This is a genomic window from Roseivivax sp. THAF197b (assembly GCF_009363255.1).
GTDB lineage: Bacteria > Pseudomonadota > Alphaproteobacteria > Rhodobacterales > Rhodobacteraceae > Roseivivax.
In genome coordinates this window covers 3452126-3566070 of sequence record NZ_CP045318.1, presented here as the reverse complement: position 1 = coordinate 3566070, position 113945 = coordinate 3452126, and the positions used below count along the sequence as shown (strand labels likewise).

104 protein-coding genes (2 of these 104 running past the window's edge) are annotated in these 113945 nt (G+C 65.1%); 52 read left to right on the top strand and 52 right to left on the bottom strand.

Annotated elements, in window-relative coordinates:
• The 3 genes from FIV09_RS17125 to FIV09_RS17115 form a co-directional block, all read left to right on the top strand.
• Positions 1-3524 carry the 3' portion of a MupA/Atu3671 family FMN-dependent luciferase-like monooxygenase gene (locus FIV09_RS17125; protein WP_152451882.1) on the top strand. 1111 nt of this gene lie to the left of the window's left edge, so 3524 of the gene's 4635 nt are visible here — the last part of the coding sequence; its start codon lies off the left edge, out of view; its stop codon occupies positions 3522-3524.
• Positions 3525-3528: 4 nt separating this feature from the next.
• Positions 3529-4203 (top strand): 4'-phosphopantetheinyl transferase, encoded by a 675-nt coding sequence (locus tag FIV09_RS17120; protein WP_172975759.1) that lies wholly within the window; start codon positions 3529-3531, stop codon positions 4201-4203.
• Between the two features lie 173 nt (positions 4204-4376).
• Positions 4377-5702 carry a chain-length determining protein gene (locus FIV09_RS17115; protein WP_152451878.1) on the top strand — a complete coding sequence of 442 codons (1326 nt, stop codon included), beginning with the start codon at positions 4377-4379 and terminating at the stop codon, positions 5700-5702.
• 70 nt (positions 5703-5772) lie between these two features.
• On the opposite strand, the gene FIV09_RS20645 is transcribed toward FIV09_RS17115, so the two are convergent.
• From FIV09_RS20645 to FIV09_RS17100, 3 genes are all read right to left on the bottom strand, one after another.
• On the bottom strand, positions 5773-7629 hold the full coding sequence (locus FIV09_RS20645) for a hypothetical protein (RefSeq protein WP_254702264.1): 1857 nt from the start codon (positions 7627-7629) through the stop codon (positions 5773-5775).
• Between the two features lie 254 nt (positions 7630-7883).
• Positions 7884-8876: a glycosyltransferase family 2 protein gene (locus FIV09_RS17105; protein ID WP_152451876.1), complete on the bottom strand. Its 993-nt coding sequence runs from the start codon at positions 8874-8876 to the stop codon at positions 7884-7886.
• Positions 8876-10075, bottom strand: coding sequence for a glycosyltransferase (locus FIV09_RS17100; RefSeq protein WP_152451874.1), 1200 nt, complete (start codon positions 10073-10075; stop codon positions 8876-8878). Before FIV09_RS17100 ends, FIV09_RS17105 begins: the two co-directional genes overlap by 1 nt.
• Before the next feature lie 188 nt (positions 10076-10263).
• Here FIV09_RS17100 and FIV09_RS17095 point away from each other — a divergent pair, with 188 nt between their 5' ends.
• Positions 10264-11037, top strand: coding sequence for a WecB/TagA/CpsF family glycosyltransferase (locus tag FIV09_RS17095; protein WP_254702263.1), 774 nt, complete (start codon positions 10264-10266; stop codon positions 11035-11037).
• Here FIV09_RS17095 and FIV09_RS17090 read toward each other — a convergent pair.
• From FIV09_RS17090 to FIV09_RS17055, 8 genes are all read right to left on the bottom strand, one after another.
• Positions 11015-11791 carry an SDR family oxidoreductase gene (locus FIV09_RS17090; protein WP_152451872.1) on the bottom strand — a complete coding sequence of 259 codons (777 nt, stop codon included), beginning with the start codon at positions 11789-11791 and terminating at the stop codon, positions 11015-11017. The two genes, FIV09_RS17095 and FIV09_RS17090, sit on opposite strands and share 23 nt — an antisense overlap.
• A complete protein-coding gene (locus FIV09_RS17085; RefSeq protein WP_152451870.1) occupies positions 11788-13347 on the bottom strand; it encodes a GMC oxidoreductase in 1560 nt (519 codons plus the stop codon). The genes FIV09_RS17090 and FIV09_RS17085 overlap by 4 nt, the downstream gene beginning before the upstream one ends.
• Positions 13344-14675, bottom strand: a complete 1332-nt coding sequence (locus FIV09_RS17080; RefSeq protein ID WP_152451868.1) for a glycosyltransferase family 4 protein — start codon at positions 14673-14675, stop codon at positions 13344-13346. Before FIV09_RS17080 ends, FIV09_RS17085 begins: the two co-directional genes overlap by 4 nt.
• Positions 14672-16063 carry a hypothetical protein gene (locus FIV09_RS17075; RefSeq protein WP_152451866.1) on the bottom strand — a complete coding sequence of 464 codons (1392 nt, stop codon included), beginning with the start codon at positions 16061-16063 and terminating at the stop codon, positions 14672-14674. The genes FIV09_RS17080 and FIV09_RS17075 overlap by 4 nt, the downstream gene beginning before the upstream one ends.
• 123 nt (positions 16064-16186) lie before the next feature.
• A complete protein-coding gene (locus FIV09_RS17070; protein WP_152451864.1) occupies positions 16187-16660 on the bottom strand; it encodes a hypothetical protein in 474 nt (157 codons plus the stop codon).
• Positions 16661-16781: 121 nt separating this feature from the next.
• Positions 16782-17414 carry a DUF1523 family protein gene (locus FIV09_RS17065; protein ID WP_152451862.1) on the bottom strand — a complete coding sequence of 211 codons (633 nt, stop codon included), beginning with the start codon at positions 17412-17414 and terminating at the stop codon, positions 16782-16784.
• A gap of 226 nt (positions 17415-17640) precedes the next feature.
• Entirely contained in the window at positions 17641-18846 is a 1206-nt protein-coding gene (locus FIV09_RS17060) for an aminopeptidase P family protein (RefSeq protein WP_152451860.1), read from the bottom strand.
• A gap of 316 nt (positions 18847-19162) precedes the next feature.
• On the bottom strand, positions 19163-19957 hold the full coding sequence (locus tag FIV09_RS17055) for an alpha/beta hydrolase (RefSeq protein WP_152451858.1): 795 nt from the start codon (positions 19955-19957) through the stop codon (positions 19163-19165).
• An 82-nt stretch (positions 19958-20039) separates the two neighbouring features.
• On the opposite strand from FIV09_RS17055, the gene FIV09_RS17050 reads away from it, so the two are divergent.
• The gene (locus tag FIV09_RS17050) at positions 20040-21518 is read left to right on the top strand and encodes an NAD-dependent succinate-semialdehyde dehydrogenase (protein WP_152451856.1); all 1479 of its coding nucleotides are present in this window, start codon (positions 20040-20042) and stop codon (positions 21516-21518) included.
• A gap of 85 nt (positions 21519-21603) precedes the next feature.
• Here FIV09_RS17050 and FIV09_RS17045 read toward each other — a convergent pair whose 3' ends face one another.
• The 6 genes from FIV09_RS17045 to FIV09_RS17020 form a co-directional block, all read right to left on the bottom strand.
• Positions 21604-22077: an Hsp20 family protein gene (locus FIV09_RS17045; protein ID WP_152451854.1), complete on the bottom strand. Its 474-nt coding sequence runs from the start codon at positions 22075-22077 to the stop codon at positions 21604-21606.
• A 209-nt stretch (positions 22078-22286) separates the two neighbouring features.
• Entirely contained in the window at positions 22287-23132 is an 846-nt protein-coding gene (locus tag FIV09_RS17040; protein ID WP_371417733.1) for a serine protease, read from the bottom strand.
• 88 nt (positions 23133-23220) lie between these two features.
• Positions 23221-24600 (bottom strand): glycolate oxidase subunit GlcF, encoded by a 1380-nt coding sequence (gene glcF, locus FIV09_RS17035; RefSeq protein WP_152451852.1) that lies wholly within the window; start codon positions 24598-24600, stop codon positions 23221-23223.
• A gap of 9 nt (positions 24601-24609) precedes the next feature.
• Positions 24610-24951, bottom strand: a complete 342-nt coding sequence (locus FIV09_RS17030) for a hypothetical protein (protein ID WP_152451851.1) — start codon at positions 24949-24951, stop codon at positions 24610-24612.
• Positions 24948-26072, bottom strand: a complete 1125-nt coding sequence (locus FIV09_RS17025) for an FAD-binding protein (protein WP_152451849.1) — start codon at positions 26070-26072, stop codon at positions 24948-24950. Before FIV09_RS17025 ends, FIV09_RS17030 begins: the two co-directional genes overlap by 4 nt.
• Before the next feature lie 60 nt (positions 26073-26132).
• Positions 26133-27581 carry an FAD-linked oxidase C-terminal domain-containing protein gene (locus tag FIV09_RS17020; protein WP_152451847.1) on the bottom strand — a complete coding sequence of 483 codons (1449 nt, stop codon included), beginning with the start codon at positions 27579-27581 and terminating at the stop codon, positions 26133-26135.
• Positions 27582-27729: 148 nt separating this feature from the next.
• Between FIV09_RS17020 and FIV09_RS17015 the strand changes: the two genes are divergently transcribed.
• The 3 genes from FIV09_RS17015 to FIV09_RS17005 are packed head-to-tail and all read left to right on the top strand — an operon-like array spanning position 27730 to position 29271.
• Positions 27730-28140 carry a CopD family protein gene (locus tag FIV09_RS17015; protein WP_152452701.1) on the top strand — a complete coding sequence of 137 codons (411 nt, stop codon included), beginning with the start codon at positions 27730-27732 and terminating at the stop codon, positions 28138-28140.
• A complete protein-coding gene (locus FIV09_RS17010) occupies positions 28140-28850 on the top strand; it encodes a DUF599 domain-containing protein (protein WP_152451845.1) in 711 nt (236 codons plus the stop codon). Before FIV09_RS17015 ends, FIV09_RS17010 begins: the two co-directional genes overlap by 1 nt.
• A gap of 34 nt (positions 28851-28884) precedes the next feature.
• Entirely contained in the window at positions 28885-29271 is a 387-nt protein-coding gene (locus FIV09_RS17005) for a hypothetical protein (protein WP_254702261.1), read from the top strand.
• 143 nt (positions 29272-29414) lie between these two features.
• Here the strand turns inward: FIV09_RS17005 and FIV09_RS17000 are convergent, their stop codons facing one another.
• Genes FIV09_RS17000 through FIV09_RS16985 form a run of 4 tightly spaced genes read right to left on the bottom strand, consistent with a single transcriptional unit; the run spans position 29415 to position 36155 of the window.
• Positions 29415-31457, bottom strand: coding sequence for a hypothetical protein (locus FIV09_RS17000; protein ID WP_152451842.1), 2043 nt, complete (start codon positions 31455-31457; stop codon positions 29415-29417).
• Positions 31454-34273 carry a DUF4159 domain-containing protein gene (locus FIV09_RS16995; RefSeq protein WP_152451840.1) on the bottom strand — a complete coding sequence of 940 codons (2820 nt, stop codon included), beginning with the start codon at positions 34271-34273 and terminating at the stop codon, positions 31454-31456. Before FIV09_RS16995 ends, FIV09_RS17000 begins: the two co-directional genes overlap by 4 nt.
• On the bottom strand, positions 34270-35151 hold the full coding sequence (locus FIV09_RS16990; protein ID WP_152451838.1) for a DUF58 domain-containing protein: 882 nt from the start codon (positions 35149-35151) through the stop codon (positions 34270-34272). The genes FIV09_RS16995 and FIV09_RS16990 overlap by 4 nt, the downstream gene beginning before the upstream one ends.
• Complete coding sequence (locus tag FIV09_RS16985) at positions 35148-36155, bottom strand: MoxR family ATPase (protein WP_152451836.1); 1008 nt, start codon at positions 36153-36155, stop codon at positions 35148-35150. Before FIV09_RS16985 ends, FIV09_RS16990 begins: the two co-directional genes overlap by 4 nt.
• Positions 36156-36223: 68 nt before the next feature.
• Here FIV09_RS16985 and FIV09_RS16980 point away from each other — a divergent pair, with 68 nt between their 5' ends.
• Positions 36224-36814 (top strand): DUF1285 domain-containing protein, encoded by a 591-nt coding sequence (locus FIV09_RS16980; protein WP_152451834.1) that lies wholly within the window; start codon positions 36224-36226, stop codon positions 36812-36814.
• 41 nt (positions 36815-36855) lie between these two features.
• Positions 36856-37611, top strand: a complete 756-nt coding sequence (locus tag FIV09_RS16975; RefSeq protein ID WP_152451832.1) for a hydroxypyruvate isomerase family protein — start codon at positions 36856-36858, stop codon at positions 37609-37611.
• On the opposite strand, the gene FIV09_RS16970 is transcribed toward FIV09_RS16975, so the two are convergent.
• Positions 37608-38384 (bottom strand): methyltransferase domain-containing protein, encoded by a 777-nt coding sequence (locus tag FIV09_RS16970; RefSeq protein ID WP_152451830.1) that lies wholly within the window; start codon positions 38382-38384, stop codon positions 37608-37610. The genes FIV09_RS16975 and FIV09_RS16970 overlap by 4 nt on opposite strands.
• A 40-nt stretch (positions 38385-38424) precedes the next feature.
• On the bottom strand, positions 38425-39243 hold the full coding sequence (locus FIV09_RS16965; protein ID WP_152451828.1) for a sulfotransferase family protein: 819 nt from the start codon (positions 39241-39243) through the stop codon (positions 38425-38427).
• 141 nt (positions 39244-39384) lie between these two features.
• Here FIV09_RS16965 and FIV09_RS16960 point away from each other — a divergent pair, with 141 nt between their 5' ends.
• Together FIV09_RS16960 and FIV09_RS16955 are read left to right on the top strand one after the other, a co-directional pair.
• A complete protein-coding gene (locus FIV09_RS16960; RefSeq protein WP_152451826.1) occupies positions 39385-40962 on the top strand; it encodes a DUF5928 domain-containing protein in 1578 nt (525 codons plus the stop codon).
• Between the two features lie 9 nt (positions 40963-40971).
• Entirely contained in the window at positions 40972-41340 is a 369-nt protein-coding gene (locus FIV09_RS16955; protein WP_152451824.1) for a histidine triad nucleotide-binding protein, read from the top strand.
• A 296-nt stretch (positions 41341-41636) separates the two neighbouring features.
• Here the strand turns inward: FIV09_RS16955 and FIV09_RS16950 are convergent, their stop codons facing one another.
• Entirely contained in the window at positions 41637-42575 is a 939-nt protein-coding gene (locus FIV09_RS16950) for an ABC transporter ATP-binding protein (RefSeq protein WP_152452697.1), read from the bottom strand.
• A 74-nt stretch (positions 42576-42649) separates the two neighbouring features.
• On the opposite strand from FIV09_RS16950, the gene FIV09_RS16945 reads away from it, so the two are divergent.
• Positions 42650-42835, top strand: coding sequence for a zinc-finger domain-containing protein (locus tag FIV09_RS16945; RefSeq protein ID WP_152451822.1), 186 nt, complete (start codon positions 42650-42652; stop codon positions 42833-42835).
• A 67-nt stretch (positions 42836-42902) separates the two neighbouring features.
• Positions 42903-45713 (top strand): DNA polymerase I, encoded by a 2811-nt coding sequence (gene polA / locus FIV09_RS16940; protein WP_152451820.1) that lies wholly within the window; start codon positions 42903-42905, stop codon positions 45711-45713.
• A gap of 109 nt (positions 45714-45822) precedes the next feature.
• Here polA and FIV09_RS16935 read toward each other — a convergent pair whose 3' ends face one another.
• Both FIV09_RS16935 and nth read right to left on the bottom strand, forming a co-directional pair.
• Complete coding sequence (locus tag FIV09_RS16935) at positions 45823-46812, bottom strand: adenosine kinase (protein WP_152451818.1); 990 nt, start codon at positions 46810-46812, stop codon at positions 45823-45825.
• On the bottom strand, positions 46809-47453 hold the full coding sequence (nth, locus tag FIV09_RS16930; protein ID WP_152451816.1) for an endonuclease III: 645 nt from the start codon (positions 47451-47453) through the stop codon (positions 46809-46811). Before nth ends, FIV09_RS16935 begins: the two co-directional genes overlap by 4 nt.
• Positions 47454-47552: 99 nt before the next feature.
• Here nth and FIV09_RS16925 point away from each other — a divergent pair, with 99 nt between their 5' ends.
• From FIV09_RS16925 to FIV09_RS16915, 3 genes are all read left to right on the top strand, one after another.
• On the top strand, positions 47553-48413 hold the full coding sequence (locus FIV09_RS16925) for a bifunctional helix-turn-helix domain-containing protein/methylated-DNA--[protein]-cysteine S-methyltransferase (protein WP_152451814.1): 861 nt from the start codon (positions 47553-47555) through the stop codon (positions 48411-48413).
• Between the two features lie 106 nt (positions 48414-48519).
• Complete coding sequence (locus FIV09_RS16920) at positions 48520-49185, top strand: OmpA family protein (protein WP_152451812.1); 666 nt, start codon at positions 48520-48522, stop codon at positions 49183-49185.
• A gap of 98 nt (positions 49186-49283) precedes the next feature.
• Positions 49284-49835 carry an NADPH-dependent FMN reductase gene (locus tag FIV09_RS16915; protein ID WP_152451810.1) on the top strand — a complete coding sequence of 184 codons (552 nt, stop codon included), beginning with the start codon at positions 49284-49286 and terminating at the stop codon, positions 49833-49835.
• A 34-nt stretch (positions 49836-49869) separates the two neighbouring features.
• Here the strand turns inward: FIV09_RS16915 and FIV09_RS16910 are convergent, their stop codons facing one another.
• Positions 49870-50511 (bottom strand): sugar transferase, encoded by a 642-nt coding sequence (locus FIV09_RS16910; RefSeq protein WP_371417783.1) that lies wholly within the window; start codon positions 50509-50511, stop codon positions 49870-49872.
• A gap of 842 nt (positions 50512-51353) precedes the next feature.
• Between FIV09_RS16910 and FIV09_RS16905 the strand changes: the two genes are divergently transcribed.
• The 6 genes from FIV09_RS16905 (at position 51354) to FIV09_RS16880 (ending at position 55213) form a co-directional block, all read left to right on the top strand.
• The gene (locus FIV09_RS16905) at positions 51354-51968 is read left to right on the top strand and encodes a ribonuclease D (RefSeq protein WP_152451806.1); all 615 of its coding nucleotides are present in this window, start codon (positions 51354-51356) and stop codon (positions 51966-51968) included.
• A 6-nt stretch (positions 51969-51974) separates the two neighbouring features.
• Positions 51975-52595 (top strand): LPS export ABC transporter periplasmic protein LptC, encoded by a 621-nt coding sequence (gene lptC / locus FIV09_RS16900; RefSeq protein WP_152451804.1) that lies wholly within the window; start codon positions 51975-51977, stop codon positions 52593-52595.
• An 11-nt stretch (positions 52596-52606) separates the two neighbouring features.
• Complete coding sequence (gene lptA, locus FIV09_RS16895) at positions 52607-53122, top strand: lipopolysaccharide transport periplasmic protein LptA (RefSeq protein ID WP_254702260.1); 516 nt, start codon at positions 52607-52609, stop codon at positions 53120-53122.
• A gap of 1 nt (position 53123) precedes the next feature.
• The gene (gene lptB / locus FIV09_RS16890) at positions 53124-53882 is read left to right on the top strand and encodes an LPS export ABC transporter ATP-binding protein (RefSeq protein ID WP_152451800.1); all 759 of its coding nucleotides are present in this window, start codon (positions 53124-53126) and stop codon (positions 53880-53882) included.
• A 238-nt stretch (positions 53883-54120) separates the two neighbouring features.
• Positions 54121-54687: a ribosome hibernation-promoting factor, HPF/YfiA family gene (hpf, locus tag FIV09_RS16885; protein ID WP_152451798.1), complete on the top strand. Its 567-nt coding sequence runs from the start codon at positions 54121-54123 to the stop codon at positions 54685-54687.
• Between the two features lie 61 nt (positions 54688-54748).
• Positions 54749-55213 carry a PTS sugar transporter subunit IIA gene (locus tag FIV09_RS16880; protein WP_152451796.1) on the top strand — a complete coding sequence of 155 codons (465 nt, stop codon included), beginning with the start codon at positions 54749-54751 and terminating at the stop codon, positions 55211-55213.
• A gap of 81 nt (positions 55214-55294) precedes the next feature.
• Here FIV09_RS16880 and FIV09_RS16875 read toward each other — a convergent pair whose 3' ends face one another.
• The 7 genes from FIV09_RS16875 to cysQ form a co-directional block, all read right to left on the bottom strand.
• On the bottom strand, positions 55295-56716 hold the full coding sequence (locus tag FIV09_RS16875; RefSeq protein WP_152451795.1) for a sulfotransferase domain-containing protein: 1422 nt from the start codon (positions 56714-56716) through the stop codon (positions 55295-55297).
• Between the two features lie 8 nt (positions 56717-56724).
• Complete coding sequence (locus tag FIV09_RS16870) at positions 56725-58425, bottom strand: beta-1,6-N-acetylglucosaminyltransferase (protein ID WP_152451793.1); 1701 nt, start codon at positions 58423-58425, stop codon at positions 56725-56727.
• Complete coding sequence (locus FIV09_RS16865; protein ID WP_172975785.1) at positions 58422-59408, bottom strand: glycosyltransferase family 2 protein; 987 nt, start codon at positions 59406-59408, stop codon at positions 58422-58424. The genes FIV09_RS16870 and FIV09_RS16865 overlap by 4 nt, the downstream gene beginning before the upstream one ends.
• Before the next feature lie 85 nt (positions 59409-59493).
• On the bottom strand, positions 59494-60705 hold the full coding sequence (locus FIV09_RS16860) for a glycosyltransferase family 1 protein (RefSeq protein ID WP_152451789.1): 1212 nt from the start codon (positions 60703-60705) through the stop codon (positions 59494-59496).
• Between the two features lie 196 nt (positions 60706-60901).
• Positions 60902-61792: a UTP--glucose-1-phosphate uridylyltransferase GalU gene (gene galU / locus FIV09_RS16850; RefSeq protein WP_152451787.1), complete on the bottom strand. Its 891-nt coding sequence runs from the start codon at positions 61790-61792 to the stop codon at positions 60902-60904.
• A 96-nt stretch (positions 61793-61888) separates the two neighbouring features.
• Positions 61889-63118, bottom strand: coding sequence for a glycosyltransferase family 2 protein (locus FIV09_RS16845; protein ID WP_152451785.1), 1230 nt, complete (start codon positions 63116-63118; stop codon positions 61889-61891).
• Positions 63119-63125: 7 nt separating this feature from the next.
• Positions 63126-63860 (bottom strand): 3'(2'),5'-bisphosphate nucleotidase CysQ, encoded by a 735-nt coding sequence (gene cysQ, locus FIV09_RS16840; protein WP_371417782.1) that lies wholly within the window; start codon positions 63858-63860, stop codon positions 63126-63128.
• 189 nt (positions 63861-64049) lie between these two features.
• Between cysQ and FIV09_RS16835 the strand changes: the two genes are divergently transcribed.
• Positions 64050-64880 (top strand): ABC transporter permease, encoded by an 831-nt coding sequence (locus tag FIV09_RS16835; protein WP_152451781.1) that lies wholly within the window; start codon positions 64050-64052, stop codon positions 64878-64880.
• Entirely contained in the window at positions 64877-65470 is a 594-nt protein-coding gene (locus tag FIV09_RS16830) for a COG3650 family protein (RefSeq protein ID WP_152451779.1), read from the top strand. Before FIV09_RS16835 ends, FIV09_RS16830 begins: the two co-directional genes overlap by 4 nt.
• On the opposite strand, the gene FIV09_RS16825 is transcribed toward FIV09_RS16830, so the two are convergent.
• On the bottom strand, positions 65467-66072 hold the full coding sequence (locus tag FIV09_RS16825) for an alpha-ketoglutarate-dependent dioxygenase AlkB (RefSeq protein ID WP_254702259.1): 606 nt from the start codon (positions 66070-66072) through the stop codon (positions 65467-65469). The two genes, FIV09_RS16830 and FIV09_RS16825, sit on opposite strands and share 4 nt — an antisense overlap.
• A 235-nt stretch (positions 66073-66307) precedes the next feature.
• Here FIV09_RS16825 and dnaK point away from each other — a divergent pair, with 235 nt between their 5' ends.
• From dnaK to FIV09_RS16810, 3 genes are all read left to right on the top strand, one after another.
• Positions 66308-68221, top strand: a complete 1914-nt coding sequence (gene dnaK, locus FIV09_RS16820) for a molecular chaperone DnaK (protein ID WP_152451775.1) — start codon at positions 66308-66310, stop codon at positions 68219-68221.
• A gap of 82 nt (positions 68222-68303) precedes the next feature.
• Entirely contained in the window at positions 68304-69464 is a 1161-nt protein-coding gene (gene dnaJ / locus FIV09_RS16815; protein WP_152451773.1) for a molecular chaperone DnaJ, read from the top strand.
• Between the two features lie 132 nt (positions 69465-69596).
• Positions 69597-71621: an NADPH-dependent 2,4-dienoyl-CoA reductase gene (locus FIV09_RS16810; protein WP_152451771.1), complete on the top strand. Its 2025-nt coding sequence runs from the start codon at positions 69597-69599 to the stop codon at positions 71619-71621.
• 93 nt (positions 71622-71714) lie between these two features.
• On the opposite strand, the gene FIV09_RS16805 is transcribed toward FIV09_RS16810, so the two are convergent.
• From FIV09_RS16805 to def (FIV09_RS16790), 4 genes are read right to left on the bottom strand one after another with little or no spacing between them, the layout of a single operon-like run.
• Complete coding sequence (locus FIV09_RS16805; RefSeq protein WP_254702258.1) at positions 71715-72572, bottom strand: MBL fold metallo-hydrolase; 858 nt, start codon at positions 72570-72572, stop codon at positions 71715-71717.
• Positions 72565-73059, bottom strand: a complete 495-nt coding sequence (gene def / locus FIV09_RS16800; protein WP_152451769.1) for a peptide deformylase — start codon at positions 73057-73059, stop codon at positions 72565-72567. The genes FIV09_RS16805 and def (FIV09_RS16800) overlap by 8 nt, the downstream gene beginning before the upstream one ends.
• Complete coding sequence (gene def / locus FIV09_RS16795; protein WP_152451767.1) at positions 73056-73550, bottom strand: peptide deformylase; 495 nt, start codon at positions 73548-73550, stop codon at positions 73056-73058. Before def (FIV09_RS16795) ends, def (FIV09_RS16800) begins: the two co-directional genes overlap by 4 nt.
• Positions 73547-74065, bottom strand: coding sequence for a peptide deformylase (gene def, locus FIV09_RS16790; protein WP_152451765.1), 519 nt, complete (start codon positions 74063-74065; stop codon positions 73547-73549). Before def (FIV09_RS16790) ends, def (FIV09_RS16795) begins: the two co-directional genes overlap by 4 nt.
• A 109-nt stretch (positions 74066-74174) precedes the next feature.
• On the opposite strand from def (FIV09_RS16790), the gene FIV09_RS16785 reads away from it, so the two are divergent.
• Positions 74175-75347: a MalY/PatB family protein gene (locus FIV09_RS16785; protein ID WP_152451763.1), complete on the top strand. Its 1173-nt coding sequence runs from the start codon at positions 74175-74177 to the stop codon at positions 75345-75347.
• 64 nt (positions 75348-75411) lie between these two features.
• Here the strand turns inward: FIV09_RS16785 and FIV09_RS16780 are convergent, their stop codons facing one another.
• On the bottom strand, positions 75412-76323 hold the full coding sequence (locus FIV09_RS16780) for an ABC transporter substrate-binding protein (RefSeq protein WP_152451761.1): 912 nt from the start codon (positions 76321-76323) through the stop codon (positions 75412-75414).
• A gap of 2 nt (positions 76324-76325) precedes the next feature.
• A complete protein-coding gene (gene pedF / locus FIV09_RS16775) occupies positions 76326-77006 on the bottom strand; it encodes a cytochrome c-550 PedF (RefSeq protein ID WP_152451759.1) in 681 nt (226 codons plus the stop codon).
• A gap of 176 nt (positions 77007-77182) precedes the next feature.
• On the opposite strand from pedF, the gene FIV09_RS16770 reads away from it, so the two are divergent.
• The 10 genes from FIV09_RS16770 to FIV09_RS16725 all read left to right on the top strand — a co-directional run bounded on the left by FIV09_RS16770 (position 77183) and on the right by FIV09_RS16725 (position 89515).
• The gene (locus FIV09_RS16770) at positions 77183-78361 is read left to right on the top strand and encodes an ABC transporter substrate-binding protein (protein ID WP_371417732.1); all 1179 of its coding nucleotides are present in this window, start codon (positions 77183-77185) and stop codon (positions 78359-78361) included.
• A 95-nt stretch (positions 78362-78456) separates the two neighbouring features.
• Positions 78457-79419 (top strand): YVTN family beta-propeller repeat protein, encoded by a 963-nt coding sequence (locus FIV09_RS16765; protein WP_152451757.1) that lies wholly within the window; start codon positions 78457-78459, stop codon positions 79417-79419.
• 106 nt (positions 79420-79525) lie between these two features.
• Positions 79526-80065 (top strand): tetratricopeptide repeat protein, encoded by a 540-nt coding sequence (locus tag FIV09_RS16760; protein ID WP_152451755.1) that lies wholly within the window; start codon positions 79526-79528, stop codon positions 80063-80065.
• Between the two features lie 205 nt (positions 80066-80270).
• Positions 80271-82040: a PQQ-dependent methanol/ethanol family dehydrogenase gene (locus FIV09_RS16755; protein WP_152451753.1), complete on the top strand. Its 1770-nt coding sequence runs from the start codon at positions 80271-80273 to the stop codon at positions 82038-82040.
• A gap of 184 nt (positions 82041-82224) precedes the next feature.
• The gene (locus FIV09_RS16750; RefSeq protein ID WP_152451751.1) at positions 82225-83997 is read left to right on the top strand and encodes a heparinase II/III family protein; all 1773 of its coding nucleotides are present in this window, start codon (positions 82225-82227) and stop codon (positions 83995-83997) included.
• Complete coding sequence (purH, locus tag FIV09_RS16745; protein ID WP_152451749.1) at positions 83994-85583, top strand: bifunctional phosphoribosylaminoimidazolecarboxamide formyltransferase/IMP cyclohydrolase; 1590 nt, start codon at positions 83994-83996, stop codon at positions 85581-85583. The genes FIV09_RS16750 and purH overlap by 4 nt, the downstream gene beginning before the upstream one ends.
• Positions 85584-85652: 69 nt before the next feature.
• The gene (gene lspA / locus FIV09_RS16740) at positions 85653-86138 is read left to right on the top strand and encodes a signal peptidase II (protein ID WP_152451747.1); all 486 of its coding nucleotides are present in this window, start codon (positions 85653-85655) and stop codon (positions 86136-86138) included.
• Between the two features lie 50 nt (positions 86139-86188).
• Entirely contained in the window at positions 86189-86704 is a 516-nt protein-coding gene (locus FIV09_RS16735) for a DUF3035 domain-containing protein (RefSeq protein WP_152451745.1), read from the top strand.
• 106 nt (positions 86705-86810) lie between these two features.
• Positions 86811-88184: a pitrilysin family protein gene (locus tag FIV09_RS16730; RefSeq protein ID WP_152451743.1), complete on the top strand. Its 1374-nt coding sequence runs from the start codon at positions 86811-86813 to the stop codon at positions 88182-88184.
• On the top strand, positions 88181-89515 hold the full coding sequence (locus FIV09_RS16725) for a pitrilysin family protein (RefSeq protein ID WP_152451740.1): 1335 nt from the start codon (positions 88181-88183) through the stop codon (positions 89513-89515). The genes FIV09_RS16730 and FIV09_RS16725 overlap by 4 nt, the downstream gene beginning before the upstream one ends.
• Positions 89516-89624: 109 nt before the next feature.
• Here FIV09_RS16725 and dapA read toward each other — a convergent pair whose 3' ends face one another.
• Positions 89625-90500 (bottom strand): 4-hydroxy-tetrahydrodipicolinate synthase, encoded by an 876-nt coding sequence (gene dapA, locus FIV09_RS16720; RefSeq protein ID WP_152451738.1) that lies wholly within the window; start codon positions 90498-90500, stop codon positions 89625-89627.
• Positions 90501-90649: 149 nt separating this feature from the next.
• Between dapA and FIV09_RS16715 the strand changes: the two genes are divergently transcribed.
• Entirely contained in the window at positions 90650-92620 is a 1971-nt protein-coding gene (locus FIV09_RS16715; RefSeq protein ID WP_152451736.1) for a lytic transglycosylase domain-containing protein, read from the top strand.
• Here FIV09_RS16715 and FIV09_RS16710 read toward each other — a convergent pair.
• Together FIV09_RS16710 and mnmD are read right to left on the bottom strand one after the other, a co-directional pair.
• On the bottom strand, positions 92594-93424 hold the full coding sequence (locus FIV09_RS16710) for a DMT family transporter (RefSeq protein ID WP_371417781.1): 831 nt from the start codon (positions 93422-93424) through the stop codon (positions 92594-92596). The genes FIV09_RS16715 and FIV09_RS16710 overlap by 27 nt on opposite strands.
• 32 nt (positions 93425-93456) lie before the next feature.
• Entirely contained in the window at positions 93457-94131 is a 675-nt protein-coding gene (mnmD, locus tag FIV09_RS16705; protein ID WP_152451732.1) for a tRNA (5-methylaminomethyl-2-thiouridine)(34)-methyltransferase MnmD, read from the bottom strand.
• A gap of 53 nt (positions 94132-94184) precedes the next feature.
• Here mnmD and FIV09_RS16700 point away from each other — a divergent pair, with 53 nt between their 5' ends.
• Positions 94185-95222 (top strand): FAD-binding oxidoreductase, encoded by a 1038-nt coding sequence (locus FIV09_RS16700; protein WP_152451730.1) that lies wholly within the window; start codon positions 94185-94187, stop codon positions 95220-95222.
• Positions 95223-95264: 42 nt separating this feature from the next.
• On the opposite strand, the gene FIV09_RS16695 is transcribed toward FIV09_RS16700, so the two are convergent.
• Both FIV09_RS16695 and FIV09_RS16690 read right to left on the bottom strand, forming a co-directional pair.
• On the bottom strand, positions 95265-97106 hold the full coding sequence (locus FIV09_RS16695; protein ID WP_152451728.1) for a capsule biosynthesis protein: 1842 nt from the start codon (positions 97104-97106) through the stop codon (positions 95265-95267).
• The gene (locus FIV09_RS16690; protein ID WP_152451726.1) at positions 97084-97743 is read right to left on the bottom strand and encodes an ABC transporter ATP-binding protein; all 660 of its coding nucleotides are present in this window, start codon (positions 97741-97743) and stop codon (positions 97084-97086) included. The genes FIV09_RS16695 and FIV09_RS16690 overlap by 23 nt, the downstream gene beginning before the upstream one ends.
• Before the next feature lie 200 nt (positions 97744-97943).
• On the opposite strand from FIV09_RS16690, the gene FIV09_RS16685 reads away from it, so the two are divergent.
• Positions 97944-98726, top strand: a complete 783-nt coding sequence (locus FIV09_RS16685) for an MBL fold metallo-hydrolase (RefSeq protein ID WP_152451724.1) — start codon at positions 97944-97946, stop codon at positions 98724-98726.
• 75 nt (positions 98727-98801) lie between these two features.
• Here FIV09_RS16685 and FIV09_RS16680 read toward each other — a convergent pair whose 3' ends face one another.
• The 4 genes from FIV09_RS16680 to FIV09_RS16665 form a co-directional block, all read right to left on the bottom strand.
• Positions 98802-99107 (bottom strand): hypothetical protein, encoded by a 306-nt coding sequence (locus FIV09_RS16680; RefSeq protein WP_152451722.1) that lies wholly within the window; start codon positions 99105-99107, stop codon positions 98802-98804.
• Between the two features lie 174 nt (positions 99108-99281).
• On the bottom strand, positions 99282-99923 hold the full coding sequence (locus tag FIV09_RS16675; protein ID WP_152451720.1) for a GntR family transcriptional regulator: 642 nt from the start codon (positions 99921-99923) through the stop codon (positions 99282-99284).
• The gene (gene argE / locus FIV09_RS16670) at positions 99920-101080 is read right to left on the bottom strand and encodes an acetylornithine deacetylase (RefSeq protein ID WP_152451718.1); all 1161 of its coding nucleotides are present in this window, start codon (positions 101078-101080) and stop codon (positions 99920-99922) included. The genes FIV09_RS16675 and argE overlap by 4 nt, the downstream gene beginning before the upstream one ends.
• A complete protein-coding gene (locus FIV09_RS16665) occupies positions 101077-102273 on the bottom strand; it encodes a M24 family metallopeptidase (protein WP_152451716.1) in 1197 nt (398 codons plus the stop codon). The genes argE and FIV09_RS16665 overlap by 4 nt, the downstream gene beginning before the upstream one ends.
• 435 nt (positions 102274-102708) lie before the next feature.
• On the opposite strand from FIV09_RS16665, the gene FIV09_RS16660 reads away from it, so the two are divergent.
• From FIV09_RS16660 to FIV09_RS16635, 6 genes are all read left to right on the top strand, one after another.
• Positions 102709-103809: an ABC transporter ATP-binding protein gene (locus FIV09_RS16660; protein WP_152451714.1), complete on the top strand. Its 1101-nt coding sequence runs from the start codon at positions 102709-102711 to the stop codon at positions 103807-103809.
• 124 nt (positions 103810-103933) lie between these two features.
• Positions 103934-105037: an extracellular solute-binding protein gene (locus tag FIV09_RS16655; RefSeq protein WP_152451712.1), complete on the top strand. Its 1104-nt coding sequence runs from the start codon at positions 103934-103936 to the stop codon at positions 105035-105037.
• A 134-nt stretch (positions 105038-105171) separates the two neighbouring features.
• The gene (locus tag FIV09_RS16650) at positions 105172-105459 is read left to right on the top strand and encodes a DUF1330 domain-containing protein (protein WP_152451710.1); all 288 of its coding nucleotides are present in this window, start codon (positions 105172-105174) and stop codon (positions 105457-105459) included.
• A gap of 3 nt (positions 105460-105462) precedes the next feature.
• Positions 105463-107169, top strand: a complete 1707-nt coding sequence (locus FIV09_RS16645) for an ABC transporter permease (protein ID WP_152451708.1) — start codon at positions 105463-105465, stop codon at positions 107167-107169.
• Between the two features lie 3 nt (positions 107170-107172).
• On the top strand, positions 107173-108363 hold the full coding sequence (locus FIV09_RS16640) for an ABC transporter permease (RefSeq protein WP_152451706.1): 1191 nt from the start codon (positions 107173-107175) through the stop codon (positions 108361-108363).
• Between the two features lies 1 nt (position 108364).
• Entirely contained in the window at positions 108365-109333 is a 969-nt protein-coding gene (locus tag FIV09_RS16635) for an App1 family protein (RefSeq protein WP_152451704.1), read from the top strand.
• A 33-nt stretch (positions 109334-109366) separates the two neighbouring features.
• On the opposite strand, the gene FIV09_RS16630 is transcribed toward FIV09_RS16635, so the two are convergent.
• Together FIV09_RS16630 and FIV09_RS16625 are read right to left on the bottom strand one after the other, a co-directional pair.
• Positions 109367-110203, bottom strand: a complete 837-nt coding sequence (locus FIV09_RS16630) for a sulfite exporter TauE/SafE family protein (RefSeq protein ID WP_152451702.1) — start codon at positions 110201-110203, stop codon at positions 109367-109369.
• A 120-nt stretch (positions 110204-110323) separates the two neighbouring features.
• Positions 110324-111193 (bottom strand): branched-chain amino acid aminotransferase, encoded by an 870-nt coding sequence (locus FIV09_RS16625; RefSeq protein WP_152451700.1) that lies wholly within the window; start codon positions 111191-111193, stop codon positions 110324-110326.
• Between the two features lie 163 nt (positions 111194-111356).
• Between FIV09_RS16625 and FIV09_RS16620 the strand changes: the two genes are divergently transcribed.
• The 4 genes from FIV09_RS16620 to FIV09_RS16605 form a co-directional block, all read left to right on the top strand.
• Positions 111357-111869, top strand: coding sequence for a MarR family winged helix-turn-helix transcriptional regulator (locus tag FIV09_RS16620; protein WP_152451698.1), 513 nt, complete (start codon positions 111357-111359; stop codon positions 111867-111869).
• On the top strand, positions 111866-112567 hold the full coding sequence (locus tag FIV09_RS16615; protein WP_152451696.1) for a response regulator: 702 nt from the start codon (positions 111866-111868) through the stop codon (positions 112565-112567). The genes FIV09_RS16620 and FIV09_RS16615 overlap by 4 nt, the downstream gene beginning before the upstream one ends.
• A 227-nt stretch (positions 112568-112794) precedes the next feature.
• Positions 112795-113721 carry a histone deacetylase family protein gene (locus FIV09_RS16610; protein WP_152451694.1) on the top strand — a complete coding sequence of 309 codons (927 nt, stop codon included), beginning with the start codon at positions 112795-112797 and terminating at the stop codon, positions 113719-113721.
• Positions 113718-113945 carry the 5' portion of an exodeoxyribonuclease VII small subunit gene (locus FIV09_RS16605; RefSeq protein ID WP_152451692.1) on the top strand. The gene runs 21 nt beyond the window's last position, so only the first 228 of its 249 coding nucleotides appear in the window; it begins with the start codon at positions 113718-113720; its stop codon lies beyond the right edge, outside the window. Before FIV09_RS16610 ends, FIV09_RS16605 begins: the two co-directional genes overlap by 4 nt.

The following is a 113945-nucleotide window of genomic DNA, read 5'->3' as shown; positions in this document are numbered from 1 at the left end:
GAGCGGCCTCGGCCCTGTCTCTGCCGTGGCTGCCCGTCAAAGCGCAGGCGGATGGCACTGTGGCGGAGATGCGCACGGCCTTCGCGGCGCGCCTGGCGGAGGCCCGCGAAGCGGGACCCTTTGCCCGCGACCTGCCTGCCCGCATGCCAAAGTTGGGCCCGATCACCACACCCGCCCTTGCCATCAGCGATGCGGCGGGTCCGGTGGAGGGCGCGCTATTGACGCTTGAGATCGATGCCGAGACGCGGCTGCATTTCGATACCGGCGCGATCACCCCGGACATGGCGGCGCTTCTCGCCGACCGTCTTCGCAGCCTCGATGCAGCGGACGGTCCCGCCGCGCAGGCGCAGATCATGGGCGCGGATGAACGGCGCCTCACGGTGGAGACCTGGAACGCGACCGAGACGCCGCTGTCCGACACCTCCATGATCGACCGGTTCGAGACGCAGGTGGAGGCGACACCGGAGGCCACAGCACTTGTCTTCGAGGATCACGAACTCAGCTTCCGGGAGCTTGACGACTATGCCAACCGCATCGCGCATCTCTTGCGGGATATGGGGGCGGGGCCGGACAGCATCGTCGCCCTGCATCTTGCGCGCGGTCCGCGCCTGATGGCGGCGGCGTTCGGGGTGCTGAAGGCCGGTGCGGCCTATCTGCCGCTCGATCCCGCCTATCCCGCCGACCGACAGGCGCATTACCTCGCCGATAGCGGGGCCGCGATCATCGTGACCGAAAGTGCCATCGCCCGGTCCCTGCCGCGTCACAAGGCGGCTGAGCTGTGGCTCGATACCGAGACGCGGCTTTTTTCCGCCTCCCCCGCGCGGCCCGGCATTGCGCCCGAGGCGGGGCATCTTGCCTACCTGATCTACACCTCCGGTTCGACCGGCAAGCCCAAGGGCGTGATGATCGAGCACGGGCAGGTGGCCAATTTCTTCACGGCTATGGATGCGGTCGTCCCGGATCCCGGCGGCACATGGCTCGCTGTCACCTCGCTCAATTTCGACATCTCGGTGCTTGAGCTGTTCTACGCCGTCTCGCGCGGCTTCAAGGTGGTGATGGCCTCAGAGAACGTGGCCTCCACGGTATCTTCGGGGCCGCGCCGCACCTCGGGGATGAACCTTTCGCTCTATTACTGGGGCAATGATGACGGGGCGGGGCGCGACAAGTACCGTACGCTTCTGGAAGGCGCGAAATTCGCCGACCAGAACGGGTTCTGCGCGGTCTGGACACCGGAGCGGCACTTCCATGCCTTTGGTGGGCCTTATCCGAATCCGTCCGTGACAGGCGCGGCGGTGGCGGGCGTCACGAGCCGGATCGGCGTACGCGCAGGCTCCTGCGTGGCGCCCCTGCACCATCCCGCCCGCGTGGCCGAGGAATGGGCCGTGATCGACAACCTGACCGAGGGCCGCGCGGGCCTCGCCATCGCAAGCGGTTGGCAGCCCGACGATTTCGTGCTGCGCCCCGAAAATGCGCCGCCCGACAACAAGGCGGCGATGCTGACCGCGATCGACCAGATCCGCCGCCTTTGGCGCGGCGAGGCGGTGGCTTTTCCGCGCGCCGATGGCTCCCTGCACGAGGTGGTGACCCAGCCGCGCCCGGTGTCGGAAGAGCTGCCGCTCTGGCTCACGACAGCGGGCAACCCCGAGACGTGGCGCGAAGCGGGCCGCCTTGGTGCGAACGTGCTGACGCATCTGCTGGGCCAAAGCATTGCGGAGGTCAGCGAGAAGATCGCGCTTTACCGCGAGGCGCGGGCAGACGCGGGTCTCGACCCCGAGACGGGCGAGGTTTGCCTCATGCTGCACACATACCTCGCGGATACCCGCGATCAGGCCCGCGAGATCGCGCGCGCGCCGATGAAGGATTACCTGCGCTCTGCCGCGGGCCTCATCAAGCAATATGCCTGGGCCTTCCCGGCCTTCAAGAAACCGCAGGGCGTGGAGAACCCGCACCAGATCGACCTCGGCAGCCTTGATGACGACGAGTTGGAGGGCATCCTCGATTTCGCGTTCGAGCGGTATTTCAACGACAGCGGCCTTTTCGGTACCGTCGATGATGCGGAGGCGCGGATCGCCGATCTGAAGGCCATCGGTGTCAAGGAAGTGGCCTGTCTCATCGATTATGGTATTGCCCCTGACGTGGTGCTCGAAGGGCTCAAACCCCTGGCCGAGGTGATCGCCCGCGTCTCCGGAGAGGACGTGCCCGATGATCGCGACTTCTCCGTCGCCGCGCAGATCCGGCGGCACGGCGCCACGCATCTGCAATGCACGCCATCGCTGATGCGGCTGATGATGGCCGATGACGGCGCGCGCGCGGCGCTGCGCCAGCTCGATCACATTTTCCTCGGAGGCGAGGCCTTGCCGGGACCGCTGGTCGAGGCGCTGGGCCAGGTCACCCGTGCGCAGGTGCTGAACATGTACGGGCCGACGGAGACGACGATTTGGTCCGCCGTTGGTCCTGCGCAGGCGGTGCCCGGCGTGGTCCCCATCGGCGCGCCCATCGCCAATACCGCGCTCTACGTGCTGGACGAGGGCGGCGCGCCCTGCGCCATCGGCCAGCCGGGCGAGCTCTGGATTGGCGGGCAGGGCGTCGCACGGGGCTATTGGCAGCGCGATACCCTGACCCAAGAGCGGTTCCGCCCCGATCCCTTCGCGGAAACGGGCGGCCGGATGTACCGCACCGGCGATATGGTGATGCGCCGCGCCGACGGGATGATCGACTTCCTCGGACGGGCGGACGGGCAGGTGAAGCTGCGCGGCATGCGCATCGAACTGGGCGAGGTCGAGGCCCGGATCGAGGCGTTGGACGGTGTGACGCAAGCCGCCGCCATCGTGCGGGACGACCGGCTTCTGGCCTTTGTCACGGGCACACCCGGCGATGAGACGGCGATGAAGGCGACGCTGGCCGCAGGGCTTCCCGCGCATATGGTGCCGGGGCGGATCGTGACGCTCGATGCACTGCCGCTGACACCGAACAAGAAGGTCGATCGCAACGCGCTGCCGGAGCCCAAGGCGCCCGCGCCCGCATCGCACTCTGCCGCCGCTTCCCGAGAGGTCGCACCGCAAGCGGTGACCGCAGCCCCCGCCCCGTACGTGGCGCGCGAAGAGACAGGTGCATCGCGCGCAACGCTGGCCGAGCTCGGCGACCTCTGGGCCACAACGCTCGGCGTGGGACAGGTCGGAGCGGCGGACAATTTCTTCGCGCTGGGCGGGCATTCTTTGCTGGCGGTGGAATTGCACCGGGCGATCCGCGACGGGATGCGCGCGAAGGAGTTTTCGATCACGGATGTGTTCCGATTCCCGACGCTGAAGGCAATGGCGGACCGGGTGGCGGAGCTGCGCGGCGATGCGCCCGCACGTGCGGTCTCTGTGCGCCCCAAGACACGCGCGCCGGAAACGGAGGCGCAGGCTCCGACGGCGACACGCATGCCCGCCACCGATCCGGCCCCGATCCGCAATCCGCGTGCCGATGCACGGCGCGCAGCCATGGCCAAGCGGCGCGAAATGCGTGCCAGAGCGCAGGGATAAGCCCATGTCCTCCATGCCCCTTTTGCAGATGATCAAGGGACTGGGCGATGCCTGGCCCGATGGCGTGGCCGTGGCCGTCGTCGATCCGGAGCAGGTGACCGAGCCGCTGTTTCCGATCGAGGAAGCCGCCGTCAGTCGGGCTGTGGCCGGTCGCCGTGCGGAATTCGCGGCAGGCCGTCAGGCCGCGCGGCAGGCGTTGAAGGCCCTCGGATACGCGCCTGTCGCCATCCCCATGGCCGAGGACCGCGCGCCCGTCTGGCCCCAGGGCATTGTCGGATCGTTGTCGCATTGCCCCGCGGCCTGCATCGCCGTTGTCGCCGAGGCCGCGCGCATCGCCTCGCTTGGTGTCGATATCGAACCTTACGATCCCCTGCCCGAGGACATCGTCCACGAGATCGGCCGCGAGGATGAAATCGCGGGCATCGGCCCCGACCGACGTCTCGCCGCGCGGCAGCTCTTTTCCGCCAAGGAAGCCGCTTACAAGGCGCAATACCCGCTGACCCGCACATTGTTCGGCTTCGAGGGGCTGCGCTATGACAGTGTGCGGCGGACCTTGCGCTTTTCCGGCCCGGTGCCGCCTTTCGCGAAGGGCGATGCCATTCCGGTCACCCAGTGGACGGGCGACGGATTGTGCCTGTCGCTGTCAGTGCTACATGCCGGATCGCGGGGGGCGTCGTGACCCGAACCGCCGCATCATATGCCATCCGGAAACACTGTGTTTCGACGCATGTGCCCTCTGCCATTCGCGAAATTAACCATATTTCGGTAAGGTCCTCGCTCACAGCATCCGATCAGGCGACAGCAGGGCTGAATCAGACGCCCGCTTCTTCACCGCAGGCCGGGAGATAAGACATGGTCCAATTCCATAGCCGCGAAGAACTCTTTTCAGCGCTTCGGCGCCGCTTGCCGATCATGCTTCTGATCGTCGTGATCGGGTGCCTGGCCTCCGTCTACATCGCGATGAACAAGACCAAGCTCTACCGCGCCACGGCGGCGATCCAGATCGAAAGTCCGCGCATTCCCGACCCCGATAGTGGCCGCCGAATGAGCGACGAGGCCGTGCGCCGGATCGAGTTGATCCGCCAGCGCATGACCTCGACCGTGTCGCTGTTGCAGGTCTCGGAGGATGTGGGCCTGTTCCAACCGCGCGAGCCGGGTGGCCGCATGCCCAGCCGGGACGAGAAGCTGATCGTCCTGCGCAACGCGGTCACCGTCCGCGCGGAAACCGGGAACTTCGCATTCTCGCCGACCGTCGCGCCCTTCGCGATCATCATCGAGGTCGTCTGGGAAGAGCCGGAAGCCGCAGCGGCCCTGGCCAACGGCATCATGACCGCGGCCATCGCGGAATCGCGTGCACGCAATCTTCAGCGGGCGCAGGACGCGCTCACCTTCTTCGACGAGGAAGCTTCGGAGATCGATGCCCGCATCAGTGCCGTCGAAGCCGAGATCGCGGAGTTCCGCCGCGCCAATGACGAGGCGCTGCCAGGCTCCATCGCAGCGCTGCGGTCGCAACTGGCCTCGCTCGAAGTGTCGGAATTCGAGATCGACCGCCAGCTTGCGGAACTGCGCGCCAACTCGGACCGGCTGCGCGATGCCGATTTGGCGCGTCGGACGGAGCTTCTAGAAAACCAAAAGCGTCTCATTGTTGCGCGCGAGAGCGAGATCGAAGCGGCCATCGCCCGCGCGCCGGACGTGGCGCGGGATCTCGGCATTCTGGAGCGACGCCTCGACGGTCTGCAGGAGCAATACAGCGCTGTTGTGCAGCAACGCGCCGATGCGGAGTTCGAGCAGGTCATGGAAGTGCAGGACCAATCCGAACGGCTGGAGGTGCTGGAAGAGGCGGTGCCCGCGGAATATTCCTTCTCGCGCAGCCGCAAATCCATCGTGATGCTCGGCGCGCTCTTCAGCGTGGTCGTGGCCTTCGGCATCGGATACTTGCTGGAGCTCTTCAACCCCGCGATCCGCAGTGCGGCCCAGCTCGAGCGTCAGCTCGGGATCAAGCCCGTCATCTCGGTGCCGGTCGTTCAGAAACGCTCCTCGGATATCGGGCGCTGGAAGCGGCGCGGGGGGCTTTTCGCGCTGATCTTCGGGGGGCTCGCCCTTCTGGCCGCCGGAGTGGCGCGCCTCGTCGATCCCGCGCTCTGGGGGCGCTTCCTGCCACGTCGCGCGAATAGCTGAGCGGTTGTGGGTGCGCGCCCGTTGAGGCGCGGCGCCATCGCGCCATCACAGCGCTGCGAACGGGGCTGGATCAGTACCCGTATTGGCGGGTTTTGGAGCCTTCCGCGCGATTGAGGACCACGCCCAGAAGCGGGGTCTCCGTGCCGAGGCGATTTTCCACTTCGCGGATTTCGTTCGCTGTGGTCATGCCCCCGCCGACGACGAGGATCACGGCGTCGATCATAGGACGCATCGCCAGCACGTCGTCGCCGTAGAGTGCGGGCGGCATGTCGAACAGCATCAGTTTCGGCGCGAACCGCGCTTCGATGCCGCGCAGGGTCTCGGACGTCCGGGGATCTTGCAGCAGCTCCGAGGCATAGGTTTCGGGCGCCTCGTTGAAGGCGAAGGCCAGGTTCGGTCCGGCGTGAAATTCGTTGGGTCCGAGCCTGCGCAGGTGATCCTCGGGCGCAATTCGGCCCCGCATCATGTCGCCGATGGAACCAACATTCGACACGCCGAAGGTGCGTGCCAGCATCGGGTCGCGCAGATCGGTGTCAAACAGGATCGTCCGGCAGTTTTCCTGCCGCGCGAGGCTGATGGCCAGGTTCGCCGCGGTGAAGGTCTTGCCGCAGCCCTTGGTGGGCGAGGTGATCGCGATCCGGGACCATCCCCGTTCCGACACGGCCTGCAAAAGGCGCGTGCGCAGCACATCGAAGGCTGCATGGGCGGGATCGTACCGCGTCGCGGTGATGACGCGGTGCCGGTCGAGAACGCGCTCGTCGACGATCACGGGGCCAAGGCGCGACCAGCCGTTGAGGTCGGGACGCGGGGGTGCGTCACCTGTGGGTTCCTCGGCAGGTGGGTCCGTCGCGTCCGTGTCGGCATCTGTGTCAGGTAGCGGGTCTGTCTCGGGGGCAGGGGGTGTATCTGCCTCTGCGACATCCTCCTCGGATTCCGCGTCGTCTTGCGGAGGCTCATCCAAGGGCGCGGCGTCTTGAGCTTCGGGTGGATCGGTCACCAATTTGCTGTCCGCAGACAGGACGAGCGGCTCTGGCGCGTCGTGCTCCGGCATGTCGTCCGTGTCCTGCGACGGCACGTCTTCTTTGTGCTCAGGCGGCTGTGCGGCTTGCGCAGGCATTCGGATATAGGACCGCTGGGGCGGCGTCGGGCTTTGCTCAGGGGTGTCCGCGCGCAGGTCTTCCACCTTCGTTGGCGGCGCCGCAACCGTGTCGGGCGAAGCGGTCGACACAGACGGCGCCGCCTCGATGTCTTCGATATCGTCGAGCTCATCATCCGCCGTGACAGGCCGCGAGACCGGTTCCGCACTTTTGCGCAGAGGCCGTTCGGGATGGTGTGCGGGCGCGATTGCCTGCGGGGGAAGCGACTCCGCATCGCGGGCATTCGGTTCGTCTGCGAGAGGCTCAGACATGTCCGACGCTTCAACCGTGGCAGGCTGCGCAGATTTCGGCGGATGGCCGCCCGGCGCGAAATCCTGATCCATTTCTGCAACGTCGCTATCCGCGACATCCGTCGAGGCGTCCGCCGTGTCTAAAGCCTCGTCGTTGGCTTCATCCCTGTCCACGTCCGAGCCCCAGAAGTTCTGCACCTCCGCGGCATCGTCGTCCGTGTCGGGGTCGGTCTCCTGTTCGGCTTCGCGCTCCGGATCATCCTCGGGCGCAGTCAGATCTTCGGCAAGTGCCATCAAGGCCTCGCGCGACGTCTGCGCAGGCGCGGGCGTCTCCGACGGCTCCAGCGGCGGAAGCTGTGCGGCGGCGGTGCCGGGTTCCGTCGTCTCCCCGGCGATATCCTGTGGCGGTCTGTCGGCAATGCGCGGCGCCTGCGCGGGGCTTTTATCCGGCGCCTCGGCATTGCGCTTCGTTTCCGCCCGTTTGTGGCGGCGAAACACTTTCGGCTTCTCGGCGCCCGAAGTCTCACCCGACCCGGACATTTGCACATCACGCGACGAATCGGACCGCGCACCGGGGCGGTTTTTGCGTCGAAAGATACGCTCTGCCGTCATTGGAGCCGCTCCGTTGCCAGATTTGTCGGCCAAATGCTCGAATCCGTGGTCCGACCGTCCATGTCACTACGTCCTGCGCGTTCCGAGTACCTGTGTACCCGGCCTCGCTTAGAACAGGGAAATCTGTTCAAAATTAGGTCAAAAAACGGGTATTGTTTACGAAACGAGGCGCAATGCCAGGCTTACCGCGTGGGCGTGCGATACTCGATCAGGTGCAGATCCTGCCCCGACCATCGACGCGCATGGTAGCGCAGCATGCCTTGCAGAGTCGGGAATTTCGCCAGCGTGAACAGCCCCGCGAACGACGCCGCATCCCGCGCACCGATGCCGTCACGCCGCATCGCGCGATAACCTCGCACCCAGATCAGCGGATAGGCCAGGAGAACCAGCGCCGACAGGGACGGGGCGACGGCCAGCGCCAGTAACGCGGCAAGCGGGATGCCCAGTCCGAACACCCATGCGCGGCGGCGTTCGCGGACCCGGCGGACGCCATGCTTCGCGGCAATTTGCGCGAGCCCGTGGCCCGCGCGCTCCGTCCGGCGCCACCATTGCCCGAGCCGGGTCATGGCCGCGTCGTGCCGCACCATCAGCCGGGGCAGCCGTTCGAGGTGCCATCCCGCAGCAATGAGCCGCAGGCACAGATCCTCTTCCTCGGAGGCGATGAAGGCGGGATCGAACCCGCCCACGGCATCGAAGGCCGCGCGCCGCACCAGCATGTTCCCGGTCGAGGCGTCGATCCGGCCCGCAGGGGCCTTCCACTCCCAATCGATCAGACGATTGTAGACGGAGCGTTCGGGGTGTTCCTCGGCGGCCCAGCCCGTGACCATCGCGTGATCGGGATGCGTCTCAAGGAAGGTGACTGCCTCCTCCATCCAACCGGGATCGAGGACGCAATCGGCGTCGATGAAGTGCAGATACGGGGCCGGAGCCTCGAATGCCGCGGCACCTGCATTGCGCGCGCGCGCCGCCGTGAAGGGAACCGACAGGTCCAGCGGCAGGACAGGCAGACCCGCCGCCTCCGCGATCTCTGCGCTGCCATCGGTCGAGCCTGAATCGACATAGATCGTCCGTGCGTCCGTCGCGGCCACCGCCGACAGGACCGCAGGCAGGCGGGCCGCTTCGTTGCGTCCGATCAGCACGATGTCGACGGCTGTCTTCGGGGCCCCGGTCGGCATCACGCGTCCTCGATCAGGCGCGACAGCTTGGCGGCTTCCTGCGCCACGTTGAACTCTGCCGCGACCTTGCGCCGGGCGGCCTGTCCCATGGCGCGGGATCTGTCGGGATCGCTGAGGCAATCGGACAGCGCATCGGTCAAGGCATCGAGGTCGCCCGGCGGGACGAGGCGGCCGGTCACGCCATCCTCGATCAATTCGGGGATGCCCGCGATGCGGCTCGTGACGACCGCGCGTTCGGCGGCCATGGCCTCCATCAGGACGACGGGGACGCCCTCGGCGAAGCTCGGCAGGCAGAAGACATCCGCGTCCGCCAGCGCATCCGCAACCGCGGCAGGTGGCTGAAATCCGAGGAAACGCACCCGGTCTTCCAGCCCCTCGGACCGGGCTTTGGCCTCGAGTGCCGCGCGATCCGGGCCGTCGCCGATATAGGTCAGCGTCACCTCCGGATGCTGCGCGGATAGCCTGACCAGCGCATCGAGCAGAAGGCGCGGCCCCTTCACCCCCACGAGCCGCCCGACGAACAGCAGTCGCGTGCCCCGGAACGTCTCCGCGCGGTACGCCTCCGGCGTGACGCCGCAATGCACGATCCGCAGCTTGTCCCAATCGGCAGGTGCTGCGAAACACATCAGTTGCGAGCGGGCAAAATGCGAGATGCAGGCGACGAAGGCTGCATGCCGCGCCTTGGTTCCGAGATGCCAGCGGGGCGCTTCGAAGAAGGTATCCGGCCCGTGGATCGTGAAGGAAAACGGAATACCCGACAGCGCCGAGGCCAGAAGCGCCACGTTGCAGGATTGCGAGGCGAGGTGGTTGTGCAGATGCTCGACGCCTTGCTCTTCGAGGTGACGCGCCAGAACGGCGGCTTCGAGGAAGTAGAAGATCTGCCACAAAAGCGCGCGCGGACCATCCGCCGACGTCGAAAGCGCGAGCTTCAGCGCGCCTGCCCAGAGGTGGGGGGCGCGGCGCAGGTAATGCAGCTGCGCGCCGATCAGGCGCGCGGGCGATTTGGCGTGTTCGATCACGTGCCAGGTGCGGGATTGCTCGGCCACCTGATCAGGGCCGGAGAGGTCCGAGGCGGGCGTGCGCCGGATCGAACAGGTCTCGACCGCATGTCCCTGGGCGCGCAGGGCCGCGACCTCCCGCTCGATGAAGGTATGCGAGGCGCGGGGATAATGCCCGGTCAGGTAGGCCACGCGTTTCATCTCTGCCCTCTTGCTCTGCCCGGCTCCGCGCCGGGGCCTTGATGCCCGCCGAAGATGGCGCTTGTCGGGCGGGGATTGGCAAGATGCGCGGCGCGGTGCCCCCCTTGCTGACGCAAGAGAGTCGCACTTTTCGCGTTGCGCACGCGCGGGTCTCCCTGCCGCCCCGTCCCCCTGCTAGGACCGGATGCATGACGAGAACGCGCGCCATGACTTTCGATGTGGGCGGAAGCCAGATCGCGGTGACGGTCCGGGACCGGGCCGCGCTCGATGCGCAATTGCGCGAACGGATGCGCCGGGACGAAGGCTACGCGCTGGCGACGATCAACCTCGATCACCTGGTGAAGCTGCGGCGCGATGCGGCCTTCCGGGAGGCCTATGCCGCGCATGATCTCGTGACCGCCGACGGCAACCCGATCGTGTGGCTGGGCCGGATGGCCGGGCATGACCTGTCGCTTGTCACGGGCTCGGATGCGATCGTGCCGATGTGCCGTCTGGCCGCACAACTGGACGTGAATGTAGGCTTCGTGGGCAGCACCGAGGACGTTCTGAAGAAGGCCAAGGCCTTCCTGCGCGGCGAGGTGCCGGGCCTCAGGATCGCCTTCACCGAAGCGCCGCCGATGGGCTTCGATCCCGAGGGCGAGGCCGCGACGGATATCCTGGCGCGTGCGGCGGATGCGGGCGTCGGGCTGTTGTTCGTGGCCCTCGGTGCGCCCAAGCAGGAACGCTTCGCCGCCCATGGACGGCGGATGCAGCCGCGGATGGGTTTTGCCTCCATCGGGGCAGGGCTCGATTTCTTCGCGGGTACGCAGAAACGCGCACCGGCCTGGATGCGGCGCTTCGCCCTTGAATGGGTGTGGCGGATGATGCGCGATCCTCGCAGGCTCGCGATGCGCTACGTGGCATGCGCGGCGATCGTGCCACGGGAAGTTTGGTTGGCGCTCAGACAACGCCGCCATCCGTGATCCGCCGGGCGCGCGGCCTTCGACCCGTCACCGTGTTGAAGAGCCGCCGCTTCAGGCTTTGAGGGGCCAGCACTTCGCGGTCGCGCTCGAACGTCACGCCCATCAGGTCGCGATCCGCCGCAAGCGTCAGGGCCGCGCCCCAGCGCGCGGCGTCCTCGGGGGCGATGCCATCGGGCAGGCCCATCTCGGTTCGAAGCGCGCCGGGGATCCAGTCCGAGATGACGATACCGGGCAAGCGGTCCGCGGTCTCCGCAATCAGCGCGCGGGTGAAGATGCGTTGCGCGCCCTTCGAGACGGAATAGGCCGCCGATCCGGGCAGGGGGACCTGATCCGCGAAGGTCGCGACATTGACGATCCGGCCCCGTCCGCGCGTCGCCATGTCCTGCAAGGCCGCGTGACTGCAGGCGACCGTGCCGCTGAGATTGATGGCGACGGCATCGAGAAGGGTCTGCGGCCGTCCGGTCAGGAAATCCTCGACCGGGTAGATGGCCGCGTTGTTCACAAGCGCCGCAATCGGACCCTCGGCCGCCAGCGCGCGGAACGCGTCCACCACTGCGCGGGCATCCGCGATATCGAGCGGCAGGGGCGTGATCTGCGGATGCGAGGCAGCACTTTCCGCCAGCGCCTCCGCGCGCCGACCTATGATGGTGACGGCAAAACCCAGCGCGGCAAAGCGCTGCGCCAGGGCGCGGCCAAGCCCCGATCCGCCACCTGTGACGACGATACGTCCCTCGTCTGGCGTGATGCGGCTCATCGCCGGTCCTCCAGGATCAGATCGGCGACGCGCAGGGCGTTCGCGGCGATGGTCAGGCTGGGATTCACTCCCATGGCCGAGGGCATGAAGGAGGCGTCGCTGACCCAGAGGTTATCGATGCCATGCGGTCGGCACTCGGGTGTCAGCGCCGATGTGGCGGGGTCCGAGCCGAAACGCAGCGTACCGCAGGCATGGCCGTAATTCAGCTCCGGCGCCGGGGAGAGAAGCAAACGGCGTGTGCCCCTGAGGCGCTTTTTCAGCGCGCGCCGGAAGGCTTTCCGCCGGGCCAGAAGCGCCTCGGACATTGTGTAGTCGACGACCAGCGCCTCCGGCTCTTTGGGATCGAAGCGCACGCGGTTCTCGGGCAGGCCCGGGTCTTCCAGAAGGCCCACGAAGATGTAGCCACGCCCCAAGGCCCATGCCCCCAGGGCCGCGACCGGGCGGGTCAGGCGGCGGAAGCGTCCAAGACCCTGCCTCTCCAGAACCTGATCGAGATATTGCAGGATCTGGCCGTAATCCGCGCGCAGACCCATGGATTGCACGAGGCCGAAGCGGTCCTCCGGATCGTGATAGAGGTCGCGGAAGGCAAGGGACCGGGCAGGCCCGTCGCCCGATGCATGGCGGCGGGGCCAAAGCGCGATCATCTCGTTGAGGTGAAACATCAGGTGCCGCCCGACCTGATCCCGCGCGTTTCCGATGCCCGTGGGCGCCGCTTCGGAGCGTGAGGCCAGCAACAGCCGCGGCGAGGCAAATGCACCCCCCGCAAGGACCACGCGCGGCGGCGTCAGGCGGTGCACCTGCCCTTCATGCCGCAGCGTGAGGGCTGTGATCCGCGCCCCGTCGGTTTCGAGGTGAAGCACCTCGGCGCCGGTCACGCAGGCCGCGCGCCCGGTGGCAAGCGCCGGTTCGACACCCGCCGAGCGACCGTCCATCTTGCAGGGCCGGGGGCATTTGTGACCGATGCAGAAGCGGCAATCGGGTCCGCCCTCGATGGCGGTGTTCAGCCGGTAGGGATGCAGGCCCGCGCGCTCGAGATCGGCCAGGAGCGAGGCTTCGCCGCGGCTCATTTCGGGCGGCGTGCGCAAGGGCAGGCGCTCTGCCTGCGACAGCGGATCATCCGTGCCGCTCAACCGGTAGAGCGTTGCCGCGCGCGAAAAATATGGCTCGAAGACCGCGAAAGAAACAGGCCAGCCGCCGGTTGGATGCGGGCGCGTTGCGCCGTCATCAAGGTCATGGGGTGCCGGCCGTTCCAAAGCTGCGGCGTAATAGGCCGAAGAGCCCCCGACGCCCGAGCCCGCATAGGGAAAGCGCTGCTCCGTCCGGCCATTGAGCGTCAGCCGCATCGGATCGGGAAAGGCCCCGCGTGCCAGGCGCGCCGCGCGATGCGGCGTGCTCATGTCGAGCGGTGTCTCTTCGCGGCGGAAGCCCTCCGCGCCCTGTTCGAGGAAGAGCACGCGCAATCCGGCTTCGGCCAGCGCGCGGCCCGCCGTGCCGCCACCGATGCCCGTGCCAATGATCACGACATCCCAATCCTGGTCAAAAGCTGGGTGGCTCATGCGGTCTTCGCCCCCAAGGCAGGATCTGCCGCGAAGAGATCCGGCCTGAGTTGCGTGCGGCCCGCAAGCACCCAGTCGTAGACCCGCGCGATCTGCGCCGCCTTGGCCTGCCAGGTGAATTGTGCCGCGACGCGCGCGGCGGCCTTGGCGCCTTTCTGCGGCAGGATGTCGGGCGCGGCCACGATATGTTGGAGCGTCCGGCGCAATTCCGGGATCAGCGCGGTCGGCGGCAGGCAGGGCACGGTAAACCCGACCGCGTCATCCACCAACTCGCCCGGCCCGGCGTAATCGACCACGAGCGGGGGCAATCCCAGCGCCATGGCTTCGAGCACGACCCCGCCGCCGAATTCGCGAATAGACGGGAACCCCAAGAGATCGGCCCCTGACAGAATGTCCTGCACCCGGTGATGAGGCTGCCATCCGTGGAAGATGACGCCTTGTCCCAAGGGTTCGGCCAGTTCGCGCAGGCGCGCCATCTCCGGTCCGTCGCCGATGATATCGAGCGCGACCTGACCCGCCTCGATCAGCGGGCGGGCAGCTTCGATCAGCATGTCGCAGCCCTTGTAGGGTACCAGCCGTCCGACAAAGGCGGCGCGCAGGGGCTTACCTTTGCCGGGATCGGCGCGGCGCGAAAACCGCTCCGGCGTGATGCCATTCTCGGGCAGCCACACGACCTTGTCGGCAAAGCGTGCGGGTACTTCGGACGCGGTGTGGCGGGAGCCTGCGAGGATGGCGCTGGCATGGGCCATGGTGGCGCGCCGACCCGGCAGCAGCTTGTAGGCCGCGCGCAGAGGGGCCAGCCATTCGCGTTCGGCGCGGCGGGCCGCATCATAGCCTTCGGGCCAGGGCACCCCGCCATTGAGCGGACCCAGCACGAACGGTACGTCGATCCTGTTCAGCTTGGCGGCCAGCGTCGATTGCACCGTGGGCGAGAGAGGCGTGATCCGGTGCACGATATCGTAGTCGCCCGCGATCAGATCGTCCCGAAAGCGCCGCCAGACCAGATGTTCGAAATAGGGATAGCTCAGCGCGTTGGCGGCCTGCAGGATCGTCCAGCCCTTGCCGGAATCGCCGCGCAGCTTTTCGGCCAGCCTGTAGGCCGGGCGGGCCAGCGCCTCGGAATCGATGGCGGTGAAGTCGCGCCCCTCAACGTAGCCTGCCGCAAGAATGGCGTCGCGATTGCGCACCTGCGTGACCAGATGCACATCGGCGACCTCGCGCAGGGCATGGGCCAGCGACCAACCCACAAGCGGGACGGAGACCCAATCGGGATTGGCGGCCTCGGCGATGGCGAGGACGCGTGGTCGGCGGGGTGCGGGGCCACTCATAAGACGGGCTTCCATTCCAGCGGGCGGTTGCGCCAGTCGACATCGCGGGTGCGGACACCTTCGGCATAGCCAAGAAGTGCGCCCACAATCATCCAGGTGACAGGCGTCAGCGTGGCATTCGGGATGAGATCGAAGATATTGACCGCAAGCAGCAGGCACAATGTCACCGCCAGCGGATCGAAGGCGTCGGGCCGCCGGGTGATGCCTGCGCGTATCAGAAGGAGGATGGGCAGCATCAGCAGCCCGAACTCCGCGAGGAATCCGACAAGGCCGAACACGCCCAGCGCGATGACCCAGCGTCCGTCCGTGACCGTCAGAAGGTTGCCGCTCACGGGGTCGATGATGTGATTTCGCGCCCAGCTTCCCCAGCCGAAGATCGGCTTTTCGAGCGCGCGCTCCAGCAGCATCGATTCGTTGTCGAGCCGGAATTCGAGCGAGAAGGCCCGCTCTTCGCTCAGCTGGGCGATCTGGCCCAGAATGCGCTCCTGCGGAATGTAGCCCGCGCTTTTCAGCATCGGATAGAGGATGCAGAAGAGCCCGATCGCGACGGCGGCATAGACCTGCAGGCGACGTCCGCGGATCAGCAGGACGGGCAGCAGCAGGATCATCATCAAGAGCGCGCCGAAGGATTTGATCAGAACCAGCATGACGCTCAGCGCCATGGCGGTCAGGAAATAGCGCGTGCGGCCGGTCTCCGTCGCGCGCCACAAGCTCCAGGCGGCCGCGGTGGCGGTCAGCAGGAAGAAGGCCACCCAAAGCCCATGTTCGAGGAAGACCACAGGGCGGAACGTATCGCCCCGAATGGCTTGGAAGGGCAGCGATTGCTGGAAGCCGTAGATCGCCGAATGCAGAACCGGACCGAAGGGCACTTCGATCAGCATCAGCGGCAGATAGGCCAGCGCTGCGATCACCAGCGCCACCATCAGATCGCGGATCGCACCGCCCGTCGCGAGGTGCAGGCGCGCCAGCAGCATCGGCAAAATGGTGAAGAATTGCTGCATCGAGAGGCCGAGCGCATCCTTGTAGCTCACCGGTGGCAATTCGATCCGCCCCCAGAGCACCGGTGCATTGTTGGTGGCCGCCGTGGCGAAGGGGACGAAGATATAGGTCAGAACGAGCGTCTTCGCGATCCAGCCATCCGGCAGCAGGCGGCGATTGTCCTCCGGGTTGATGTAGAGCAGGCAGACGAGGCTGATCAGCGCGGGCAGGTTCGTCTTGTTGAGCGGCGGGATCAGCGGCAGGTCGAAGGCCGCTTGCGGTCCCGGCAGAAGCAGGAAGCCTGCGATCAGGCTCGCCAAAAGGGCCCGCCTCTGGGACATCTCCCGGAACAGGATCACCGTCACGACCGGCCAGGCCGCGAGGATCAACAAGGCGAATGCGTTGGGCATCTTTCGTCCCTTGCCCTCACTTCTCACATGGCGGGGCGCTGATGCGAAGCTCTGCCGAAGCCGCGCGGCCTTGCCCGCCTTACTCGTTCTCTGCGCCCGGGGCCGCCCCGGACGCGCACCCTGTTATACCGCGTTCGGCGCGGGGTGGGACAGGGGACCAAGCGTCGCCTCCGCGTCGTGTGCGGAGATGAAATCGAAGTTTCCCGCATCCATCTCGCCTGGTGCCACCTCGGCGAGGCAACAGACCGGGCTCGGCCCGTTCGGAGTTCTCAGCGTGACATGGGTTTCGTCCCGGTCCTCGTCGTAATCGAAGGTCAGATCAGCGATGCCCGCCGCGCCCATCGCGTCGGGAAAGACCACCACGACCTGATCCCGCTCGGGATCGAACGCGTCGAACCTTGCGCTGCTTCCGGCCATATCCGGCAGAACCAGCGTGTCGGAAGGGTCATGATCTGGCTCCGCATTCTGCGCGTGATCCGGATTCATGTTCTCGGGTCGGTCTACGGCGTCGTCCTCCTCCGGGCTGTCCGCCATCATCGCCCCGCCGAGCGTGCCGCCCACGAGGGTGAGTCCGAGCGCTGTCAAAGCCTCCAACATGCTGATTGCCTCACACCATCAAACCCCGTCTCGCGCGGGATGTCTTGATTGTGCGTAGCCCACGATCCCGGCGGGATTATGGCGAAAGCGGAAACAATGGCGGCGCGGCGATGGCGGCGGGTCAGCGCCCGCGGAACCAATCCGAGATGCGCTTGCCGCGGGACCGCAGGCCGTCCGAGGCATCGTCGAAGCTGTCTTCGACCTGATCCAGCACCGGATCGATCCGCGCCTGCTGGAAGCGCCGCCAGCGCACCCAGATCGCCCAGAAGAAGGCCACGAGCAGGATCATCGTGATGATCGCGCGCCAGGGGATGATGGTCACGTCCGGGCCCGCGACCGGCTTGATCGACAGCGCGTTCGGGAAGACCGACAGGAACTCCAGACGCCAGCCGTAATGCCGGATCGCCACCCAGGCAGGCGCATCGGCTGTGGAACGCAGATCGGCGGCTTCCGCTTGCAGGTTCGAGCTGTCGAACTTGAAGAAGGGCGGCCAGCCCCAGCCGGTATCCTCGTTGCGGTAGACCATGATGTCATCGCCCGCGCGGCGGGTCTGGATGAAGAAAACGTCCCGGCTGTCGGTCTGTGCCGATCCGGCATCGCCGCGCGCCCAGAACAGCGCGTTGGAGCCGATATCCTCGCGCTTCTCATAGGTGTCGGTGATGCGCGCGATATCGTTTTGCGGCAGAGTGTAATGCAGGAAGGCCAGCACCACGATCCACCAAAGCGCGATCAGCGTCCATTTCACATATGCCATGGCGGGGCGGTCCTTTGCTGCGAATGCCTTCCGTCAATCTGGCCCTTTGGCGCCTGCGATCCAAGGGGTCACGTGCCGTCGCTGCGATCATTGCGCGCGTGCCGCGTATTCCGTCGGCGGGTCTGCCGCGTCTCCCCGGACCTGCTTGGGGCCCAAGACTGCGCCCTGAACATGACGTCCGCCCCGCCCATCCCTCCCGGAGGGCGGGGCGGCCTCTCTCCCCCGATCAGCCGACCACGTTGAAATCCGGCCCGTAAGGATAGCCGGTGATATTCTCGTTGCCGTCCTCGGTGATGAGCAGGATGTCATGCTCCCGGTAGCCGCCCGCGCCGGGCATGCCCTCGGGCAGGGTCAGCATCGGCTCCATAGAAATGACCATGCCCGGCTCCAGCACCGTGTCGATATCCTCGCGCAGCTCCAGCCCCGCTTCGCGCCCGTAATAATGCGACAGGACGCCGAAGGAATGGCCATAGCCGAAGGTGCGATATTGCAGGAGATCCCGCTCGGTGAAGAAAGTGTTCACGCCCTCGGTCACCTCCGAACAGCGCATGCCCGGCTTCAGAAGTGACATGCCCAGCTCATGCGCGCCGACATTGGCCTCCCAGATCGCGCGGGAGGCGTCATCGACCGCGCCCACAAACAGCGTCCGCTCGAGCGCGGTGTAATAGCCGGAAATCATCGGGAAGGTGTTGAGGCTCAGGATGTCGCCGCGCTCGAGCTTGCGCGCGGTCACGGGGTTATGCGCGCCATCGGTGTTCAGCCCCGACTGGAACCAGACCCAGGTGTCGCGATATTCCGCATCGGGAAAGCGTTCGGCGATCTCGCGCTCCATCGCATCGCGGCCCGCCATGGCGATATCGATCTCGCGCGCGCCCTCGGCGATTGCGTCCCGAATGGCATAGCCACCCACATCAGCCACGGCGGCACCGGCGCGGATCAAGGCAATCTCTGCGGGCGATTTGACCATGCGCTGGCGCATCGTGGCGGGCGCGATATCCACGATTTCCGAAGGCTCCAGAAAAGCGGTCAGCCGGTCCCGCGCCGCGATCGTCATGTGATCGCCCTCGATTCCGATGCGCAAACCAGTGCCCGCGACATGCGCGGCTGCGCGCCAGAAATTATCGCGGGTCCAGTCGGTATAGGTCAGCTGATCCCCGTAGGAGCGCCGCCAGGGCTGGCCCGCATCGATCCCGGCTGACAGCGTCACGCAAGCCTCGCGCGTCACGACAAGACCGTAGGGCCGCCCGAAGCTGCAATAGAGAAAGCCCGAGTAATAGGCGACATTGTGCATCGAGGTCAGCAGGCAGGCATCGAGCCCCGCCGCCGCCATCGACTGCCGCAACCCGGCCAGGCGCGCCTCGTATTCGGCGCCCTCGAAGGGCAGCACGGCCTTCTCGCCGTTGTGACAGGGATAGAAATGTGGTCGATCCATGGGTGAACCCCTCCTGGTCACGCGCCGCGCGGCCCTTCCCAGGCCTTCATGGCGCGCAGAAAGGTCCCGGCGTTCAGGACGGATGGAAAAGGCCATCGGGGCGACGCCATCGCCCGGCCATGTCGCCATATTCCCCGAAACAAGGGTTCAGGCAAGCGCCCATTGCGCCTCAAGCGTCGCGCAAGCGCCCCTTCTCATCCGTGCGACCCACCTCAACGGAGGAGCGCGCCGCCCCTGTCACGACCGGACCAGAAATACCTCCGGGGAGCGCGAGGGGCTGGCCCCTCGCTCCCGCCCTCCCCACGGGGCGCGACCCTCAGAGGCCGAGCACGACCTTCGTCATCCGGCTGTCGGGATCTTCCAGCCCGTCGATGACGTCGAAATGATGCCGCCCCGCATCTTCCACCAGATCGGCGCCCCAGGCCTCCGAAAGCCAGCGCGCCTGATCCAGAAATACGGGCCGCTCCTCGGCGCCGACCCAGACCGTCACCGGCACGGACGGTTTCGGCTGATGCAGCGGGCTCTCGGCACGCGCGCTGTCGGCATCGAGGCCCAGCTCGGCATTCATCGAGGTCTTCAGAAGCGGCTCCAGATCGCAAAGCGGCGAGATCGGCATGACCGCTTCGATCCGCGATGCGACATCCTCGGGCAGCATGTCCGGGGCCAGCATGCGCGAGACGAGATGCCCGCCCGCGGAATGGCCCGCCAGGCGGATCGGCACGTTCGGCACCTCATGCGCGGCCACGGCGATCGCATCGGCAATCTGACGAGTGATGTCGGCGATCCGCACCCGCGGGCACAGATCGTAGGAGGGCATCGCCACCGCCCAGCGATGGGCCATGGGGCCTTCCGCCAGATGCGACCAGTCCTCGCGGCCGAAGCGCAGCCAATAGCCGCCATGCACGAAGACCAGAAGGCCTTCGGGGCGGCGCAGAGGCAGGAACAGGTCTATGGCATTTCGCGTTCCATGCCCGTACATCAGACCCAGCCGAGCGCGGTTCACCGCGCCAAGCTTGCTCCGCAACGCCTGTGCCTTCTCGGCCCAACGCGCAGGGTAGGCCTCGGCATCGGGTATGTGAGGTGCATTTGCGTATGCGTCATCGAGTTCCATGAATGTCTCCGGTCGCTTTGCAGCGACCATACCGCGCAGAAATTTGGGGTCCATCCCCGCTGTAAATTGAAAGGAGAGCGTGATGCTCGACCAAACCACAAACCTTCCCGAGCTCCTGCGGGACCCCAGCCTGCTGGAAAGCCGCGCCTATGTCGGCGGCGACTGGATCGACGGCGATGACGGCACGTTCGAAGTGACCAACCCCGCGCGGGGCGATGTCATCGCCAAGGTCGCGGATCTGTCCCGCGCGCAGGTCGGAAAGGCCATCGACGCGGCCTATGCCGCGCAGAAGGACTGGGCCAAATGGACCGGCAAGGAGCGCGCAAACGTCCTGCGCAAATGGTTCGACCTGATGATGGAAAACCAGGAAGACCTCGGCAAGATCATGACCGCCGAGCAGGGCAAGCCGCTGGCCGAAGCCAAGGGCGAAATCGCCTATGGCGCCTCCTTCGTGGAGTTCTTCGCCGAAGAGGCCAAGCGCGTCCTCGGTGAACAAATTCCGGGCCACGGGCGCGACAAGCGCATCCTCGTGATGAAGCAGCCCATCGGTGTGGCCGCCTCGATCACCCCTTGGAACTTCCCCAACGCGATGATCACCCGCAAGGCGGCCCCGGCACTGGCCGCGGGCTGTTCCTTCGTGGCACGCCCCGCCGCCGAGACGCCGCTTTCGGCCATCGCGCTGGGCGTTCTGGCCGAGCGCGCGGGCATCCCTGCAGGCGTCTTCAACGTGGTGCCCTCCTCCTCGGCCTCCGAGGTCGGCAAGGAGTTCTGCGAGAACGAAAAGGTCCGCAAGCTGACCTTCACCGGCTCCACCGAGGTGGGCCGCATCCTGCTGCGTCAGGCCGCCGACCAGGTGATGAAATGCTCCATGGAGCTTGGCGGCAACGCGCCCTTCATCGTCTTTGACGACGCCGATATCGATGCGGCCGTGGAAGGCGCCATCGCCTGCAAGTTCCGCAACAACGGCCAGACCTGTGTCTGTGCCAACCGCCTCTACGTGCAATCGGGCGTCTATGACGAGTTTGCACAGAAGCTGAAGGCGGCGGTTGAGAAGCTGAAAGTGGGCGACGGGCTGTCCGAAGACGCTGTCGATCTGGGCCCGCTCATCACCCGCGATGCCATCGACAAGGTGCAGGAGCATATCCGCGACGCCACCTCGAAGGGCGCGACGCTGATCCTCGGTTCCGACAAGGATGACGCAGACGGAAACTTCTTCCATCCTGCCATCGTCACCGGCGCCACGCAGGAGATGGCCTTCGCGAAGGAGGAAACCTTCGGCCCGCTCGCGCCGCTCTTCAAGTTCGATGACGTCGACGACGTGATCGCCATGGCGAACGACACGATCTTCGGCCTGGCCTCCTATTTCTACGCCAAGGACCTCAGCCGTGTCTGGAAGGTCGCCGAAGAGCTGGAATACGGCATCGTCGGCGTGAATACCGGCCTCATCTCGACCGAGGTCGCACCCTTCGGCGGCGTGAAGCAATCGGGCCTTGGCCGCGAAGGCAGCCATCACGGCATCGAGGAATACATGGAGATGAAGTACGTCTGCCTGACGGTCTGACCGTCCAGACGTTCTGTCAAACAAAACGCCCCGGGTATGGCCGGGGCGTTCGCGTTTCGACGGTATATCGGTGAAACGGGCCGGATCAGTTGACCTTGTCGGCCTCGAGCACGTCCTTGCGGGTTTCGACCGTATCGACCTTCTGGATCGCGATGCGGCGCGGTTTCAGCGCCTCGGGGATCTCGCGCTCCAGATCGATATGCAGCATGCCATCAGTGTGCGATGCGCCAATTACTCGGACATGGTCAGCGAGCTGGAAGCGACGCTCGAAGGCGCGGGTGGCGATGCCGCGATGCAGGTAGGTGCGGCCTTCATCCTCGTCGGCCTTGCGGGCGGCGACGACAAGCGCGTGGTCCTTCACCTCGACAGACAGATCATTCTCGGAAAAGCCCGCAACGGCGATCGAGATGCGGTAGGCGTCATCCGCCGTCTTCTCGATGTTGTAGGGCGGGTAGGTGGGCTGGGCGACATCGGATGCCAGAACCCGGTCCATCATGTCGGCGATCTGATCGAAACCGACGGTTGCACGGTAAAGCGGTGCGAAATCAAAGCTACGCATGGGTTATCCTCCTGTGAGCGATACCATTCTGGAATGCGCCTTCCCGTCCGGGACAGGCGTCTGGAGATGCCGGGACCCTGATGCGGCGTCCCGACGGATCAGAAATGGGATGCGTCTTCGAGGCTTTCAAGACCCGCAATCGCAAATGTCGATCCGGAGCAATCCATTGGGATCGCTGACTTTCCTTGCATATGTGGCGCGCCTGAACGTTATTCCGAGGCAGCGCCGGTCTCCGCCTCGCGCTCCGCGGGGCGCAGAAATTTCGCGGCGGTGGCGGGACGGCCCGATCCGGTGATGGTCTTCACGCCGGGTGGGCGCGACTGGTCGATCTCGGCGTCGAGCAAGTCGCGCAGGACATCCAGGGTGCCGCCCAAAATTACCCCGAGCGATACCGCGTCCTCCCCGACTTGGGCTTTCGCGGACACGACCGAGACGATCCGCGGGGTGCCGCTTTCGAAGGAGAAGACGGGCGCGCCGGACGCGCCGAAATCAACCGCGCAAGACATCACGATGATACCGTCCTGTCGTGACAGGACATCGCAGCGCTCCTGCAGGTCCGGCGCGGTCTCGTCGCGGCGACCGTAAGAGACGACGCCGACGTCATCGCCTGCCTCGGGGTCCTCGTCGGTGGCGAAGGCCGTGATCGTGGTGTTGCGGATCGGGTGCTGCAATTCCAACAGGGCGAGGTCATGCCGGACGCGCGCGCTGTCGGTTGCCGAGGTGAAATCGAAATCCGGATGGGCGACCGCGCGGCGCACCCGGCGATAGGCGGCGGCGCGCCCGTTCTCCCAGCCTGCCAGGAATTCCATCTCCTCGACGGGCACCGGCGCGCCGGTATCGCGATCGAAGAGGCAATGGGCGGCGGTCAAGACCAGCGCCTCAGAGATCAGAGCCCCGGTGCAAAAAGCCTTGTCCTTGAATTCCAGTCGCCCAACGGCCCCCCAATCGCCCTCCGGGCCGCCACCGAACAGCTGGGTAATGCCCTGTCCCGAGGCAGGACCGGCGAAGAGCCCCGTACAGAGGCAGGCGACAAGAAGGCGTTGGCAGCGCGTCACAAAGGAATCCCTGGTGGTTTCACCCTGCCTCGCGGCCCGGCGTGTCACCAATGTGGCATATCTTTGCGATCTTGTTTCGATCTGCGGGTTACTCTGTTTCCATCAGCTTGGGCGGCTTCGGCCCGCCCGTAGCCCAATCCAGAAGCTCGACCGTATGGACGACGGGCACATCCGTGCCGCCGCCGATCTGCATCATGCAGCCGATATTGCCCGCGGCGATCACTTCGGGCGACTTCGCCTCGAGCGTACGGACCTTCCGCTCTTTCAACTGCTTGGAGATCACGGGCTGCATCAGGTTGTAGGTGCCTGCAGAACCGCAGCAGAGATGGCTGTCGGCCGGCTCCACCACCTCGAAACCGGCCTTCTTCAGAAGGGCCTTGGGGTATGTCTTGATTTGCTGGCCGTGCTGCAGCGAACAGGCGGCGTGATAAGCCACGCGCATGGCGCCACCGGAGGCGCCCTTGGGCGGCGCGTAGATGCCATGCCCCGCCGCCGCGTCGGTGCCCGCGATCCCCTCGCGCGCTTCTTGCGCCGTGTCGGTCTCGGGTGTGGCCATCAATTCGTTCAGCACCTCGGAGACATCGCGGGCGATCTCTGAGACGCGGGCGGCGTCCTTCGCCATGTCCGTGGTGCGGAACATGTGGCCGTAATCCTTTACGGTCGTGCCGCATCCGCTGGTATTGATCACCACCGCATCGAGGCCCTCGCCGTCCATCTCGCGTGCCCAGGCGCGGATGTTCTTGGCCGCTGTCCCGTGGCTTTCGTCGATCTTTCCCATGTGGTGGGTGAGCGCGCCGCAGCAGCCGATGCCCTCGGCGATTACCACCTCGGCGCCCAGCCGGGTCAGAAGGCGAATGGTCGCATCGTTGATATCCGTGTTGAGCGCGCGTTGCGCACAGCCCGTCATCAGCGCGACCCGCATCTTCCTTTGGCCCTTGGCGGGGAAGGTCTGCGGATCGTCGTTGCTGCTGACCGGCGGGATGGTCTTCGGTGCCATCTCCAGCATGGCCTGCAGGCGCACATCGGGCATGAGCTTTGCAAACGGGCGTCCGATCTTGGCGCCCAGCAGCGCCAGCCGGAAGCGGCCCGGATAGGGCAGGATGCGCGCCAGAACCCAGCGCAACGCGCGGTCCTGCCAGGGGCGTTCATATTTCTCTTCGATATAGGCGCGGGCGTGATCGACGAGGTGCATGTAATGCACACCCGAGGGACAGGTCGTCATGCAGGCGAGGCAGCTGAGGCAGCGGTCGATATGCTTGACGGTCTTGTCGTCCGGCACGCGCTCGTTCTCGAGCATGTCCTTGATCAGGTAGATGCGCCCGCGCGGGCTGTCGAGTTCGTCACCCAGCACCTGATAGGTCGGGCAGGTCGCCGTGCAAAACCCGCAATGCACGCAATTGCGCAGGATTTCGTTCGAGCGCGCGACATCGGCATCCTTGAGCTGTTCGGGTGTGAAGGTCGTCTGCATGGGAAATCCTCAGCTTGAAAGCATCTGCGCGGTGGCCAGGCCAAACCACGGGATCGTCGTGGCGAGGCTGCCTGCCACGCGCGTGGCGAGGTCGGTTCTGGGGCGGTGCATCATGCGCCGTGCGGCATGAGCGATGAAGGCGACGGCGCTGACCCATCCCAGCCAGACGGCAGCGAGGCCCGACAGGGGTGACCGGTCGAACAGGCTCGCGCCGAGAAGGGCTGCGGCGAGCGCGCCGATGGCCAGCGCGGCCAGAAGCGGCTTCGTCGGATCGGGCTGGATCAACAGCAGGAACAGGAGCGGCCCGACCGCGAAGGAGAGCACGAAAGCGATCAGAAGCGGGGGCATCATGCGGGCTCGGTCACCGGGCTGAACAATCCGCGCGGATCGAAGCGGGCGCGCAGGCCATCGGTGATCTTCGCGACCGGTGCGGGTTCGGGATGCAGGCGCGGGATCGTGCCACGGGCCGCATCGCTCATCCGGACCAAGGTACCATGGCCTGCAATGCCGCCCATCGAAGCGCGCGCATCGGTGCCCTCGGGCATCCGCGCCCAGACGAGGCCGCCGCCCCAATCGTAAAGGATATCGTCTGCGCCCAGCGCCCGGGCCAGCGCCGGCCCGTCCGACGGCTTGACCGAAAAGCGCCAGATATCGCCCGGCTGGTCCTTCATCAGCTCCGCATCGCGCACCCAGGCCCAGCCTGCCGCGGCGCGGTCCTGATCGGTCTCGAGCGTGATATCGCCGAAGGCGGCAAGCAGCTTCTTCAGCTCCGCGGCGCGATAGGTGATCTGCGTCTCGAACCCTTCGATCCGCAACATCGTGACGGGATGCCCGTCCGGGCCGTTGGGCGCATGGGCCGCGCCCGTGATCTCGAACGGGGAGCCAAGCGCGCGGCTCATCGCCTGCACTGCCTGAGCGTCGTCGAGCCCGTTGATCCGCAGGGTTGCGATCATCTCGGGCACCGGCAGTACCTTGAGCGACACTTCCGTCATGACGCCAAGCTGGCCCCAGCTGCCCGCCATCAGCTTCACCAGATCGTAGCCCGTGACGTTCTTCATCACGCGGCCGCCATTCTTGACGATGTTGCCGGCCCCGTCGACATATCGCACGCCCAGCATGAAGTCGCGCGCGGCGCCCACCTGAATGCGGCGCGGGCCGGAGGCGTTGGTCGCGGCCACGCCGCCCAGCGTCGGGGTGCCGGTCGTGCCGAGGATGGCGCGGTGGTCGATTGGCTCGAAGGCGAGGCGTTGATTTTCCGCAGCCAACGCGGCCTCGATTTCCGCCACGGGCGTGCCCGCACCGGCCACCAGCGTCAGCGCGCCGGGCTCGTAAAGGGTGATGCCCGACAGCCCGCCCGTGTCCAGCACGGTGCCCGTGCCCGCGCCGCCGCGCGTGCCGCCGCCGCGGATCTGCAAGGGCCCCTTGGCCGATTTGATCGCGGCGCTCAGCTCGTCTTCCGATGTGGGTGTCATACTTTGATTTCGTCCGGATTTGAGAGGCCCCGGCGTGCATGGCCGGGGCAGGTCTGGGGCTTATTCCGCGGCCACGTCCAGGGCCCGGCGCGCATCCGAGGCATCGAGCGGGAACACCTTCGCGGGGTTCAGAAGCCAGTTCGGATCGAACACGTCCTTCACCGCCATCTGCGCCTCAAGATCGGCGGGCGCATATTGCACATGCATCAGGTCGCGCTTCTCGATGCCGACACCGTGCTCGCCGGTCAGGCAGCCGCCCACCTCGACGCACAGCTTGAGGATGTCGGCGCCCATCGCCTCGCATTTCTCCAGATCGCCCTCCTTGTTCGCGTCGAAGAGGATCAGCGGGTGCATGTTGCCGTCGCCCGCATGGAAGACGTTGGCCACATCGAGCCCGTATTCCTTCGACATCTCGCCGATCCGGGTCAGCACGCGCGGCAGTTCCGACACGGGGATCGTCCCGTCGAGGCACATGTAATCGTTGATCTGCCCCATGGCACCGAAGGCCGATTTCCGGCCCAACCAGATCCGCCCCGCCTCGTCGGCATCCTTGGCCTCGCGCAGCTCCACCGGATTGTGGCGCTTGGCGATCTCCATGATCAGTCTCAGCTGGTGGTCGATCTCAGCGTCGGAGCCTTCGACCTCGACGATCAGAAGCGCCTCGCAATCGGGGTAGCCCGCCTTGGCGAAGGCCTCGCAGGCGCGGATGCAGGGGCGGTCCATGAACTCGATCGCCACGGGCAGGACACCCGCCTTGATGATGTCGGACACGCAGGCGCCCGCCACCTCATTGGCGTCAAAGCCCATCAGCACGGGCCGCGCACCTTCGGGCTTGCGCAGGATGCGCAGGGTCGCCTCGGTCACGACGCCCAGCTGTCCCTCGGAGCCGCAGATCACGCCCAGCAGGTCGAGCCCCGGCGCGTCGAGATGTGCGCCGCCCAACTCCACGACGGTGCCGTCCATCATCACCATGGTGACGCCCAGCAGGTTGTTGGTGGTCACGCCGTATTTCAGGCAATGCGCGCCGCCCGAATTCATCGCGATATTGCCCGAGATCGCGCAGGCCAGCTGCGAGGATGGATCGGGCGCGTAGAAGAAATCCTCCTCCTCAACGGCGCCGGTGACCGAAAGGTTGGTCCGTCCGGTCTGCACGCGGATGAAGCGGTTGTCGTAATCGGTCTCAAGTACATCGTTGAGCTTGGAGACGCCAAGAATGACGCAATCTGCCGTGGGCAGTGCGCCGCCTGCAAGCGATGTGCCCGAGCCGCGCGGCACGACGGGCACGTCCAGCTCGTGGCAGATCTTCAGCACGGCAGCGACTTCGTCCGTGTTGGCGGGAAGAACGGCAGCGAGCGGGGGGCATTTATAGGCCGTGAGCGCGTCGCATTCATAGGCGCGCGTTTCCGCCACGTCGTCGATCACCGCATCAGCGGGCAGGACGCGGCGCAAGCGGTCCACGATTTCCGCCTTGCGGCCGAGGACACGGGCGTCGGGGGTTGGCATCTGCATCGCGAAAACTCCCTTTTGGCACTTGACGTGTATCTAGCATTTTCAGAGGCAAAGCCATACCCCAGAGGGTGGCGATGCATCGCCGCAGGGGCGCTGTCCGCAGTATATGGCGGGTAGAAGCGGCACAGGGAGCGCGAAAGACAGCATGTTGGTTTGGGTCAAGGTCATTCATATTCTGTGCGTCATGGGATGGATGACATCCATTTTCGCGGTGCCGCGGGCGCTGATCTACTGGAAGCGCGAATATGCGTCTCTCGATGCGTTCGGCCCGCTGGGCGATCTGACGATCCGGCTCTACCGCTTTTCGCTGGGTCTCGGCGTGATCGCCATCATCACCGGCTTCTGGCTCGCGGGCATGCTGGCGATGCCGGGTTGGGTCTGGTGGAAAGTGGCGCTGGTGGCGGGACTTGCGGCGCATTACGGCTGGACCGGTCGCATGGTGCTGCGCGCACGGCGCGGGGTCTTCACCGAAAGCGACCGCTTCCTGCGCATCTTCAACGAAGTCAGCGTCTTCGTGGTCATCGCCGTGCTGTGGGTCGTCGTGGCGCAGCCCGTCTGATGACGCCCACGCTGCTGCAATTCATGGCGCCTGCGGATTGGGTCGCGCTTGGCGTTCTGATCACCGGCTGGCTTTCGGTCACGCAGATCATCGAGAACCCACCGGCGGCGCGCCCCTCCACCTCGATCCTGATGGCGGAGTATCGTCGCGCCTGGATGGTGCAGTTCCTGCATCGCGACCCGCGCATCTTCGACAGCCAGATTGTCGGCATATTGCGGCAGGGTGCGACCTTCTTCGCCTCGGCCACGATGATCGCCATCGGCGGCGCGCTTGCGCTGATCGGCAACGCCGACCGGCTGCAGGGTGTCGCACGGGACCTGACATTGCCCGCCGATCCGACCATCGTCTGGGAGGTGAAGATCGCGCTGATGCTGCTCTTCGCCGTGAATGCCTTCCTGAAATTCGTCTGGTCACACCGCCTGTTTGGTTATTGCGCCGTGCTCATGGCAGCGGTGCCGAACGATCCGGCCGACCGCGCGGCACTGGCCCGCGCACGGCAGGCGGGCGAGATCAACTCGACGGCAGCCCGCAGCTACAATCGGGGGATGCGGTCGGTGTATTTCGGCATTGCAAGTGCGGCCTGGATGATTGGCCCGATCGCGCTGATGCTCGCAACCGCGCTGACCGTGGCAGTCATCCTGCGGCGGGAGTTCTTCGCCAGCAGCCGCGCCGTCCTGCTGACCGCGCGTCCCGAAGACACGGAAAAATGACCCTCGTTTCAAGGACCGGGTGCTAATCAGCGATATGCGCAAACACATCCTCGCCCCCGCTCTTCTCGGCCCGCTCTCGATCTGCCTTGCTCTCGCGACATCCGTGGCGGCAGACCCGCCCGAGATTCGCGATGTCTCCTTCGAGAAGCTGGGCATGGATTGGCGCGTCTCGGTCACGCTGGCCCATCCCGATACCGGTTGGGACCATTACGCGGATGGCTGGCGGATCGAGACGGAAGAGGGTGAGGTGATCGACACCCGCGTGCTGCACCACCCGCATGTGCAGGAGCAGCCCTTCACGCGCTCGCTTTCCTCCGTGATGGTGCCCGATGGCGTCTGGACCGTCTATGTGCGGGCACGGTGCTCCGTCGATGGCTGGTCCGAGAACCGCGTCGCCGTGAAGGTCCGCCCGGAACTCTGACATCTTCCGTGCCGCAACGTGCGCTGCCCCATGGCGCGCGCGACCGTCCTGTCACGTTCGGACCAGAAATACCTCCGGAGGTTTGGAGGCAGAGCCTCCAACGCGGCCGCCCCGCGGACGCGCCCCCCGCGCCGCAGGCAGAGTTACCGACGGCCTTCGCGGAGCCAGGCGCCCAAGATCAGCGCGGAGGCCAGAAGCAATGTCAGCCAGGCGGGCAGCAGCGGCACGTTGCGCACATTCAGCGTTTCGTAGGCGTCCCGGGGCGTGATCCCGATCCAGCCGCGCCCGGCCGCCGGACGTCCCGCACCAACCTCGCGGATGCGGGGCAGACCGTCCTCGAGCCGCAGCGCACCACCGCGCATCGCATCGATTGCCGGGGCCATGATATCCGCCGTGGCGATGGTTTCCTCGAACTCGCGCGGGGCGGAGGGGCCAAGCCCGATCACCGCTTCCTGTTCTCCCTCGGACAACCGGTAGAGCCCGATCTCCGGGCCGTCATAGAGCGCCTCGAAACGGCCCGGTGCGACCTCTTCCAGCGAAATCTCCTCGGTCTCGCCGTCGGGCCGGGTCACGGTGACGGGACCGATGCCATCCTCGAGCGTGCGGCGAATGATGCGCATGGTCTGCCCGGAGGCTTCGGCGAAGAGCGTCTCCTCCTCGAGCTCGGGTTCCTTCATCATCCAGTGGGCCAGCCTGCGCAGAAGTTCCAGCTGCGGCCCGCCGCCTTCATAGCCGCGTGACCAGAGCCAAGCCTGGTCCGAGGCCATCAAGGCGATCCGGCCTTCGCCCACCCGGTCGAGCACCAGAAGCGGTCGCTCTCCGATGCCGGACATCAGCACGTTGCCCGCCCCTTCCGGCTCCACCTCGATCTGGCGCAGCCAGCGGCCCCAGCTTTCCTCGCCGGTGAGCCCGGCGGTGACGGGGTGTCGGTCGCCGAGATCGGTGATGACGGGCTGGAACGGCTCTTCCAGCACGCGGGCGGTGGGCGCGCCGGGCACGATCTCGCCCAGGGGCGAACGGAAGAGGCTGTCGGCAGACGCGAAATCCGGCCCGGCCGAGATCAGCACCGCGCCCCCCTCCTCGACATAGTTGCGCACGTTGTCGAGGTAGATCGCGGGCAGGATGCCGCGGCGCTTGTAGCGGTCGAAAATGATCAGGTCGAAATCGTCGATCTTTTCGAGGAACAGCTCGCGCGTCGGAAAGGCGATGAGCGACAGCTCGTTCACCGGCACGCCGTCTTGCTTTTCGGGCGGGCGCAGGATGGTGAAATGCACCAGATCGACGGAGCTGTCCGATTTCAACAGGTTGCGCCAGGTGCGCCCGCCCGCATGCGGCTCGCCCGAGACCAAGAGCACGCGCAGCCGGTCGCGGACGCCATTGACCTGCACGAGCGCAGAATTGTTGCGATCCGTCAGCTCGCCCTCGGCCTCGGGCGTGGTGAACTGGATCACGTTCAGCCCGCCATGAGGCAGGGTCACCGGCAGGTCGATATCCTCGCCCACGGGCACGGTGAAGGTCTGCGGCGACTCGCCGTCCACGGAAATATCGAGCGGCACGTTCGTCGCCTGTGGTGCGGCGCCCGAATCCTCGATCCGAAGCGTCAACGTGAAGCTTTCATCGAGGATCGCGAAGGCAGGCGCGTTGCGGATGATGAGGCGACGGTCCCAATCCTCTTCGCGGCCGGTCATCAGAAGGTGCAGCGGCGCGGGCAGGTCCGGGGTGCGGTCCATGTCGTGCAGGCGCCCGTCCGAGGCGGCGATGATGCCCGCGACCCGGCCCGAAGGCTCCTCGGCCAGCGCCTCGCTCAGTGCAGTCATCAGCTGGGTGCCCTGGTTGTCGCCGCCATCGCCCACGCGGATGCGCCGGATCTCGGTATTGGGCCGCGCGGCTAGATCAGCAGCGAGCGCATTCACCGCGTTCGCCGTGGCATCCGACCGCTCTGCCAGCTGTTGCGACGCGCTTTGATCTTCCAGCAGCAGCACGATGTCGGACAGGGGCGCGCGATCCTCGTCCTGCAGGGAGGGCTGCGTCAGGGCCGCGATCAGCACCAGCGCGGCCAACCCACGCAAGCCCCAGCCACGCAGGCCGCGCAGCACCGCGATCAGGATGCCACCTGCGGAAATCGCGGCGAGGATGCCAATGGCGATCCACGGCAGAAGCGGGTCGAAAATGATGGTGCCGGTCATTGTCCAAGCCTGTCGAGAAGGGCGGGCACATGCACCTGATCGGATTTGTAGTTGCCGGTCAGCACATGCATCACGAGGTTGACGCCGAAGCGGTAGGCGACCTCGCGCTGCCGCTCTCCGGTGAAGCCGGAGCCGACGGGTCGCAAGGGTTGGCCGGATTGATCCACGGCCCAGGCCGAGGCCCAGTCATTACCGCCGATCACCACGGGCGTGACGTTGTCGTTGAGGTTGCGGAAGGGCATCCCCTCGATCTGTTCTGCGTCTGGGGGTGCGGCCTCGACCCAGACGTCGCGGCTGGCATAGCGGCCCGGGAAATCCTGCAAGAGGTAGAAGGTCCGCGTCAGAACATGATCCTCTGGCACCGGCTCAAGCGGCGGAATATCGAGCGGCGCGGCCAGCTCCTGCAGCTTGCGGCCATTGGGCGAACCCGCACCGAAGCGCGCAATATCGGCGTCGCGCGTATCGAACAGGATCATCCCGCCCGCGCGCAGATATTCGTTCAGTTTCGCATAAGCGGCAGGCGAGGGCTGCGCCTGATCGGGCGTGACGGGCCAGTAGATGAACGGAAAGAAGGCCAGCTCATCGGCTTCGAGGTTGACGCCCACGGGCGCGCCCGGCTCCACGGAAGTGCGGAAGAACAGCGTATCGGACAGACCGCGCAGTCCCGCTTGCGCCACGCGGTCGATCTCATCGTCGCCGGTCAGGATATGGGCGAGCGTCACTTCCGCCGTGGCGGCGGTGGCGAAATTGGTCTCCGCCCCATCCGCCTGTGCAGTCCCGGCCTGAGCATTCCCGGCCGGTGCATTGCCCGTTTGCGCGCGCACTTCATGCAGCGGCACGGTCATGAGCGCTGCCAGCAGAACCGCCGTCCCGGTGCGCAGACCGAAAAGCCGTCCCGACAACGCCAGCGCCGCGATCACATCCGCGACCAGCAAGAGCGCGGCAAGCGCCAGAAGGAAGCCCGAAAGCGGCGTTTCCTCGGCCCGCTCCAGCCCTTCGACGGGAATACGATCGGGCCAGACCGTGGGGGTCAGGGTCGCGTCCGCGCCGATCACGTTTCGCGCGATGCTGCGATCTTCGGCCTGGTAGAGACCCGGACGCAGTTCAGGTCCAAGTTCGGCATTGATCAGATCCTCGCCTGCGATACCGGGCAGGTTCTCGGCAGTGGCCAGCGCCCCGAACGCGTCGAGCACGCGCAGCGGCGTCCAGGTCGTGCCTTCGAGGTCCGCCGCTTCGGGCTGCGCCGCCATCGAGGACACCGCCAGCCGCTCGAGCATCTGCACGAAGAGGCCTGAGAGCGGCAGGCTCGACCATTCGGCATTGGCCGTGACGTGGAACAGCACGATCTGCCCCTGACCTTCGCGCTTGCGGGTCACGAGGGGCGTGCCGTCGCTCAGTTGGGCGATGACGCGGGAGGCGAGCGTCGGGTCGGGCTGCGCCATGACCTGCGCGCTCACGGTGACGTCCTCGGGGATGGCGAGGCCGAAGAACGGGCTTTCATCGTCGAAGGGGGCCAGCGTTTTGGGCTCGCCCCAGCTCATCGCGCCGCCCACGGTCCGACCGCCCGCGCGCAGGCGCACGGGCATCAGGGGGTCTTCCTCGGCGCGGCTGACCTCGCTCGCGGCGAGCCTCTGTCCGGCGAAGCGCAGAAGCATGCCGCCCGCTTCGATCCATCCGAGCAGCGCGTCTTCTTCGGCGGGGCTGACGGTCGCCACATCCGCGAGCACGATCACATCGGGATTGGCGGGCAGGATGTCGAGAAGGGCGCCATCGATCAGATCGGCGGTCGGGGCAAGCGCGCGGGTCAGGTAATGCAGCGGTGAAAGCAGCTCGAGCCCCTCGCGGTTCTCGGAGCCCGCGATGAGCGCCACTTCGCGGCGGCGCAGGCTGTCATCGGGCAGGGTGACGGCACCCGCCGAGGACGAACCGGCAACCTCGAACCGGTCGATCCGCGCGCGCAGCTCCGCAGGCAGGGAGACCGCCCCTTCCGCCGTCGTGGCGTCCTGTTCGAATGTCAGCGTCGCCTCGGCGAGGAGGGCAGGATTGCCCGCGGGATCGCGGCCCTGCGCCAGAATGCGAATGTCGCGCGCGGCCCCGGGGCGGAGGCGATGCGCGGTCAGTTGCACCGCGCCATCCTCGAAACGCGCGGGCTCCAGCCCGTAAAGCGGTGCGGGGCTTTCGTAGATCGTGACCGGGCCACGTTCCTCGAAGGCCTCAAGCAGCGTCGCGCGGCTGTCGCGCTCAAGCCCGTCGGAGAACCAGAGCGTCTCGAAATTCCCCTCGGGCAGGGCGTCGAGTGCGGCCTCCGTCCGGACCGTATCGGGGGCCCAGGGGTTCGGGATCATGCCCGCCGCGCGGTTCTGAACGGTGCCTGCGGCCTGGAACGTGGCCGGTTCGGGCCGGGTCAGCATCAGCGTGGCGACGGGCCGGTCATCCCGCCCTGCCTGAGCCAGAGCCGCGTCCAGCGACTGCATCTTGGCGCGCCAACTGGCCGCCGACGCCCAGCTTCCATCCATCACCACCAGAAGCGGCGCGTCGCCCGCGCCCGCGCGATCTTCCTCGGGGTTGAGCACGGGGCCCGCGAGGCCAATGATGATCGCGGCCACGGCCAGCATGCGCATAAGCAACAGCCACCAGGGCGTCCGGTCGCTGACCTGCTCGTCATCCTTGAGACCCAGCAGCAGGATGACACCCGGAAACATCCGGCGGATCGGCGCGGGCGGCACCGCGCGCAGGATGAGCCACAGGATCGGCAGCGCCAGAAGCGCCAGAAGGAGCCAGGGCGCCCCGAAGCCGATGGTTCCGAAAAGGGTCATCCGTGGCTCCCGTCAAGCGCGCGCCAGAGCCACAGAAGCGCGGATTGCGCGGGCTCCGATGTATGATGCGTGGTGTAGAGCCAGCCGGTCGCGCGGGCGATCGAGGACAATTGGTCCTTTCGCTCGGCCAGCCGCTCAAGGTAGCGCTCGCGCAGATCGTTGGCTTTCAGCGTCTCATGCGCGACCTGCTTGCCGACCGATTCGAAGATGGTGCGCCCGCGGAAGGGGAAATTCTCCTCCGACGGGTCGAGCACCTGCAGGAGAACGCCGCGCACACCGCGGTCCGCAGCCTTGGTCAGCGCGGCCGAAACCGCGTCGAAATCACCCAGAAAATCTGAGATGAAGACCGCACGGGCATGGGGGATCATGCCGCGCGCCTCTGGGGCGGCGTAATCGTCGTCTTCGCTTCCGGCGAAATATTCCGCGAGCCGCATCATCTGTTCGCTGCCCCGCCGGGGTGGCAGGGTGAACCCCGTCAGCCCCACCCGTTCGCCCCCGCGATTTAGCAGGATGGCGACGGCAAGGCCCAGAAGCCGCGCGCGTTCGGCCTTCTGCGGCAGATCGGGGGTGGAGGCAAAGCGCATCGAGGCCGCGCGATCGACCCAGAGCATCACGCTTTGCGCGATCTGCCATTCGCGGTCGCGCACGAATTGCGCATCCCCCCGGCCCGAGCGGCGCCAGTCGATGGAGCGGTAGGTATCGCCCGGCATCATCGGCCGGTATTGCCAGAAATCATCGCCGAGACCCGCCCGCTTGCGGCCATGCTCGCCCAGAAGCACCGTTCCGGCCAATTGCTCCGCCCGGGCCAGAAGCGGCGGAAGGCGGCTGGCCTCCTCTTCGGCGCGGGCGCGGGCCAGAAGGGCGAGATCGGAACTCAAGCGGCGGCCTCGCTCCGCAATGCGGCGCCTGCAACCTCGTCGATCAGCGTGCCCAGATCCTCGCCGCGGGCGCGGGCCGAGAAGCTGAGCGCCATCCGGTGCACCAGAACGGGGCGCGCCATCGCGATGACATCCTCGACCGATGGGGCGAGGCGCCCCTGCAGGAGCGCGCGCGCCCGCACGGTCAGCATCAACGCCTGCGCGGCACGCGGGCCGGGGCCCCAGGCCACGACGTCCCGCACGCGTTCCGGGGCCGAGGGATCGCCGGGCCGGAAGGCGCGAACGAGATCGAGGATCGTCTCGACCACGGTATCCCCCACGGGCATGCGGCGCAGAAGCTGCTGTGCCGCGATCAGCGAGGCGCCGTCGAAGACCTCGTAGGCGTCGGATTCCTCCGCGCCGGTGGTGGCGAGAAGAATGTCCTTCTCGGTGTCGCGGTCGGGATAGGCCACGTCGATCTGCACGAGGAAACGGTCAAGCTGCGCTTCGGGAAGCGGATAGGTGCCCTCCTGCTCGATGGGGTTCTGCGTGGCGAGCACGTGGAAGGGCGCCTCGAGGGGCCGCGTCTCGCCCGCGACGGTGACGACCTTTTCCTGCATCGCCTGAAGCAGCGCCGATTGCGTCCGCGGGCTCGCGCGGTTGATCTCGTCCGCCATCAGAAGCTGACAGAAAATGGGGCCGGGAATGAACTTGAAGGCGCGCGTGCCATCCGCGCCCGTCTCCAGCACCTCGGAGCCCAGAATATCGGCGGGCATCAGGTCCGGGGTGAACTGCACGCGGTTGCCATCAAGGCCCATCACCGTCGAGAGCGTCTCGACCAGGCGCGTCTTGCCGAGGCCGGGCAGACCGATCAGCAGGGCGTGACCGCCGCACAACAATGCGGACAAGGTCAGGTCCACGACCTGCTCCTGGCCGATGAAGCGCCGCGTGATCGCGGTTTTCGCCTCGGCGAGCTTGCCTTCCAGCGCCTCGATTTCGGCGACGAGGTCTTCTGCTTCGGCCATGGCAATCATCCTATTTGCGGCTATCTGTTGGTAGGAGAGTATCCCTCGACACGGAAATGGCAAAACCAATGACGTCACAAAATCGCGTGGCCCCCTCGGCAGACGGTATTGCGGCTTCGGCCAAAGCGGCCCGGAAGGGGCGCGGCCTGCCGCCTGTGGATCAATGGGATCCGCCCTTTTGCGGCGATCTGGACATGCGTATCGCGCGGGACGGGACGTGGTATTACCTGGGCTCTCCCATCGGTCGCAAAGGGCTGGTGACGCTGTTCTCCTCGATCCTCAAGAAGGAAGGAGATGCTTATTTTCTGGTCACTCCGGTGGAGAAAGTGGGAATCACCGTCGAAGACGCGCCGTTCGTCGCCGTGGATTTCGACGTGGCGGAGGTCGGGGACGATCAGGTTCTGACGTTCACGACTCACGTCGGCGACACCGCCGTGGCCGGGCCCGAGCATCCGATCCGCGTCGAGCGCGACGCCGAGACCGGGGAGCCATCGCCCTACATCCTGGTACGGCGCAATCTCGAAGCGCTGATCGACCGCAAGAGTTTCTACCGGCTCGTGGAGATCGGCACCGAGGAAGTGCATGAGGGCGCGCGCTGGTTCGGCATCCGCTCCAGCGGCACGTTCTTTCCGATCATTCCGGCGGCGGAGCTTGGGTAAGATTTTCTCCCGTTCGCAGGCCTGCATGCTAGGCTTCGGGCATGAAGATCGCGGCCAACATATCGCTCCTGACATTTGATGTACCCCTCGTGGCGCGGCCCGATGCGGCACGCGCGGCGGGGTTCGACGGGGTGGAGTGCCTTTTCCCTTACGTAATTTCCGCGCAGGAGATGAACGACGCGCTGAACGGCATGCCGCTCGTTCTGATCAACACGCCGGTTGCCGATTGGGACGATGGCGCGCGGGGCCGCGCGGCCGTGCCAGGCGAGGTGGCGCGCTTTGCCGCCGACATGCACGCGGCCATCGATTTTGCGCGGGCCACCGGGACGGGCCGTATCCATGCCATGGCGGGCAAGGCGCGCGGGGCCGATGCGCTGGCCCGCTTCAAGGCCAATCTGCGCGCAGCCTGTCTCGCGGCACCGGACCTTACCATCCTGATCGAGCCGCTGAATCCCTTCGACGTGCCGGGCTATTTCCTGAACGATTTCGATCAGGCGGCCGAGATCATCGGCTGCGTCGGGCTGTCCAATCTCGGGCTGCAATTCGATGCCTGGCACGCAAAGCGCATACACGGGGATGTGGCCGCGACCTGGACGCGGCATGCGGATCTCGTCCGGCATGTGCAGATCGGCGGATTTGACGCCCGTGGCGCGCCGGACCCGGACGCCCCCGAAGAAGTGGCCTTCTACGACGCGGTCGCCGAGAGCGGCTATGACGGGTGGATCAGCGCGGAATATTTCGACGCGGGCGCTGGATATGACTGGCTTCGAGCGCTTCGCGCGCGGGTCGGACGCTAGGGTTTCCGCCCGACGATCACGAAATGGGTCAGCGAGAAGAAGAAGGTGTCCTGCGCGGCGCGGGTCTGCTGTTCGGCCTGCCAGGCATCCGCCTCTTCCTCCGTCATGGCAGAGATGCGGATCGCGTGATTGCGCATCAGGATCAGGAGCATCGCAGCCATCCCGTCCGGGCGCAAAAGATGGTCGGTCATCGGTACGGCACGGACGGTTTCGACTGTCAGCCCCGCCCGCGCCATGCAGGCGGGCAAGCTTGCAGGAAGGTCGACATGCGCGACGTGACTGTCCCATGCGCGCAGCATCCGGTTCATCCGCGCAGGATCGTCGCTGGCCCAAGTGAAGGTGCCGAAATGCATGTCACCCACCGCAACCACACCGCCGGGCTTCAGAACCCTTTCGACTTCGCGCAGCGCGGCATCCAGGTCGGGCACGTACTCGAGAACCTGGACCGACACGGCCTTGTCACAACTCGCATCATCAAGGGGCAAGGCCTCAGCCGTCCCGTCGAGGACCGACACGTTGTCCATGCCATGCAGGGCCGATTGCGCCGTGCTGCGCATGTCCGGGCTCGGCTCGATCCCGAAGATGTGTCCGTCCGGGCCGACCGCACGCGACAGATCGACGGTCAGCATGCCGTTGCCACAGCCGATATCCGCGATGCAGTCGCCGGGCGCGGGTAGGATCGCGTCGAAGTTCACCCGGCGCCTGTGCGCAAAGTCCGCGCCAAGGTAGCAGCGGTTGAGAAGGGCGGCGGTTTTCGCATCAAATGCCAGCATGGCGGGTCTCCATTCCGCACTCTAGCACATTTCCGAAGGGTCAGTCGCCCAGCTTGGCATGCACCTCGTCGAGGTCGATCTCGCCCACGGGCATCTTGTTGCCCGGGTTCTCGAAATCGTATTTGAACAGCTCGAAATCGCGTTTGTAGATCTCGTAGACGAGATGCATCGACAGATCGTCGAAGTAATCCTCGATGGGATGGAGGCGCTTGGGGCCGTGGCCTTCGCTTTCGTTGAAGCGCGGCACGTCCTTCAGCACGACCTCTTTCGGCGTCTCGATCGCGTCTAGGACCTGTTGCATGCCGTCGTTGAAATGCTCCGTCCAGAAGATCTTGTTGTAGCGCCCGCCATTCACGATGAAGGTCGAGATATGGCCCGACATGGCCGACCAGTGGATGTCCGGATCCATCGGGCGCCGCCAGCGAATGGTGTCGCGCGCAAAGAGCAGGAAACGGCGGAAGCTTTTGACCTGGTCGAATTCCTCCGTCCCGTCGTCGCCACCGACCTCGATCCCGTATTTCTGGATCAGAAGCGGGACGAGGTTCCCGCGATAGCGTTTGCCATTGCGCTGGATGCCGCAGATCTTGTCGAAGAACGACGACAGGATACGCCCATACGGATTGCGCACGCAGGTGAATGCGTAGGAAGAACGGGTCTTCACGTTCGCCTTGATCGCCGCCTGGCTGTCTTCGCGGGCCCATTTGTGCAGGCCCTCGGTGGCGTCATGAATGTCGCCGTCGAAGAATTCGCCGTGGTCGGAGTAATACATGATCTGCCCGATGGTCGAGCAGGCACATTTCGGGACCACGCGATAGACGACGCTTTCGCTTTCGGTCATCCAGGTTCCGGGAAACCCCATATTGACAGCTGCCTCTTTGATCCGTGCTTGCTTCTGGCACGGCGTTTGTCACAAAAAAGCAAAGAAACCTTGTTCATTCAACGCCCGTTTAGGGTATCAAGCTAAACAATCGGGCGAAGACTGGGGCAGTTCGTTTCAAGAATGGCAAAAATCGCCTTCATTCTCCTGTGTCACAAGGATCCGGAAGCGATCATCCGTCAGGCGCGGTCGCTGACCGCGGTCGGCGATTACATGTCGATCCATTTCGACAAATCCGCCCCGGCCTCGGCCTATGCGAAGATTCGCACGGCGCTTGCGGACAATCCCAATGTCACCTTCGCCAAGCGGCGCATCAAGTGCGGCTGGGGGGAATGGAGCCTCGTGGCCGCCACGCTCGAGGCGCTGAAGGCGGCGGTCGATGCCTTTCCGCGCGCCACGCATTTCTACATGCTCTCGGGCGATTGCATGGCGATCAAGTCGGCGGAATACGCGCATGACTTCCTCGACCGGCGCGAGGTCGATTACATCGAAAGCTTCGATTACTTCAAATCCGACTGGATCAAGACCGGCTGGAAGGAAGAGCGGCTGATCTACCGCCACTTCGTCAACGAACGCACCAACAAGAAACTCTTCTACGCCATGTTCGAGGCGCAGAAACGGCTCAAGCTCACGCGCAGCGTGCCGTCTGATATCGACATGATGATCGGCAGCCAATGGTGGTGTCTGCGCCGCCGCACCGTGGAGGCAGTTCTGGATTTCGTCCGCAAACGCCCCGATGTGGTGCGCTTCTTCCGCACCACATGGATTCCGGACGAGACGTTCTTTCAGACCGTCGTGCGCCACCTCGTGCCCGAGCGGGAGATCGACAGCCGGACGCTGACCTTCCTGCTGTTCACCGATTACGGCATGCCGACGGTCTTCTATAACGACCATTACGACGTGCTGCTGAGCCAGGATTACCTCTTTGCCCGCAAGATCAGCCCCGAGGCGCATGATCTGAAGCGCCGGCTGGGCGTGCTCTATTCGGCGGAGAAGGTGAAGTTCCAGATCTCGAACGAGGGGCGGGAGCTTTTCAAGTTCCTGACCGGCAAGGGGCGCATCGGGCGCCGTTTCGCGCCGCGGTTCTGGGAGACGGAAAGCTCGCTGGGCCGCGAACGCGAATTGCTGATTGTCGTGTGCAAGAAATGGCACGTGGCCAAGCGCCTGCTCGAACGCATCCGCCAGCAGACGAACGTGCCCTGCATCGAATACCTCTTCAACGAGGAGGCGACGGCCCTGCCGGATCTCGGCGGCATTCAGGCCACGATGTCCAAGCGGCACAGGCACCGGCGGGCGCTGATGCGGATGCTCTATGACTACTTCGACACTGAGCGGCTTCTGGTCTGTCTCGATCCGGTAAATCTCGACCTGCTGGAGGATTTCTGCCGCGACCGGGCCGTGACCCGCATCCTCGAGATCGAATGCCAGTTCTCGGACGATTACCTGACTGGGCATGCGATGCGCGTCGGGCTTGCGGGCGACCAGACCCCGTCCGATACGCTCGCGCGGTTGCTGCCCACGATCCGCAACGACATGCTGCACGAAAGCGACCGGATCCGGGACGCGGAGTTCGACAATCACCTGCGGATCCGCGAAATCGACAGTCCCGACCTGAACGCGCAGGCCATCGCGCAGTTTCTCACCGTCGGCGAGGAAAAGGCGCAGGAGATCGCGCGGACCGACCATCTCTTTGCCGATTGAGGAGGCCCCATGGCATTCACCTATGACGACGACAACATCTTCGCCAAGATCCTGCGCGGCGAGATCCCCAACGACACGGTGCTCGAGACCGCGCATTCGCTGGCCTTCCGGGACATCCAGCCGCAGGCCCCCTGCCATGTGCTGGTGATCCCCAAGGGCAAATACGTGTCCTTCGATCATTTCGCGCAGGACGCCTCCGAGATGGAAATCGTCGATTACATCCGGGCCGTGGGCAAGGTCTGTGAACTCGAAGGCGTATCGGAGGATGGCTTCCGGCTGATCTCCAATGCGGGCCGCGACGGGGTGCAGGAAGTGCCGCATCTGCACGTGCATATCCTGGCCGGGCGGCCCCTGGGGCGGATGCTGGCTAAGGGGTAGCGCCCGGGGCCATCGCTCAGCTTGAAAACAGAGCGATGGTGCAAATGGATTGCAGAGCGACGTTGAAGCGCCTGCCCGCGGGTTGGCGCTGCGACGGTCGAACCCAGGCGATTTATTTGATGCAAGTCGCCGCTCAGAAGGTACGAAGCGCCGACGGCTCCAAAGCGCCAGCCCACGGGAGCGGGCAGGCGCTGAAGCGCGGCGGCTGCAAGCAGCCTTGATTCCGCGCTCCTTTGTTCATCGCTCAAGCCATGGAAAGGGACGGCACGTATGAGACTGCGCAGTCTTCCGCATTCTCACCCATGCGCGCCCTTCGTCAGCGCGAGGAACACATCTTCCAGGTCGGGCTGTTCGGTGCGCACATCCGAGATGCGGATGCCCGCCTGCCGCACCGCGTCGAGCACGTCCTCGGCCCGTGTCTCTCGCGCGTGATAGGTCAGGGCCAGCACGCCATCTTCGCGCGTCTCCACCTCGATTCCGGCCATTTCCGGAATGCGCTCCGGCGTCTCTTCGGGCTCGATCACCATGGTGCGCGCGTCAAGCTCGCCCAGAAGGTTTCGCGTCGTGTCGCGCGCCACCAGCTCACCCTGGTTGATGATCGCGATCTCGTCGCACATCTCCTCGGCCTCTTCGAGGTAATGGGTGGTCAGGATGATCGTCATACCCTCTTCGCGATTGAGCCGCCGCACATTGTCCCAGAGCATCTGGCGCAGTTCGATATCGACGCCCGCGGTGGGCTCGTCGAGCACCAGGATATGCGGGCGATGCACCAGCGCCTTGCCCAGAAGAAGCCGCCGCCGCATGCCGCCCGAGAGCGTCCGCGCATAGGCTTCGGCCTTGTCCGACAGGCCGATCATCTCGAGGATTTCGTCCGACCGGCGCTGCCCCTTGGGCACGCCGTATAGCCCCGCCTGCACTTCGAGCGCGCCGCGCGGAGTGAAGAACGGGTCGAGGTTCAGCTCCTGCGGCATCACCCCGATGGAGGCGCGGGATTGGCGCGGGTTCTTGTCCTGATCGAATCCCCAGATGCTGACCCGGCCCGAGGTCTTCACCACAAGCCCCGCAAGGATGTTGATCAGCGTCGACTTGCCCGCGCCGTTCGGGCCCAGAAGCCCGAAGACGGAGCCTTGTGGCACATCGAGATCGATGCCCTTCAGCGCCTCTTTTGCAGGCGCCCGGCCCTGTCCGCCATAGGTCTTGGTTAAGCCTTCGATCCGGATCGCGTCCTTGGCCATGCGTGTCTTGCTCCTCATCACCACATCCGACATAAGGCACCTAGTGCAAAGACAACCGGATGGGAAATCGCGCGATGCCCCAAGACGTCCCAGAAACCAAGATCGTGGACAGCTACCGCGTTGCCTGTGATGGCGGCGAAGGCGCACTCGGCCATCCGCGGGTCTGGTACCAGATCCCCGAGGATCGCGGCTGGGTCGAATGCGGCTATTGCGACGCCCGCTTCATCCATCGCGATTTTGCCGAGACCGACAAGACCTGAGCCCTAGTTACGGGCCAAGACGCGCCTCAGGCCCCGCGGCCCCTTCGGGCGCGCGCCAGCCAAGGAGATGCGCGACATGAGTTTCGGCAAGGGCTCTCACCTGCACCTGATCGACGGATCGGCCTTCATCTTCCGTGCCTTCCACGCGCTGCCACCCCTGACGCGCAAGTCGGACGGCCTACCGGTAGGCGCGGTGCAGGGCTTCTGCGACATGCTGCGCCGCTACATCGCCAAGGATCACGGCCGCGACGCGCCCACCCATATCGCGGTGATCTTCGACAAGGGCAGCCACACCTTCCGCAACGATCTTTACGATCAGTACAAGGCCAACCGGGACGAGATGCCCGAGGATCTGCGCCCGCAGATCCCGCTGACCCGCCGCGCGACCGAGGCCTTCAACATCGCCTGCAAGGAGATCGAGGGTTTCGAGGCCGATGACATCATCGGCACGCTTGCCGTGCAGGCGCGCGCGGCAGGCGGGCGCGTGACCATCGTGTCGTCGGACAAGGACCTGATGCAGCTCGTGGGCGGCGGGGTCGAGATGTTCGACGCCATGAAGAACCGCGTGATCGACAGCGACGGCGTGGTGGAGAAATTCGGCGTGGGGCCCGAGCGCGTTGTGGATGTGCAGGCGCTGGCGGGCGACTCGGTTGATAACGTACCGGGCGCGCCGGGGATCGGCATCAAGACGGCGGCGCTTCTGATCAACGAGTTCGGCTCGCTTGAGGAATTGCTCGACCGGGCCGAGGAGATCAAGCAGCCCAAGCGCCGCGAGACACTGATCGAAAAGCGCGACCAGATCGAGCTGTCGAAAAAGCTCGTGCAGCTTGATTGCGACATGGAGCTGCCCTTCACGCTCGAAGATCTCGAAGCGCGCGATCCCGATGCGGATGCGCTCCTGGGCTTTCTGGCCGAGATGGAGTTCCGGTCGCTGTCAAAGCGCGTGGCCGAAACGCTGGGTGCGGAGGCTCCCGTCATTCCCGAGACCGCGCCGCAAGCCGCCGAAGGCGAGGCGGAGGCCGAGGAGCAGCCCGATTTCGCGGAGGCCAAATATACCGCGATCCGCGATGCGGAGACGCTACAGACCTGGATCGACCGCGCGCAGGAGCGCGGCTATCTGGCCATCGATACCGAGACGACGGGCCTCAATGAGATGACCGCCGATCTGGTCGGTGTGTCGCTCTGCGTGGATGTCGGTGAGGCCGCATATCTGCCGCTTGCCCATCGCGGGGCCGCCGATGGCGATCTGTTCAATTCCGACAATCTGACCGAGGGCCAGATGGATCGCGATGAAGCGCTGGCCATGCTCAAGCCGCTTCTGGAAGACCCGGCGGTGATGAAGATCGGCCAGAACATGAAATATGATGCCAAGATCCTCGCGCGGAACGGCATCGATATCGCGCCCATCGACGACACGATGCTTCTGTCCTACGCGCTGCATGGCGGCCTGCACGGGCATGGCATGGACATGCTGTCCGAACGCTATCTCGGCCACAAACCCATGCCAATCAAGGAGCTGATCGGCTCGGGCAAGAGCCAGATCACCTTCGACCGGGTCGAGATCGACAAGGCCGTTCATTACGCATCCGAGGATGCGGATATCACGCTGCGGCTCTGGAAACTTCTGAAGCCGCAGCTGCACCGCCATCATGTGACGCGTGTTTATGAACGCCTCGAACGCCCGCTTGTGCCGGTGCTGGCCGAGATGGAGCGCGCGGGCATCAAGGTAGATCGCAACACTCTGTCGCGCATGTCGGGCGCGTTCGCCCAGAAGATGGCCGCGCTCGAGGAGGAAATCCACGAGCTCGCGGGCGAGAAATTCAACGTCGGCAGCCCGAAGCAGCTCGGTGAGATCCTGTTCGACAAGATGGGGCTTGAGGGCGGCAAGAAGGGCAAGACCGGGGCCTATGCCACCGGCGCGGATGTGCTGGAAGACTTGGCGACCGAACATGATCTGCCCGCGCGCGTGCTCGACTGGCGGCAGTTGTCGAAGCTGAAATCGACCTATACGGATGCGCTTCAGGAGCATATCAACGCTGAGACGGGACGCGTGCACACCTCGTACTCCATCGCGGGTGCGAATACCGGGCGCTTGGCCTCGACCGATCCGAACCTGCAGAACATTCCCGTGCGTTCCGAGGAAGGTCGCCGCATCCGCGAGGCTTTCGTCGCCGAGGAGGGCAAGGTGCTCGTATCGCTCGACTACTCACAGATCGAGCTGCGCATCCTTGCCCATATCGCCGGGATCGACGCGCTGAAGGAGGCCTTCCGCGACGGGCAGGACATTCACGCCGCGACAGCGTCCGAGATGTTCGGCGTGCCGCTCGACGAGATGACGCCCGATGTGCGCCGTCAGGCCAAGGCGATCAATTTCGGGGTGATCTACGGCATCTCGGGCTTCGGTCTTGCGCGCAATCTGCGCATCCCGCGGTCCGAGGCGCAGGGCTTCATCGACCGCTATTTCGAGCGTTTTCCGGGCATCAAGGATTACATGAACGACACCACGGCCTTCGCCAAGGAGCATAAGCGCGTCGAGACGTTGTTCGGCCGGGTGATCCACACGCCGGAGATTTCCGCCTCCGGTCCCCGCGCGGGCTTTGCGCGCCGCGCGGCGATCAACGCGCCCATTCAGGGCACGGCCGCGGATATCATCCGCCGCGCCATGGTGCGGATGCCCGATGCCATCGCAGATCTGCCCGCGACCATGCTGCTGCAGGTCCATGACGAATTGATCTTCGAAGTGGCGGAAGATGCGGTCGACGACCTGATCGCCGCGGCCCGCGACGTGATGGAAGCCGCGCCCGATCCGGTGCTGAAGCTCGACGTGCCGCTGGTCGTCGATGCCGGGCAGGGCGCGAACTGGGCCGAGGCGCATTGAGCTCAACCCGCGCCCCGGCCGGGTTCGATGCTGTGAGCTTATGAAAAAGGCGGGGCAGGGCCGCGGCGACCTGCACTCGTCTTGTCTCAAGTAACCCGCGTCATGCCGATCAGATAAGGCCGTGTTCCTTGAAAAGCGCAGTCAGCGAGGTTTCGGGCCGCGGGCCCATATGGCCGATCACTTCGCGTGCGCTCGCATGGCCCATCTTGCCGGCCGTCTCCATGTCCGTCCCGGTCACCAGCCCGTAAAGGAACCCCGCGGCGAACTGATCGCCCGCGCCGGTCGCATCGACGGGGGTGATATGCTCGACCGGAACGTCTGTGCGCACGCCGTCGCGCATGATCGAACAGCCATGGCCTGAGCGTGTGCAGACGACGAGCGGGCAGATCGCGGCGACGGCCTTCAGGTCCGCTTCGAGATCATCGTTCTGATAAAGCGCGCGGATCTCTGCTTCGTTGCCGATGACGAAATCGAGCTCGTTCTCGATGAGCGACAGGAAATCCGCGCGGTGACGCTCGACGCAGAACGGGTCGGAAATTGCGATACCCGCGCGTCCACCGGCAGCCCGGCAGGCCCGTGCGGTCTTGATGAAGGCGTCCTTGCCCTTGTCCTTGTCGAAAAGGTAGCCCTCGAGGAAGACAACCTCCGCCTCTGCCGCGACGCTGTCATCCACGTCGTCGGGGCCAAGTTCAGCCGAGATGCCCAGGTAAGTGTTCATCGATCGCTCACCATCCGGCGAGACGAAGATCATCGAACGGGAGGTCGGCAATTCGCCGTCGGGCGCGGGCGGGTTCACGAAAGCCGTGCCGATCTTCTCCATCTCGTCGGCGTAGAACCGTCCGAGCCCGTCATCCTTCACACGCCCGATGAACGCGGTGCGCAGCCCGAGATTGCCGAGCCCCGCCAGCGTGTTCGCCACCGATCCGCCCGGCGCCTGCACCCGGCCTTCCATCGCGCCGTAGAGCATTTCCGCGCGATCCCGCTCCACGAGCTGCATGATCCCCTTCTCGATGCCCATATTGTCGAGGAAGGCATCCTCGGAACGGGTCAGAACGTCGACGATGGCGTTGCCGATGCCGACAACCTGGTACTTCTTCATTCGGTCTTGTCCTCAAACTGGCAGAGATCGCGGATCAGGCAAATGCCGCATTTCGGTTTGCGCGCCACGCAGACGTAGCGCCCGTGCAGGATCATCCAGTGATGCGCGTGAAGTTGGAAATCGACGGGGATGTGGTCTTCGATGGCGCGCTCGACGGCGACCACGTCCTTGCCGGGCGCGATGCCGGAGCGGTTGCCGAGTCGGAAGATATGCGTGTCGACCGCCTGCGCCGGATAGCGCCACCACATGTTCAGAACCACGTTCGCGGTCTTGCGTCCGACGCCCGGCAGGCTTTCGAGCGCGGCGCGCGAACAGGGGACCGTGCCGCCATATTCCTCGACGAGGATGCGGCTGAGTTTCATGACGTTCTTGGCCTTGTTGCGGTAAAGCCCGATCGTCTTGATATGCTCGATCAGCTTTTCCTCGCCGAGCTCCAGCATCTTCTCGGGCGTATCCGCAATCTCGAAGAGCGACGCGGTGGCCTTGTTCACACCCGCATCGGTGGCCTGCGCAGACAGCGCGACGGCGACGACAAGGGTGTAGGCGTTGACGTGGTTGAGCTCGCCCAGCGGCTCGGCCTCGGCGTCGCGGAACCGGGTGAAGATCTCTCGGATCGTGTGATAGTCGAGCTGCTTGGCCATGGCGCTCTTCTGCCCGCTTGCGGCGGGATGCGCAACAATCGGGTCGCGCGGGGCCCGCGCGAGGCGCTAAACAAAGGTCACAGCAGAAGGAGCCTCGCCATGAGCGATCTGTCCCCCCCGCCGGGCCGCAGCGCCTATCATTACGACGTGATGCGCCGCGCCATCCAAGCGGTGGATGCGCTGGGTCCGCAGGCGCGGCTCGACGATCTCGCGCGCGAGATGAACATGAGCCCGGCGCATTTCCAGCGGCTCTTCTCCGACTGGGCCGGGGTCAGTCCGAAGCGCTATCAGCAATATCTCACGCTCGGCCATGCCAAGGCGCTTCTGCGGGATCGGTTCACCACCCTCGAGACGGCGGAGGCGGCGGGGCTGTCCGGGACCGGGCGGCTGCACGATCTGTTCCTGCGCTGGGAGGCGATGAGCCCCGGCGATTACGCGCAGGGCGGGGCGGGGCTGACGATCTACTGGGGCATGTTCGACAGCCCCTTCGGCCCCGCGCTCGTCATGGGGACGGAGAAGGGCATCTGCGGCATCGCCTTTACTGCCGAGGCAGGCGAAACGGCTGCGATGGTGGACATGACCGCCCGTTGGCCCAAGGCGCATTTCGTGGAGGCGCCGGAAAAGCTGCAAGCCTGGGCTGATGCGGCCTTCGGGTCGGACGGCGAGGTCACTTTGCACCTCATCGGGGCACCCTTCCAGATCAAGGTCTGGGAGGCGCTGATGCAGGTTCCGTCCGGCCATGTGACGACCTATTCCGAGATCGCGGGCGCCATCGGCCATCCCAAGGCCGTGCGCGCGGTAGGTACTGCGGTCGGGCGCAATCCGGTCTCGCTGCTGATCCCGTGCCACCGGGCCCTGCGCAAATCTGGCGGCCTCGGCGGCTATCACTGGGGGTTGCCGGTCAAGCGCGCGATCCTCGCCTGGGAAGCCGCGCGCGCCGAGGCGAACCCCGCCCCATAGGCGGAGCCTTGCCGAGAAAATCGCGCATGTTTTTGGATAACACTGGTCCTGCAGGCTATGAAGCGGCATGTCTGAGAAGACAAAACGTAAACCGGACGAGGTAATAATGATCCGAGCGACCTCTTTTTCTCTTCTGTCGGCTGCTGGCCTGGTCGCATTGACCGCCTGCGCGCCGCTGAGTGACCCGAACAACCCCAACCGCCAGGCCCAGACCGGCGCGTTGGTTGGCGCAGGCGTGGGTGCCCTTGCCGGTGCCCTGACCGCAGGCGACGATCCTGTCGAGAAGCGTCAGGCGGTTCTGACCGGTGCGGCCATCGGTGCCGCGGGCGGCGCTGTCGTCGGCAACCAGCTCGACCGCCAGGAAGCAGCGCTGCGTCAGCAGGTCGGCAACAACAATATCGACATCCAGAACACCGGCGATCGTCTGATCGTGACGCTGCCGCAGGACATCCTGTTCGCAACGGATTCGACCGCTGTCAGCCCCAGCATCCAGGGGGACCTGATCGCCGTGGCGCGCAACCTGCAGCAATATCCCGACACCAACGTGCAGGTCATCGGCCATACCGATTCCGACGGGGATGCGAGCTACAACCTCAACCTGTCGCAGCGCCGTGCACAGGCGGTTTCGTCGATCCTGATCTCCAATGGCGTGCCGAGCTTCCGCGTGCAGTCCATCGGTCGCGGCGAAGATCAGCCCGTCGCGTCGAACCTCACGCCCGAAGGCAAGGCGCAGAACCGCCGGGTCGAGATCGTGATCCTGCCCACCGCCTGATCCGCGGAACACCGGAAAGACATGGAACGCGCCGCGGTGGCTTGCCGCGGCGCGTTTGCGTTGTAGGTCAGGGGAAACTGCCGAATAGAAAGTGCCCCATGTCTGACCTCAAGCTCCTCACCATTTCCGGCTCGCTCCGGAAGGCCTCGACCAATCGCAAGCTCGCGGCGGAGGCCGCGCGCCGCTTCGGTCCCGCCGATGTCACGATCGCCGATATCGTCTTTCCGGTTTATGATGGCGATCTCGAAGACCAATCCGGTATCCCGCCCGAGGTGCAAACCCTGGCCGACCAGATCGCGGAGGCGGATGCCGTGGTGGTCTCGACACCGGAATACAACAAGGGGATTTCGGGCGTTCTGAAAAACGCGCTCGATTGGGTCAGCCGGACCGAAGGCAATCCCTGGCGGGACAAGCCGGTTGCCCTGATGTCCGCCACCGCCGGGCGCGCGGGCGGGGAGCGGACGCAGAACATGGCGCGGCTCTGCCTCACGCCGTTCCGTCCCTATCTGCTGCCCGGACCCGAAGTGCTTGTAGGCAATACGTCGAAGCAATGGGACGAAAATGACCGTCTGACCGACGAATTCGCGATCAAGCTTCTGACGGAACTCGTGGAGGATCTGCGGGCGGCAGCGGAGGCGCGGCAGAGATGATCCCGCCTGCAGCCTCGGCGCGCTTGGATGGGTCTTAGCAGCCGGTGCCGACCATGACGACGCGCACGGTCCGCAGCATCACCTTGATGTCGGTCACGAAGGACAGCTTGCGCAGGTAATCGGCATCATAGGACGCGCGTTCGATGAAGCTCGACTCGTTCCGCTCGGAGGTCTGCCAGAAGCCGGTAATGCCGGGGCGCAGGGCGTAATAGGCCGAACCGGGATAGATCGCGCGCTGCTCGACCATCATCGGGCGCGGGCCGACGAGGGACATGTCGCCCTTCAGCACGTTCCAGAGCTGCGGTAGCTCATCGATGGAGGTCTTGCGGATGATGCGGCCCAGCGGCGTGATCCGGGGATCGTGCCGCAGCTTCTGGTGATTGCGCCACTCCGTGGCCGCTTGCGGATTGTTCGCCAGATGGCTCTCCAGCATCTCGTCGGCATTGGGCACCATCGAGCGCAGTTTCCACATGCGAAAGACGCGGCCGTTTCGACCAATGCGCTTCTGCCCGTAGAAGGGCGACGCCCCTTCGGCGCTGATCATCAGAGCGATGGGAAAGACGAGAAGCAACGCAGGCAGAGCCGCGAACAGGACGAGCGTGAAATCGAGAATACGCTTGAAGACGAGGCTGTAGGCCGATTGTTCGCCCAGCGGCGCGCCGGACACGTCATTGATCGGGCCGATTCCGGACCCTAGAAGCTTGCCACCGATATGTATGGTCACTGGTTATCCCCCGAGTACCACAGCACCGGACACACACCCGGCCATGCGAGCGTCGCACCACGCTCAAACCGACTGCGGCATCCGCCGCCTACACAAATTATGGAACACCAGCCCCCAGGTGCACACCGACGATCACGGCACAAATGTGGTCGCCCTTCGACGCCCAGCATATGCTATTGAGGCATTTTTAAGTCAATTGTAACGCTACGGCTCGTGAAGCCTGCGCCGCGGCATCGAGAGTTCGCTTCTACCCAGCCGAATATTGACGGATATCGCGTGCAATCTGGACGTGTGCAGATTGGCTGTGCCGAAGGTGGTGTTTTGGCCATTGAGCGTCGTGATCAGGCCGATCCCATTGCCCACGAGAGACCAACAATCTCCACATCCTGCGCGGGAAATTGTTGCTGCTCGGGCGACAATCGCGCGCGGACGTCGGATTGTCGCTTAAAAACGCATGACTTGCGGGTCAGAGCATTGCGTGCCTGTCAACAATATTGCCGCATGGTGCGCCCGGATGCGCGCCGTTTTGCGCAAGAGGTCGGGGCGAGGGACGAAGGGCGGCGCAAGATCCTGTGTTTCACACGCGACCGTGATGAAGCGAGATCACGAAATGTTACAAATAGCGTGGCGGGCCGGGCGGCTGTGCCCAATCCCGACCGATCCGCGCCACATTTGCGCCATATTTGAGCCGAATCGCCGCCGCCTTTACCGGCGCCGCCTCGCCTCAGCCCGTTGCAGAGCGCAGTCCGGACCTCTATGTCGCGCGATGGAGCTGCTGACGCGTTGGAGGTCACATGACGATTCACCTGTATCAAGGCGATCTGCCCGACGGGCTTGATCTCGGGCCGGAAGTGGCCATCGATTGCGAGACGATGGGGCTCAATCCGCACCGTGACCGTCTGTGCCTCGTGCAATTGTCCTCGGGCGACGGCGATGCGCATCTCGTCCAGATCGCGCAGGGCCAGACCAAGGCGCCCAATCTCGAGAAGCTGCTGACTGATCCCGGCGTTCTGAAGCTCTTCCATTTCGGCCGGTTCGACATCGCGGTGATGTACAACACGCTGGGGGCGCTGGCCGCGCCTGTCTATTGCACCAAGATCGGCAGTCGCCTCGTGCGGACCTACACGGATCGGCACGGGCTGAAGAACCTCCTGCAAGAATTGCTGGGCGTCGACATCTCCAAGCAGCAGCAAAGCTCCGATTGGGGGGCGGATACGCTCAGCACGGCGCAGCAGGAATATGCCGCCTCCGACGTTCTTTACCTGCACCGCCTGCGCGACAAGATGGACGAGATGCTGGACCGCGAAGGTCGCAAGGAGATGGCCGAGGCGTGTTTCGCGTTTCTGCCGATGCGCGCCAAGCTCGATCTCGCGGGATGGCCCGAAACCGACATCTTCGCGCATTCCTGATCCGGCATGGCACGGGGCGCAGGCATCTATTCGCAGATCGTCGCGGGGCTGAAAGTGCTCCTGCCGGTGATCGCGCTTGCACTCCTGTCGACGCTGTTCCTGTTTTCGCGCACGAATGATCCCACGCGGAACCTGCCGGTCTCGACGGTCGAAAGCCTGAAAGACCGCACGTCGGAAACCGCGACCGGCGCCACCTATTCGGGCATGACCGACAATGGCGCGGAAGTGACGATGCGCGCCCAGATGGCCCGGCCCGATCCGGACATGGTCGACCGCCTGATCGCCGAAACCTTCGATGCGACCATCGATTTTGAGGATGGCAGCCGTGTGCATATCACCGCGCCCGACGCGGAGATGGACAATGCCGCCGCGACCGCGCGGCTGACCGGCGGTGTCGATATCGACAGCTCCACCGGGTACCGCATCCGGACCGAGGCACTGACCTCCTCCATGACGCGCGTCGAGATCGAAAGCGACGGCGCGGTCTCCGCCACGGGACCTTCGGGCACGCTCGATGCGGGAAAACTGCGGATCGAGGCGGCAGACGGCCCCGATGCCGAGGATGGCGATGTGCAACTTCTTTTCACCGACGGCGTTCGGATGGTATACGAGCGCCAACAACAATGAGTGCGTGTCCCATGGTTTACCGTCTTCTCCTGGCCCTGATGGCCGGTTTCATGCCCTCCGTCCTGTTTGCGCAGGGTACGGAGGTGACCTTCGGGACCATGCAGCAGGACAGCTCGCTGCCGGTCGAGGTCAGCGCCGACCAGCTTTCGGTCGACCAATCGTCCGGCACGGCCGTCTATTCCGGCGATGTCGTGGTGGGGCAGGGCGATATGCGCCTTGCCGCAGCGCGCGTTCTCGTCGTCTACATCGAAGGCGCGGGCCAGGTCGAACGGATGGAAGCCACGGGCGGCGTGACGCTGGTTTCGGGCGAAGAGGCCGCCGAGGCCGAGCGCGCCGATTACAACCTCACAAGCGGTACCGTCGTGATGACCGGCAACGTGCTGCTGACGCAGGGCGGCAATGCGCTGACTTCCGACCGCATGGTCGTGAATCTCGAGGATGGCACGGCACAGATGGAGGGGCGCGTGCGCTCGGTCTTCCAGCCGCAGGACGATGCGGACGGAACCGCGACCGGAGCGGATCAATAAGATGGCCCGCCCCTCGCTCAGCGTGACGGACGGCGCGGCCGGCCTCACGATCAAACACCTGCGCAAAAGCTACAAGAAGCGCGTCGTGATCCGCGATGTGTCGATGTCGCTCAACCGCGGTGAGGTCGTGGCACTTCTCGGGCCCAACGGCTCCGGCAAGACGACCAGTTTCTATGCCATTGCCGGGCTGGTGAATCCCGAAGGCGGGCAGGTCCTGATCGACGGGCAGGACGCCACCTATCTGCCGATGTATCGCCGTGCGCGGATGGGGATCGGCTATCTGCCGCAGGAGATGTCGATCTTCCGTGGCCTTTCCGTCGAGGACAATATCGCAGCCATCCTCGAGATATCGCTGAGCGACCGATCCCGCCGCCGCGAACGGCTAGAGGAGCTCTTGGGCGAGTTCTCGATCGAGCATCTGCGCCGCGCACCCGCCCTGGCCCTGTCGGGCGGTGAACGCCGCCGGGTCGAAATTGCCCGCTGTCTCGCCGCAGATCCGAAATATCTGCTGCTCGACGAGCCCTTCGCGGGCGTCGATCCGATCAGCGTGGGCGATATCCGCGGCCTTGTGGCCGATCTCAAGACCCGCGGAATCGGGGTGCTGATCACCGATCACAACGTGCGCGAAACGCTCGAGATCGTGGACCGCGCCTATATCCTGCATGACGGGCAGGTGCTCATGTCCGGCACGCCCGACGAGGTGGTCCGGAACGAGAATGTCCGGCGCGTTTACCTGGGCGACAGCTTCCGTATCGGTTGAGCGGACGGTTTTAACGACCCGTCCGGTTTTGTTTGACAGACGGGCGCGGCATGTCCTCAAATGGGAGGATGACGCCGCGCGATTTTGCAGTCCGCAACCGACAATGCCTTCGTTCGGGGGCGGTCGACTACAAGCAAAACGGCAGGCGCCATCTTTCGGCCATGGGTTCGTGTGACTGCTGGATTCCGTATCCCGCCACCGTGCCGCATCGCCCTATATAAAAAGAAGGACACCATTCATGCGCTACCAGATCACGGGAAAACAGATCGACATCGGTGCCGCCCTTCAGACTCACGTCGAGACGGAGTTGAACGCGGTTCTCGAGAAGTATTCCGGGCGTCCGACGGATGCGACCATCGTATTTTCCAAGTCGGGTCATGAATTTGTCTGCGAGGCCACGGTTCATCTGTCGACCGGCCTGACCGCAACCGCGAAGGCCCGCGCGCCCGAGATCTATGCGTCTTTCGATGGCTGCGGCGAGAAGATGGACAAGCAGCTTCGACGCTACAAGCGCCGGTTGAAAGACCATCACAAGGAACGCACCTCGCCTGTTGAACTCATCGGCGCGTCCTCGTATATCCTCGCCGGTACGAACGAGGGCGACGAGGCGGCGGAGCCCGAGAGCCTGCAGCCCATGATCGTGGCCGAGATGGAAACCAAGATTCCGTCTTTGTCCGTCGGCGAGGCTGTGATGCAGATGGAACTTGCGGGCGCGCCGGTCTTGGTTTTCCGCAATGAAAAGAAGGACGGCGTGAACGTTGTATATCGGCGGGACGACGGCAACATTGGCTGGATCGACCCGTAACGCGACTTATCTTCAGTCGTGATCTTTGCGACCTGACGCCAGAGCAGAAAAGCATTTTCCTATGAAGTTTGTCTCTCTACTTGCGCCGAACGCGGTGAAGGTACTGTCGAGCGTTTCCAGCAAGAAACGCCTGATGCACGATCTCGCCGAGGTTGTGGAAAGCGTCTATGGCATCGACGCGCCGCGCGTGGTCGAGGCGCTGATGGAGCGTGAAAGCCTCGGCTGTACCGGGGTCGGTCACGGTGTGGCCCTACCCCATGCGCGTCTCTCCGGCATCGACGAGGTGAAGGGCGTCTTCCTGCTTCTGGAAAAGCCCATGGGATTCGACTCGGTCGACCGCCAGCCGGTCGATGTCATCTTCGGGCTGTTCGCGCCCGAGGAGGCCGGGGTCGAGCATCTCAAGGCTTTGGCGCTGGTCAGCCGCACGCTGCGGGATCCGGCCTTCTGCTCCAAGCTGCGGGCCAATCCCGACGCGTCGAAGCTTTACACGATCCTGACGGAGGCGCAGTCGGTTCAGGCCGCCTGATCGGCCAAACGATCCGCGAAACAAGACGCCCCGGTCCATTGGCCGGGGCGTTTTTTTGCGTGATGGGGGACGCTGCAGGGCTCAGCCCCATTCCGCGAAGCCGAACATCGTGTAGTCGCGCGGATAGGCTTCCTGCGCCAGCGTCTCGATCTCGTCGTCATAGATCTGCGCCAGACCGTAAGGCGCCTCGTTCGGGACGGGTACAGGCTCGCCCGGGTCGGGATGACCGACCTGCATCGCGAGGGCCGGCAGATAGGCGGCCATCTCGTCCTCACGGATCACCATGTCGGGGAAGGTGAATTCGGCCATGCCCAGCAGTGTCTGCGACTGGCTGGCCCAGTGCCCATCGGTGCGGATCGGCGTCTGTCCCGCAAGGTTGGCGCGGCAAAAGCGCAGGAATCCGGTGAAGGCGCGGCGATGATCGTCGGGCGAATAGGCCGCACCGGGCGAATTCAGCGGCAGGTCATAGGCTTTGACGAGGTGGTTGCGGATTTTCCCGAAGCTGCCCGGCCCGGTCGAGACGATCTTCGCGCAAAAGGCATCATGGGCGCGCGCGACGGGGTGGCGCAGCACCGTGAAGCTGCGATGGCCCGGACGTTCGCGCTTCCATTGCCGCAAGGTGTTCTGGCTGAACCCGGTCGTCAGCGCATCCTCGTCCACCTGGTCGAGCGCTGCGAGCCAGCGCAGAACCGCCGTTTCCGGACCGGACCGGATCGGCATGTAAAGCAGCGGGGTCTTGGCGCCCGCGACATAGCTTGGCACCAGCGGCCCGCGCCGCGGCTCGAAATTCGGCGTGCGTGACAGGTTGAACGTATCGAGACGGGCAAGCGCGCGGCTCATTTCCTCGACATTCGCGACCTTCTCGCCCACCGCCTTCGGGTTCTGCACCTTGAGGGATTTGTCGAGCCCTTCCAGACGGTCGGGCACGCCCAGCCAGGTCGCCAGACCGTTCATCACATCGACATCCTGCAGATCCTCGTAGGCGACGTAGAAGGCGGTCTGCCCGCTGCGCTGCATCCGGTTGAGGATCGTGACCTGAAACTCCTGAAGTGCTGTCAGATGCTGGGTGAACTCGGTGCTGTCGAAGGTCGCCTGCACCTCGCGCCGCTTGCGCACATTGGTCAGTTTCCACTGCCCCGTGGCCTGCGCGATCTTCCAGCTGACATAGGAGTCCACCGGGTTGCGCGTCAGCACGATCTTGGCGCAGCGCGGATCGTCGAGCAGCGTGTCCAGCACGCGCGGATCGTGGTCGTGAAAGAAGCGGAAACCGCCCAGACCATGCGGGCCATGCTTGATCTGCTGGATCAGCCGCTCGGGCTTGAGGTCGCGCTCGTCCTTGGTGATGCCCAGGATATCTTCGGAATTCGGATAGCCGACGAAATGAGGATTGAACGCCTCGCCGTGGCAGGTGACCGAAGGCAGCGCATTGAGGTTGGTTTCGAGGAAATTCGAGCCGGTCCGCATCTCTGCAAAAACGACGAAATAGTCGAAACGTCCGGGCATAAAGGTCCTTATTTCTTGACCAGGTAGGGTTTACGCGCGGGCCGCTGGCCGTGACGCGGGGCAGGATCGACGGGGAAATCTCCCATGAGATACGGATGCATACCCTGATTTTTCAGGTTTTGCAGGAATTGTCCGAACCCCGAAAGGTCTTCGAGCTTCGGAGCCTCGGCCAGGCGGCGGCTGGGCTTCTGGCCGATCTCGTCGATCAGGAGCTGCAAGGGCTCCATCGGGGCTTCGATGAATTCGGCCATCGACCAGATCCGGATATGCGCCTTGGCCTCGGAGGAGCGCAGCTCGTCCAGCATCTTCGTCTCGATCTTCTGAAGCGCGGCAGCCTCGGTGCGCAGATCGGCGAAATCGCGATTGGACTTGAACAGGGGCACCGCCCAGGCGCCTGAAATCACCGAGATCTGCGCGTTGGGGTCGCGCGCGAATTGCCAATTGACCTCAGGATTGTCATGCGGCCCGTATTGAAAGCACTGCCGCTCCCCTCGGGTGTTCCAGATCAGGTTCGTGAGGAAGGCGCGCGGATTGTAGTCGCGCAAGGCCGCGTCGTCCGACAATGCGCCGTTCAGAATGCGCTGCCCGCCTGCGAAATGCGCCCGATCCGGCGCGAAGAGGTGCCCGTGCACCTGAACGCCCGTGGCGCGCGAGAGCCAGGGCTCGAACTCCTCGAAAAGCTCCGCGAAGCCCTGAAAGACGGAGTACTTGCCCGCGGTGACGCCATTTTCCCAGCCGTAATTCGGCCAGCGGGACTGCATGTAAAGGCCCGCCCGCCCGCGCGTCCGCCGCTCGACCGCCTTGGCGAAGATGCGGTCGATCTTGCTCGGATTGGGCTCCATCCGGTTGGCTTCGCGCGCATGATCGCCCAGAAAGACGTCGTAGAGCCGTTCCGCATGCGGCCAGATCTTGCGCGCGACAAAGCAATCCGAGCGCCGCAGGAGCTTCAGGTGATCGTCGTAGAAGATGTGCGGTTTGCCCTGGAAATCGAATTTCGACAGCGTCAGCGACCGGCTTTCGATATTGGTCGAATAGAGCCGGGCGAGGGTCTGGAAGTAGCTTTCATCCGGGATCCAGACCGACTTGAAGTAGCGGTCGTATTTCGGGCGGCGCGGGTCCTGCAGGATGGCCGACAAGGTCTGCCGCGTCAGGCACCACCACTGGCTGCCCATATGCGGTGTGATCCCCTTCGGGATGCGCCGTTTGAAGCCTGCACGGCGCTGGAACTCGACGAATTTGTCAAAAAGATACCGCTGGTTCCGCCAGGAGAACGGAAACCACATAGTGAAGCGTTCCTCGTCCAGCCCGCCCACGGTCCAGGGCACATCCGCGGTGGTCGCGCTTTCGATGAAATCGGTGCTGGGCCGCGAGGCGAGGTAGTCCTGCAATTCCTCGACCGGGCGCAGCGGCAGGCAGGACCCTGAGGCAAGGTAGACATGGCGCACGTCGCGATTAGTTTTCAGCATCAGCTCGCAGGCATCCTGGGTGGCCGCAACGAGCCCCCAGCCGCCCCATTCGCAGCGATGCCGCTTGGAGAACCGGATCAGCGGTTCATCCGACAGCGCCTCGACGAGGTCGCGATAGGCGGTATCGGACACCTTCTTGTCCACATGGATCACCAGCGGGCAGCCCGCATTGGTCCAGTGCCGCGCCACCTGTTTGGTCCGACCGAGGGCCGTATGCACGAGCATGACGATGCCGACGCTCATGCCCAGTTACCCTTCGACATGAGGCCCAGAATCTCAAGCTGGCGCCAGTTGATGTACTTCTCGCTCCACTTGCACCAAAGATCCGGGTTTTCCTTCAGACCGGCGGCATAGGCCAGGTATTCCTTCGACCCGCCGTAATGCTGGCGCCGCTCCAGCTCCTCCGCGGCCTTGTGCGAGAAGGTGTCGAGAAACTTCGTGTGCAGCAGCACGCCCGATGCCTTCTCGCCCCCCCATTCGTCATAGACGAGGTTCAGACCGCGGGGCAGCAGCGTATGGGTCGAGCTGTGATAGGCGTAGCGGCGGTTCCACTTGACCAGCGGGATCTTGTTGAGGGCCGGTGCCCGCTCCGGCTCATCGGTGAAGAAGGCCCGCGCGCGTGGCCCGCCCTGAATCCACAGATTGCCGAATTTCGGGTTCTTCGAAATGGCGTAATTGCCCGCGTCGAACCACGATGCGATCTCCAGCGGGTCGCGGCCCGGGGAATAGGGTTCGGCGTCGATGCGCCCCTTGGGGTACATGTCGAGCAGCATCGCCCCGAAGGACTTGATCGACGAGGCGTCCAGCCAATCGGTCAGCGCCCGGATCGGCCGCGTGTCGCAGAACGGATAGAGAAACAGCTCGTCGGGATCGACCACGAGGCACCAGTGATCGTGGCCGTATTTCATCTGCAGCCAGTTCATCCAGTCGACGCCGAACCGCGCGCGCTTGTAGCTCGCGCGCGTGGTCCAGACCGAGACATCGGGTTGCTTCGACAGATAGTCGAGCGAGCCATCCGTGCTGTCATTGTCGACCATCAGGAAGTGATCGACGCCCATCTCGCGGTAGTATTTGAGGAAGTATGGCAGGCGCACGCCCTCGTTCCGTGCTGTGGAGATCACGAGGATATCGGACGGCTTGATCTGCTTGGTCCGATCGGCAATGGCGCGCAGATCGCGGCGCTTGCGGAAGGCGCGGATGCGCCAGCGCCGACGTTGCAATCGCAGCCTGTATGATTGCCAGACGCCCAAATCCGCTCCCGCTCACAACCTACCATGCGGCACAGAGAGTGCCTCGAACCTTCACCGGTTATCAGACCCGGTTTAACAACCTCTTGAAATGGCTGCGCCAGTCGGGCGGGGTCCATGCGGCCGACTGGTCAGTCATTTCAGATCGCGGCGGCTTTGTCTGCTGTGCCAGACGGATAATCGCCGCCTCCCAAGGATAGCGGTCGTGCAAATCGGCGTAAATGGCTTGATCGCCCAACACTTCGCGCAGCACCGGAAGTGTGTTGCACAAGACAGGTACGCCCAATTGCAGGGCTTCGGCGGGGGGCAGGCCGAACCCTTCGGCAAGGCTCGGGAAGAGCAGGCCGCGACTGTCCCGCAAAAGGGCCGTGACCGCGGCATCGTCGAGACCGGCAAGCTCGTGCACATGGGGTGGTTGCAGATCGAGCCGTGCGAAAACCTCGTCATTGTTCCAGCCCCGCGCGCCAAGGATCAGAAGGTGCGGAGCGGCATGGCCGTGGCGCGCGACCAGATCCTCCCAGATATCGAGCAGGAAGGCATGGTTCTTGCGCGGCTCGATCGTGCCAAGCGCCACGAAATAGGGCGCATCCTGCCGGGGTCCGTCAGGGGCCGCGCCGGGCTGCGGCGGCGCGACGCCCAGATGCGCCACAAGGATCTCCGGCGGATCGGGGCAGTGGCGCGCGATATCGTCCGCCGTGGCCTGCGAATTGGCGATGATCAGATCGGCCTCGGCCATCACCCGGTCGAAGAGAGCGCGAAAGCGCGGCACGCTGCCCGGCCGCTGCATCTGCGGCAGATCGAGCGGGATGGTATCGTGGATCATCACCGCGATGCGCAGCCCCGGCACGGCCCTGAGCCCGCGGAACGTGGCGCCCGTCAGGCTGCTGTGCCCCACGTTGAGATAGCTTGTGCCCGGGGGCAGGTGCCGGGCCAGCATCCGGCCCAATTGGCGCGGTCGTGCGCGGGCGATGGCATCGCGCCGTAGATCGCTTTCGACGCCCGCGCGGACCGGATCGCCGCGTCTGGCAAGCCGGGAGAAGAGGGTGGGCGTGCCGATCTCGCCCTTGTCCAGACGCTCCTCGAAAGCGGCGCAACCCGCCTCGTCGATCAGCAGGTAGCCGAGGGCGGTTCGGATCAGGCCGAAAAGCGGCGCGGGCGCCGCGATGAGGTGCGCGAGGTAGGCCCGTTCGACCCTGTCCACGCCAGTCATCTGCCGTCCCGCGCGGCTGACCAGCCGCGTCAGGTCGAGGCAGCGGGCTTGGGGCTCAACGCTCATGATGGCCGGTTTGCTGCCGGGCCCGGGCACCTTCGATCATCGGCGTCCCGGTGGAGCGATGGGGCGCGCGGCCGGGTTCATCGGCCGCGCGGGAAGAGTTCGAAACGCGCTTGGTCGCATCCCGGGCGCGGCGGGCACCCGCGGTCATCGGGACCTCGCGATTGGTCACGGCGCGGGAGGCAGCAGCGCCATGGGCTCAGCCCGCCGCCTTGTCCGCGGCGACTGTCTCATGGAGGAAGGCGCGCAGATCGTCGCGCAGGTCGGGTCGGTTCAGACCGAAGGCCACGGTCGCCTGCAGGAAGCCCGCCTTCGAGCCGCAATCGTACCGCTCGCCCTCAAAGCAGAGCCCGTGCACGCCTTCGCCGTCGATTTCCTGTGCGATGGCGTCGGTGAGCTGGATCTCGCCCCCGGCGCCGGCCTTCATGGTGTTCAGGTTGTCGAGGATCTTGGGGCTCAGGATATACCGGCCGATCACCGCGAGGTTCGAGGGCGCCTCCTCGGCCTTGGGCTTTTCGACCATGCCGCGCACCTTGACCAGCGCCTCGCCTTCCCGCTGGGCGTCGAGGATCCCGTAGGCCGAGGTCTTTTCCTGGGGCACTTCCATCGCGGCGACCATGTTGCCGCCGGTTTCCGCATAGGCCTCGACCATCTGCTGAAGGCAGGGCGTCTCGGCGGCGATCACGTCGTCGGGCAGCATGACCGCGAAGGGCTCATCCCCGATGAGACGCCGGGCGCACCAGACCGCATGACCGAGCCCAAGCGCCTTGTGCTGACGGGTATAGGCGACCTCACCCGATTCCATGTTGGTGGATTTCAGGATCTCCAGAAGCTCGTCCTTGCCCTTGGCGGCAAGCTCGGATTCGAGTTGCGGGGCGATGTCGAAGTAATCCTCAAGCGCGCCCTTGCCGCGCGAGGTCACGAAGATGAACTCCTTGATGCCCGCCGCGCGCGCCTCGTCGATGGCGTATTGCACGAGCGGACGGTCCACGAGGGTCATGATCTCCTTCGGCACCGACTTTGTCGCGGGCAGAAACCGCGTGCCCAGACCCGCAACCGGGAAGATGGCCTTTGAAACCGTGTTCGACATGAAATGCTCCTAATCCACTCGCTGAACCATATCTTTCGGGTCGGTGATTAACACCCGCCAATGACATGGGAATACTGAAAAACTACTCCGACCGCGTCAAAGGTTGCGAAACCGGCGTAGTCGCGCCGCTTCCTCGTTCACGCGACCGGCGAACGTCCGCCACCGGAAGACCGGCCCGTCCCGGTCTGATCGTCCGAAAAGGCCACCATCCTGAACCCAGACCCCGTCGGGGCGAAACCGCATCCTGTGGTAAAGCGTGGTCGGGCTGAGGCAGAGCCGCGTGACCGTATCTCCCGCCTTGACGGCCCTCTGCGCCTCATTGTCGGCGGCGCTCCGCGCCCAGACGCGGCAGGGGATCAGGCGGTGCGATGCGCCGGGTGCGGCCGAAAACGGCAGAAACCCTGAAGCCGCGCGGGGCAGGGGGGCAAGCGTGGAAAGCTCGCGCGCCTGCCCCGCCTTGATCCCGCGGGCCAGCCCCCGCATTAGCCGCACCACGTCACCCGGATCGAGCGGGCCGCGTTGCATCGCCCGTAGAAGGCGCGTCCGCTGTTCCTTGTGAAAGGCCGCAAGGGCCGCCTGATGCAGCTCCGAAGGGGCATGGCGGCGCAGGAACACGGCCTTCGAGGCGCCGATCTCGGTCAGGTCGCGCGGAGTGCGGTCGGCATGGCGCCGCGCGCTCGGCGCGATCCCGTGATGGACCCGCGCCAGGGGCACCAGGGCGGTGCCGGCGCCGGTGGCCGCGATCCGCATGTTCAGATCGGTCTCGTCGAGAAAGAAGCGATAGGCCGGGTCGAAGCCGCCAAGGCGCGCCAGCACGTCGCGCCGAACGGCCATGTTGGTGCCCTCGGTCTTGATCGCGCGGCCCGCCGCCGGATGGAGGATTTCGGGCGCCTCGTCGTCGAGATGCAGGGGGTGCCGATTGCCCGTCACATCGACGGTGCCCGCCCCCCATTGCAGCGAAAACCCGTTGCGCCCGATGACGAAACCGCCCGTGGCCGCGACCGCGTCTGTCTCGAAGGGGGCTGTCAGGCGCGACAGCCAGGACGGCTCCGGTACGGCGTCATCGTCGATGAAGGCCACGACCTCGCCCGCGGCGGCGGCGATGCCGCGATTGCGCGCCGCCGAGATGTTGGGCAGGTCATAGGCCACCGTCTTGATCTCGGCGGCCTTGGGATGCGCTTCTATCGCGGCGAGCCCGTCGTGGCAGGCGACCACCACCACCTCGAAGGGCGCGTGGTCGAGCTGCGCCAGCCCGGTGATGCACCGCGCCAGCGCCGCCGGTCGGTCCCGGCTGACAACGACGATGCTGACGGGCCGCATTGTCATGCGGGGCTCAGCCCTTTTTCAGATCGACACCCGGGGCATAGGCGATGAAGAACGGGTTCGCGAAGCCCGGCTTGCCGTAGGTCAGGGTGCTGTGGTTGTCGAAACGCACGACGCGCCCGCCCGCGCCCGCCAGAACCGCATGCCCGGCGGCGGTGTCCCATTCCATCGTGCGGCCCAGACGCGGATAGAGATCCGCCTCCCCGGTCGCGACGAGGCAGAACTTCAGCGACGATCCCGCCGAGGTCATGTCCTTCACGTCATAAAGGCCGATATACTCGTCGGTGGCCGCGTCGCGGTGCGATTTCGAGGCGACGACCATCAATGCCGCATTGTCCGGGTCCGTCACCTTGAGAGGCTTCGTCTCGCCGGGCGTGTCGGGGTCGAACGGGCCCTCTTCCTCGACCGAGGTGCCGACGCTGTCGGTATAGAACATCCGGCCTTTCGCGGGCGCATAGACCACGCCGCGCGTGGGCAGGCCGTCTTCGACGAGCGCGATATTCACCGTGAAGTCGCCGCGGCGATTGATGAATTCCTTGGTGCCGTCCAGCGGATCGACAATCAGGAAGGTGGAGACGTCCTGCTCGTGGCTGTCGGCCTGTTCCTCGGTCACCAGGGCGACATCGGGGAAGGCATCGCGCAACCCGGCAGAGATCAGGGCATCGGCGGCCTCGTCGGCTTCGGTCACGGGGGAGGCGTCGGACTTCGTCTTCACGTCGAAATCGTCCGCATTGTAGATGTCCATGATCTTGTCGCCCGCTTCGAGCGCCAATTTGCGAAGGATTTTCGTCAATTCCGAATAATTCAAAGTCTCGCCTTTCCCGCGGCACAATCGTCGCGTTCATTGATTTGAAATCGCCCTGAACTTATGGTGCGCGAAACAATTGGCCGCAAGCAGTGATGGCCAGGACCGACCGGGAGCGGAGCAGGCCCCATGTTCGAAGCAAACAAACCGCGCACCAAAGCCGCGGGTGCCCTCCAGATTGCGGAGCTGATCTTCCACAATGCCGCACGCTCCGTGCGTCAGGGGCATAACAACGCGATCATGGCGATCGTGATGAACATGGCGCAGACCGTGATCTTCACGCTGGCCTTCTTCTTCATGTTTCAGCTTCTGGGGATGCGGTCTGCGCCCATTCGCGGCGATTACATGGTGTTCATCATGTCGGGCGTCTTCCTCTACATGTCCCATATCAAGACGATGAGCGCCGTGCGCGCCGCGGGCAATGCGCTGGGCCCGATGATGCTGCACGCGCCGATGAACACCTTCGTGACGATCCTGTCGGCGATGATGTCGACGCTTTACACGCAGACGATCACGTTGATCCTGATCCTGTTTGTCTATGACGCCTGGATCGCGCCGGGGGCGCTTGCCTCCATCCATCAGCCGGTGAAGGCCTACGGGATGTTGCTTGTCGCCTGGGGGTCGGGTGCTGCCATCGGCATGGTCTTCATGGCCGCCGCGCCCTGGGCGCCGGTGCCCATCGGGATGGCCACCACGATCTATGCGCGGGCCAACATGATCGCCTCGGGCAAGATGTTCGCGGCCAACATGCTGCCCCCGAAGATGCTGGCCATGTTCGACTGGAACCCGCTCTTTCACGCCATCGACCAGGCGCGCGGCTATGCTTTCTTGAACTACTGGCCGCGGAATTCCTCGCTTGAATACCCGCTTTGGTGTATCGTGACCTTCGTGATGATTGGTCTGATGCTCGAATTCTACACGCGGCGGAACATCTCCGTCTCCTGGGGCGCGCGCCGATGAGGGGCGCGTCGGCCCTGCTGGCGGCGATTCTTTTCGCCGCGCCGGTGGCCGCGCAGGACCTGCCCGCGCTCTACGATGTGACCGGGGTTGCGGCGGACGACGTGCTGAATGTCCGCGAGGGGCCATCGGCCTCTTCCACACAGATCGGCACCCTGGCGCCCGATGCCTCCGATATCGAGGTCTCCGCGATCGATGGCGGCTGGGGCCGCGTCAACACGCAGGAACGCTCGGGCTGGGCATCGCTGTCGTTCCTGAGCCGACAGGCGGGGCAATGGGCTGAAGGGTTGCCTGATCCGCAGACCTGCTTCGGGACGGAGCCGTTCTGGTCGCTCGACATTTCGGGCGACATGTTCGCCTTCCAGTTCTTCGACAAGGGGCTGCAATCCGGACCTATCACGCTGCGCACACGCGCCTCCGGGCGTCCGGACCGCTTCGCCTTCGCGGGCGAGGCCGGGGCGGAGCGCGCGATCCTCGTGATGGGGCGGGCCGAATGCAGCGACGGCATGTCGGACCGGCTTTACGGCCTGACGGCGGATTTCCTGATCGGCGACACGCTTTATTCCGGCTGCTGCTCGGTCGCACCCGACTAGGTGACGACCCGCAGGGTCAGGTTGATCCGGCCCCCCTTCGGCAGCAGCGTCGACGATCCCGGCCGGATGCGGTCGATGCCGTGATAGCGCAGCCGCGCCGCACCGCCCATCACCGCCACATCCCCCGACCTCAGCCAGATCGACTCGGTCTTGCCGCCGCGGGTCTCGTTTCCGATGCGAAAGAGCGCGTCATCGCCGAGCGAGATGGACACGACCGGCTCATTGAAATCCGCCTCGTCGCGATCCTGATGCAGACCCATCTTCGCGCCTTCCGCGTACCAGTTGATGAGGCAGCATTCGGGGCGGCGCGTGCTGCCGGAGACCGCGTCCCAGACCGCAAGAACCCGCTCCGGGATCGGCGGCCAGGCCGTGCCCGAGGGATGACGGTCTTCGTAGCGATACCCCTTGCGGTCCGTCACCCAGCCGAAGCGGCCCGCAGCCGACATCGCGACCGACATCTTGTGCCCGCGCGGCGTGACGGGCGTGACCAGCGAAGCCTGCGCCAGACAGGCGCGCAAATCTTCGACCAGCCGCTCCTGCTCGGCACGGTCGAGGAGTTCGGGATAGATCGCGACATCGCGCAAAAGAACGGGTTGAGGCATGCCCGCCATGCTGCGCCAGCGCGGCCCGGAGGAAAACCCCCCGCAGGACCAATCCTGAAAATCCGCGGATTCTTTCCCGCAGCGGCGCTTGCAGCCCCAAAACCCGCTTCTTATATACCCCACGACCGCGTGATCGGGGCCACCGCCCGGGTCGCGCATCGGAAATCGGGATGGGGAATGCCGGAATGGGTCCCCGTTTCGGGACATCGCCTTGAATCAAGAAGGGATCGAAATCATGGGTAAAGTGATCGGTATCGACCTCGGCACCACCAATAGCTGCGTCGCAATCATGGATGGCAGCCAGGCCCGGGTGATCGAGAATGCCGAAGGCGCGCGGACGACCCCGTCCATCGTGGCCTTCGCCGAAGAAGAGCGTCTCGTCGGTCAGCCTGCCAAGCGCCAGGCCGTGACCAACCCCGAAAATACCGTGTTCGGCGTCAAGCGTCTGATCGGTCGTCGGTTCGACGACAGCGATCTGAACAAAGACAAGAAGAACATGCCGTACGAGATCATCGACGGCGGCAACGGTGACGCCTGGGTCGAGGCGCGCGGCGAGAAGTATTCGCCCTCCCAGATTTCGGCCTTCATTCTGCAGAAGATGAAAGAGACCGCCGAGAGCTATCTCGGTGAAGAGGTCGACCAGGCGGTCATCACCGTCCCGGCCTATTTCAACGACCAGCAGCGTCAGGCCACCAAGGACGCGGGCAAGATCGCGGGCCTCGAAGTGCTGCGCATCATCAACGAGCCCACAGCGGCGGCGCTCGCTTACGGTCTCGACAAGAAGGAAACCAAGACGATCGCGGTCTATGACCTCGGCGGCGGTACCTTCGACGTCACCATTCTCGAGATCGATGACGGCCTGTTCGAGGTGAAGTCGACCAACGGCGACACGTTCCTCGGCGGTGAAGATTTCGACATGCGGATCGTCAATTACCTGGCGGACGAGTTCAAGAAAGAGAACAATGTCGATCTGACCAAGGACAAGATGGCCCTTCAGCGCCTCAAGGAGGCTGCGGAAAAGGCGAAGATCGAACTGTCCTCGGCTTCCCAGACCGAGATCAACCAGCCGTTCATCTCGATGGGGTCCAACGGTCAGCCGCTGCATATGGTTATGAAGCTGACCCGCGCGAAGCTGGAAAGCCTCGTCGGTGATCTGATCAAGGCGTCGATCAAGCCGTGCCAGGCCGCGCTGAAGGATGCGGGCCTCTCCACCTCCGACATCGACGAGGTCGTTCTCGTCGGCGGTCAGACACGGATGCCCAAGGTCGTCGAGGAAGTGACCAAGTTCTTCGGCAAGGAGCCGCACAAGGGTGTGAACCCGGACGAAGTGGTTGCCATGGGTGCCGCCATCCAGGCCGGTGTTCTGCAGGGTGACGTGAAGGACGTGGTTCTTCTGGACGTGACGCCGCTGTCGCTCGGCATCGAGACGCTGGGTGGCGTCTTCACCCGCCTGATCGACCGCAACACCACGATCCCGACGAAGAAGAGCCAGGTCTTCTCCACCGCCGAGGACAACCAGAACGCGGTGACCATCCGGGTCTTCCAGGGTGAGCGCGAGATGGCGGCGGATAACAAGATGCTCGGCCAGTTCAACCTCGAGGACATCCCGCCCGCACCGCGCGGCATGCCCCAGATCGAGGTGACCTTCGACATCGACGCGAACGGCATCGTCTCCGTTGGCGCCAAGGACAAGGGCACCAACAAGGAGCAGAAGATCACCATCCAGGCTTCCGGCGGTCTGTCCGACGCGGATATCGAGCAGATGGTCAAGGATGCCGAGGAGAACGCGGATGCCGACAAGCAGCGCCGCGAACTCGTCGAGGCCAAGAACCAGGCGGAAAGCCTGATCCACGCCACCGAGAAGTCGGTCGAGGATCATGGTGACAAGGTCGACCCGACCACCGTCGAGGCGATCGAACTGGCCGTGGCCGCGCTGAAAGACGACCTCGAGGGTGAGGATGCCGAGAAGATCAAGTCCGGCATCCAGAACGTCACCGAGGCGTCGATGAAGCTGGGCGAGGCGATCTACAAGGCCCAGGCCGATGATGGCGACACCCAGCCCGAGGCGGATCAGGGCGAAGGCGGCTCCGACGACGATGTTGTCGATGCCGACTTCGAGGACCTTGGCGAAGACCGCAAGCAGGGCTGAGATCGACCCGGAACCCGATGAAGGGGCCGGTCCGGATGCCGGGCCGGCCCTCTCACGTTCCGACAAAGTCAGGAGGGCATGAATGTCCAAACGCGACTATTACGACGTGCTCGGCGTGGCCAAGGGCGCATCGGCCGACGAGATCAAGAAAGCCTATCGCCAGAAGGCGAAGGAACTGCATCCCGACCGCAATTCCGACAATCCCGATGCCGAAGCGCAGTTCAAGGAAGCCAACGAGGCCTATGACGTCCTGAAGGATGCCGAGAAGAAAGCGGCCTATGACCGGTTCGGTCACGCGGCCTTCGAAGGCGGCATGGGCGGCGGTGGTCGTCCTGGTGGCGGTTTCGGCGGTGGCGGTCAGGGCGATTTCGCCTCCGCCTTCTCGGACGTGTTCGACGATCTGTTCGGCGATTTCATGGGTGGGCGCGGTGCCGGTCCGGGCGGGCGTCAACGCGCCGCGCGCGGCGCCGATCTGCGCTACAACCTGCGCGTGACGCTCGAAGACGCCTTTGAGGGCCTGCAGAAGACGATCAACGTGCCGACCTCCGTGGCCTGTGGCGCCTGTTCCGGCTCCGGCGCGGAAGGCGGGGCGGAGCCCACCACCTGTCCGACCTGCTCGGGCATGGGAAAGGTGCGTGCAACGCAGGGCTTCTTCACGGTCGAGCGGACCTGCCCGACTTGTTCCGGGCTTGGCCAGATCGTCAAGAACCCGTGCAAGGAATGCCATGGCGCGGGCCGGGTCGAGAAAGAGCGTGCCCTGTCGGTGAACATTCCCAAGGGCGTCGAGACCGGCACGCGGATCCGTCTCGCCGGGGAAGGTGAGGCCGGGATGCGCGGCGGGCCGCCGGGCGATCTCTATATCTTTCTCGACGTGGCCGAGCATCCGATCTTCGAGCGCGACAATGTCAATCTGCATTGCCGGGTGCCGGTCTCCATGACCTCTGCGGCGCTTGGCGGCGATATCGAAGTGCCGACGATCGATGGCGGTCGCAGCCGGGTGAAGATCCCGGGCGGGTCGCAATCGGGACGTCAGATGCGGCTTCGCGGCAAGGGCATGCCGTCGCTGCGCGGCGGTGCCCCGGGCGACATGTTCATCGAGCTGGCGGTCGAGACGCCGGTCAACCTGACCTCGAAGCAGAAGGAACTTCTGCGCGAGTTCGAGGCGCTGAGCGAAGACAACAACCCTGAATCCAAGAGCTTCTTCAAATCGGTGAAAAGCTTCTGGGACAGCATGAAAAGCTGAGGCGAGGACGCCCGCACGGGCGGAGGAGCTGCTCCTCGAGCCCTTGCGGGCTCGCCTCGCGCGTGACGCCACGTTGCGGCTGACAGGCCGCGTCTGCTCATGTGAAGTCGCCCGCAACCAGGGAGGCTTCTCATGACCGATTTTCCCCACCTTCTCGCGCCGCTCGATCTGGGCTTCACGACGCTGAAGAACCGCGTGCTGATGGGCTCCATGCACACCAACCTCGAAGAGGTGGGCGACTGGAACCGGGTGGCGGAGTTCTATGCCAGCCGTGCACGCGGCGGTGCGGCGCTCATGGTCACGGGCGGCATGGCCCCCAACCGCGAAGGCGGCGTCTTTCCCGGAGCGGCCGGGCTTTTCACCGATCAGGACATCGCAAATCACCGCATGGTCACGGGCCGCGTCCATGATGCAGGCGGCAAGATCGCGATGCAGATCCTGCATGCAGGCCGCTATGCCTATGGCCCGGAATGCGTGGCGCCTTCGCCGATCAAATCGCCGATCTCGCCCTTCGCGCCCAAGGAACTCGACGAGGCGGGCATCGAGAAGCAGATCGCGGACATCGCCACCGCCGCCTCCCGCGCGCGCGACGCGGGCTATGATGGCGTCGAAGTGATGGGCTCGGAGGGATATTTTCTCAATCAGTTCATCGCCAGCCACACCAACAAGCGCACCGACCGTTGGGGCGGCTCCTACGAGAATCGCATCCGTCTCCCGATCGAAGTGGTGCGCCGCGTCCGCGAGGCGGTCGGCCCGGATTTCATCCTGATCTATCGCCTCTCCATGATCGACCTCGTGCCGAACGGCTCGACCTACGACGAGGTGGTGCAACTGGCCCAGGAGGTCGAGCGGGCCGGCGCCACGATTATCAATACCGGCATCGGTTGGCACGAGGCGCGCATCCCGACCATCGCCACCTCCGTACCCCGCGCGGCCTTTGCCTGGGTAACCAAGAAGCTCATGGGCAAGGTCTCGATCCCGCTCATCACCTCGAACCGGATCAACACGCCGGACGTGGCCGAAGAGGTCCTCGCGGAGGGCTGCGCCGACATGGTGTCCATGGCGCGGCCCTGGCTGGCGGATGCGGATTTCGTGATCAAGGCCGCCTCTGGCCGTGCGGCGGAAATCGCGCCCTGCATCGCCTGCAACCAGGCCTGTCTCGACCACACTTTCCAGGGCAAGGTGTCGTCCTGTCTGGTGAACCCGCGCGCGGCCTTCGAGACGGAAATCGTGATCGAGAAGGCCCCGACGCCGAAGCGCGTCGCGGTCGTGGGCGCGGGGCCTGCGGGCCTCTCGGCCGCGTTGACGGCGGCAGAGCGGGGCCATGACGTGACCCTCTTCGACAAGGCCAGCGAGATCGGCGGACAGCTCAACATGGCCAAGGTCATCCCCGGCAAGGAGGAATTCCGCGGCCTCGTCGACTGGTTCGCGCATATGGTCGAGATCCGCGGCATCACGCTGCGCCTCGGAACTGAAGCCCGGACCCAGGACCTGCAAGGCTTCGATGACGTGATCGTCGCCACCGGCGTCACGCCGCGCGATCCCCAGATCCCGGGCCAGGATGCGCCCAACGTTCTGAGCTATATCGACGTGCTGCGCGGTGGCGCGGAGGTCGGGCGCCGGGTCGCCGTGATCGGCGCGGGCGGGATTGGCTTCGACGTCTCGGAATTCCTCGTGACCGGGGACAGCCCGACGGAAAACCTGCCCGAGTGGATGCGCGAATGGGGCGTCACGGATACGGCGGTGGCCCGCTCCGGTCTCGCCCCGGAAGGACCGCAGCCCGACAAGGCGGTGCGCCAGGTCACGCTTCTGCAGCGCAAGGCGGAAAAGCCGGGCAAGCGGCTGGGCAAGACCACCGGCTGGATCCACCGGATGGGCCTTCAGATGAAGGCGGTCGAGATGAAGGCGGGCGTCAATTACGAAGCCATCGATAGCGAAGGCCTGCACATCTCCTACGGCGCGGCGCGCGAGCGGCCGGAAGTGATCGCTTGCGACACGGTCGTTCTTTGCGCGGGGCAACTGAGCGAACGCAGCCTGGCCGATGCGCTAGAGGCGCAAGGCGTTGGCTGCCACGTGATCGGCGGCGCGGATGTGGCGGCCGAGCTTGACGCCAAGCGCGCGATCGATCAGGGCGTGCGACTGGCCGCGACGCTTTAAGGCGGACCCAGCCAACCCTGCCTTAAACGCTCCGTTTCAACGGGGTGGGATTTGGCCCGTAGCGAAAGTTATGTGCGCTTCCAAAGGCGCCGGTCAGAGCGTCAGACGCACACCGTCGCGGGCCAGCGTAAGGAGGCCCGCATAGTGGCGCCGAACTTCGCTTTCCCAGATTTCAGGCCCAAACCCGCTCAGCCCTTCCGGCACGAAATGCATCAGGGCGAGATGTCCCACATCCGCCGCGGCGGCTAGCCGTCCGACCTCGGCGGCCTCCGTGTGGGAGCGCAGGATATGCGTCCTGAGCTCCGGAGCATGGTGGGGCAGGCTCGCGAGCGTTGCATCGACACCGGCTTCAAGCATCGCTTCGTGGATCAGAAGATCGGCGCCCCGGCAGAATACCTCCCATCCCTCGAAGGGCGCGGTATCGCCCGAGAACACGACGCGTTTGCTGCCTGCCGCGAAGGACAGCGCATAGCTTTCTGAGAGCGGTGGGTGGTGGTTCAGCGTTGCCGTCACGGCGAGGCTGCCCAACACGATCTCGTCAGGCATCTCGTGGATGCGGACCAGGTCAGAGAGCAGACGGCGCCCTTCGTCTTCGATCCGGAGCTCGATATCGAAGGCCATGGAGGCGAGGAAATGCTGCCAGTAGGCGGCCAAGCCGCGCGGCCCCCAGACAGGGATTTCGCGCTTCAGACCCGCGGTCCAGGCCGTGTGCAGAAGCGGGCCCAGTTCGAGGTAATGATCGGAATGCAGATGCGTGATGACGATCCCGTCGAGCGCGGTCAGCGCCACGCCCTGATCGCAGACACCGCGCGCCGCACCCAGACCCGCATCGACCAGAAGCCTCGCCCCACCCATCTGTACCAGAAGCGCCGTGGGCATCGAGGATCCGGGGCGGATCGCGGGGCCGCCCTTGACCCCGAGGATGGCCACCGATCCTGCCGCGTCAGCCACGCTTCTGCGCCTTGCGGATCAGCATGTCTCGCTTGGTCTTCGACAGGTGATGCACGAAGAGCTTGCCGTTCAGATGGTCGATCTGGTGCTGCACCGAGGTGGCCCAAAGTCCGACGAAATCCTGCTCCCGCTCCGCGCCGGTCTCATCGAGGAAGCGGATGGTGACGGCGCGCGGACGCATGAGCTTGGCGGAAACGCCCGGCAGGCAGGGGCTGGCTTCCTCGTGCTCGCGCAGCTTGACACTGGCATGCAGAACTTCGGGATTGGCCATGCGCACCGCCTGACCGCGTTCGTCCGAGGCATCGACCACTGCGAGGCGCTGCATCACGCCGATCTGCGGTGCCGCGAGGCCGACGCCGGGCATGGCATCCATCGTGTCGATCATGTCGTCCCAGATCGCGCGGATCTCGTCGGTGATGGCCGCGACCGGGGCCGCTGCCATCCGCAATCGCTTGTCGGGCCAGCGCAGGATCGGACGCGGGCTCATGCGCCGGAATATTCCGAAAGGGCGGCGCTGCGGGCGTCGGGGGACAGCCGGTCGAAGGTCACGCGCCCGTCGAGGTGATCGAGCTCGTGCTGCGCGATCAGCGCCTCGGCGCCGGCAAGATCGGCCTCGATCCGCTCCCCGCCCGGTGTCGTGTAGGCCAGCCGGATGCGCGCGGGACGCTCGACGCTGACGGTGATGCCCGGGATGGACAGGCAGCCCTCGTCGTTTCGGGCCAGTTCCTCGGACGACCAGAGGATTTCCGGGTCGATACAGGCGCGCGGCGTCATCTCGCCGTCCTTCCAGCCCGCATCCATGACGAAGACCCGGCTCATCACGCCGACCTGCGGCGCGGCAAGGCCGCGACCGGGTGCGTCATACATCGTCTCGAACAGGTCGGTCACGAGCGTGTCGCAGCTCGCAGCGTCGCCCACGGGCGCACAGGCTTGGGTGAGCCGCTCATCGGGCCAGGTCAGGATCGCGCGGATGCTCACGCGCGCGCCATCTCTCGCTTGAGCTTCTGCATCTTGCGGGTGATCATCTGGCGCTTCAGCGGCTTCAGATAATCGATGAAGAGCTTGCCATCGAGATGGTCGATCTCATGCTGCACGCAGGTGGCCCAGAGCCCGTCGAATGTCTGTTCCTGCAGCTTGCCGTCCCGGTCGAGCCAGCTCACCGTCACTTCGCGCGGACGCTCCACATCGGCATATTGGTCGGGGATGGACAGGCAGCCTTCCTCGTAGACGCTCATCTCGTCCGAGGACGCCTTGACCTCGGGATTGAACATCACGACGGGCTTCGGCGTCGCGTCTTCACCCTTTTCGCAATCCAGCACGATCAGCCGGGACAGCACACCCACTTGCGGGGCGGCAAGGCCGATCCCCGGCGCGTCATACATCGTCTCGAGCATATCATCCGCGAGCGCGCGCAACTCGTCGGTCAGGTCCTCGACGGAGGGACAGACCTTTTTCAGGCGCGGATCGGGGTGGATCAGAATGGGCCGTTTCATGCCTGCGATGTAGGCGATGGCGGGCCTTCGTGCAATATCGCGCAGACGAGGCTTGTCGCCAGCGCGTCACGTATTAGCGTGCCGTCAAAATGCAGCCAGGAGACCTTCCTTGAATTTCGACGAGATGATCGACCGCCGCGGCACGGGCTGTGCCAAATGGGACGCGATGGAGCAGGCGTACGGCGTCTCCCCCGAAGACGGCATCGCGATGTGGGTCGCGGATATGGATTTCCGTCCGCCGCGCGTGGTGCAGGACAGCCTGCACGGGCTGCTCGATCATGGCGTCTACGGCTATCCGGGCCCGGACGATGCCTATCGCGACGCGATCACCTGGTGGATGCAAGAGCGGCATGGCTGGCAGGTCGATCCCTCGTGGATCTTCACGACCCACGGGTTGGTCAACGGCACCGCCATGTGCATCGATACCTGGACCGAGCCCGGCGATGGCGTCGTGCTCTTCACGCCGGTCTACCACGCTTTTGCCCGCGTCATTCGGAGTGCGGGCCGGGAGGTGGTGGAATGCCCGCTCGTGCGCAATCACGACCGCTACGAGATGGATTTCGACGCCTATGACGCGATGATGACCGGACGCGAGAAGATGGTCATGCTCTGCTCGCCGCACAATCCCGGCGGGCGCTGCTGGACCGAGGCGGAGCTGAAGGGGCTCGCCGCCTTTGCAGAACGGCACGATCTGATCCTCGTCTCGGACGAAATCCACGCGGATCTGGTCATGCCGGGGCATCGCCATATCGCCTTCGACACGGTGGATCACGGGATCCGCGACCGGTTGGTGATGATGACGGCGGCCACAAAGACCTTCAACATCGCGGGCGCGCATATCGGCAATGTCATCATTCCCGACCCGGCGTTGCGCAAGGCCTTCGGGCAACGCATGGCGGGCTTGGGCATGTCGCCGGGCCTGTTCGGCCTGCGCATGGTCACAGCCGCCTATTCGCCGCAAGGGGCGGAATGGGTCAATGCGCTCTGCGAATATCTCGACGGCAATCGCCGCATTCTGGATGCCGCGGTCGACGAGATCCCGGGCGTGCATTCCATGCGGCTCGAGGCCACGTATCTCAGTTGGGTCGATTTCGAAGGCACCGGCATGAGCCATAGGGAGGTGCTGGACCGGATCGAGGGGCAGGCGAAGATCGCCGTCAATCATGGCCCCACCTTCGGCAAGGGCGGCGAGGAGTTCCTGCGCTTCAACATCGCCACGCAGCGCGTCCGGGTGGTCGAGGCCGCGGAACGCCTGAAAGCGGCCTTCAGCGATCTGCAATAGGGGCGGCCGGGCCGGGACGCGCCCGGCCCCCAGCCTTCACGGCTCAACTTTCATCGGTCGCCCCTCACCACTGGGGCGGCTGATGCGTCAGCCCATAGCTTTCATAGACCGCCGCGATCCGGCCATCGGCCAGCGCGGCGGAGAGGGCATCGGTGACCTCGTAATAAAGCGGCTTCCACGAGAAATGCACCGCGACGCCCAGCTTCCACCGCGCCTTGGCAAAGCCCGCCAGCGGCGGCTCATGGATGCCCACGCCGTCATCGGCGCCGTATTCGAGCTGCGCGCGCGGCCCCATCGCGGCCATCGTCTCACCGTCGCGCAGCGCGCCCATCGCGGCTTCCATGCTGGGAAAGCGCCGGATGCCGCGCTGCAATTGCCCGCCCGCGAAATTCGACAGGTAGAAATCAGCGATGGCGTCGTTCTCCACCGCGACCGTATCGAACCGGAAATACGCGGGCACAGGCTTTTCCTCGGGGTATTGCGCACGGTCATAGGCAATCGCGATGCTTTCCTCGGCATAGACGCCGCCGAAGCTGACCTGCTCGACCCGGCAGGTGAAGGCCGAATCGTAGGGCACGCGCATCATCACGTTCGAGACCGCCCCACCCACGAGCGGGCCTTTCCAGATGTGGTTGCGCAGATCCGCATCGAGGTTCTCGCCCGCGGTGATGAAGTTGAACCGCGCCTCGACGCCTGCGAACTCCGCGATGATCCGGGCGAGGTCCACATCGATGCCGCGCGGCTGGCCTGCCTCTTCCCAGGAATAGGGCGGGTAATCCTCATAAAGGGCAAAGGTCATGAAACCGCGCTCGCGGATCTCGTCGATGCTTTGACCGACATAATCGCGCGCGGTGTTCTGCGGTTTGGGCTGGGGGATGTAATCGGCGCAGGGGTCGGAGGCGGAAACAGGCGCGGCGGCCAGCCCGAAGACCGCCGCCGCCGCAAGGATCAGACCCCGAAGGACCGGATGCCGCATGGTCAGTTCGCCGCCGAAAGGCCGATGGTCAGCGTCTCCGCGGCCTTGTCCTGGGACGCGCCTGCGGCCAGCTGGTTGGCGGCGCGATAGGCGATGCTGTCGGCGATGGGGGCGCCTGACATGGTGTCGATCTCGCCCGCGATCTCGGCCAGGCGGGCTTGCGTCGCGGTCACATCGGCACTGCCCGCCTCCAGCGCGTCGCGCATCTCGGCCAGCTCGGCAGCGAAAGCATCTAGGCTGTCACCATCGGGGCGCGTTTCGACATAGGTGCGGATGGCCCAGGCGGCTTCCTGGCCGAGAAGCTCCCCGAAAGCGGGCATCTTGGTGATGCCGTTCTGGGTATAGCCGTGGATGAAGCGCTCCATGTACCACTCATCGCCGTATTCCTCGGCTTCGAGGAAGCGCAGATCGGGCGCCAGCCCGCCCGAGATCACCTCGAGCCCGTGACAGCGCGCGCAATTCTGGTTGTAGCCCGAGGCGCCGATCCGCACGGCTTCGGCCCAGACCTCTTCGCCCGCGGCTTCGGCGCGATAGGGGTTCTCGGTCAGCCATTCCTCGCCCAGCTCGGGCAGGTTGCCGGTATCGACGGGCTGTGGGGCCACATCGCCATGGGCGAAGGCCAGCGTGGCGCCCGCGCCAAGGGCAAGAACGGCGGCGAGTGTTGAACGGATCATCGTGGTCATTGGGGGTCCTCCCTTTGAGCCTGTCGGGGTGCATGTGCTCGCCTTCCTGTGTAGGGCAGCGCCCCGGCGCCGCCCTATTGGACTTTCGTCCTTCCCCGGGCCCGGAGGCCCGCGACATTGGTCGTATTTTGCGGGCTGGGCGCATCGTTAGCCTCCCTCCCGGAGGGGGATCGCAGATGCAGCAGATGGTTCGAATGGCCCTGATCGGGCTGATGCTTTGGGCCATGCCCGCCCGCGCGCAGGAGTCGGTCGCGGTCGAGGTCGTGTATCTGCGCCAGATCGTGCCACCGCCGCCGACCCTGTCGAACCTCGATCCGCGCCCGGAGGATCTGGGCGTCGCGGGCGCGAGGCTCGGCCTTGCCGACAATGCCACGACGGGCCGGTTCCTGGGTCAGGACTGGAGCCTCGATGTGCAGGATGTGGACCCCGACGCCGATTGGTCGGCGGCGCTGTCGCAAGCCATGGAGCAAACAGATCTCATCCTGCTCGACGCGCCCGCCGAACAGGTGCTGGCCGCTGCCGATGCCGCTCAGGCGGCAGGCAATCCCGCGCTCCTGATCAATGTCGCAGCACAGGAGACGGCGCTCCGCGCGGAAGAATGCCGCGCGAACCTTCTGCATTCCGTGCCGTCCTACGCCATGCGCACCGATGCGCTGGCGCAGATGCTGCGGACCAAGCGCTGGGACGAGATCGCGCTCGTGGCCGGGCAGACGCCCGAGGATCAGGCCTATGCGGCCGCGTTGAAGGCGTCGCTCACGAAATTCGGGATGGCGCTTTCAGCCGAAACCGACTGGACCTTCGATGCGGATATGCGCCGCTCCGCCTCCGCCGAGGTGCCGTTGCTGACCCAGGCTCTGGGCGACTACGACATCCTGCTCGTCGCCGATGAACGGCACGATTTCGGCCGCTACATCCTCTACAACACATGGGTGCCGCGGCCCGTCGCGGGCTCGGAAGGGCTGACCGCCAAAGGCTGGGCGCCCGTGGTCGAACAATGGGGGGCGGCGCAGCTGCAATCGCGCTTCACCGATGCGGCAGACCGGGCGATGGCGCCCCGCGACTATGCCGCATGGGCCGCGATGCGCAGCCTCGGCGAGGCCGTCACGCGGACCGGCAGCGCCGACGCCGAGACGTTGCGCAGCTATATCCTCGGCCCGGATTTTGAACTGGCAGGCTTTCTCGGCCGCCCGATGACCTTCCGCCCCTGGAACGGCCAGCTGCGCCAGCCCATCCCCATCGTGCATCCCCGCGCGCTCGTTGCCCAAGCCCCGCTCGAAGGGTTCCTGCACCAGGTGAACGAGCTCGACACGCTGGGCCTCGATCGCGGGGAAGCCCGCTGCACAGCCTTCGAATGATGCGCCCCGCCCCTGTCACGACCGGACCAGAAATACCTCCGGGGAGCGCGAGGGGCAGGGCCCCTCGCACCCACCCCATCAGCCAGAGAGATGCGATGAAGTTTGTAGCCCCCCTTGCCGCCTGCCTGATCGCCACGCCCGCTCTCGCCGACGAGATCTGGGTGTCGAACGAAAAGGACAACACGCTCAGCGTGATCGATCTCGATACGCTCGAAGTGACCCGCACCATCGAAACCGGCGAACGTCCGCGCGGCATCACCTTCGCGCAGGATCACTCGGTCCTTTATATCTGCGCCTCCGATTCGGACGCGGTGCAGGTGATGGATCCCGAAACGGGCGAGATCCTGCACGATCTGCCCTCGGGCGAGGACCCGGAACAATTCGTGCTGCATCCCGACAATCGCCGCCTCTACATCGCCAACGAGGATGACGCGATCACCACGGTTGTGGACACCGAAACCCGCACCGTCATTGCCCAGATCGATGTGGGCATCGAGCCCGAGGGCATGGCCGTCTCGCCCGACGGGCGCATCGTCATCACCACCTCCGAGACGACCAACATGGCGCATTGGATCGACACCGAAAGCCAGACGCTCATGGCCAACACATTGGTCGATTCGCGGCCGCGCCACGCGGAGTTCATCAAGGACGGGACCGAGCTTTGGGTCTCTGCCGAGATCGGCGGCACGATTTCCGTCTTCGACGTGGAAACACAGACCGAGAAGGCCAAGATCGACTTCGAAATCCCCTCGATCAATCCCGACCGCGTGCAGCCCGTGGGCTTCGAATTCACCGAAGGCGACAGCCATGCCTTCGTGGCGCTCGGTCCCTCGAACCACGTGGCCGTCGTCGATGCCGAGACCTACGAGGTCGAAGACTACATCCTCGTGGGCCGTCGCGTCTGGCACATGGCCTTCAATGCGGACCGCTCGAAGCTCTTCACGACCAACGGTGTCTCGGGCGACGTGACGATGGTGGATGTGGCCAGTCGCAAGGCCGAGAAGACGATCAAGGTCGGGCGATTCCCCTGGGGCGCCGCCTTCCGCCCCACCGACTGAACGGAGCGCCAAGATTTTCATCTAAAAAACTTGAGGTTGCGCCTGTGGCAAGCGCAGGCGCGACGCACGCGGCGAGACGTGTTATGACAGCACGAGGAGGAGCCCCATGCGTTTCATTCTGACCCTCGCCGCTCTGAGCCTTGCAATCCCGGCCTCGGCCGAGGAGGCCGATGAATACGGCACGCTGAACCCCGACGAGATGACGTGGGAATCGATGCTCGACCGCGCCGAGAAGGGCGAGACGGGCATGGTGCTCTGCTCCACGGGCTACATGCTGACGAAATCCGGCAAGCACGGTGCGGCACGGGCGCTTTTCGAGAATTGCGCCAATGCGGGTTACACAGGGGCGATGACCTGGATGGGCCAGCTCGACAATAACGGGCTCGGTGGCGCCTATGACCCCGATGCCGCAGCTGAATGGGACCGCCGCGCGGCGGATCTGGGCGATCCGGTTGGCAAGTTCAACTACGGCCTCGCGCTGATGCGCGGTCACGGCGTCGCGCAGGATATCGACAAGGGCCGCGCGCTGGTCGATGAAGCGGCCGAGGAAGGGCTCAAGATCGCCCAGCGTCTGAAATCGGCGGGCTACGACCCTGACGAGGTCACGCCCGATGCCGATGAGTGGAAATACGCCCCGCTCTTCTGAGTCGATCCCGCGCGATTGGCGCGACCTTTCCCGCACTGCGCGAGCCACGATTCGCGATCTGTCAAGCGCATTGAGGTCTTACGACCAAAGCGGCGTATGTCGGGCGCCGGCCATTGCCCATACTGGTGCGCGGAGGAGACCGGCCCACAGAGCCCGAGCGCGATGGGGGAGACCGACTTTCCGCAGGGATCCAAGGGAGGACCGAATGAACAAGTTCATCGCAGCCGTCACGCTCAGCGTCATGGCCGCCGCAGGAGCGGTGCAGGCGCAGGTAACCGAGGCCATGCTGGCCAACGATCAGGCCACCACGGACCAGATCGTCACCAACGGCATGGGCCGGCACCTTCAGCGCTATTCGCCGCTCGACACGATCAACACCGAGAACGTCAAGAACCTCGTTCCCGCCTGGGCCTTTTCGCTCGGCGGCGAGAAGCAGCGCGGGCAGGAAACCCAGCCGCTGATCTATGACGGCATCATGTATATCACCGGGTCGTATTCGCGCCTTTACGCGATCGACGTGAAGACCGGGCAGGAGCTCTGGCAGTATGACGCGCGTCTGCCCGAAGGCATTCTGCCCTGCTGCGACGTGGTGAACCGCGGTGCCGCGATCTACGGCGACAAGATCTACTTCGGCACGCTCGATGCCCGCATCGTGGCGCTCGACCTGAAGACCGGCGACGTGGTCTGGCGCGACAAGATCGCCGATTACAAGGCGGGCTATTCCTACACCGCGGCACCGCTCATCGTGGACGGGCTGATCGTGACCGGCAATTCCGGCGGCGAGTTCGGCATCGTCGGCGAAGTGCAGGCGCGCGACGCCGAAACCGGCGAGATGGTCTGGACCCGCCCGGTGATCGAAGGCCACATGGGCACGCTCAACGGCGAAGAAAGCACCATGACCGGCGAGCTCAATGCGACCTGGCCGGGCGATATGTGGAAGACGGGTGGCGGCGCCACCTGGCTCGGTGGCTCCTACGATGCCGATACCGACACGCTGGTCTTCGGCACGGGCAACCCCGCGCCCTGGAACAGCCACCTGCGCAATGCGGGCACGCCCACGGATGGCAATGCGGGCGACAACCTCTATGCCGCTTCGCGCCTCGGCATCGACCCCGCGACGGGCGAGATCAAGTGGCACTTCCAGACCACCCCGCGCGAGGGCTGGGATTATGACGGCGTGAACGAGGTCGTGGCCTATACCGACCGCGACGGCAACATGCGCTACGCCACCGCCGACCGGAACGGCTACTTCTACGTGCTGAACCGTGAAGACGGTGCCTTCGTGTCGGCCACGCCCTTCGTCAAGGACATCTCCTGGGCGGACGGCATCGACGAGAACGGCCGCCCGATCTTCGTCGAGGAGAACCGCCCGGGCGATCCGGCGGCGGCGACCGACGGCCAGAAAGGCGAGGTGATCTTCGCATCGCCCTCCTTCCTGGGTGGCAAGAACTGGATGCCGATGGCCTTCTCCCAGAACACCGGCAACTTCTACGTGCCCTCGAACGAGTGGGGCATGGATATCTGGAACGAGCCCATCACCTACAAGAAGGGTGCCGCGTATCTCGGCGCAGGCTTCACCATCAAGCCCAACTACGAGGACCATATCGGCAGCCTCAAGGCCATCGACCCCGATGCGGGCGAAGTGGTCTGGGAATACAAGAACGACGCGCCGCTCTGGTCGGGTGTCATGACCACTGCGGGTGGCCTCGTGTTCTTCGGAACGCCCGAGGGCAAGTTCATCGCGCTCAATGACGAAACCGGCGAAGAGGTTTGGTCCTTCCAGACCGGCTCCGGCATCGTCGGTCAGCCCGTCACCTGGGAGCAGGACGGCGAGCAATACGTCTCCGTCATCTCGGGCTGGGGCGGCGCTGTTCCGCTCTGGGGTGGTGAGGTCGCGAAGAAGGTGAACTACCTCAATCAGGGCGGCATGCTCTGGACCTTCCGCCTGCCCAAGGAACTGGCCTCCGTAGAGTAAACTTCTCCCTGCTCTCATGGCCAAGAGGAAGCGCCCGGGTTCCCGACCCGGGCGCTTTTTCGTGCAGCCCGTTTGCGTGGTCCCGCCAAGGCGCAGGCCTTCGGTGAATCGCGGGTGACTTGGCGCGCCCTTGGCGGTATCACATGGGGCAATGACGGGCCGCAGGGGCCGCAAGAGGCAGGGCATGTCCATTCTGGAGCGCTGGCAGGCGAAATCGAGCCGCCTGCTGAACCGATATCACGCCAGACGCGCGGCCCGCACACGCGCCGCGACGGGCTTCGTGTCGCGCCCCGAACCGCGCAGCGTCGGGTCTTTCGCGCGGGGGCGGCAGCTTTCGGCGGGCAACCTTCTGTTCGCGGGCCATCTGGTGCAGGCGCCCGATCACTCGCCCTGGACGCTCGAGGCCCCCGATGCCGCCTTCGAGGAAGAACTGCACGGCTTTCACTGGCTCGACGATCTGGCCGCGGTGGGCGAGCCCAAAAGCCGCCGCACCGCACAGGCCTGGGTCTGGGACTGGTTCGACCGCTACGGGCGCGGGGCCGGGCCGGGCTGGACGCCGGATCTGGCGGGTCGTCGGCTCATCCGCCTCATCCACCACGCGCTGTTCCTGCTTTCGGGGCAGACCTCGGAGAAAAGCGGCATCTTCTATTCCGCGCTCGCCGCCCACGCGATCTTCCTGTCGCGCCGCTGGACCGCAAGCGCGCCCGGCCTTGGCCGGTTCGAGGCGCTGACCGGGCTGCTTTACGCGGGCCTCGCACTCAGGGGCATGGAGGCCGAGGCGCAGCCCGCCCGCGCCGCGTTGGGCCGGGAATGCGAGACGCGGATCGACGCGCAGGGCGGTGTGGCCACGCGCAATCCCGCCGAACTTCTGGAGATCTTCACGCTGCTGACCTGGGCGCAGAACGCGCTCGAGGAGGCGGATCAACGCCCTGCCGAGGCCCATGAGGCCGCCATCGCGCGCATCGCGCCCACCCTGAGGGCCTTGCGCCATTCCGATGGCGGGCTCGCGCGGTTTCACGGCGGCGGACGCGGGATCGACGGGCGGCTCGACCAGGCGCTGGCCGATTCGCGCATCCGCAAGCGGCAGGCCTCCGGCCTTGCGATGGGCTTCGCGCGCCTGTCGGCGGGACGTACCAGCCTTATCGTCGATGCTGCCCCGCCGCCGATGGGCCTCGCCTCGTTCAACGCGCATGCCTCGACGCTGGCCTTCGAGCTAACCTCGGGCCGTCGCCCGCTGATCGTCAATTGCGGCTCGGGCGCCGTCTTCGGCGAGGCCTGGCGCCAGGCCGGACGCGCGACGCCCTCGCATTCCACCCTCTGTCTCGATGGCTATTCCTCGGCGCGATTGGGACCTGCGGGCTTCGTCGGCGCGGCCAAACGCGAAATGCTCGTGGATGTGCCCACCAAGGTGCCCGTCGAGATCAGCCGCGCAAGCGACGGGCTGACCTTTCAGGGCGCGCATGACGGCTACGTCTCGACCCACGGTCTGACCCATGCGCGCACGCTCGAGATGACCTTCGATGGCCGCGGCGTCGTGGGCGAGGACCTGCTTCTTTCGGTCGAGAAGGCGGAGAAGGCCCGCTTCGACAAGCGCATGGATGCCGTCTCCCTGTCAGGTCTGCCCTTCCAGATCCGGTTTCACCTCCATCCGGAGGTCGATGCCGAGGTCGATCTGGGAGGGGCGGCGGTGTCCATGGCCCTGCGCTCGGGCGAAATCTGGGTCTTCCGGCACGATTCGAACGCCGAATTGACGCTTGAGCCGTCGGTTTACCTCGAAAAAGGGCGATTGCGGCCGCGTGGGACGCAACAGGTCGTTTTATCCGGCCGCGCGATAGAGTATGCGACGCGCGTCCGCTGGTCCCTCGCCAAGGCGCAGGAGACGGCGATCGCCATCCGCGACCTCGCGCGGGACGAGCCGGACGACGAGCCGACCGAGCCACAGCAGGACCCAACATGACCGATCTTCATCCCGTTCGCCGCGCCCTTCTTTCCGTCTCCGACAAGACCGGTCTCATTGACCTCGCCCAGGCGCTGGCCGCGCGCGGGATCGAGCTGGTCTCGACCGGCGGCACCGCAAAGGCCATGCGGGAGGCGGGCCTTGACGTGCGCGATGTCTCAGAGCTGACGGGCTTTCCCGAGATGATGGATGGCCGCGTGAAGACGCTGCACCCGGCGGTGCATGGCGGTCTTCTGGCGCTGCGCGACAACGAGGCCCATACGGGTGCCATGGCCGAGCACGGCATCGCCGAGATCGATCTGCTGGTGGTGAACCTCTATCCGTTCGAGGCCACGGTCGCGAAAGGCGCTGATTACGCCGAGGCCATCGAGAACATCGATATCGGCGGGCCCGCGATGATCCGGGCGGCGGCCAAGAACCACGGCTTCGTCAATGTCGTCGTCGATACCGAGGATTATCAGTCGCTGCTCGATGAGCTGGCGGCCAATGACGGCGCCACGTCTTACGCCTTCCGCCAGAAGCTCGCGCTCAATGCCTATGCGCGGACCGGGGCCTATGACGCCGCGGTCTCCTCCTGGATGGCCAAGGCGCTGGACGAGCCCGCACCGCGCCGCCGTGTCGTCGCAGGCACGCTCGCGCAGACGCTCCGCTATGGCGAGAACCCGCATCAATCCGCAGCCTTCTATACAGACGGCACGGCCCGCGCAGGCATCGCCACCGCCGAGCAGCATCAGGGCAAGGAGCTGTCCTACAACAACATCAACGACACCGACGCCGCCTTCGAGCTGGTCAGCGAGTTCGACCCCGAAGGTGGGCCCGCCTGCGCGATCATCAAGCACGCCAATCCCTGCGGCGTGGCGCGCGGCGCGACCCTGACCGAGGCCTACAAGCGCGCCTTCGATTGCGACCGGACCTCGGCCTTCGGCGGGATCATCGCGCTGAACCAGCCGCTTGATGGTGCGACGGCGGAGGCTATCGCCGAGATCTTCACCGAGGTCGTGATCGCACCGGGCGCGGACGATGCCGCGCGTCAGGTCTTCGCGGCGAAGAAGAACCTGCGCCTTCTGACCACCGACGGTCTGTCGGACCCGGCAGCGGGTGGGCTGACGCTGCGCCAGGTGTCGGGCGGGTTCCTCGTGCAGGACCGTGACAATGGCCGCCTGGGCGAGTGGGAGCTGAAGACCGTCACCAAGCGCGAGCCCACCAAGGACGAACTGCGCGATCTCTTGTTCGCCTGGACCGTTGCCAAGCACGTCAAGTCGAACGCCATCGTCTACGTCAAGGACGGCGCGACCGTGGGCGTCGGCGCAGGCCAGATGAGCCGGGTCGACTCGACGCGCATCGCCGCGCGCAAGGCGCAGGACATGGCCGAGGTGCTGGGCCTCGAGACGCCGCTCACCCAAGGCTCCGTTGTGGCCTCGGACGCGTTTTTCCCCTTCCCCGACGGGCTTCTGACCGCGGCAGAGGCGGGTGCGACGGCCGTGATCCAGCCCGGCGGCTCCATGCGCGACGACAAGGTGATCGAAGCGGCGGACGAGGCAGGCCTCGCCATGGTCTTCACCGGCATGCGCCATTTCCGGCACTGAGGGGCGGCGCGCTGTGACCGTCATGCCGGGCAAGGCAGTCGCGACGGGCGACAGGAAAGGGCAGATCTGATGCGACTTCTGTGGTCCGTGGCGGCGCTGACGCTTCTTCTCGACCAGCTTTCCAAGTGGTGGGTCGTGCATGTGATGGGGCTGGCCGCGAAAGGTCAGATCGACGTCTGGCCGCCCTTTCTGCAGTTCCGCATGGCGTGGAATTACGGCATCAATTTCGGCCTCTTTTCGGGCCAGCAGGACTCGGCGCGCTGGATCCTGATCGCGGTGGCGACCGGCATTGTGCTTTTCGTGCTGGTCTGGCTCCGGCGCGATCCGCCGGGGCGGGCGGGGCTTGTCGCGGCGGGGCTCCTGATCGGCGGGGCTGTCGGCAATGTGATCGACCGGCTGCTCTACGGCGCGGTTGCGGATTTCCTGAACATGTCCTGCTGCGGCATCAACAACCCTTATGCGTTCAACGTGGCCGACATCGCGATCTTCGCGGGGGCCATCGGTCTCGTGCTGTTTCCCGGTGCCTCGGCCGCCAAGGATAAAAAGGCCCCGTGACCTTGCCTGCAAGTTCGGCTAATCAGGGGCAGATGAGACGGAGTTTGGCCATGCGCCGCGTGCATATCGCTTTTTTGCTTTCGGTTCTGACGCTTGCCGCGTGCAGCGACGGGTCCTTGCGCACGTTGGGTCGCGGCGACGGTACGCCCGAGGAGTTCGGCATCGTGCCGAACCAGCCCCTCGAACAGCCGAGCTCTTTCGCCGAGCTGCCGCAACCGACGCCGGGCGGCACGAACCGCTCCGATCAGCAACCGCTGGGCGATGCGGTCGCAGCGCTGGGCGGCAACCCCGCGGCCCTGAACCCGGGCGGTGTGCCTGCCGGGGATGGCGCGCTTCTGTCGGCGGTGGGCCGCTTCGGCACCGACGGCAATATCCGCGCCGTGATCGCCCGCGAGGACGAGGCCTTCCGCGACCGCGCGCGCCTCTTCAACTGGCGTCTTGTGCCCGACAACGAATATGAGCGCGCCTACAGCTCGCAAAGCCTCGATCCCTATCTCTGGCTTGAGCGGGTGCGTCGTCCGGGCGGCAATATCGGCACGCCCTCTGCGCCGCCCGCGGGCCGCTGAGACCCCGGCGCGCGCCGGACGGGACGTATTACATTTCCGCAAGCTCCATTGAACCTGCTCTCAGGCGGGGTACGTTCTTGCGCAAACCCGCTTGGGAGATCGATTCATGAGATGTCTCGCGGCCGCATGTGCGGCACTCTTCGCCTGGGCGCTGCCCGTCTCGGCGCAATCGCTGGATGATGCGGTCACGACCTTCACGCTCGACAATGGCATGGATGTGGTCGTGATCGAGGATCACCGTGCCCCGGTTGTCACCCACATGGTCTGGTACAAGGCCGGCGCCGCGGACGAGGAACCTGGCGTCTCGGGCGTCGCGCATTTTCTGGAACACCTGCTCTTCAAGGGCACGGAGACGATGGAGCCGGGCGAATTCTCGAAGGTCGTGGCGGCCAACGGGGGCAGCGACAACGCCTTCACGAGCTACGATTACACCGGCTATTTCCAGCGCATCGCATCCGACCGTCTTGGTCTGATGATGCAGATGGAAGCGGACCGCATGGTCAATCTCCAGCTTGATGGCGAAGACATCCTGACTGAACGCGATGTCATCATCGAGGAGCGGAACCAGCGGGTCGAAAACAGCCCCGGCGCGTTGTTCGGTGAGGAGCGCAATGCCGCGCTTTATCTCAACCATCCTTACGGTACGCCGATTATCGGCTGGAAGCACGAGGCCGAGGCGCTGACGCTCGAAGATGCGCTGGCCTATTACGAACGCTTCTACGCGCCCAACAACGCGATCCTGATCGTCGCGGGCGATGTCTATCCCGACGAGGTGCGCGCGCTGGCCGAAGAGCATTACGGCCCGCTGCCCGCCAATCCGGACCTGACGGAGCGCGCCCGCCCGCAGGAGCCGCCGCAGGCAGCGCCCCGCCGTCTGACCTACCGCGATCCGCGCGTGGCGCAGCCCTATGTGATCCGCACCTACCTGGCGCCGGAACGGGATCCTGGCGCGCAGGAAGATGCGGCAGCCCTGACGCTTCTTGCCGAAATCCTCGGGGGCGGACAGACCTCCGTGCTGACGCGGGAGCTGCAGTTCGAACAGCAACTCGCGGTCTATTCCGGCGCGTTCTATTCCGGCACGGCTTATGACGATACGTCCTTCGGGCTGATCGTCGTGCCGCAGGAAGGCGTATCGCTGGCAGAGGCCGAAGCTGCCATGGACGCCTCGGTGGCGCAGTTTCTCGAAGACGGTGTCGATCCGGAACAGCTTGAGCGGATCAAGTTCCAGCTGCGGGCCGATCAGGTCTTCACGCTGGACAATTCCGCGTCGCTGGGCCGCCGCTACGGCTCCGCACTGACATCGGGACTGACCGTGGAGGACGTGCAGGCCTGGCCGGACATCCTTCAGGCCGTCACCGGCGAGGAGATCGTGGCCGCTGCACGCAAGGTCTTCGATCGCAACAAATCCGTCACCGGTTGGCTGATGGGCCCCGAGACGGCGGCGACGCCCGCATCCGCGACCGAAGAGGTGACCCAATGATCCGCGCCATTCTGACCGGTGTGACCTGCCTCTGGGCCGCGACCGCGTCCGCCTCCGTCGACATCCAGGAAGTGACGACCGAGGCGGGCTTCAACGCCTGGCTCGTCGAAGAGCCGTCGATTCCCTTCGTCTCGCTTGAGCTGCGCTTTATCGGCGGCGGGTCGCTCGACCCCGAGGGCAAGCGCGGCGTCACGAACCTGATGGCGGGGCTCTTGGAGGAGGGTGCTGGCGATCTGGACGCGCAGGCCTTCGCCGAAGCCAAGGAGGCGCTGGCGGCAACCCTGCAATACGATGCGGGCGACGATGCGATGGCCGTGTCGGCCAAGGTGCTGACCGAGAACCGCGAGGAGGCGATGGCGCTTCTGCGCACCAGCCTGCTGGAGCCGCGCTTCGACGAGGAGGCCATCGCGCGCGTGAAGGCGCAGGTCCTGTCCTCGATCCAGTCCGACCGGACCGATCCCGATTCGCTCGTCGGTCAGCGCGCCGCCGAGATCCTTTATGGCGATCACCCGTATGGCAGCGCCATGAAGGGCACGGTCGAAAGCGTCGAGGCCCTGACCCGCGCGGATATCGTCGATGCCTGGCAGGCGGCCCTGGCCACCGACCGCGTCTATATCGGTGCGGCGGGCGACATCTCTGCGGAGGAGCTGTCTGAGCTGATCGATGGGCTGCTCGAAGGCCTGCCGGAGACCGGGCCGCCGCTGCCCGAACCGGTGACCGTGTCGACAGAAGCGGAGACGGTCGTGGTGCCTTTCGACACGCCGCAATCGGTGGCCCTGTTCGGGCACCGGGCGATCCCGCGCGACGATCCGGATTTCTTCGCGGCCTTCGTGATGAACCAGATCCTCGGCGCGGGCGGCTTCGAATCGCGCCTGATGGAAGAGGTGCGCGACAAGCGTGGGCTGACCTATGGCGTCTATTCCTACATCGCCAATCGCGAATATTCGGACATGATCATGGGGCGTGTCGCCTCGGCGACTGATCGCATCGCCGAAGCCGTCGAGGTGATCCGCAACGAGTGGCGCCGCATGGCCGAAGAAGGCGTTACGGCGGAGGAGCTGGAGGCGGCCAAGACCTTCCTGACGGGCGCTTATCCACTGCGCTTCGACAGCAATGGCGCCATCGCGAATATCCTCGTGGGGATGCAGACCATGGGGCTCGAGCCCGGATATATCGCGACCCGGAACGATCGGGTGAATGCGGTCACTCTCGAGGATGTGCGCCGTGTGGCCAAGCGGGTCCTGCTGCCGGAAGAGCTGCTGTTCGTGGTGGTGGGCCAGCCCGAAGGCCTTGCCGATGCGACCGTTCTCGAAGAGGCGGCGCTTCAGTAAACACGTGCAACCTCGCAAGTTGCAAAAAGGCCCCGGAAAATATCCGGGGCCTTTTACATTCGAGGGCACTTTTTGGCTCTCTATGGTCGCATGGATCTCAACTCAGAGGTCAGTTCAGCAGCCCGGCGCTGCGCAGGCCATCATCGACCTTGAGCCGTGTCTCCGGGGTCAGCGGCACCAGCGGCGGGCGCACCTCTTCCTCGCAAAGACCCAGCCGGTGCATCGCGTATTTCGCACCGCAAAGGCCCGGCTCGGTGAAGATCGCGTGATGCAGCGGCATGAGCCGATCCTGCAGACTGAGCGCCTTGCCGAAATCACCCGCAAGGCACGCTTCCTGCAGCTCGGAGCAAAGCTTCGGCGCCACGTTCGCGGTGACCGAGATGCAGCCGACGCCGCCTTGCGCGTTGAAGCCATGCGCCGTGGCATCTTCGCCCGAGACCTGGATGAAGTCCGGCCCGCAGGTGATCCGCTGGGCGCAGACCCGTGCCAGATCGGCGGTCGCGTCCTTCACGCCCACGATGCGCGGCAGCTTGGCCAGCTCGCCCATCGTCACCGGCGACATGTCCACGGCGGACCGGCCCGGAATGTTATAGATGATGATCGGCAGGTTGGTCTCATCGTGCAGCATCTTGAAATGCGCATAGAGCCCGGCCTGCGTCGGCTTGTTGTAATAGGGCGTCACGACGAGTGCCGCATCGGCGCCCACGCTTTCGGCGTGGCGGATGAAGCGCAGCGCCTCGATCGTGTTGTTCGACCCCGCGCCCGCGATGACCGGAATGCGGCTTGCCGCCTGGGTCACGACCGTTTCGACGACGGCTTCGTGTTCCTCGTGGCTCAGCGTCGGACTTTCGCCCGTCGTGCCCACGGGCACGAGGCCATGTGTGCCCTGATCGACATGCCAGTCGACCAGACGTTTCAGCGTATCGAAATCCACCGCGCCGTCCTTGAACGGCGTGACCAGGGCAACCATCGACCCTTTGAACATGACACGCTCCTTTCGTTTCAATTGCGCCCGGTATAGGGGCGACGGACCCGAGGCTGTGAGTTTTCCCGCGAAAGTGAGTTGCAGGGGCCGCGTTCAGCCATATCCTCGGCGAGGTGTCTATCCATTCTCAGCGCGGAAATTGCAAGACGATGCTCAGCACGACGATCGGCCATGTGCGTTTGATCTCATTGGCGCTGTGGCTCTGCCTCACGGCAGGATTTGCCACGGCTCAGGACGGCCGCGCGCTTGCGCGGGCGATGGCCGATATGCGCGACGGGAACTGGGCCTCCGCCATGATCGAGGCGCGGGGCGACGGACAGGCCGCGCTCGATGTCATTCTGTGGCACTACCTGCGCGACGGGCAGGGCGATGCGCGCCAGGTGCAGGATTTCGTCGGCCGCAATGCCGACTGGCCGGGCATGCCCTATCTGCGCGAGAAAAGCGAAGAGGCCATCGTCGAGGCCAGCCACGAGGATGTGCGCGCCTTCTTCGCCGATAATCGCCCGCAGACCGGCACTGGCGCCCTGTCGCTCGCGCGGGCCTTCCGGCATTTTGGCGATGACGGGGCCGCGGATGCGGAGGTCGTTCTGGCCTGGAGGACCCTGGCCATGTCCGCCGAGGAACACACGGCATTTCTGGTGGAGCATGGCGATCTTCTGAAACCGCACCACGCGGCGCGCCTCGACATGGCGCTCTGGCAAGGCTGGGAGGTCAATGCCCGCCGGATGCTGCCGCTCGTCTCCGATGGTCGCCGCGCACTGGCGGAAGCGCGTCTGGGTCTTGCCGATCAGGTCGCAGGTGTCGACAACCTGATCGCCGCCGTACCCGAGGCGCTGGCCGGTGATCCGGGGCTTGCCCATGCGCGGTTCATCTGGCGCGCGCGCAAGGGCCGGGATGCCGATGCGACGGAGCTGCTGCTTGAGCGCTCCACCTCTGCCATGGCACTCGGAGAGCCTGCCGCATGGGCGCGCGAACGCCAAAACCTCGCGCGCAGCGCCATGTATGACGGGGAATACGCGAAAGCCTACCAGATTGCCTCCACGCATTACCTGCTGGGCGGCAGTGATTTCGCAGCCCTCGAATGGCTCTCAGGGTATCTCGCGCTGCGGTTCCTCGATGATCCGGCGCGGGCGGCGCAACATTTCACCGATTTCCGCGGCGCGGTCGATACGCCGATCTCGCTTGGCCGGGCGGGCTATTGGCTGGGGCGTGCGCTTGAGGCACAGGGCGACGTGACCGGCGCGGACGGAGCCTATGCCTTCGGCGCGCAATACCAAACCTCGTTTTACGGACTTCTGGCGGCAGAGCGCGCGGGCCTGCCGCCCGAGCCGCGCCTTGACGGCAAGGAAGAGTTTCCGGATTGGCGCGGGGCCGACTGGACGCAAACCTCCGTCTTCGAGGCGGCGATGCTGTTGATGACCATCGGCGAGGACTGGCTGGCCGAGCGGTTCCTGACCCATCTGGCCGAACGTCTGGACCGGACGGGCGTGGGCCAGATGGGCGACATGCTGGCCGAGATGGGCAAGCCGCATATCCAGGTCATGCTGGGCAAGCGCGCGGCACAGGCAGGCCTTGAGGTCTACGGGCCGTATTACCCGCTGCACCCGCTGATCGAGCGTGACTTCCCGGTTCCCACGGAAATGGTGCTCGCCATCGCGCGGCGTGAATCGGAATTCGATCCGGTGGTCGTCTCGGGCGCAGGCGCGCGCGGGCTGATGCAGCTCATGCCCGGCACCGCGCAGGAAGTGTCCGGCTGGCTCGGCGTGACCTACGCGCTCGAAAAGCTCACCCGCGATCCGGAATTCAACGCGACCCTCGGGGCTGCGTATCTTGCCGATCTGATCGACACGTTCGACGGCAATGTCGTGATGGTGGCAGCAGGCTACAATGCCGGACCGTCCCGCCCGATCCGCTGGATGGCGGAACGCGGCGATCCGCGCCGGGGCGACATGGACGTGATCGACTGGATCGAGTTCATCCCCTTTGCCGAGACCCGCAATTACGTGATGCGCGTCGCTGAAAGCCTGCCGGTCTACCGCGCGCGGCTGGGTCGCGATCCGCATCCCGTGCCCTTCTCCGAAGAGCTGACGGGCTCAGTTCTGTCGGCGCGCACGCCATAGGGTGAAAAGCCCCGCCGCGACGATGATCGCAGCCCCGATGGCCACGTTCAGCCGCAGCACATCGCCGAAGACGAAGATGCCGAGTGCTGAGGCGAAGGGCAGCTGCAGATAGGCGAAGGGCTGGACCGCGCTGGCCTCTGCCGCTTCATAGGCCTTGATCAGCGTCCAATGCGCGAAGGAGGCGGTCAGGCACAGAAGGCCCATCCAGCCCCAATCGCCCGCCGACATCGGCTCCCACCGCCAGATGCCAAGCGCGGTCGTGACCGCCGCGCCGACGATGCCGGTCCAGAAGAAGGTGGTCGCGGCGGTATCGGCGCGGGCCACATAGCGGTTCAGAAGGCCGTAAAGCGCGAACATCAACGCGGCCAGGAGCGGGATCGCGGCATAGGGCGAAAAGACCCCGCCCGAGGGTTGCAGGATGATGATCACGCCGATGAAGCCGATCGCGATCGCCACGGCGCGCCGCCAGCCGACATATTCGCCCAGAACCGGCCCTGCGAGGATCGCGATCAGGAGCGGATAGCAGGCGAAGACCGCATGGCTTTCCACGAGGCCCAGATAGACGAAGCCCTGCACCATCACGAGCACCTCGAGCGCCAGCAGCGCCGCGCGGAAGGCCTGCACCCAGGGCTGGGAGGTCCGCGCAGCCGCCCGGATCGAGCCCGCCTGCACCCGCGCCAATCCGATCACGAAGGCCGCGAAAAACCAGTAGCGGATCATGATGACCATGTAGGTGTTGTAGGTCTCCGCGAGATGCCGGGAGATGCCGTCCTGCATCGCGAAGACAAAGGTCGTCACGACCATGAGCCAGATGCCGCGCGTGGTGTCGTTCTGGGTCACGATTGGTCCTTTCGTGCCACGGTCATGTGGCGCTTGCGTCCGTATCCAGGCACGCGGGTCACGGTCAGCCCCGCATCGCCGAGCGCGCGCCGGACATGACCGGCGGCGGAATAGCTCGACGCCGTGCCTCCGGCGCGCGTATGGGCCGCGACTTGCGACAGAAGGGCGGGTTCCCACAATTCGGGGTTCTTGGCGGGCGAGAAGCCGTCGAGATACCAGGCGTCGGCGGCCTCGGTCCAGGCGGGTAGAGTGGTGCGCGCATCGCCTACGATCAGCGTGAACGCGAGATCGGGCAGCGTGATCCGGACCGCGTCCTCTTGCCAGTAGTGTGCCAGTTCCGCCGCGATGTCGGACAGGTCCGGAAAGGCCGATTGCGCGCGGATCATGTCGGAGGCCGGGATCGGGAAGGCCTCGAAACTCGTGTAGTGCAACCGGCCCTGCACGCCTTCCGCGCGCCACGCGGCGAGCGTCGCCAGCAGGTTCAGCCCGGTGCCGAAGCCCAATTCGGCAACATGGAAGCCGTCCCGAAACCGCGCGGGCAGATCATTGCCCGCAAGAAAGACATGGCGGGTCTCCGCCAGCCCGTCCTCGAGCGAGTAATAGGGATCGTCGAACCGGGTCGAGACGGGCACCTGTCCGTCCCGCCAGTCGAGCGACGCGTTCTTGTGCATCGGCAGGGGCCTCGGGTACTGCGTGGGCCGAGATGTGCGGCAAAGGCGAAGCGATGGCAAGAGACGTCACCATCATGGGCGCGGGCATATTCGGCTTGTCGGTGGCCTGGGCCTGCCTGCGCCGAGGCGCGCGGGTGCGGGTGATCGACCCGGGCGGGCCGGGGGCCGGATCCTCGGGCGGCATTGTCGGCGCGCTTGCCCCGCATGTGCCGGAGAACTGGAATGCCAAGAAGGCCTTTCAGCTCGATAGCCTGTTGATGGCCGAGGCGTGGTGGGCGGAGGTCGAGGGGGCAGGCGGGACATCGCCGGGCTACGCCCGCGCTGGTCGGTTGCAGCCGGTGGCGGATGATGCCGGTCTTGAGCTTGCGCGCCGCCGTGCGGAGACAGCCCGCGACCTCTGGCAGGGCTGCGCCGAATGGCGGGTCGTGGCGGCGGATGCGGCAGATCCTTTCCAGCCCCACAGCCCCAGCGGTTTCCTGATCCACGACACGCTGACCGCACGGCTGCATCCGGGGCAGGCCTGCGCGGCGCTTGCGGCGGCGATCACGGCCAAGGGCGGTACGGTTGCGCGCGACGGTGCTCCCGAAGGTCAGGTGGTCTGGGCCACGGGCTGGCAGGGCCTCGAGGCGCTGTCCGAGACGTTCGGCAAGCGGGTGGGCACCGGCATCAAGGGGCAGGCCGTGCTCTTGGATTACGACGCCCGCAACGCAGCACAGCTCTTTGTGGACGGTCTGCACATCGTTCCCCATGGCGATGGGACCACCGCCATCGGCTCCACCACGGAGCGGGAGTTCGGCGATCCCGCGGCGACCGATGGCCAGACGGAGGACCTCCTCGCACGGGCCCGCGCTGCGGTCCCTGACTTGTCGGAGGCGAGCGTCCTGAACACCTGGGCCGGGGTGCGTCCGCGCGCCAAGACCCGTGCGCCGATGCTTGGAGCATGGCCCGAACGGGCGGGGCATTTCATTGCCAATGGCGGCTTCAAGATCGGCTTCGGCATGGCCCCCAAAGCGGGTGAGATCATGGCCGATCTGGTGCTCGAAGGACGCGATGAGATCCCGGACGGGTTCCGCGTGACCGACAACCTTTGAGCGGGGGCCGGGCGGATTTCACCCAGCCCCTCGCCCGTTGCGTCAGCTTGAGACCTGTTCGCGCAGGATCGACGCGGTGAGCGAGATCATCAGGTAGATCCCCGCGAAGATCAGGAAGGACAGGATCGTGTTCTCGAAGCTGCGCGGATAGCTCGGATCCTCGGACGGGACCGGCAGGACGGACGTGGTCAGGTAGCGGGCCTGGCTGTCCGCTTCCCGACGCGCGCTTTCCAGCCGTTCCAGCGCTGATTGCAGCATCATGTCCCGCGTCGCCAGATCGGCCTGCGCCAGTTGCACCTGGATCGCGATTTCAGCGAGCGAATCCTCGCCCTGGGTGGCGGTCGTCATGCGGGTATTCAGCGTGTCCAGCATGTTGTTGAGGCGACGGATATCGCCCCGCACGCCATCCACACGGCTCTGGTTGGGGCGCGCATTGTCCAGAAGCGCCTGCAATTGCAGCTCCTTCTCCTGGATCTGCACCTCGATCGTGTTCATCTGGCCGCGCAGCGCGCCGATCTTGGCCTCCGGATCGAGGAGGGCGTTCTCCTGCTGCATCCGGACGAGACGCTCCTGCGCCGCGACGCGCTTCTCCTCGGCATCGATCAAACCCTGTTCGGCATCCGTCACCGCGTTTTCACGCTTGCGCTGGGTCAGGTTGTCGACGCGTTCCTCGGCATAATCAATGAGCGCCTCGGAGAAGGTGGTCGCGACCATCGGATCGGCGGCGCGCACTTCCATGCGGATCACGCCCTCGGTCGGATCGTAGCCGATCTCGACGTTGCGCTTGTAGACCTTGTAGGCGTCCTCGATCGAGGCATCGGTATCGAGCCGCTGGATCGGGTCGATCTCGGGCTGCGAGAAATGCGCGTTGAAACCCGCATCGTCGTTGAGCCGGAGCATGGCATCCTTGGAGGACAGGTAGGATTGCACCGCGATGGCGTCCTGGTTCGTCGCGAATTGCGTGCCGGACAGAAGGCCGCCCATGCCGCTGCCCCCGCCGCCGCCATCGTTCTTGAGGATCAGGAATTCGGACTTGGTGGCATACATCGGCGTCGCCACGGCATAGAAGTAATAGCCCGCGATGAAGGTCGGCAGCAGCACGAAAAACGCCAGCCGCGCCAGCAGAAGGGCAAAGCGGCGCCGCCGGCGCTTGCCAAGCTCGCGCTGGACGCGCTCGACCTCGATGGCGCGTCGCTCCGACGGGTTCATCGTCTCGGTCGACGGCACGGCCGATTTTTTCAGCTCGACGGTCTGGGGCAGTTTGACGCCGCCGGTGGTGGCGGGATCGACCGCATTGGCGCGCGCAGGCACCTGCGGCTCCTTCTCGGAGGTTTCGCCGTTATTGCCGACGACAAGCTCGAGCATGTTGGCCCGCTGGAACGGATCGATGCCCTTCTTGCGCAGAAGCCGGACCGCGTCGAAATCGGAGGTGGGCGCGAGCCCGTGTTTCTGCGCCATGCGGCGGGCCATGCGCAATTGGCGCCCGGTCAGACCTTCCTGACGGATCTTCTCGATATCCGTTTCGCCCGAGACCTGCGCCGCGCTTGCAACCTCACCCGTGCGGGTCTGCGGCGGTGACGGTTGGGTCGTCTCAGGGGTGGTTTGCGATTGTGGGGCATCGGACGCACCGGGGGCGGGGCGGGTCGCGCCTGTGCTTTCCACATTCCGGGGCGGTCTGGTCTGCGCCGTCGCGCGCGGTGGCCGCGCGGCGGTATCGCGCACATGCGGGGTCTCGGCGGCGGTGGTGGACGGCCCGGATGCGGGCCGGGCAGCCTGTGCGTCCTGCGGCGGACGCGACACGCCTTCCGTAGCACCCGCCTCCTGACGGGCTGCGCTTTCACTCCGGCGGATGCGAAACTTCTTAGCTTTGGGTTTCGTAGTCATAAAGCGCCTTCGCCTCTTCCAGAGTGTCGAACATATGCAGGTTTCCATCCATCAGGACACCCGCCTTCTTGGCGAATTTCTGCAGCAGGTCCGGCTGATGCGACACGATCACGAGCGTCGAGCGTTGCAACCGCTCCGCCAGCAGATCGCCCGCTTTCTTGTTGAATTCCACGTCGGTCGAGTTGGGCATGCCCTCGTCGATGAGATACATGTCGAAATCGAGTGCCAGCAGCAGCGCGAAGCTGAACCGCCCCTTCATCCCGGCCGAATAGGTGCCGAGCGGCTGGTCGAAATATTCTCCCAAATTGCAGAGCCAGCGGCAGAAGGCCTCCACGTAATCGGGATCGAGACCGTAGATCTTGGCGATGAAGCGCGCATTCTCGCGCGCCGAGATCCTGTTCACGACGCCGCCCATATAGCCCAGCGGAAAGGAGATGCCGCCCTCACGGCGGATCGTGCCCTCATCGGGTTTCTCGAGCCCGGCCATCATGTTCACCAGCGTCGTCTTGCCGGTCCCGTTGGGGGCCAGAATCCCGATATTCTCGCCCCGTTCCACGCGGAACGACGCCTGGTTCAGGATCACCTTGTGGTGCGATCCCGTCCAGAAGGACTTGCTGACGTTTTCGAACTCGATCATGGGCGGGTTTCGTCCTGCTCGGTCGGTTTATAAGACCATTGACCGGAGACATAAGCAGCAAATTTGGTCATATTATGACCCGTTTCGGAAACAAAAGACAATTGGACCGGGGTCAATCCGGGCGGCCCTCGCCGCGAATTGAAGTGCTGCCGATCGAAGCTAGTTCCTTCACAAGAATTCAGCACCGAACGGAGTATCCGATGACCCAGACCCGCCGCACCTTCCTTGTCAGCGCCGCCGCGACCGCGGCTGGCACGACGATCATGCCGTTTGCCGCGATGGCCGCCGCGCATGCCTCCAACAGCTTCGAGACGGATGCGGGCACGATCACCGTGCACCCGGTGGAGCATGCCTCCTTCGTGCTCGAGACACCGAAGGGCGTCATCTATGTCGACACCGTGGGCGGCGGAGATAAATACGCCGATATGCCCGCGGCGGACATGGTGCTCATCACGCATGAGCATGGCGATCACTACAATGCCGAGACGCTCGATGCCGTGGTCGGCGAGGACACGATGCTCGTCACCAACCCGTCCGTTTACGACATGCTCTCCGAGGCCATGCAGGCCAAGGCGACCGCCATGGCCAATGGCGATAGCGGCGAGATGATGGGCGTCGGCATCACCGCCATCCCCGCGCACAACACCACCGAGGAGCGGATGAATTTCCACCCCGAGGGCCGCGACAACGGCTACGTCCTCGATTTCGACGGGTTCCGGATCTACGTGTCGGGCGATACCGAGGTCACCGATGAAATGCGCGCGCTCGAGAATATCGACGTGGCCTTCGTCTGCATGAACCTGCCCTTCACCATGGATGCCGAGCAGGCGGCAGGCGGCGTGAACGCGTTCCAGCCCGGCGTGGTCTATCCCTACCATTATCGCGGTCGCGACGGCGGCACGCAGGACCCCGAGGCTTTCGCCTCCATGGTCGAAGGCTCTGAGGTCGCGATGGGCGAGTGGTATCCGAACGGTCTTGGCTGATCGCCCGCCACTGCTATGGATTGAAAGGCCCCGGCAACGCGCCGGGGTCTTTTCGTATCCGCAAGCGCGCTAAGATCACGACGTCAGGATCAGGTCCGTCTCGCGGCTGAAGCGCGCCTTGATTTGGCAGGGCAGGTGATGACCATGCCCATCCTGATGCGCCTTGGCATGACAGGCCGGGCAAAGTGGCACGGGCACAAGGACCCGCTCGCCCGTTTCCAGATCGTAGGCAAACTCCTCGCCGCAGACCTCAAGCGTTTCTCCGGCAAGCTGCAATTCCGCCTCGGTCACGAGGCATTCCCGGCACGCGCCTTCGCTGCGGGCCTGCTGCGCCTTGGCCTTCGTGAGCATCCGCTGATAGTTACAAGTCAGGTCGGACATGTCCCCTTCCCTCGTAATCCCCTGCGTAACGTGACCGATTCTGCATGCCGTGTACTTGATGCATCTCATGTCGGGCCAAGTGCGGGCAAAAAGCAGCAAAAATGCTGTCGAGAGGGGAAAATCCGACCGCTGCGGTGCAGCGCTGCGACACTTTTCGCGGTGGTACCGCCGAAATTAGCCGGTCAGACGTCCATAGGACATGGAAACATGCGCCCTGCGGACGAGCCCCGCCGCCTCCGCATCTCCCGCTTCCAGGGCGGCCAGCGTTTCGCGCACCTCTGCCGCGAAAATCTCGCATTCGCGCGCCAGATCGAGCGAGGGGATCCGCGCAAGCCAGATCCGGGCGGTCCGCAGATAGAGCCGCTCTGATATCTCGGCGAGGGGGGTGTTCTCGGTCAGGCTCAGCCCGAAAGTGAAGAAGGCGAGGTTCAGTTCCGCGAAGGCACGCGGATCGGGGGCGGCCTGAAGGGCGTCCGCCTCATCGGCAAAGGCGCGGGCCTTGGCCAGCATGTCGGGCGTGATCTCGCAGGGGGACAGGCGGCCCGTGAGTTCCGCAAGCTCCATCCGCAGCGCATAGATATGCGCAAGCTCCAGCGGCTCCACATCGGTGACCAGCGTGCCGACGCCGTGCCGCGTTTCCAGAAGGCCCTCATCGGCAAGGCGCGACAGAACCCGGCGCAAGGGTGTGCGGGAGACGCCGAACTCGGCGGCCAGCGCCTCCTCGCCAAGCTTGGTGCCGGGCGGGTAATCCAGCAGGCAGATCCGCGTCCGCAACGTCTCGTAAAGGCGCAGATGACGGGTTTCGGCGTCGCTCATGCGGCGAGCTGCGCGCTCAATCCCCGCAGCATGTCGAGGCATTGGGAGAGTTGCGCGCGGCTGACGAATTCATCGGGCTTGTGCGCCTGCGCGATGGAGCCGGGGCCACAGACCACGACCGACATGCCCATGTCCTGAAAGAGGCCCGCCTCGGTGCCGAACGGCACGAGGTCGACCGCGTTGGTCCCGGTGAGTTTCGCCACCATGTCCCGCGCGGCGTTCTCGGCCATGGGCTCCAGCCCGGCCACCTCTCCGATCACTTCGGTCACGACATCGGCGTCGGGATGCACGGCGCGCATCGCCGGAAGCAGGTTCTCGTCGACGTATTTCCGGATGCCGTCCTTCACGAAGCGCGCGTCACTGGCCTGCACGGGCCGCATTTCCCATTCGACCGTCGCATAGCCCGGAATGACGTTATGCGCGTGCCCGCCCGCGAGCTTGCCGATATTGACCGTGGTCCAGGGTGGATCGAAGCGCGAGGTCTCCGGCGCCATGGATTTCAGTTGATCGGCGAGAAGCAGAAGCCGCGTCACATAGAGCACCGCGTAGGAGACGGCGTTGACGCCCAGATCGGGCGAGGAGCCGTGCCCTTCCAGCCCGGTGAAGGTCGTCGTGTATTCGCAGCAGCCCTTGTGGCCTTCGATGATCCGCATCTCCGTAGGCTCGCCCACGATTGCGACCGAGGGGCGCGCCTCGCGTTTCTTCAGCTCTGGCACGAGGGCTTGCGCGCCCAGGCAGCCCACTTCCTCGTCATAGGTGAAGCAGAAATGCACGGGCCGCTTCAGCTTCGCCTCTGCGAAGACGGGCGCCATGGAAATCGCCGCGGCGATGAAGCCCTTCATGTCGCAGGCGCCACGCCCGTAAAGCGCGTCGTCCCAGGCGGACATGCGGAAGGGATCGGTCGTCCAGTTCTGGTCCGTCACCGGGACCACGTCCGAATGACCCGAAAGCACGACGCCCCCCGACCGCTCCGGCCCGATGGTCGCGAATAGGTTCGCCTTCCCGCCCGTCGCATCCGAGTAGACGTCGACGCGCGCGCCTGAGTCTTCAAGAAGCGTCGCCATGTGATCGATCAGCGCGCGATTGGGTTCGGCCGATACGGTCGGATGCGCGATGAGGCCCGCGAGGATGGTTTCCGTGGTCCAGAGGTCGATCATGTCTTCACGTACATTTTGCGTGGGCGGTTGCAGAAGGTCTCGGCGGGGCCGTCCTCGGTGATGAGGATCGACTCGGTGATTTCGAGCCCCCAATCGGACATCCAGAGGCCGGGCATGAAGTGGAAGGTCATGCCGGGCTCCAGCACCGTCTCATCCTCGGAACGCAGCGAGATGGTCCGCTCGCCCCAATCGGGCGGATAGCTGAGGCCGATCGGGTAGCCGCAGCGCGCGCCCCGTTCGATACCGGCGCTTTCAAGCGGTGCGGCCAGCGCATTGGCGATGTCGCAGGCCCGCTTGCCCGCCCGGGCGGCATCAAGGCCCGCTTCCAGCCCTTCGACCAGCGCGGCCTCGGCGCGTTTGAAGATGTCCGACGGCTCGCCCAGGAAGATCGTGCGCGACAGTGGGCAATGATAGCGGCGGAAACAGCCCGAGATCTCGAAGAAGGTGGCCTCGCCCTCGTTGAAGGGCATGCCGTCCCAGGTCAGATGCGGCGCCGCGGCGTTGGAGCCCGAGGGCAGCAGCGGCACGATGGCGGCGTAATCCCCCCAATGGCCGTCCGCGCCGCGCAGCGCGTCGCGATAGACTTCGGCCACCACTTCGTTCTTGGGCACGCCGGGCTCGACCCGTTCCACGAGGCCGTCGATGATCTTCTCGGAGATCTTCGCGGCCCGGCGGATGAAGACCAGTTCTTCCTCGGACTTGATGCCACGCTGCCAGTTCACCAGCGCCGTGGCGTCGATGAAGGTGGCGTTCGGGAGTTCCTGCTGCAGCGTCTGGTAGGCCTTGGCGGAGAAGTAGTAATTGTCCATCTCGATGCCGATACGCACCTTGCCCTGTCCCATGCCGATGATGCGCTGGGCTAGGTCCTGCATCGGGTGGCGGTCGGTGGATTGCACGTAATTGTCGGCATAGCCGATCACGCGGTCATCCCCCATCCAGACCGTGCGCACGGCTCCATTGGAGTCCTGGTTGCGGCCCCACCAGATCGGATCGGCATCGGGAAGGACGATCAGCCCCTGATGCACGTAGAAGGACCAGCCGTCATATCCGGAGAGCCACGCCATGTTCGACGGGTCCGTCACGAACAGCAGGTCGACCCCCGCGCGTTCCATGGCCTGCCGCGTCTTGCCCAGTCGCCGTGTATATTCTGCCTCGGAAAACGGCAGATCCTTGGTGAACCGATGAAATACCATATACGCACCTTTCGCAGCAGGAGGTCGGATGTCCCTTCATTGGTGGCCGATGTGTACATCCTCAACTATCGAAAAACGACATGACCAACGTTTCTTGGCAATTCCTGCTGAAAACTTCATCACGTCAGATGGCGCGAAAGCAACATGATGCCCGAGTTGTGTACAACCCTGAGGGTATGCATTGTGAATGCAACGATGCGAAAAGAATCGTCGATGCGTCGCCTGCGTAGCAGCCCCGAAGGGAAATTCGACTAAATTGGCAGAAAAGACGGTCTATTGTCCTGCAAAAGCAGTCGAATTGAACATTATTCGCCTTCATCGCGGCAGATTGCAGCGTCTGGGGGGTAAGGCAGTTGCATGACGGACGCTCAGGCTATTTAGTTTGGGTAATCAAAAGCGGGGCAACACCGCGACCACAACACAGGGAGCCGAGATTTGGCGCAAGCGGCTGGTACCGACGCATTCGTCGCGTTCGAACGAGTGCAGAAGAGCTACGACGGCGAAACGCTTGTCGTGAAAGACCTCAACCTCTCCATGCCGAAGGGCGAGTTTCTGACGATGCTCGGACCCTCGGGTTCGGGCAAGACGACCTGCCTGATGATGCTGGCGGGGTTCGAGACAGCCACCTACGGCGAGATCAAGCTCGACGGCACATCGATCAACAACATCCCCCCGCACAAGCGCGGCATCGGGATGGTGTTCCAGAACTACGCGCTGTTCCCGCACATGTCGATTGCGGAGAACCTCTCCTTCCCACTTGAAGTGCGCAACATCTCCAAGTCGGAGCGTGAGAAGAAGATCAAGCGCGCGCTCGACATGGTGCAGATGGGCGCCTTCGGGGGCCGTCGCCCGGCGCAATTGTCCGGTGGTCAGCAGCAGCGCGTGGCGCTCGCCCGGGCGCTCGTGTTCGAGCCGGAGCTGGTTCTGATGGACGAACCGCTCGGCGCGCTCGACAAGCAGCTGCGGGAGACCCTGCAGTTCGAGATCACCAAGCTGGCGCATGATCTCGGGATCACCGTGGTCTACGTGACCCACGACCAGACCGAAGCGCTGACAATGTCGGACCGCGTCGCCGTGTTCGACGACGGCCGTATCCAGCAGCTCGCCCCGCCGGATGAGCTTTACGAAAAGCCGCAGAACAGCTTCGTTGCGCAGTTCATCGGTGAGAACAACACGCTCGAAGGCGTGGTCGAGGAGATCAACGGCAACAGCTGCGTGGTCAAGCTCGACTCGGGCGACATCATCGACGCGGTGCCGGTGAACGTCTCCAAGAAGGGGGAGCGCACGAAAGTGTCGATCCGCCCGGAACGCGTTGAGTTCAACAAGGAGCGCCTGAAGGAAGACGCGCATCTGTTGAAGGCGACCGTGAAGGAATTCGTCTACATGGGCGATATCTTCCGCACCCGGCTTTCCGTGGCCGGGAACGAGGATTTCGTCATCAAGACCCGCAACGCCCCCGATCAGCGCAGGCTCAGACCCGGCGAGGAGATCGAGATCGGCTGGTTGCAGGAAGATTGCCGCGCGCTCGACGCGTGAGGCCGGAATACCCCGGTGGCGCATCTGCGCTTGCCGGGGGTGCAATGAGGGTTCGACGGTCGACCCCGTGACCCGCGGACCCCTCACAACGAAAAAACGGGATGTTACTCTAGGGAGACTATCTATGAAGTTCTCGAAAACGCTTCTTGCCACCACGGCACTGACGGTGGGCGGTGCAGCCGCATTCGCCGCAGGTCACGGCAACATGGCAGACAGCATGACGCTGGTCAGCTGGGGCGGTGCATACCAGTCCAGCCAGCAGCAGGCCTATGTCGAGCCCTACCTCGAAATGAACGACGGCGTGTCGGTCAGCTGGGACGAAAGCTCCGCTGAAGCCGTGGCCAAGCTGCGTGCGATGAACGAAGCAGGCAACGTGACCTGGGACCTCGTCGACGTCGTGGCCGCTGACGCCATTCGTCTTTGTGACGAAGGCCTGGCCATGGAAGTCGATCACGACGAGATCCTCGCAGCGGCGCCCGACGGCACCGATGCGTCCGACGATTTCGGCGACCTGATCGTCTCCGACTGCTACATTCCGCAGATCGTCTACTCCACGACCTTCGGCTATCGCACCGACATGGTTCCGGAGGGCGTCGACGCGCCGACCGAAATCTGTGACGTGTTCGACCTGGAGACGTATCCGGGCAAGCGCGCGCTCGAGAAGCGTCCGATCAACAACGTCGAGTGGGCTCTGCTCTGCGACGGTGTTGCGAAGGAAGACGTCTATGACGTGCTGGCCACCGAAGAAGGTCAGGACCAGGCGCTCGCCAAGCTCGACACCATCAAGGACGAAGTGATCTGGTGGTCGGCCGGTGCGGACACGCCCCAGCTTCTGGCAGACGGCGAAATCTTCATGGGTTCGACCTATAACGGTCGTCTCTTCTCGGTCATCGAGGAGCAGGACCAGCCCGTCGGCATGATGTGGGACGCGCAGGTCTTCGACCTCGACGGCTGGATCATCCCCGCCGATCTGCCCGAAGAGCGTCTGAACCGCGTGCTGGACTTCGTGAAGTTCGCAACCGACACGCAGCGTCTGGCGGATCAGGCCAAGTACATCTCCTACGGCCCCGCGCGTGCATCCTCCGCACCGCTCGTTCCCGAGGACATGAAGCAGCACATGCCGACCGATCCGGCCAACTCGCAGAACACGTTCCTCTACAACTACGAGTTCTGGGCTGACTACCGCGACGACATCGACGCGAAGTTCCAGTCCTGGCTGGCGCAGTAATCTGCGGCTTGGGTTCGGGCGTCTGATCGCCCGGACCTTTCAAGTTCCGGAGCCGGGCGGCCCGTCGCCCGGTCTCCACCCCAAGAACAAACGGACGCGCAAAGCGCCGAGACAACAGGGATGGGAAGGGCCGTATGCCCAAAGGTTACATCATCGCGCATATCACGGTGAACGACCCCGACGCCTACCGGGAATACGTCGAGCGCGACACACCGATCCTCGAAAGCCATGGCGGACGCTTCATCGTTCGCGGCGGCGAGTCCGAGGTGGTCGAGGGACGCTCCGAAAACCGGCACGTCGTGATAGAATTCCCAAGTCTCGAGGCGGCGCGGACCGCCTATAACGATCCCGCCTATCAGGAGGTCGCCGATATCCGGCGTCGGACTGCAACAAGCACGATCATCCTCGCAGAGGGGGCCTGAGCCATGACAGACGCAACCAACGATCCCGCTTCGACCGCCGGGCCGACGCCCGATCAGGCCCGCCGCGCCGATCAGGCGGATCGCGAAGCCGGAGCACCGATGCTGGCCGCCGACGGCACGCCGCTCAAGAAATCGCTGGCCCGCTCGCTACGCATCCAGAAAGCCCGCGCGCTGATGCTGGTGGCGCCGCTGCTGATCTTCGTATTGGTGACCTTCATCGCGCCCATCGGCGACATGCTGTTCCGCTCCGTCGAGAACCAGATCGTCTCCGAGACGCTGCCGCGCACGGCCGCGCGCATCGGCGAATGGGATGCCAATTCGGGTGAGGCGCCGGACGAACAGACCTTCGAGGCGCTCTACTACGATCTCTTCATCGCCGAGGCCCGCAAGGAACACACCCGCCTCGGCACGCGTCTGAACTACGAACAGACCGGCATGTCGTCGCTGTTCCGCCGCTCCGGACGCAGTCTTGACGATATCTCGGATGTCTATCTCGATCAGTTCGAAGACATGAACGAAGCCTGGGACGAGGCGCGTCCCTGGGCCGAACTGATGGGCGAGCCCGACTGGATCGTCGATCAGGAAGAGTTCGACGCCGCCGAGATGGAAGGCCGCATGCCCGCCTTCCGGGTCCGCGACGAGATGCTGGAGCTTCTGCCGCGCACCGCCGCGACCTACGAGACCTTCGCGCGCTTCGCCCAGACCGAGGATGAGGACAGCCCGCTCGAGGAAGAGCCGTGGGGTCTTGTCCATACGGCGCTCTACTACGACCTGATGGAAGCGGACGTGTCGGGCTATAACGGCCCGCAAGCGGCGCTTCTGAAGGAAGCCGACGCGGCAGTCGCCGATTTCGAGAGCGTGAACTTCAAGGAAGGCATGCTTGAGATCGACGAGGATTGGGGCTCGGTCGAGACCTGGACCACGTTGCAGATGTATTCGCCCGATTACACTTCGGGCTACTTCCTGAACGCGGTCGACATGCAGAAGACCGCGGATGGTCCGGCGCTCCGCGACGCGGATGAGCGGATCTATGGCCTCCTGTTCAAGCGTACGCTCTTCATGTCGCTGGTTATCACGTTCAGCTGTATCGCGCTGGCCTATCCGGTGGCGTACCTGCTGTCGAACCTGCCCGCGCGCACGGCGAACCTTCTGATGATCCTCGTCCTACTGCCGTTCTGGACGTCGCTTCTGGTGCGGACCTCGGCCTGGAAGGTGATGCTGCAGCAACAGGGGGTGATCAACGATGTCCTCGTCTGGCTGGGCATCGTCGCGGATGAGAGCCGATTGGTCATGATCAACAACCAGTTCGGCACGATCGTCGCCATGACGCATATCCTGCTGCCCTTCATGATCCTGCCGATGTATTCGGTGATGTCGACGATCCCGCCCTCCTACGTCCGCGCGGCGAAATCGCTGGGCGCGACCAACACGACGGCGTTCTGGCGGGTCTATTTCCCGCAATCGGTGCCGGGCATTGGCGCGGGCTCGATCCTCGTCTTCATCCTGTCCATCGGCTACTACATCACGCCGGAGATCGTGGGCGGTACGACGGGTACCTTCATCTCGAACCGGATCGCCTATCACATCTCGTCATCGCTCAACTGGGGCCTTGCGGCCGCGCTCGGCTCGATCCTTCTGGTGGTCGTCCTGGTGCTCTACTGGGCCTATGACCGGATCGTCGGCATCGACAACGTCAAGCTGGGAGGCTGAGCCATGAGTGAGGTTGTACTGACCGAAGCAAAGACCCAGCCGCTTGGTTTCTCTGCCGGGGTGGTCGGGGCCGCGGGCGCCTTCTTCGGGTTGTTCGTCGGCACATCCCAAGGGTCGGGCCTTATGGGCATCGTCCTCGGGGGCGTGATTTGCGCGGCACTTACCGTGGCCGCGATGAAGTTTCTGGGCACAGAGATGGAGAAGACCTTCAAATACGGTCTCATCGCCATCTTCCTCGTCGCGGGCTTCGTCTTCGGCGGCCTGCCGGGGGCCATCGTGCTTGGCCTCTTCGGCTGGTTCCTGGGCTGGTTCATCTACTGGATCGGGCGCCGTCGCTACCGCGAAAAGCTGGTGCCCTATCTGACCGGCGGTCAGGTGCTGTGGCATTACGCCTTCCGCGTTCTTTGCGGCGCGATCCTCGTGTTCCTCATCACGCCGATCCTCGTGGTGATGCCGCTGTCGTTCAACGCCGAGGACTTCTTCACCTTCACGCCGGAGATGCTGCGCCTCGATCCCGAGGGCTACAGCCTGAAGCATTACCGCGACTTCCTGACCAACCCCGAATGGACGAGCGCTGTCTGGAACTCGGTGCGCGTGGCGCCGGTTGCGACGTTGATCTCGGTGACGTTGGGCACGCTCGCGGCCATTGGCCTGTCGCAAAGCCACGTGCCGGGACGTCAGGCGATCATGGCGATCCTGATCTCGCCGATGATCGTGCCGCTGATCATCTCGGCCACCGGCATGTACTTCTTCTACTCGAAGATCGGCATCGTCGGCACCTATTGGGGCGTCGTTCTGGCCCACGCGGTGCTGGGCATTCCCTTCGTCATCATCACGGTGACCGCGACGCTTGTGGGCTTCGACAAATCGCTTGTGCGGGCCTCCGCGAACCTGGGCGCGAACCCGGTGCGGACGTTCTTCAAGGTGCAGATGCCACTTATCCTGCCGGGTGTGATCTCGGGCGGTCTCTTCGCTTTCATCACATCGTTCGATGAAGTGGTGGTGGTGATCTTCATCGGTTCGGCCGAGCTCCAAACGCTGCCCTGGCAGATGTTCACGGGTCTGCGCGAACAGATCTCGCCCACCATTCTGGCAGCGGCGACGATCCTCGTCTGTATCTCCATCGCGCTTCTGGCGACGGTCGAGGTGCTGCGCCGCCGGTCTGAGCGTCTGCGCGGTCTGAGCCCGAGCTGACATGGTCAAGGCACGGCTCGCACGGGTCCTTCATCCCGTTGAGCGCGCGCTCGACCGTCTGAGGCCCGCGCGGCGGCGCGCGGACCTCGTCATCGACCCCTATCTTGGCTACGCCACGCCCTCGGAGATCATCCTCCGGGGGCGTGTGCTGACAGCGCTGCGGCGCACCGCGCCTGATCCCGACGGGTCGTGGTGGACGAACCTGCGTCAGATGGTGTCGCTTTTTCTCACGAAAGAGGTGGCGGCGGTGCCGGTGCGCTGCGGCGACACCGAGGCGCTGACCGACGAGGAGGGGTATTTCGACCTGCACCTTCCCCGGGGCGATGCCGCGCCGGGCTGGGTCGTCTTCGACGTGACGCTCGACGGCGAGGGGCGGCAGCTTGAAGCTCTGGTCGTGGCCCCCGACGCGCCCTTCGGCGTGATCTCCGACATCGATGACACGGTGCTCGAGACCGGGGCCTATTCGCTCCTGCGCAACCTCTGGACGTCGCTCACGGGCAATGCGCTCACCCGGCAGATATTCCCCGATGCGGTCGATCTGATGAAGGGCTTCCGAGCGGCGGGCGCGCCCGTCTTTTTCGTGTCCTCATCGCCCTGGAATCTGCACCATTTTCTCGTGCGGATCTTCCAGCGCTTCGACATGCCGAAAGCGCCGATCTTCCTGCGCGATCTGGGCCTGTCCAAGACGCAGTTTATCTCCGGCACCCATGGCGATCACAAGGGCTCGGCCATCGACGCGATCCTCGCGGCCAATCCGGGCCTGCCCTTTGTGCTGGTGGGCGATACCGGCCAGCATGACCCGCCGGTCTATCTGGCAGCGGCAGAGCGGCATCCCGGGCGGATCATCCGGGCGATCTTTCGCGAACCGGGTGAGGGCGCGGATCACCGCGATGCCGAAGCGATGGAGGCCTTGCGGGCGCTGGGTGTGCGCGTCGAGTCTGGGCGCGATTATTCGGATGTCGACGTGTAAGCCGCCTAGGCCGAAGCCTTCACTCCGAACGGCTCACACCGCGCCCGACAGAAGATCCATCCCCATCCGCACGGCGGTGATCAACAGGAACATCCCGAAGGTCAGACGCAGCGCGCGGGGCGGGATGGCATGGGCAATCGCCACACCGACACGGGCGAACAGCGTCGAGAGCGGGATGATCAGCACCGCGAGCAGCACGTTGACATAGCCAAGCGAGAAGGGCGGCAGGCCATCCGCGCCCCAGCCCGTGATGACGTAGATGATCGAGGCCGGCAGCCCGATCAGGAAACCGATCGCCGCCGACGTGCCCACGGCCTTGCGGATGTCGTAGCCCAGGAAGTTCAGGAGCGGCACGCAGACGGTGCCGCCGCCGATGCCCATCATCGCCGAGACGCCGCCCGCGAAGACGCCGAACCCTGCCCAGACAGGCTTAGAGAAGCTGCGCGGCGCCACTTCGGGCGACGGGTTGCGCAGGATCATGTTGCCCGCAACGACGAGGGCCACCACCGCGAAGACCGCGATCAGCACATAGCCCGAGACGAGCCCGCCAAGGATGGAGCCGATCACGACACCGACGAGGATGGCAGGCGCCCAGAGCTTCAGAATGGCAAAATCGATGGAGCCCTTCTTGTAATGGCCCCAGCTTGACGAAATCGAGGTGAAGACGATGGTCGACAGCGACGTGCCGACCGCGACCTGCATGATCAGCGCCGGGTCCATGTCGGTCAGCGACAGTGCCAGGTAGAGGCCCGGCACGATGACGATGCCGCCGCCCACGCCCAGGAGACCCGCCAGCGTGCCGCCGACGATGCCGGAGCCCGCGGCAACCGCAGCCAATGTCAGAAGCGTCGATGTGTCGAGACCCTCCATCGGGTCCTCCTTCCTTCGTCTATTCTGTATACAATTGAGCGGTGGAATAGTTCCCGCAGCGGCAAAAGGAAACGCCCGGTTCTTGCAAACCGGGCGTGCGTTCCTGCCAAACGTCGAGGATCAGGCGCGGACGAGATCCTCGTAGCTTTGTGCGATATCGCGGGTTAGGGCGCCCACTTCGAAGTGGTAATCGCCGATCTGGCCAACGGGGGTGACCTCTGCGGCGGTGCCGGTCAGCCAGCATTGCTCGAAGCCTTCCAGCTCCTCGGGCATGATGTGGCGCTCATGCACCTTGACGCCGCGCTCCTCGAGCATGCCGATCACGGTCTGGCGCGTCAGCCCGTTGAGGAAGCAATCGGGCAGCGGTGTATGCACTTCGCCGTCCTTGACGAAGAAGATGTTGGCGCCCGTCGCCTCGGCCACGTAGCCGCGATAATCCATGAACAGCGCGTCCGAGCAGCCTTTGGCCTCGGCCGCGTGCTTCGACGTGGTGCAGATCATGTAGAGGCCCGCGGCCTTGGCATGGACCGGGATCGTCTCGGGCGAGGGGCGCTTCCACTTGGAAATGTCGAGCTTGGCGCCCTTCATTTTCGCATCGCCGTAATAGCTGCCCCATTCCCAGGCCGCGATGGCGAGACGGACGGGATTTTTCTTGGCGGCGACGCCCATATCCTCGCCCGCGCCGCGCCAGGCGACTGCGCGCACATAGGCGTCGGTAAAGCCGTTGGCCGCGAGCACTTCCGCCTTGGCCTTCTCGATTTCGTCGACCGAATAGGGGATCTCGAAATCGAGCTCGCCTGCGGAGAAATGCAGCCGCTCGGAATGCTTGCGGGAGAGGAAGATCTTGCCGTTATAGGCGCGCTCGCCCTCGAAGACGGAGCTTGCGTAGTGCAACCCGTGGGTCAGCACATGCACATTGGCGGCGCGCCAGTCGACCAGCTGGCCGTCCATCCAGATTTTTCCGTCGCGGTCGTCATATGCTCCGGCCATTGGGCTCACTCCCTTTGCGCACATCCGTGCAATTTCCATAAGTTGCGTAAGTTACGTCCGAAACGGACATAAAATTTCACAAAAACTGAGATTCGCTATCATTGCGATCTTGGAATGTCAACAAGACTGACTTAACCTGTTCTGAAAAATGCAAGGGACAGGCATGGCTGAACCGGATCATAATTCTCCGATCGGGGGAGAGACGCTGCTGTTCCTGACGGACGATCAGCTTCGTCAGGGGATCGAGGCGATGTTCTTCGCCTATCGCGGTTTCACGGCCGACCCCGACCGCATCCTCGCCGATTATGCCTACGGGCGCGCACATCACCGGGCGCTGCATTTCATCAATGGGGCGCCCGGGACCACGGTCAACAACCTCTTGTCGATCCTCGGGGTCACGAAGCAATCGCTGAACCGTGTCTTGCGCACGCTGATCGGGGATGGCCTTGTCGAAAGCCGGGTGGGGCGGTCGGACAAGCGCGAGCGGCATCTTTACCTGACGGATCAGGGTGCCGAACTGGAACGCGCTCTGTCGGACGCGCAGCGCGCGCGGATGCGCAGGGCCTACCGGGATGCGGGGCCGGAGGCCGTGTCGGGGTTCAAGCGCGTGCTCGAGGCGATGATGGACCCCGAGATGAAGCGGCAATATTCCGCGCTGAGGGAGGGACGGGGATGAGCGATCCCGACGCACATCTGCTGATCGTCGATGATGACGAGCGCATTCGGGGCCTGTTGCAGAAATTCCTGATGCGGCACGGGTTTCTGGTCTCGGCGGCGCGCGATGCAGGCCATGCGCGGCGGATCCTGACCGGGCTCGATTTCGACCTGATCGTGCTCGACGTGATGATGCCGGGCGAGGACGGGGTGAGCCTGACGCGCTTCATTCGGGAAAATTCCGCGACGCCGATCCTGCTTCTGACCGCCCGGGCCGAGACCGAGGATCGCATTGCCGGGCTCGAGGCGGGCGCCGACGATTACCTCGCCAAGCCCTTCGAGCCGAAAGAGCTTCTGCTCCGGATCAACGCGATCCTGCGGCGCATGCCCGAGGTCGAGCCCGAGGCGGCGCAGCCCAAGGTGATCTCGCTCGGGCCCATCCGATACGATGTGGAGCGCGGCGAAATGTGGCGCGGCGAGGATCCGGTGCGGCTGACCGCGACCGAGGCGCAGCTCATGCGGATCTTCTGCAAGACGCCGGGAACGGCCCTGTCGCGCAACCAGCTTGTTGAAGAACTGGGCCGTGACAAGGGGCAGGCGCAGGAGCGCGCGGTCGACGTGCAGATCACACGTCTGCGCCGCAAGCTCGAGGCCAATCCCAAGGAGCCGCGCTATCTGCAAACCGTGCGCGGCGCGGGGTACATGCTGTCGCCCGATTGAGGGTCATTGTCTGACCGGGCGAGGCGCCGCCCCGGCATCGAGCCGGGACGGCGCCTGCGAGAGACGCTGTCTCTCGCGCTCTCTGGAGGTATTTCCGGTCCGGTCGTGACAGGGCGTGGTTCTGCACGCCATGGGTGGTACGCGGAGGTGAAAAAGGGCTTGGGCGTTTCGCGGTTGTCCCCGGCGTCTATTCGGGATTTCCTGCGGCGGGACCGACGGAGGCATTCATGGCAACAGCACTGATCACCCACGACGCGGCGCTGCGTCACGAAACGCCGCCGGGACATCCCGAGCGGATCGCGCGGATCGAGCATCTTCTGCATGCGCTCGCCGGGTTCGACCTTGTCCGCGTCGCGGCGCAGATCGCGGGCGACGAGGATATCGAGCGGTGCCATCCGGCAAGCTATATCGGCTCGCTCGAAGGGCATGCGCCCGCGCGGGGCTTTCACCAGGTGGATGGCGACACGTTCCTGTCGCCGGGCAGCCTCGAGGCGGCGCGGTGCGGCGTGGGCGGCGTGATCGAGGCGGTGGACATGGTCGTCGGCGGCAAGGTCGCCAATGCCTTCGTCGCCATGCGGCCGCCCGGACATCATGCCGAGCGGCAGAAGAGCATGGGCTTCTGTTTTTTCGGCAACGCGGCGATCGGGGCGAAATACGCGCTGGACGTTCTGGGGCTGGAGCGCGTGGCGGTGGTGGATTTCGACGTGCATCACGGCAATGGCACGCAGGACCTTCTGTGGCACGAGAAGCGCGCGCTTTTTGTCTCCTCGCATCAATCGCCGCTCTGGCCGGGCAGCGGCGAGCCCCATGAGACGGGCGCGCATGACAATGTGCTGAACGTCCCCCTGCCGCCGGGCTCGGACGGCGCGCGCATGCGTGCGGTCTACGAGGATCGCGTCTTCCCGCGTCTCAAGGCCTTCGCGCCCGAGCTGATCATCGTCTCGGCGGGCTTCGATGCGCATCGCGCCGATCCGCTGGCCAACCTCAACTGGGAGAATGACGATTTCGCCTGGGTGACCGAGCAGCTTTGCGCCATCGCGGCAGAGGTCAGCAGCGGGCGCGTGGTCTCGACACTGGAGGGCGGCTATGATCTTCAGGCGCTGAGCGAAGCAGGGGCCGCGCATGTGGCGGCGTTGATGGAGGCAGGCCGATGAGTGACACAGACACCCCCGTCGAGGAGATGAGCTTCGAGGCCGCGATGCGCGCGCTCGAGCAGGTCGTGGGCCAGCTGGAACGCGGCGACGTGCCGCTCGAGGATTCGATCAAGCTCTATGAGCGCGGCGCGGCACTGAAGAAGCGCTGCGAGCAGAAGCTCAAGGAAGCCGAGGAGAAGGTCGCGGCGATCACCCTCGATGCCGAGGGACAGCCCGCTGGCACG

Bases quoted from the DNA above. Each gene is read 5' to 3' on its own strand.
- FIV09_RS17120 (WP_172975759.1), top strand. From the start codon at position 3,529: ATGTCCTCCATGCCCCTTTTGCAGATGATCAAGGGACTGGGCGATGCC.
- FIV09_RS17115 (WP_152451878.1), top strand. From the start codon at position 4,377: ATGGTCCAATTCCATAGCCGCGAAGAACTCTTTTCAGCGCTTCGGCGC.
- FIV09_RS20645 (WP_254702264.1), bottom strand. From the start codon at position 7,629: ATGTCCGGGTCGGGTGAGACTTCGGGCGCCGAGAAGCCGAAAGTGTTT.
- FIV09_RS17105 (WP_152451876.1), bottom strand. From the start codon at position 8,876: ATGCCGACCGGGGCCCCGAAGACAGCCGTCGACATCGTGCTGATCGGA.
- FIV09_RS17100 (WP_152451874.1), bottom strand. From the start codon at position 10,075: ATGAAACGCGTGGCCTACCTGACCGGGCATTATCCCCGCGCCTCGCAT.
- FIV09_RS17095 (WP_254702263.1), top strand. From the start codon at position 10,264: ATGACGAGAACGCGCGCCATGACTTTCGATGTGGGCGGAAGCCAGATC.
- FIV09_RS17090 (WP_152451872.1), bottom strand. From the start codon at position 11,791: ATGAGCCGCATCACGCCAGACGAGGGACGTATCGTCGTCACAGGTGGC.
- FIV09_RS17085 (WP_152451870.1), bottom strand. From the start codon at position 13,347: ATGAGCCACCCAGCTTTTGACCAGGATTGGGATGTCGTGATCATTGGC.
- FIV09_RS17080 (WP_152451868.1), bottom strand. From the start codon at position 14,675: ATGAGTGGCCCCGCACCCCGCCGACCACGCGTCCTCGCCATCGCCGAG.
- FIV09_RS17075 (WP_152451866.1), bottom strand. From the start codon at position 16,063: ATGCCCAACGCATTCGCCTTGTTGATCCTCGCGGCCTGGCCGGTCGTG.
- FIV09_RS17070 (WP_152451864.1), bottom strand. From the start codon at position 16,660: ATGTTGGAGGCTTTGACAGCGCTCGGACTCACCCTCGTGGGCGGCACG.
- FIV09_RS17065 (WP_152451862.1), bottom strand. From the start codon at position 17,414: ATGGCATATGTGAAATGGACGCTGATCGCGCTTTGGTGGATCGTGGTG.
- FIV09_RS17060 (WP_152451860.1), bottom strand. From the start codon at position 18,846: ATGGATCGACCACATTTCTATCCCTGTCACAACGGCGAGAAGGCCGTG.
- FIV09_RS17055 (WP_152451858.1), bottom strand. From the start codon at position 19,957: ATGGAACTCGATGACGCATACGCAAATGCACCTCACATACCCGATGCC.
- FIV09_RS17050 (WP_152451856.1), top strand. From the start codon at position 20,040: ATGCTCGACCAAACCACAAACCTTCCCGAGCTCCTGCGGGACCCCAGC.
- FIV09_RS17045 (WP_152451854.1), bottom strand. From the start codon at position 22,077: ATGCGTAGCTTTGATTTCGCACCGCTTTACCGTGCAACCGTCGGTTTC.
- glcF (WP_152451852.1), bottom strand. From the start codon at position 24,600: ATGCAGACGACCTTCACACCCGAACAGCTCAAGGATGCCGATGTCGCG.
- FIV09_RS17030 (WP_152451851.1), bottom strand. From the start codon at position 24,951: ATGATGCCCCCGCTTCTGATCGCTTTCGTGCTCTCCTTCGCGGTCGGG.
- FIV09_RS17025 (WP_152451849.1), bottom strand. From the start codon at position 26,072: ATGACACCCACATCGGAAGACGAGCTGAGCGCCGCGATCAAATCGGCC.
- FIV09_RS17020 (WP_152451847.1), bottom strand. From the start codon at position 27,581: ATGCAGATGCCAACCCCCGACGCCCGTGTCCTCGGCCGCAAGGCGGAA.
- FIV09_RS17010 (WP_152451845.1), top strand. From the start codon at position 28,140: ATGACGCCCACGCTGCTGCAATTCATGGCGCCTGCGGATTGGGTCGCG.
- FIV09_RS17005 (WP_254702261.1), top strand. From the start codon at position 28,885: ATGCGCAAACACATCCTCGCCCCCGCTCTTCTCGGCCCGCTCTCGATC.
- FIV09_RS17000 (WP_152451842.1), bottom strand. From the start codon at position 31,457: ATGACCGGCACCATCATTTTCGACCCGCTTCTGCCGTGGATCGCCATT.
- FIV09_RS16995 (WP_152451840.1), bottom strand. From the start codon at position 34,273: ATGACCCTTTTCGGAACCATCGGCTTCGGGGCGCCCTGGCTCCTTCTG.
- FIV09_RS16985 (WP_152451836.1), bottom strand. From the start codon at position 36,155: ATGGCCGAAGCAGAAGACCTCGTCGCCGAAATCGAGGCGCTGGAAGGC.
- FIV09_RS16980 (WP_152451834.1), top strand. From the start codon at position 36,224: ATGACGTCACAAAATCGCGTGGCCCCCTCGGCAGACGGTATTGCGGCT.
- FIV09_RS16975 (WP_152451832.1), top strand. From the start codon at position 36,856: ATGAAGATCGCGGCCAACATATCGCTCCTGACATTTGATGTACCCCTC.
- FIV09_RS16970 (WP_152451830.1), bottom strand. From the start codon at position 38,384: ATGCTGGCATTTGATGCGAAAACCGCCGCCCTTCTCAACCGCTGCTAC.
- FIV09_RS16965 (WP_152451828.1), bottom strand. From the start codon at position 39,243: ATGGGGTTTCCCGGAACCTGGATGACCGAAAGCGAAAGCGTCGTCTAT.
- FIV09_RS16960 (WP_152451826.1), top strand. From the start codon at position 39,385: ATGGCAAAAATCGCCTTCATTCTCCTGTGTCACAAGGATCCGGAAGCG.
- FIV09_RS16955 (WP_152451824.1), top strand. From the start codon at position 40,972: ATGGCATTCACCTATGACGACGACAACATCTTCGCCAAGATCCTGCGC.
- FIV09_RS16950 (WP_152452697.1), bottom strand. From the start codon at position 42,575: ATGGCCAAGGACGCGATCCGGATCGAAGGCTTAACCAAGACCTATGGC.
- FIV09_RS16945 (WP_152451822.1), top strand. From the start codon at position 42,650: ATGCCCCAAGACGTCCCAGAAACCAAGATCGTGGACAGCTACCGCGTT.
- polA (WP_152451820.1), top strand. From the start codon at position 42,903: ATGCGCGACATGAGTTTCGGCAAGGGCTCTCACCTGCACCTGATCGAC.
- FIV09_RS16935 (WP_152451818.1), bottom strand. From the start codon at position 46,812: ATGAAGAAGTACCAGGTTGTCGGCATCGGCAACGCCATCGTCGACGTT.
- nth (WP_152451816.1), bottom strand. From the start codon at position 47,453: ATGGCCAAGCAGCTCGACTATCACACGATCCGAGAGATCTTCACCCGG.
- FIV09_RS16925 (WP_152451814.1), top strand. From the start codon at position 47,553: ATGAGCGATCTGTCCCCCCCGCCGGGCCGCAGCGCCTATCATTACGAC.
- FIV09_RS16920 (WP_152451812.1), top strand. From the start codon at position 48,520: ATGATCCGAGCGACCTCTTTTTCTCTTCTGTCGGCTGCTGGCCTGGTC.
- FIV09_RS16915 (WP_152451810.1), top strand. From the start codon at position 49,284: ATGTCTGACCTCAAGCTCCTCACCATTTCCGGCTCGCTCCGGAAGGCC.
- FIV09_RS16905 (WP_152451806.1), top strand. From the start codon at position 51,354: ATGACGATTCACCTGTATCAAGGCGATCTGCCCGACGGGCTTGATCTC.
- lptC (WP_152451804.1), top strand. From the start codon at position 51,975: ATGGCACGGGGCGCAGGCATCTATTCGCAGATCGTCGCGGGGCTGAAA.
- lptA (WP_254702260.1), top strand. From the start codon at position 52,607: ATGGTTTACCGTCTTCTCCTGGCCCTGATGGCCGGTTTCATGCCCTCC.
- lptB (WP_152451800.1), top strand. From the start codon at position 53,124: ATGGCCCGCCCCTCGCTCAGCGTGACGGACGGCGCGGCCGGCCTCACG.
- hpf (WP_152451798.1), top strand. From the start codon at position 54,121: ATGCGCTACCAGATCACGGGAAAACAGATCGACATCGGTGCCGCCCTT.
- FIV09_RS16880 (WP_152451796.1), top strand. From the start codon at position 54,749: ATGAAGTTTGTCTCTCTACTTGCGCCGAACGCGGTGAAGGTACTGTCG.
- FIV09_RS16875 (WP_152451795.1), bottom strand. From the start codon at position 56,716: ATGCCCGGACGTTTCGACTATTTCGTCGTTTTTGCAGAGATGCGGACC.
- FIV09_RS16870 (WP_152451793.1), bottom strand. From the start codon at position 58,425: ATGAGCGTCGGCATCGTCATGCTCGTGCATACGGCCCTCGGTCGGACC.
- FIV09_RS16860 (WP_152451789.1), bottom strand. From the start codon at position 60,705: ATGAGCGTTGAGCCCCAAGCCCGCTGCCTCGACCTGACGCGGCTGGTC.
- galU (WP_152451787.1), bottom strand. From the start codon at position 61,792: ATGTCGAACACGGTTTCAAAGGCCATCTTCCCGGTTGCGGGTCTGGGC.
- FIV09_RS16845 (WP_152451785.1), bottom strand. From the start codon at position 63,118: ATGACAATGCGGCCCGTCAGCATCGTCGTTGTCAGCCGGGACCGACCG.
- cysQ (WP_371417782.1), bottom strand. From the start codon at position 63,860: ATGGACATCTACAATGCGGACGATTTCGACGTGAAGACGAAGTCCGAC.
- FIV09_RS16835 (WP_152451781.1), top strand. From the start codon at position 64,050: ATGTTCGAAGCAAACAAACCGCGCACCAAAGCCGCGGGTGCCCTCCAG.
- FIV09_RS16830 (WP_152451779.1), top strand. From the start codon at position 64,877: ATGAGGGGCGCGTCGGCCCTGCTGGCGGCGATTCTTTTCGCCGCGCCG.
- FIV09_RS16825 (WP_254702259.1), bottom strand. From the start codon at position 66,072: ATGCCTCAACCCGTTCTTTTGCGCGATGTCGCGATCTATCCCGAACTC.
- dnaK (WP_152451775.1), top strand. From the start codon at position 66,308: ATGGGTAAAGTGATCGGTATCGACCTCGGCACCACCAATAGCTGCGTC.
- dnaJ (WP_152451773.1), top strand. From the start codon at position 68,304: ATGTCCAAACGCGACTATTACGACGTGCTCGGCGTGGCCAAGGGCGCA.
- FIV09_RS16810 (WP_152451771.1), top strand. From the start codon at position 69,597: ATGACCGATTTTCCCCACCTTCTCGCGCCGCTCGATCTGGGCTTCACG.
- def (WP_152451769.1), bottom strand. From the start codon at position 73,059: ATGAGCCCGCGTCCGATCCTGCGCTGGCCCGACAAGCGATTGCGGATG.
- def (WP_152451765.1), bottom strand. From the start codon at position 74,065: ATGAAACGGCCCATTCTGATCCACCCCGATCCGCGCCTGAAAAAGGTC.
- FIV09_RS16780 (WP_152451761.1), bottom strand. From the start codon at position 76,323: ATGCGGCATCCGGTCCTTCGGGGTCTGATCCTTGCGGCGGCGGCGGTC.
- pedF (WP_152451759.1), bottom strand. From the start codon at position 77,006: ATGACCACGATGATCCGTTCAACACTCGCCGCCGTTCTTGCCCTTGGC.
- FIV09_RS16770 (WP_371417732.1), top strand. From the start codon at position 77,183: ATGCAGCAGATGGTTCGAATGGCCCTGATCGGGCTGATGCTTTGGGCC.
- FIV09_RS16765 (WP_152451757.1), top strand. From the start codon at position 78,457: ATGAAGTTTGTAGCCCCCCTTGCCGCCTGCCTGATCGCCACGCCCGCT.
- FIV09_RS16760 (WP_152451755.1), top strand. From the start codon at position 79,526: ATGCGTTTCATTCTGACCCTCGCCGCTCTGAGCCTTGCAATCCCGGCC.
- FIV09_RS16755 (WP_152451753.1), top strand. From the start codon at position 80,271: ATGAACAAGTTCATCGCAGCCGTCACGCTCAGCGTCATGGCCGCCGCA.
- FIV09_RS16750 (WP_152451751.1), top strand. From the start codon at position 82,225: ATGTCCATTCTGGAGCGCTGGCAGGCGAAATCGAGCCGCCTGCTGAAC.
- purH (WP_152451749.1), top strand. From the start codon at position 83,994: ATGACCGATCTTCATCCCGTTCGCCGCGCCCTTCTTTCCGTCTCCGAC.
- lspA (WP_152451747.1), top strand. From the start codon at position 85,653: ATGCGACTTCTGTGGTCCGTGGCGGCGCTGACGCTTCTTCTCGACCAG.
- FIV09_RS16735 (WP_152451745.1), top strand. From the start codon at position 86,189: ATGCGCCGCGTGCATATCGCTTTTTTGCTTTCGGTTCTGACGCTTGCC.
- FIV09_RS16730 (WP_152451743.1), top strand. From the start codon at position 86,811: ATGAGATGTCTCGCGGCCGCATGTGCGGCACTCTTCGCCTGGGCGCTG.
- FIV09_RS16725 (WP_152451740.1), top strand. From the start codon at position 88,181: ATGATCCGCGCCATTCTGACCGGTGTGACCTGCCTCTGGGCCGCGACC.
- dapA (WP_152451738.1), bottom strand. From the start codon at position 90,500: ATGTTCAAAGGGTCGATGGTTGCCCTGGTCACGCCGTTCAAGGACGGC.
- FIV09_RS16715 (WP_152451736.1), top strand. From the start codon at position 90,650: ATGCTCAGCACGACGATCGGCCATGTGCGTTTGATCTCATTGGCGCTG.
- FIV09_RS16710 (WP_371417781.1), bottom strand. From the start codon at position 93,424: ATGGTCGTGACGACCTTTGTCTTCGCGATGCAGGACGGCATCTCCCGG.
- mnmD (WP_152451732.1), bottom strand. From the start codon at position 94,131: ATGCACAAGAACGCGTCGCTCGACTGGCGGGACGGACAGGTGCCCGTC.
- FIV09_RS16700 (WP_152451730.1), top strand. From the start codon at position 94,185: ATGGCAAGAGACGTCACCATCATGGGCGCGGGCATATTCGGCTTGTCG.
- FIV09_RS16695 (WP_152451728.1), bottom strand. From the start codon at position 97,106: ATGACTACGAAACCCAAAGCTAAGAAGTTTCGCATCCGCCGGAGTGAA.
- FIV09_RS16690 (WP_152451726.1), bottom strand. From the start codon at position 97,743: ATGATCGAGTTCGAAAACGTCAGCAAGTCCTTCTGGACGGGATCGCAC.
- FIV09_RS16685 (WP_152451724.1), top strand. From the start codon at position 97,944: ATGACCCAGACCCGCCGCACCTTCCTTGTCAGCGCCGCCGCGACCGCG.
- FIV09_RS16680 (WP_152451722.1), bottom strand. From the start codon at position 99,107: ATGTCCGACCTGACTTGTAACTATCAGCGGATGCTCACGAAGGCCAAG.
- FIV09_RS16675 (WP_152451720.1), bottom strand. From the start codon at position 99,923: ATGAGCGACGCCGAAACCCGTCATCTGCGCCTTTACGAGACGTTGCGG.
- argE (WP_152451718.1), bottom strand. From the start codon at position 101,080: ATGATCGACCTCTGGACCACGGAAACCATCCTCGCGGGCCTCATCGCG.
- FIV09_RS16665 (WP_152451716.1), bottom strand. From the start codon at position 102,273: ATGGTATTTCATCGGTTCACCAAGGATCTGCCGTTTTCCGAGGCAGAA.
- FIV09_RS16655 (WP_152451712.1), top strand. From the start codon at position 103,934: ATGAAGTTCTCGAAAACGCTTCTTGCCACCACGGCACTGACGGTGGGC.
- FIV09_RS16650 (WP_152451710.1), top strand. From the start codon at position 105,172: ATGCCCAAAGGTTACATCATCGCGCATATCACGGTGAACGACCCCGAC.
- FIV09_RS16645 (WP_152451708.1), top strand. From the start codon at position 105,463: ATGACAGACGCAACCAACGATCCCGCTTCGACCGCCGGGCCGACGCCC.
- FIV09_RS16640 (WP_152451706.1), top strand. From the start codon at position 107,173: ATGAGTGAGGTTGTACTGACCGAAGCAAAGACCCAGCCGCTTGGTTTC.
- FIV09_RS16635 (WP_152451704.1), top strand. From the start codon at position 108,365: ATGGTCAAGGCACGGCTCGCACGGGTCCTTCATCCCGTTGAGCGCGCG.
- FIV09_RS16630 (WP_152451702.1), bottom strand. From the start codon at position 110,203: ATGGAGGGTCTCGACACATCGACGCTTCTGACATTGGCTGCGGTTGCC.
- FIV09_RS16625 (WP_152451700.1), bottom strand. From the start codon at position 111,193: ATGGCCGGAGCATATGACGACCGCGACGGAAAAATCTGGATGGACGGC.
- FIV09_RS16620 (WP_152451698.1), top strand. From the start codon at position 111,357: ATGGCTGAACCGGATCATAATTCTCCGATCGGGGGAGAGACGCTGCTG.
- FIV09_RS16615 (WP_152451696.1), top strand. From the start codon at position 111,866: ATGAGCGATCCCGACGCACATCTGCTGATCGTCGATGATGACGAGCGC.
- FIV09_RS16610 (WP_152451694.1), top strand. From the start codon at position 112,795: ATGGCAACAGCACTGATCACCCACGACGCGGCGCTGCGTCACGAAACG.